Origin of the sequence: Sphingobacterium sp. UBA1897 (genome assembly GCF_002337775.1) — a bacterium.
Taxonomy (GTDB): Bacteria; Bacteroidota; Bacteroidia; order Sphingobacteriales; family Sphingobacteriaceae; genus Sphingobacterium; species Sphingobacterium siyangense.
Genome location: NZ_DDGR01000026.1, coordinates 311,834 through 427,176, shown reverse-complemented (window position 1 = coordinate 427,176; position 115,343 = coordinate 311,834). Strand labels below are relative to the sequence as shown.

The following is a 115,343-nucleotide window of genomic DNA, read 5'->3' as shown; positions in this document are numbered from 1 at the left end:
GTTTACCTTTCAAAATATCAGATAAAGACTTCAATGCACGGTTACCTTCTGTCTTAACAGCGTTCACTTTACGTGAGTTGTCAAACAAAGAGTCTACCGCTTCTTGAAGCATACGTTTTTCGTTACGTAAGATTACTTCAGGAGCCTTGATTTCGATCAAACGTTTTAGACGGTTGTTACGGATAATCACACGACGATATAAGTCATTCAAATCCGAAGTCGCAAAACGACCACCATCCAAAGGCACTAAAGGACGTAATTCAGGTGGAATGATTGGAACGATTTTCACAATCATCCATTCTGGACGATTCTCGATATTTTCACGTGAACTACGGAAAGCCTCAACCACATGAAGGCGTTTTAACGCTTCATTTTTACGTTGTTGAGAAGTTTCGTTAGCAGCTTGGTGACGTAAATCGTATGACAATTGATCCAAATCAATACGTTTCAACAAATCTTCTAACGCCTCAGCACCCATCTTGGCAACGAATTTTTGAGGATCGTTATCGTCTAAATATTGATTTTCTTTTGGTAAGGTATCTAAAATATCTAAATATTCTTCTTCAGTCAAGAAGTCCATAAAGTTGATACCATCTTCTTCCTTAATACCAGCTTGGATAACCACATAACGTTCGTAGTAAATGATCATATCCAATTTCTTGGTAGGAAGCCCCAATAAATAACCAATTTTATTAGGAAGAGAACGGAAGTACCAGATGTGTGCAACAGGAACAACCAAATTGATGTGTCCCATACGCTCACGACGTACTTTTTTCTCAGTTACTTCAACACCACAACGGTCACATACGATACCTTTATAACGGATACGTTTGTATTTACCACAGTGACATTCGTAGTCCTTCACAGGACCAAAAATGCGCTCACAGAATAAACCGTCACGTTCTGGTTTGTAGGTACGATAGTTAATCGTTTCCGGTTTTGTAACTTCACCACTTGAGCGTTCCAAAATAGTTTCTGGAGAAGCCAAGCTGATCGTAATCGAAGTGAAGTTGCTTTTAATTTTATTATCTTTTTTGTAAGACATACTTATTCAAAAGTTAAAGCTTTATAAAGAAGCTTTGAAGGACTGAGCCCTTCAAAGCCCTATTTGCTTAATTAATCCAATGTGATATCTAGACCCAATCCACGTAACTCGTGTACCAATACGTTGAACGATTCTGGTACCGATGGTGTCGGAAGGTTGTTACCTTTTACGATTGCCTCGTAAGTTTTGGCACGACCAACCACGTCATCCGATTTCACAGTCAAGATTTCTTGAAGGATGTTAGACGCACCGAATGCTTCCAATGCCCAAACCTCCATCTCACCGAAACGTTGACCACCGAATTGCGCTTTACCACCCAGAGGTTGTTGCGTGATCAATGAGTACGGACCGATTGAACGTGCGTGCATTTTATCATCAACCATGTGACCTAATTTCAACATGTAGATTACACCCACTGTCGTCGGTTGATCGAAACGGTCACCTGTCAATCCGTTGTACAAATATGTACGTCCAGATTTTGGTAGGCCAGCTTTCGCAACCCAATCTTGTACCTGATCCATTTCAGCACCATCAAAGATAGGTGTAGCAAATTTCACACCCAATTTTTGACCTGCCCAACCCAATACGGTTTCGTAGATCTGTCCCAAGTTCATCCGTGAAGGTACCCCTAGTGGGTTCAACACGATATCAACCGGTGTTCCATCTTCTAAGAATGGCATATCCTCATCACGTACGATACGTGCAACGATACCTTTGTTACCGTGACGACCGGCCATCTTATCCCCTACTTTCAACTTACGTTTTTTAGCAACGTAAACTTTAGCCATCTGCACAATTCCTGATGGAAGTTCATCACCGACAGATACTGCGAATTTATCACGTTTGAATGAACCTAGCTCTTCATTAATTTTGATATTGTAATTATGAAGGGCCATTTTGATCAACTCGTTTTTATCTTCGTCAGTTGTCCATCCCATTGGGTTGATGTTGTTGTAATCTAATTCAGCCAGGATTTTTTGCGTAAACTTAGCTCCCTTAGCAACCAACAACTCTTTATAGACATTGTATACCCCTTGGCTTGTTTTACCATTCACGACAGTGAATAATTTTTCAACCAAACGATCTTTCAATGATTTAACTGCTCTATCGTGAGCAACCTCTAGTTTCTCTAAAGTTTTACGCTCAACCTCTTTAGACATTTTCTTCGCACGCGAGAATAACTTCGTATCAATAACAACACCTTTTAATGATGGTGGAGTTTTCAATGAAGCATCTTTCACGTCACCAGCTTTGTCACCAAAGATTGCACGTAATAATTTCTCTTCTGGAGAAGGATCTGACTCACCTTTAGGTGTGATTTTACCAATTAAGATATCACCACCACCAACTTCAGCACCGATACGGATAATACCGTTTTCGTCTAAGTCTTTTGTCGCTTCTTCAGATACGTTAGGAATATCAGCTGTTAACTCTTCTTCACCACGTTTTGTATCACGAACTTCAAGTTCGAATTCTTCAATGTGAAGAGAAGTAAACCAGTCTTCTTTCGCTACACGCTCAGAAATTACGATCGCATCCTCAAAGTTATATCCTTGCCAAGGCATGAATGCTACTTTCAAGTTACGACCTAATGCCAATTCACCATTTTCAGTTGCATAACCTTCACATAATACCTGTCCTGGTTCAACTCGTTGACCTTTCTTAACGATAGGTTTCAAGTTCATACATGTATTTTGGTTGGTTTTCTTGAATTTGATCAATTTATACGTTTTGACATCATCATCGAATGATACAAGACGATCATCGTCGTTTCTGTCGTAACGGATTTTGATTTCATCAGCATCTACATATTCCACTACACCATGACCTTCCGCATTGATCAATGTACGTGAATCTTTCGCTACACGACCTTCAAGACCAGTACCTACGATAGGAGCTTGTGGACGCAATACAGGCACGGCCTGACGTTGCATGTTCGATCCCATCAATGCACGGTTGGCATCATCATGTTCCAAGAAAGGAATTAATGAAGCCGCAATAGATGTAATTTGGTTTGGAGCAACGTCCATATAATCAAGCATATTAGGCTCGATAATTGGGAAGTCACCCTCATATCTGGCTTTCACTTTCGCATCTTCGAAATTACCTTTGTCATCATACAAAGCATTCGCTTGTGCGATTGTTTTACCATCTTCATCCTCAGCAGATAAATATACGACTGGCTCGTCAACCACAACAACCCCATCTTTTACCTTACGGTAAGGAGTCTCGATAAATCCTAAGTGGTTAATTTTCGCATGTACAGCCAATGAGGAGATCAAACCGATGTTTGGACCCTCAGGAGTTTCAATTGTACAAAGACGACCGTAGTGTGTATAGTGAACGTCACGAACCTCGAAACCTGCACGCTCACGGGAAAGACCACCTGGACCTAAAGCTGACAAACGACGCTTGTGCGTAATTTCAGCAAGAGGATTAGTTTGGTCCATGAACTGAGACAACTGGTTTGTACCAAAGAACGAATTGATTACGGACGAAAGTGTACGAGCATTAATCAAATCGGTTGGCGTAAACACCTCATTATCACGAATGTTCATACGCTCACGGATTGTACGGGCCATACGAGATAGACCTACACCAAATTGAGCATATAATTGTTCACCTACAGTACGTACACGACGGTTTGACAAGTGGTCAATATCATCTACTTCAGCTTTAGAGTTGATCAAATTGATCAAATACTTCACAATCGCAATGATATCCTCACGGGTTAATACTTTCGTATCATCCGGAGTTCCCAACTTCAACTTACGATTGATACGGTAACGACCTACATCACCTAAATCGTAACGTTTGTCAGAGAAGAATAAACGATCGATGATACCACGAGCAGTTTCCTCATCTGGTGGTTCAGCGTTACGCAATTGACGATAGATATGTTCTACCGCTTCTTTTTCTGAGTTGGACGTATCTTTTTGTAAAGTGTTATATATAATAGAATAGTCCGCATTGTTTGACTCATCATCTTTCGCTAGGATAATAGACTTAACGCCAGCTTCGATAATCAAATCAATGTGATCTTCTTCTAGAACAGTTTCACGCTCAAGGATAATTTCGTTACGGTCGATAGATACAACTTCACCTGTATCCTCATCCACGAAATCTTCTACCCATTTTTTCAATACCCTAGCCGCAAGACGACGACCAACATATTTTTTAAGACCAGATTTACTAACTTTTACTTCATCCGCTAAATCGAACAATTCTAAGATATCTTTATCCGAATCGTAACCGATAGCACGCAATAAGGTCGTAACTGGGAATTTCTTTTTACGGTCGATGTACGCATACATGACGTTATTTACGTCAGTTGCAAATTCGATCCAAGATCCTTTGAAAGGAATTACCCTTGCAGAATAAAGTTTAGTACCATTTGTGTGTCTACTTTGACCAAAGAAAACGCCTGGTGAACGGTGTAATTGCGATACGATGACACGCTCTGCACCATTTACCACGAAAGTACCTTTAGGAGTCATATAAGGGATAGTCCCTAAATATACATCCTGAACAATAGTTTCGAAATCTTCGTGTTCTTCATCATTACAAGATAACTTTAACTTAGCCTTTAAAGGAACGCTATAAGTCAAGCCGCGCTCGATACACTCTTGGATATCATAACGTGGTGGATCAATGAAATAATCCAAAAACTCTAGCACAAAAATGTTTCTTGAATCAGAAATAGGGAAGTTTTCCGAGAATACCTTGAACAGCCCTTCCTGATGGCGGTTGTCAGAAGTAGTTTCTAATTGAAAAAACTCCTTGAAAGATTCCAATTGCACATCTAAGAAATCTGGATATTCCAATACTTTCTTACTTGTCGCAAAGTTTATTCTTTCTTGTTGAATATTATTGTTTGCCAAGGGAATATGAATTTTAGTTTTAAAAAAACTGCGCTTACACTTATGCTGTAAACCACCTTTCCACTGTGCCCAGCATATACACAGCATAGTGGCGTATTGATATAAATAGGAATAGACTCTGACGAAAAATCGTCAGAGTCTAAACCTTTTCGGGCTAATTAGTTGAGATTATTTAATCTCAACAACAGCACCAGCTTCTTCTAATTGTTTTTTCAAAGCTTCTGCTTCGTCTTTAGATACACCAGCTTTTAATTCTTTAGGTGCTCCGTCAACTAAATCTTTAGCTTCTTTCAAGCCTAATCCAGCTAAATCTTTAACCAATTTAACTACAGCTAATTTTTGACCACCAGCTTCTTTCAAGATAACGTCAAATGAAGTTTTCTCTTCTGCAGCAGCAGCACCACCTTCAGCTGGAGCAGCAGCTACAGCAACAGCAGCAGCAGCAGGCTCGATGCCATACTCGTCTTTTAAGATATCAGCTAATTCTTTAACTTCTTTTACTGTTAAGTTAACTAACTGTTCAGCAAGTTGTTTTAAATCTGCCATTTTATTTTGAATTTTTGAATGTACTTTATAAAAATTGTTAATTAAATTGTAACGAATGTTTCTGTTCTAGAGGATTCGTTAACCTCTTTCTTCTAAAGCTTTTACTAAACCTGCAACAGTATTTCCTCCTGATTGAAGAGCTGAAATAACATTTTTCGCAGGAGATTCCAAGGCTGCGATAACGTCCGCAATAAGTTCGTTTTTAGATTTAAGATTAACTAATGCAGTTAATTGATTATCTCCAACGAATGCAGTTGCTTCAATGAAAGCCGCTTTTAACAACGGTTTTTCACCTGATTTACGCAATTCTTTGATTAATTTCGCAGGCGCATTAGCGACTTCTGAAAACATCATTGTAGACGCTCCTTTAAGCGTTCCAAAGATTTCTTCTTCATCAACACCAGCTTCGATTAATGCTTTCTTGATTAAAGTGTTTTTTACAGCTTTAATCTCGATGCCTTGTTCAAAACATTTACGACGAATGTTATTCACTTTTTCAACTGACAACTCAGCAGTATCGGTAATGTAGAAGTTACCGTAAGATTTAATCTGTTCGGCCAAAGCTAGAACAATTTCTTGTTTTTCTTCTTTTCTCATGATTAAATACCTGCTACTGATTTAGTCTCAATATGAATACCAGGACTCATAGTTGAGGAAATGTGAATACTTTTAAAGTAAGTTCCTTTAGCTGCAGATGGTTTCAAACGAGCTAGAGTTTGTAATACCTCTAGTGCGTTATCATATATCTTATCTGCATCGAACGACGCTTTACCAATAGAAGTATGGATGATACCGGTTTTGTCAACTTTGAAATCGATCTTACCACCTTTTACATCTGTTACAGCTTTACCAACTTCTGTTGTAACTGTACCAGTTTTAGGGTTAGGCATCAAGTTTCTTGGACCTAAAATACGACCCAATTTACCAACTTTAGCCATAACACTAGGCATAGTAATAATGATATCAACGTCAGTCCAACCACCTTCAATTTTGCTGATGTAATCATCTAAACCTACGTAGTCTGCACCTGCCGCTTTAGCTTCTTCTTCCTTATCAGGAGTACATAAAACTAAAACACGAACAGTTTTACCAGTACCGTGAGGTAATGTTGCAATACCACGAACCATTTGATTTGCTTTACGAGGATCTACGCCCAAACGAACGTCGATATCCACAGAAGCATCAAATTTGGTCAATGAGATTTCTTTAACTAAAGCCGAAGCTTCTTTCAAAGAGTATGCTTTACCAGCTTCAATTTTGGATAGTGCCGCTTTTTGATTTTTTGTTAATCTAGCCACTTTTCTTAAATTGATTTCTTAATTAATTGTTCCAAGGAGCATTACCTGATACAGTAATACCCATACTACGTGCTGTACCAGCTACCATTTTCATAGCAGCCTCTACAGTAAATGCATTTAAATCAGGCATTTTATCTTTAGCGATTGTCTCAACTTGTTCCCAAGTGATAGCCGCAACTTTTTTACGGTTAGGCTCGCCAGATCCACTTTTTAATTTCGCAGCGTCTTTCAACTGAACTGCTACCGGTGGAGTCTTGATGATAAAATCGAATGATTTATCAGCGTAAACTGTAATGACAACAGGCAATACTTGACCTGGTTTGTCTTGCGTACGAGCGTTAAACTGCTTACAGAAATCCATGATATTCACACCTTTAGCACCTAATGCAGGTCCTACTGGAGGTGAAGGATTCGCAGCTCCGCCCTTAACTTGTAATTTTACTAACGCACTGACTTCTTTTGCCATTTTGTTTTGAATTTAATTTTGTTAAATGTCTGTTAGTAAGTTGGAAGCAAATAACGTAACATTCATCGGCCAGGACGTAACACCCCAACCGAGGTGCAAAGTTAATAAGAAGATTTGAATCCTGCAAGTATCTAACTTTTAATTTTTCAGGAATTTATACTTTTTTTAAAAAGCTGGCATCCATTCGTTTATTTTTCAAATATATCACCGACCGTCTTATTCACCCCGAGCATAAAAGCCATCAAAACTATTTACAAATACAATAAAAAAAACACTAATAACCAACGTATATAGCATGTATTTCATCGGGTTAGGTTTCAATTTTTGATAATTCGATGGTAAGCCCCGATAAGGCTACTCTCTAATTTTTAAAATATTTCCCAATTGATCTTTAATCCCTTTAGGCAAAGCGGGGATTCCGTAGCTATCGAGATCATTCCAATAGGTGCGCTGATAATCACTGCTTCCTTTCAGAAATATACTTTTTGCAAATTGCTTTTTGTATTCAGTAAATTGATCTGTGGTGATATATTCCTTTTCAAGCACATAAAATTCATCAGATGACTCTATCGGAGTATATTCAGCTTGGCTCTTTTTCTTAACGCTAGCGACAGCTGACCTCACGACACTGACCAAATGATCCATTGTTAAATTATCCAAATTTACATTCGCATACGTTTCTATCGTTACGCCACTATGTTGACGCCCCTGTATTTTAAAAATCCTCTGATCTATTACAGTCCCCGGCGCTACCCGATTAAGATACACCTGCCCTTTTCCCTCGTTCGAAACTTGTACAAAACCCATGTTTGTACTCCCCTGTTTTATAAATCGCCGACCATTATCCACCTCCAACCGAAATCCTTTCGGCAACTGATAGGCGATCGAAGTGTTTTTAAGATTGATCACGCTTGGATTATAGGAAAAAAAAGTTCCCATCTTGTCAGCGAGGTCTTGCGTAGCAACTTTATTTTCAAAAATCCGGTACTCCTTCAAAATAAACCGGACTTTTTCTTTCTTATTCTTTAGTGGAATATAATACGCTATTGTGCCATCGACAAAATACCCCATCTTACTATTAAGTAAAGCAAGGTTCCGAAAATACCCTTTTAAAACAACATAGTCAGCCTTGGTCCGATCGCCTATCGCTACTTCATCAATCTTAATTGATCGGGGAACCATTTTGATCTTGCCCATCGTCTTTACTTCCGAAAAAGGCACCATCAAACTACTATAGGCAACATGCTGAAAAGTTAGATTAACGGTCTTTTCCTGTTTCAACGAATCCAACACAGCTTCTCCGGCTATATTTGTTGCACCAAGTAAGCTACCGTTATCCGCATACAGATTGACACCACTTATAGGTTCCTGTGTTAGGCTATCAATGACTTTAATTTGTGCATTGGTCAAAACAGAAATCATCGTTAATATCCCGATAATAAACCCTATTCTTATTTCAAATTTCATTTCAGTCCTTTTTATTTGCACTTTATTAATTAATTAGGGATTAACAGTATCCGATAATCTTCTATAATTCTACTTATTTGTTTCTGGTCCTATTATACCCCTCATTAAATGCTTCAATAAAAGCACTACTATTCATGATAACATAAATAATGAAAGTTAGCACCGCTACTATTGCTACAAATTTTAAAAGCTTCTTAATTTCCATAATTATTTAGACTTAACTACTGTCCCAAAAATAGACATTATGAAATAGTTGTACCACAACCTGTGGTTATATAGCGACAAATTTAACGCGAACTATCAATTAATCAATTGGAGGTTTTCACCAAGCTTTTTTGCTAGACCATCATTTACCGGTGGAATATGATAGTCTTCCAACTTCTCCCAAAATCGTATCTTATAATTGCTTTTATGGGGCTTTGTATAAATACTCTGCATCAAGCCCTTTTGATTGGATTTATATTCCTCTTCCGTTATATACCCATTCTCCATGACATAAAATTCATTAAGTATCTCACAAGGAATATGGCCGTATTCTTTTTTGCGTTTTAAAGACGCAACAATATTTTGGTAAAGAGCTGTTAAATTGAAAGATGTAATGCTGTTTAATTCTGTTGCATTATAATTTTCGACTGTAACCTCATGAAATGTCTTCGCCTCGAGGCTAAAAAGTTTCTCATTCACTACACTATCAGGCAACACTTTATCCAAATACAATTGAACATTGCCTAGATCAGCGTCTGTCGTTAGGTATCCTACCTCATTCCCTTTTTTCAACAAGTGAATACGGTTCGACCCATCATTTTCCTTAACGAGATCATTCAGTCGATCCGCTAATTTTCTATTATCTATTTCCGTAATCCTAGGAATCTGGAAGAAAGATCTCATTTTTGCATTATAATCCTTAGCGACAATAGAATCCACAAACACACGATAATCAACCAATCTATATTTAGGTTTACCCTTTTTCAACGGAATATAAAACTCTACAATTCCGTCCGAAAAATACTTATACTGATGATCAAATGTCTCTAGGGAGCGGAAATACCCTTTCAATAACACGACTTCTTTTGGCTTTGCATTAACAGTGACCTCTTTTAAGACTTGAGCTCTAGGCTCCAAAAAATATAGTTGTTTATCGTCCAGCGATACTAATGAAAAGGTTTTGTTTTCATAGGAGATATGTTGTACCGTAACTGCTAATGGTAGTTTTTGCTTCTTCACTCCATTATCGAGAAACTGAGTTACACCAGTTTTATCTGTAAATCCAATCAATGTCCCTTTTTCATTGTAAATATTTAATGAGGGAATTGGCAACTTATTCTGAGCGCCGACAAACTGTATCTGAGCTTTGCATAATAGCCCGGCTAACAAACAGATCAGAATAAATGTAAATTTTAGTTTCATATGCATAGTCAACCTACTAAAAGGCTACTATATTGGCCATGCCTGTAGCGCAACTCATTATTTTTATACCTATATTTTCATGAGAACGGCTATAAAGCTCACCAATAGATGTAAACCCAATCCATAGATAAAATCAATTACTATCAAGCTATAACCTGTTGCTCTAAGTAACCAGATCAAGCCCTTTTCACCAGAGAGGTGTCCAGCTCCCACAGTAATAAAGCAACCCTGATCTTTGATCAAATTCGGAATAATCGTTATCCAGTTTATATTCAGAATTCTGTTAACTTTACTTTGTTCGTAGCATACATCTTTTATAAAGCTCAACTATTTAGACTTCGCTCAAATATAGCAACATTTTGGCTCCAATCAGAAACACCATTATAAAATGTACAATGTAGCTTATCCCCCATCAATTTCGACTATTTTTTTGGAAATCGATTACTGCACGCCAAAATTTTCTTATCTAAAATATTGATGGATAAAAACCATTAGATTAATAATAGCATGTAGCAATGTGGTATGCCAAAGTCCTGAACCTTTATTCTTAAACTCCATAATAAAAAAGAATAAGACTAAATTTATACCCATCAAAAAAGTATAAATGAAATAATAAGAGCTATATAAATGAGTCAAAGCGAAAAGAAGGGCAGAAATTAAAACTATCCATATTTTTTTCTTTTTAAAAAAAACATATGTAGACAGAAGTTTTACGGGTATAAATTGAAATAGTAATGTCTCAAAAAATGGCCCTAAAATTAGTGCATATATGAATATTTTCAATATACTTTGATCTCGAGTTACCGCATTTGAAACCGATTCAAACTTGAATAAATCAATAAGTATTACGTGACACAAAACATCAATACTCAGATAAGAAACTAGCATAAGAGTATATAAATAAAGCACAGGTAATTTCAACAATCGATTTATATATTTTGACATGTATTTCCTTTTTGATGAAACTGTATGATAAGTCTATATGGATAAACCTTTACAACAGTAAGTTATGAAAGAATAATTTAACCAGCTAAAACGGACAATTTTCACATCGTAAATTGTCCGTTTTTCATTTTAGATAGTGATCTTAAGCGACTTCATAAGTTATAAATTAAAACTTTAAGGCATAACTACACCTAACATATAAGGTCTTACCCGTAACGGTTCTTTGCAATGAGCATATGGGGTGAGCATTTTCCAAATAATTCCAAACTTTATAGATTTGAAACCTTGCTTCGCAAAGGATACGAATACAATACCATGAATCAATTCATTAAGAACGACACCGATAATAATGACAATGCCATAAACCCATCATGCATTCGAAACTTTATGATATAGGCGATCTTTAATTGCCGCCAGCTCTTTCTTTAGATCCCACAATAAATAAAAGGGCACTCCATATAAAACGATGAGACCATCGAAAAACAATAAGCGTATTCTATCAAGGGACTATACTTCCTTTATCTCAAAAAATAACAATCCTAATCAATTGCCGTCAAGCTATAACCTTTTGCTCTAAGTAACGAGATCAAGCCCTTTTCACCAGACAGGTGTCCAGCTCCCACAGCAATAAAGCAACCCTGGTCTTTGATCAAATTCGGAATAATCGTTGTCCAGTTTATATTCCGCCCTGTCAAGAGCTTTTCTTTCTGTTCGACAGACATCCATGTAGGATCCTCAATCAATGCAGTTAATTCTTTGAGGTTTTCATTTTTATAGGCATTGACCATTCTGGCCGTTAGAGCGGGATATTTATCCAACTGCAATACCCAGTCCATAAATAACTTTGGCGTAATCAAGTCTTTCAATAACCCGAATTGATAATCTGCTGTTTCAAGTTCGCCAATTGTTTTACCCTGAGCGGAGGCCAGAGCCGATAGTTCAATTTCATATGATTTCAACTTTGTTGGATCAGGACAATTAAAGCCCTTCATTGAAAATAAGGAAGCCATTGTTACCGGTGAAACATGATCCAATAATTTAATTGAAAGCTGCCGTGCCAACAAGACGCTATCCATTTTACGCACTTCGCTATCGGTAAAGTTTTTAATAAAACTAGGGTCAGGTACGGCAAATGCCTGTAGGACCTCCATATTTTCAGGTTTCGACAGATCCACTTCAAATACGACTTTCTGACTCGAATTAAGCGCATCCAGGCATTTTTGTTTGATCTCAAAATCGTCAGGGCACAACATGTGGATCGTACCAAACAGATAGGAATCTTGTTTAAGTCCATTTCCCGAGATTTTCCACAGCATCGAATTCCCCTGCGCAAAACCACTAAAAGTGATTATAAAAAAAAGTAATAGAAGAATAAAGTGTTTTTTCATCCGTTTAAATTTAAGGTTTTTATTTATTTTTGGCCGCATTAAAACCATCTTCAAATCCTCGAATAAATTCGCCGACATTAGATAGCAGATAGACACAAAATGCCAGAATAGCTATTATTACTACAAGTTTTAAAATTGTTTTAGTTTCCATAAATATTTAGATTTAGTTACTGTCCCAAAAATAAACATTAGGATATATCTATACCACAACCTGTGGTTGTATTTCAATAAATTTTCTATGGAAAAAAGAGCAACAAAACAGCTTATTACATAAGTAATGAAGAAAACCAAGAGTCTCCTATTACAATGGTGGGGCTAAAGGAATTAGAAGGAAGTTAAGAATTTATCACACAAGTATTTAGGCTAGACTCTCAGATCAAATATCGTTTTGTAATCACAAATCCGCTGGATTAGTAACCTTTTTCAAAATAAAGCAACCTCCCTCAGTAGGGTGATCGAGTACTAGATTATCTTTATTCTCTTTATAGATTAAATTTAAAATCATGAAATCTCCGACTGCCGCACCAGAGAAAAAAATTGCAAAAAATAAAAGTGGTAAATTTCCAGTAAAAATTGAATAAATTGCGGGTAAAAAGCCAACAAGGAGAAAAGGCATAACTACACCTAACATATAAGGTCTTACCCGTAACGGTTCTTTGCAATGAGCATATGGAGTGAGCATTTTCCAAATAATTCCAAACTTTATGGATTTGAAACCTTGCTTCGCAAAGGATGCGAATACAATGCCATGAATCAATTCATGAAGAACGACACCGATAATAATGACAATACCATAAACCCACCATGCATTCGAAGCTTTATTATATAGGCTATCTTTAATTGCCGCCAGCTCTTCCTTTAGATCCCACAGTAAACAAAAAGGTATCCCGTATAAGAGAATGAAAACAGCGAAAAACAACATGCCTATCATGTTAGCTTTAGACATACTAATCAATCTCGGCTCTACAACAAACCCTGGATAATCTATTAATTCATTCATTAATTTTCTCACATTATTCTCATCAACTACTCTTCAATTGCCAATAGCACAAGTCAAAACACCATTACTTTCTTTGAACTAGGGTAGAAAAAGTAATAATGTCTTCAAATTATATTTATAGAAGATGCTTTTCTCCTATAAATTTATACCATAGTTTATTCTTATAGCCTGCGATTCATCATTATTTAGTGGTATTAATTTATATACGGGCTTTATTTTTTTGATTATGTGCAACCATTGCACGGATAAGTAGCAAAATTAGAAAAATTCGATAGCCAAATATAATAATCAAGTTATGACTTTTTACTAACAACATAATTTAAATATCTTAATTTAAAGCCCAATCCAATGGAATAATTCTTATATTCACAACTTTTTAATAATTTCAATATCATGCTACTCTCCCCTTTTTTACTTATTTTGGGCCCATATATAAATAAAATGTTAACATTAATAGAAAACCGAAACCTAATAATTCACGTGTGCATTTCTTTCATATCTGGAAACTGTAAATAAGATAACGCCAAACAAGATACTCCTAATCAGAAGACTTGCAAACCCTCCTTCTATCCCATAATTTCCTCCCAACCAATAATCATTGGTTGGCAAAATAAGACTATATAAACCACTTTTTGTTGTTCCACTCATTGGAAGTGAAAATAACCATTGAATATAATTCCAACCGAAGTGTAATCCAACAGGATAATATATAGATTTCGTATGAATATAAGCATATGCATAAATTATACCACCTAGAAAATGGGAAGCAAATGCTGTGGTCGTAAAATGAGAATTTCCTAGATGACATGCAGCAAATAACACAGCGGAAATTATTACTGATTTTTTCTTATTAAAAAATCTACTCAACCCGCGAATCAAATAATACCGAAAGACAATCTCTTCAAAAAAAGCTGTACAGATACATATTAGAAAGATATTAAATTGATCAGACATGGTAATAGTATTGGAGGCTATATCTAAGCCAAACAATAGAAAAAACACAATCAATATAATACTTGATTGTAAAGTACCAAATATTAAAAGTTTTATTTTTTGTTTCAATAAATCAAAATTAGGACGAACCTAAGTAGTAAAGTACTTAGGTTCTTACGTAAAATAGTTTTTATTTTCAAAGCACTAAATTACCCATGAATTGCTGTAGGGCCACCAATGGATCCATCTAGATCTCTCTGTTGAGCCTGAAAAAATCGACCTAAAACCCAAAAAAAAGCTTCTGTCATACCATCTCCACCGTTTACTTCAATAATCTCAGAATTAGTCAATTCTGTTAGTTCTATTTTGTTCATAAATTTACAAGTTTATAAAGCTTCACCATTTATTCCTCTTTCAAATGCAGCAACGTTTTGTCTCCAATCAGCAACGACATTATATAAAAATGTCCCCAAAGCAGCTTGCCACCATCCCCCATCAATTACTTCCATTTCTTTCGCATCCATTTCCTGAACACCGAAACCTTTTAAATCTAATGTATTCATTTTTTTGATTTATAAAAAATTAGTCCCTACTCTATTGTTAGCCTTTTCGGATTCCTGCTCTATTGATCAACACTACTAAATTACTTTTGCTCAATGCACAAAAAAAGCATTCAGAAAATGATTTGAAATAAAATTATCACCCGCATTTGCTTGTCTCATCTGATTTAAATCCAGCAAATGAATATTTTCCTGCTGAACCTCTACCTTGATTTGGATTGAATAGTCTTTTTCATAGTAATACGTATTAAGCGATCTATCAAAAGTAATTGGAGCACCAATATCTCTAAGATATTCAATAATACGGGCCAATCGTGACACAGAAAGCCCGAGGCGGACTGCTAGTTCTGACTGCGTCCCCGTCCTTCTTTGGCGGATCAACTTGTCCAACAAATTAATCCGATCTATATATTGAAATAGCTTCATAATGATTTTAATTTATCGATCCATAAATCTGATAGCGCAGCATGAGCTGATTGAACACCACAGTATATTTGCTGCGGATCGTTTCCGACTCCGCTTTAATCAAATTACTTTTACTCGTATTGACATCATAGATCGATGCCTTGCCCGCTTCAAAACTCCGCAAGGTGTAATCCAAAGATTGCGCTGTTGCCGTGCTCGCTTCTACCGCAATACCATATTGCTTTCTGTTCTCATCCAATTCAAGCAATAGCTTATCTAAGATCTGCTGCTGAGCAAACTTTTCATTATCAATCGCCAATTGTATATTTTGCTGGTTCAAGTCGATCTGCTTCAACTGACGTTTTGTTTTTCCTTTGTTGAAGATGGGCACCGAAACCGTCACAGCGAGCTGCTGGGCAAAGTTGTCTTTACTCTGTACAAAAAAAGATCGCGTATTGTCCGCTTTAAAAGCATTGAAATAGGTACTCCCCAAACCAGCGGATCCTTTTACCGTCGGAAATAACGCTGCTTTAACCAACTTGGACTCGACCTCAAGTCCAACAGCTTGACTTCGAAACTTAGCAAATACCGGATTATGCAAATAAGCTTCTTCCCGCAGGTTGGATACATCCGAAAAAGTATGCTCTTGCAGAAGATCACTCTCCGCTACTGGGACAGCCAGTTCTAGGTTACTATAGTCCGAGTAGTTCATCAGTTGGGCTAGTTTAAGCAAGGACTGCCGTCGATCTTTGTGATATTGCTGATATTGCTGCTTCTCTCGTGCCAGATTAGCTTTTGCTTCGGCAACTACCGATACAGCTGTTGCCCCTACCGCCGTACTTTTCTGGGCCTTATCCAAGAGTTGCTGTGAAAACTGCATGGCCGAATCCTGTGAGACCAGCAGTGCCTGAGCCAGCAAGGTCTGCAGATAGGCTTCCATCAGCTGAACGGTAAGATTCCGTTTCAATATCTCTTTTTCGATATGTTCCTGTTCCGCTTCGGAAGCAGCTTTCTTGGCCTGGTTTCGAAAATAGTTATATTGGTATAGGGTCAGCTCCGCATTGATCCCCATGTTGCTATTCAGGTTGTCATTGCGCCGAATCGTACCAAACACATCCTGTGATGATCCAAAAGTGGTATAACCATTTGCGTAGCCGCTCACACTTGGCAAGCGTTCCCGCACTGCCATTTCCTGATCCAGCACTTTTATCTTAGCCTTGATGTCCTGCTGTTTGATCGGCAGATGATGAGCCACAGCATAGTCGATACAATCCTGTAAAGTCCAGGCTCGCTGCGCCAGCACATTCGTAGATAACAGTACCGCTAAAAAAATAAAACAGCACTTTATCCTGCTTCTTTGATATTTGTTCATCATTGAATAAAAAACAACAGTTAATTTAACACGATCGATTGCTTTTTCCACATATCCCTATAAGCAGACTCTTGGGTTAATAATTCCTCATGTTCGCCCTGTTCGATAAGTACACCATCTTTAAGCACCATAATGGTATCGGCCTCGGCAATCGTACTCAACCGATGGGCAATCACAATCATCGTCTTACCCGAATCTTTAAAGCGACGGAATGCCCGCTGGATTACCTGTTCTGTTGAAGTATCCAAAGCTGAAGTTGCTTCGTCTAAAATCAGAATGTCCGGATTGCGGTATAATGCTCGTGCAATGGCAATTCGTTGCCGCTGTCCACCGGATAGCATGGATCCATTTTCACCCAGCTGAGTTTCAAAACCGGCTGGCAACTTTTCAATAAAAGACATCATGTCCAATTCATTGACCACCTGCAAGAGACGCTGAAAATTGGGGATATCCTCACCAACAGCAATATTGCTGACAACATTACCCGAAAAAAGATCGATCTGTTGGGGCACGATGGCAATGCGTTCCCGAAGGGAGCTCTTCGAAATATAGTTCAGATCGTATTGCCCAATAGAAATCTTCCCCTCCTGTAATGGATACAGCTGTTGAATAAGCGCTCCCAGCGTAGTCTTACCGCTTCCACTTTCTCCGATCACAGCCGTCATCTTGCTCTGTTGTATCCGGCAGCTAAAATTTCGGAATACCTCTACCCGTGATCCGTAAGAAAAACGAACATTATCAAAGACAATATCCCCAACCAGATCCGAAGTAAGCTGTAATTTTTCTTCTGATTCTTCGCGCTCCAGATCCATAATTTCAAACAGGCGATCTGCTGCAATCAATGCATTTTGCAATGTCTTGTTCATGCCGATCAATTGCGTCACCGGACCTGTAAAATAACCGATCAGGGCGTAAAATGAGAGTAGTTCTCCCGGTGTGATCGTACGTTCGATCACATAGTATGAGCCAACCCATAAGAGGATAATGGTAAATAACCGTGACAATAACTCGCCAGAGGTACTGGAAAACAAGCCATTCATCACCGAGGCATAAATGGTTTTCAATACATGCGAAAACCGATTGTCTGTACCACTATTAAAATAAGTTTCAATACCAAACTGCTTGATAGTCTTGACCGAATTGAGCGATTCGACCAGATGAGATTCCAGTTCGGCCCCTTCTTCCATCATCCGGCGCTCTACTTTTTTGTTCAGTTTATTCGAAAGCCAATAGACCCCAAGATAAAAAGGGATAACAAGCAACATGATCAAAGCCAGCTTCCAGAAGTAGGTAAACATAAGCGCAAAGGAAAAGACTACGATCAACACATTAACGACCGCTTGTATGGCTACATCGTTGATAAAAGCACGAATTTTGACTGCATCATTGACCCGCGATATAATCTCGCCTACTTTCATTGTATCAAAGAAGCGTTGCGGAAGGCTCAGCAAGTGCTTATAGTAACCCAAAATCAGGTATTTATCGATCCTTTGCCCCGTCTGCAGGACCATGACACTTTTCAATGTACCAATGAGCAACTGAAAAATCAGAATGACCAACATACCGATCGAAAGAAGGTTCAATAAGCGCACATTGCCATCGACCAGTACATAATCGGTAATTTTCTCAATGTAAAACGATGTTGAAAGCCCCAGCAGCGTATACACAGCAGCTCCCACCAGTGCCTGAACGATCACCGAGCGATGCGGCCGGATCAGATTCCAGAATCTCTTGTAAACATCGATCTTCTCATTTTTCTGTTCAAAATATTCATTGGGTTCCATTAAGATCAACACCCCAGTCCAAATCTTCTGAAAGGCCTCAAAGGTATATTTTTCTACTTTTCCCAAACCAGGATCCATCACCGTAATTTTATCCTTTTCCACCTGATAGATTACCACATAGTGTTGGAGCTGCTCTTTGAGCACAACATGGGCAATTGCTGGTAAAGGTATCTGCGGAATGGCATCTATAGCGCCCTTGACACCTTTGGCATTAAAACCCATTTGTTGCAGTCCTTGAACCATACCTAACACATTGGTACCACGCGTATCGGTGTGACAGAATTGTCTAATCTTGGCAATAGGAATATGTGTACCATAATAGCCCGCAATAGAAGCCAGACAGGCCGCCCCACAGTCACGGATATCGTGCTGCTTAATGCAAACAGGAGATTTTTTCATTACAAATTTACTGTTGTCAGATTAATAAAGAAATTTTTATAATGCGCTCGTTTTAGCGCCAAGATTTGGATTGAACAGATTGTCGGCCCGATCGAACAGGAGCTGCCATAACGTACGGTCCAAGAGGTAAAACCGCGCATTAAATGTATTTCCCTTTCCTACAAAGGCCTTATTTCCATTGGGGAGGCTCAGAAAGTTTTGATCCATACGGCACCTGACCTTAAAAAAGGATCCTTTTTGTTGATCGTTTACCAGATTGTAGTCAATATCATGCACTGTCCCCGAAAGAAATCCCCATTGGTTATAATTATACGTGTCCATCTGGAATTTGACCGATTGATTCTTTTTGATATAGCCGATCGATTTGGCAGGCACCATACATTCAGCTATAAGCTGATCCTCTGGCGAAATTTCCAAAATATCCTGTCCCTGCACGAGCTGTCCTCCTTTTTGATATCCTTTAAAATTAACCACTGTACCTGTTATGGGCGCTCGAACAATATAATTTTGACCATCAATCAAGATAGACTTTTTCTCGGACGACAGCGACTGTGCCTTCTGTTTCAGTTCGACCAACTTAGCGCTCCATTGCGCCATCTGCTGCTTCCGTATCGTCAAAAACTGATGTTCAAGTTGTTCAAAAGAGTATTGTGTTTTATCAAGTTCTGCTTGGGAAACCACCCCCTGGCTGAATAGCTGATTATGTCGGTCCAGTTCACGGCGTGCTAAGGTAAGCTGCGACTGTATTTCAGACATACGTTGTTCCATGGACAGATATTCCAGTTGATATTGTCCACTTTGCAGACTTTTTGCCCTACCATCAAGAATAAGTTTTAGATCAGCGATTTGCCTCGCATAGTCATCCGTTAAACCCTTATTTAGAGACAATTTATTTTCCAGATCTTCGGAAACAATGATTAGTAGTGTATCCCCCTGTTTTACCTGCTGATTGTTGCCTACTATACGGTTGTCAATAATACGGCCACTGACCAAGGATAGCATCTTTGTATTCTCCATCGTAGGCCTGACGATTCCCTGTGCCGAAATTGAAATCGGCACTTTGATAAACGGTAATAATATCAACCCTATAATTATAGCCACTATCAGCAGCAGGTATATAATATTTGTTCTTTTCATCTTGGTTTTAATCAACAATACAAAACTGTCTATTGTTGATTAAATCCACCACAACCTGAGGTTGTATTTTTAAATTTTCATCAAAATCTGTACTTGACACCCACCGCACTATATCCAACTAAATTCTTAAAAGATTGAAAATTTTCAATTCCATTTTGATTATTAAAAACAGACAAAACAGCGTTGTTTTTAAAACCTAAATTCTGCAACATGTTTTCACAAGTCAATATCAGTTCTAGCTTTTTACTAATGATATATACCGAGGAAAGATCTATATCCATAAACTCGCGCCGTTGATCAACACTATTTATAACGCTATATTTAAGCATTGTCTTCCATTCCGTCCTTTTATGATTAAATTTTGGCCCCAACAAAATCATTAGTGAGTTCTGATCAGTTAGAAGTCCATCTTGATAACCATACCGTGTATAATCGTTTTTGAGGGTCATAGAAATGTTGATCGCTCCTGAGGAAAAAGAATTTAGATTTAGCATATAACCATGATTCCGCTGCTTAATCTGCGATTCTCCAGCACCCGAAAACTGATAAGAGCGGTTGTTCTGATAGTTATAGAGCAAGGAAACATTCATAGGAAACTGATCTTTAAAAAGATTTTGTGCATAAGAGACATCTAGCCCTACATTTCGATAACCCTGAACCAATTTCAAATTTCTTAAAAGCGGAAAAGTCATATCAATAAATTGTACCAGCGCTTTTTCACTGTGCTGTCTATAGAGATTTATTCTAAAAGATTGCCCTTTAAATGGAAAATCATATAAATAGCCGAGCTTTACTGTATTGATTGCATAAATATCATGCAGCAATTGATGGTTTCCAAGTATTGTCTGATCATAAGAGATTACGCGCTGGCTTAGCCCTGATTTGACGTCAGGTGCTTGGGTAGTTCTTCCCCAATTAAAAATTAAACGATTTTTCTTAAATCGATCCAAAAAGTAATCCAAATTAATGTTAGCCAATAAAAAAGTAGAAGTAGATATAGAATCAAATACTTCGATTCTTTGACGCTGCAAGGCTATTGTACTACGAAGGTTAAAGCGTTTTAAATTAAAATTTGCTTCTGTGCGAGCTATATATCGCGTTTTGGCTTGGTTAATATTATCAGGAATAAAGCTATTATGTATATTACTATAAGATAATTCATAGACAAGTGTATTTACTTTTCCCAAAAGCTGTCTCAAATTAGTATGCAATATACTTTCATTGCTTGAAAATTTAATATTCTGTTTATTCCGATTAGTCTGCTCTTTCGTTGTCTCTAAATATTGAAGTTGCCAAGTATCTCTTGAAATCTCATTTTTCCAGTCCCAGCCCATATTCCAGGCTAAGGCATTATTTATCTTGGTCTCATAAGTCAAACGATTTGATAAAATATTGCTCCTCTGCTCCGTCATCTCTCCGAGATTAAAAAGCTCCTTTGTTTGAGGATATATTGATTCGTAACTTCCCTCTCCTTTCAAACGGTCTTGATAACTGGAAAAGATATTTTTGGCAATACTACTTTCACTCAATTTATATCGGAAATTCAACATAGTACCAATCATTCTAGCGCGCAAACTATCCGTACTATTTTTTTCATAAAGATTATTTCCTAAAAATCTGGAATTCTCTTCAGAGAGTCGGATGGACTTCAAATAATTTAAATTCAGAACCGCTTGTAATGAATATCGCTCCGTGTTCTTTTTAATCATTGTCGCATTCAATAAGCTAGATTCATTATTTAGCGTAATGTCCTTCGTATAAAATACCTTCTTATTCTGAGAGGAATAATAACTTGAAGCGACATTGTTAGAACGTATTGCGCCTGCATAATCCTCACTCGACCAGTCCTTATCAAAGACATTATTGATATTCGTCAACGAAAACAAAGAAAGATTGTCGCCAAAATAAAAGAGAAAGGGTTTAAATTTATACTTATTCTTATAGCCTAGAAATGCTTCCACATTTCCTTTCAATATATTCGTAAAACTATCTTTCACCTTTAGATCCAACACTTTCTCTTCATGCTCATTGCCAAGATTGACACGAAATGGATCCTGATAATTGGCAATCACTCTTATGTGATCTAACATTCCAGATTCCATGTTCTCCAAAGCTATTTTATTTTGAAACTCGAAGACTTCTTTACCATTGATCAGAATTTTATTAATCTCTTTCCCACCATGCACGATTTTGTAATTTTCATCGACTTTGAATCCAGGAATCCGTAATAAAATCTCTTTCAGATTGTCTCTATCTTGAAGATTCAAAGCCTTAAGATTATAGACCGTCGTATCATTATTAAAGGACGCAAAGCCTTTGTTCATATTTACCAATACTTCATCCATGCGAATAGACTCATCGCTTAGCATGATCACTGCAGGAAAATCAGATGCTTTACTCACTTTAGTTCGAAAAGTTTGAAAAGACATAGATCTCACCTTTAGTATGAACGGAAATCCATGTTCACGCAAACGGTATCTGCCTTTGTCGTCCGTCGTCATATAGTGCAGCATACGATCAGAATCCTGTACACTATAGAGACTAATTATTGCTCCTGAAATCGGATCTCCACTGGTTCGGGAAACTACACGACCATCAAGCAGCTGAGCTGAAGCACAATAACAAGAAAAAATGAAGAATAAAATGAAGAAAATACCCGACCAAAACCTCATTTGTTGTCCTAATCAATAATATTTTCAGTTTTCATCTTTTTTAGCAAAGGGGCTACCTGTTCTCTATACTTGGCGTAAGAAATACCAGTCTTTTTCTGAGCTGCATTCATTTGATTTTCGATATTCTTGGAAAATGCCTCTTTTGTTATTTTATCGATTTTGATAACATAGTAATCATTCTCCAACAAAACTGCCAAACCCGGAAGTTTAGCTCCGATATAGGGTCCAAAACTAATCGGATAATCTTCACAAAACCATACTACGGTATTGAAAGGATCATTCTTAAGGACTGCTTTACGGCAATTAAAATTGCCAACTTTCATTATTTCCTGTTTTACATCCCATTGTAATACTGCCGGCGAGTCTCGCACCTTAAATTGCTTACCGCGGAATAGATCTTCAAAATATAGGTTACCGGCCTGATCATAAAAAGAGAATAAATGTTTGAATGGGGGAGGACCATCCAATCCAATTTCTTTCTGTTCCAAGAGGATTGATCTCCCCTTGGATACATCAACATACAATGCATATTGTACTTCGAAACCCTCAATCAAATCTTTATATCCTTGCAAAAACACTGGATCATTTACTTCTTGCTCCAATCTCGCATTGAGAGAAGAGGAAAGCAATGTTCCTTTATAGGTAATCTTATATTGATTTTGCGCAACACAAAGTAACGCATATATACAAAAACTAAACGATAACAATATTTTTTTCATATGTTGATTTTTTCACGAATAGAATACTAATCGCAGCCAAAATTATATAAATAAGATTAAGAGTTAAATGTTCCTTGAATGGTAATTGCGCCATAATACCACCACAGCCGCAGGAAGGATAAAAATAGTATAATTCTAATATAATAATATAGAGGGTATAAACTGAAACAAGAAGAATAGTCAAATAAAATCCTATTTTTCGATAGGCCAATAAGAAGAAAGCAACAATCAACTCCGCAACGATCACAGCTATCGCAAAATACTTCACGGAATTTACATAAAACAAATTAGTTCCAACTAATGTATCCATGAAAGTTTCAAAATTTTTAATCTTTTGATATACAGAAATCATGAGTAACACAAAAAGCCCAAATTGTATAACCGATACAATAAAATATAAAAGATATCTTTTCATAAAGTTATTTTTTGAAAAATAACGTAATCTTGGCATAACGACCAGACCTATATTTATCCCCAAATATTAAGCTAAACTTATCAGCCGTTAAATGATTGGTGAAGATGGGATAAGAATATTGAATGATATCAAAATCAAAATTGAGCTTAAAGCTATCTTTATATTTTCCTTCCACGAGATCATACCGATCATAAAGTATATAACTATTTTTAGTGCTGATAATATTTGTCCGTACATACAAAATATTGTCAAAGATTTCTAGACCTTTATACAACCCTTCCAGCTGTATATTGTATGCCTTATTGGACTTCCCCTTAAAATCAAAGGTATCTATAGTGGTAATTTCACGAACAAATCTTCCGTCTTGATCAAATTCATAAAAGCTTGATCGATTATCGAACACATACAGTATACGATCTTGGAATACATAAAATTTACCACCATAGACACCAGGGTCTCCATTAACGGGATCTTTAGTCTCAATTGCTTTTATCAATGTTTGAGTTTGTTGCAAGGTATCAATAAGGTAAAAACCCAATCTTTCATCCTTTACTCCTGTGGATAGCAAAATATCTGGTTTCTTGCTGAGCTTGGCTGTACTAATTACAGTATATCCATCAAAATTGACAATATTCAATTTTTCAGAAACTAAGTTATACGTACCAAAACTTTTTCCTTTTGTAGATGAATTATAGAAATATATACTATGTTCATCTTGTCCTATAACCAATCCAAAGGGATACTTTTTAGATACGTCCATTGTATGATGTTCAAGATTAGCAGCATCCCAATAATGAACTTGTTGATTACTCTCTTTGAGATAATACCGTTCCACACTGGAACTTGCTATTTGATACAGTTTATCACCGAAATCTGCAGGTTTTAATGATTTAGTATAAGGTACAGCCTCCAAATCATTTTGCAAATCACCGTAGATGGTCTTCCCTTCAATTTGAAGTGCATCACAAACAACAATATTTCGCTTTTCTAGTGCATTGAAGCTGCTTGGTGATTTTAAACCACAGGAAATCAACAACACTAAACTTGGTATTAACAATTGGATTTTCATTAGATGAATTTATATACTTAAATTTTACTGATTGTCTGAGGGTGTTGGTTGGGATTCCTCATCTGGCATTGGTTCAACATGAGAATTATCAGAACCTTTATAAACCAAACCCCACAGAATACAAGAAGATCCACTTCCTGGACAGATTCTAACACCATTGGAGGTAGAAGCATGGTCTTTCTCGTTTGTACCCGCATAGGAATGCATAGACAAAAATACACATACCATAACACATAATGTGCTTATAGTTTTCACTAAAATAATTTTCATAAAAAATAGCTTAAATTAAATACAGCCTTGTAGCCCTTAGCTACAAGACTTGTTATAAAATAGAGTTAGGCTCCTGGTTCAGCTGGTGTATCCTGAGATTCGTCGTCCTTTCCAATTTCAATAAAGCCACTACCGTCGCCTTTTTCAATTGCACCCCAAAGAACGCAACCTTTGCCATCACCAGGACATACTTTCACGCCTGCATTTGATGCTTTCACCAAATCAATCTTAGAAATACCTACAAGAGTAAATATTACCGCCAATAAGGCAAGAGAATTTTTTTTCACTGTTTTCATAAAATTAGAAATTATTTATTGAATCCTACTCTATTTTAAAGCTTTTTCGGCAACTGCTTCTGTTGATCAACGATACAAATTTGGGCATTACCCATTACATCCACCACAACCTGAGGTTGTATTTTAAAATTTATTAATTAACTTACAACGCAAATTAATAGTGTTTAATGAAATTCTTTGATATATTCCCAACTTTCGCCGAATCCCCCTATTCCTATATTGTCGTACCGATTATATTGGTATGCAGCATCATTGGATTTTATAATAAATCGTTTTTCCATGCACTGATCCTGCACCCCTACGAAATAGCAAGAGGTAAGCGTATTCATACTTTGCTTACCTCGGCTTTGATTCATCGCAACTGGATTCACCTCTTGTTTAATTGTATTGTAATTTTTGGATTAGGGTATGATATGTGTGCTGTCTTAAATCAAGCACACGGAATTACTATTGCTTACGTCTTTACTATATTTATTTTTCTCCTTCTTATAATCCTACCAAATCTCATCCAAACACTTTTTAAAAAGAAAGACTTCACATTTACCGCTGTGGGTTCATCTGGCCTTTCCTTTGGACTATTCGGTTTTTCTGCACTATTTTTCCCTTTGCAAAAAATGAATCATTTATTCATTCCATGGATTCATAATTCAACGCACTATTGGATATATGCTTTACTAACATCAGTACTACTTTCCCTCATCAAAATATCCAAAATAAATAGATCCTTACACTTGGTCGCATTTGTTCTTGGCTCCATATTAGCACTAATTATGAGCCCCTATGCTATCGAATTGAAAGACGCATTTTAAGGTTTAAGATAATTCCATATGGATTCTAACCAATTTGTATTTTTCTCACCCTCCCGCTCCGATCCTCCTTCAATCTCCAACACTTCATTTGCATCCAACTCGCTAACATTAATTTCTTTTAATTTCTTTTCCATGATATCTCAATATTTATTTTTATCAAAATTCATGGAAAAGAGGCTGAGCTACCACAACCTAGCGTTATAGACTATAACTAGAAGTTTTAACATCGAAAAACTTCACAACTTCAAGTTATATTTATTAAATTAGGCCATTCGATAATTTGGGTTTTTAAAGAATGGCAAGAGAAGAAATCGGAACAATTATTAGGCAGAAAAGAGAAAGTCTCAGGATATCACAGGAAGCTGTTGCATTCGTTTTGGAGATATCACAGGCTGCCTATTCAAAAATCGAACGCAATGAGACGAAGCTAAAGGTAGAGCAGGTATACAAAATAGCGGATTATTTTGGTATCACGATCTATGAACTTTTACCACCTGCTTTGGCTAGCGATATAACAGGAGAGAATATATTTGGCTTAATCTATCATTATAGCAAACTTGTTCTAAAGAAAATAATTGCCTTATTTCAAGGGAAACGATCTCAAAGTAAAGCCTAATCCCCCGCTTACACTTCTCCTTATTTTTTAATAGACTTCAACACCTTATCCAATACTGGATCTTTCCCCTTGATAACATCATCAACACTCCGCACGACAGGAATATCCGGCATGACACCCCGCCCCGCTTCGTTTACTTGATAATAAGGTTTGACATCCATTAGGCCAAAACGCCAACGCAGATGGGAGTTTGGAAGTTTCAGCACTGGAAGAACTCCCGCAACTGTGCCACTAGCTGCCCCACCTGTCTCCTCGCCCACAAACACAGCCCGCTTCCCAACTTTTAGATTTGTAGCAATTAAACTCGCAGCAGAAAAAGTACCGCCATCAATCAATACAAATAAATCACCGCGATAGCGACTGCCTTTTGATTTCTCGACTTTGCTCCCTGTAAGGTGGGTATAATTTATCCCATCTTTGGAAAAGCTCTTTGTCCAGGATACTACAGCACTTGGAATAATAAATGGTGATAAAATGGGATAAGACCAGCCCGGCAATCCTTTTACCTGATAAAACGGCAAGTTGAATTTTGAGCTGATAACTGCCGGCTGAACAAATTGGAATTTATCCTCTTCCACTAAGTAACTGTATAGTTCACGGACATCGGACAAACGTCCACCCAAATTGCCACGAAGATCCAAGATCAGGTATTGGACCGAATTAAGCTCCAGCCGATCAAAAATCCTTCTATAGGCTTCTTTTGGACGTCCATACGAAAAGTCAACCACTTTCAATAAAGCAACACTACTATCGCCTTTAACAGGGAAAGAGAGCTGTTTACTCATTCTTTTTAGGTTGGCATTATACCCAAAGATTTTACGCTGCTTTTTTTGATCACTTTTCTTCTGATCAGGTTGGCTCACTTTTTTAACAACCGTGGTCCTTATCCCTGATTTAGCCTTTGTATCGACACTGTCAAACCTTCTGACCACAGTCCGCTGATATGTACTATCGGCGCGAGAAAACAAAACCGAAATAGAATCTTTATACCCCAGTTCCAATTGGTAATACCGCGGTAATAAACGCTCAAAAGCCTGATCGATAAATGTCGTATTATAGCCGTCCGACGTAAAGGTTGGACGATATTTTGTGTACAGATTTTGTGGTTGTATCCCCTCAATAGAAAGAATTTTAGAGCCTGCTACCAAACTTGAATCTAACGTTCCATTTTTTGAGAGATAGAGTGTATTTTCCTGCCAATGAAATCCCAGTTGTGAAAAGGGCCCCTTACTTTTTTGATAACGGACTTTATCCTTACCTTTCGGGTCAAATTTGGAAATAAGGGGACTCAGCGTCATATGCCCCTGCCGAACTTGAGCCAGTACAGATGCTAATGCCAACTGAAACTGATTGGGCAATAATGGCTGGCGGATCGCCCTACGAAGGCTGTCGAACTTACCCTTTAACTGATCTTCTCGCACATATAGAAACAAGTCTGGATGCATTTTCCATAAGTTATGCTCAACATAGTTGATGTCTTGCTGCATAGCTTCCACCGCCAGGGGAGTTTCAATAAATCGATTGTACTTCTCGACATTTGCACAGCTCAGCAATGTCAGCACATACACCAATACGAATAGATAAATAGTTGGCCTTTTCATTTGTAGTAAGATACAAAAAAAGCCTTCCAATTTTCATGAAAAGCTTTTCTCTATCGTTAATTACTAATCTTACTCTTTTTCTACTTGCATGTAGTTTAGTTCAAGTGGCGTCTTACGACCGAAGACTTTCACCATCACGATTAATTTCTTTTTATCTTCGTGGACTTCTTCGATTTCTCCGGTAAATCCGTTGAAAGGACCGTCGTTGACTTTCACTGTTTCACCCACATAGTAAGGAACGTTAATGGTTTCACCTTGCTCGGCCATTTCATCCACTTTACCTAGGATACGATTTACTTCTGCTTGGCGCAAAGGAACCGCGTTACCAGCTTTATCGCCCAAGAAACCAATTACACTATTGATATTTTTGATGATGTGCTCTAACTCACCGTCAAGAGCTGCTTCTAATAAAACATAACCAGGATAGTAGTTACGTTCTTTAGCAACTTTCTTACCATCGCGCATCAAGTAGTATTTTTCCATTGGAATCAACACCTGAGGAATCAAGTGCTCAATACCTAAACGGCTAACTTCGGCATCAATATATTGCTTTACTTTCTTTTCTTTACCACTTACAGCACGAACTACGTACCACTTTAAACCTTGATCTGCCATAAATAAATACGATTGAAAAATTAAGAAGCAATACCGTACAAGAATTCTAACCCTACGCTTGAAGCTTTATCCATTACAAAGACAACCAATGCAATAAGAAGAGACGCAACAAGCACAATAACAGCTGAACTTTGTAACTGAGACCATGTAGGCCAAGTCACTTTCTCAGTGATCTCTACATAAGAGTCTTTAAAAAAATCAAGTACTTTTGCCATTTTAGTTTATCTGTTTTTATAAGCACGGGCACCAGGACTCGAACCCAGACCAAAGGTTTTGGAGACCTTCGTTCTACCTTTAAACTATGCCCGTGTATTTCTTATTTTGTGATGCAAATATAGTGTTTTAAACCACTTTCTGCAAATCTTTTTTCACTTTTTTTTATTCTAATCCGATAAATCGCTTATCGAAAAAATAAGCTAATCAACCTCAGTCGATTAGCTTATTCTATGTGATTCTAAATCTTTATTAAAGACTAGATAATTTCAGTTACCTGACCAGCACCTACTGTACGACCACCCTCACGGATAGCGAAACGTAGACCTTTTTCCATTGCAATAGCAGAAATTAATTTCACGCTGATTGTAACGTTATCACCTGGCATAACCATTTCAGTACCTTCTGGTAAAGAGATCTCTCCAGTTACGTCAGTTGTACGGAAATAGAATTGAGGACGGTATTTGTTGAAGAATGGAGTGTGACGACCACCTTCAGCTTTTGACAATACGTAAACCTCAGCTTTGAAATGATCGTGAGGAGTTACTGAACCTGGTTTACAGATAACCATACCACGTTTGATATCAGTTTTCTCAATACCACGTAACAATAAACCTACGTTATCACCAGCCTCACCGTAATCTAAGATTTTACGGAACATCTCAACACCTGTTACTGTAGATTTCAAGTTCTCAGCACCCATACCTAAGATCTCAACTGGATCACCAGAGTTGATTACACCTCTTTCGATACGACCTGTAGCAACTGTACCACGACCTGTGATCGAGAATACGTCTTCTACTGGCATCAAGAAAGGTAAGTCAGTCAAACGTGGAGGAATTGGAATGTAGTTATCTACAGCATCCATTAATTCCATGATTTTCTCAACCCACTCAGGCTCACCATTCAATGCACCTAAAGCAGAACCTTTGATTACAGGGATATCATCACCAGGGAATTCGTAGAATGATAATAACTCACGAACTTCCATTTCAACTAAGTCTAACAACTCAGGGTCATCAACTAAGTCAGTTTTGTTCATGAATACTACTAACGCAGGAACACCTACTTGGCGAGCCAACAAGATGTGCTCACGAGTTTGAGGCATAGGACCATCAGTCGCAGCAACTACGATGATAGCACCGTCCATTTGAGCAGCACCAGTTACCATGTTCTTAACGTAGTCAGCGTGACCTGGACAGTCAACGTGTGCATAGTGACGGTTAGCTGTAGAATATTCTACGTGTGCAGTATTGATTGTGATACCACGCTCTTTTTCTTCAGGAGCAGAGTCAATTGAATCAAATGAACGAGCTTCTGACAAACCTTTATCAGCCAATACTTTAGTGATAGCAGCTGTAGTTGTAGTTTTACCGTGGTCAACGTGACCGATAGTACCAATGTTTAAGTGTGGTTTACTACGGTCAAATTTCTCTTTTGCCATGTTTATGCGAATTAGTAATTATAAATTATTTCTATTTGTTATATACTCTTGCTTAACTTTTACACAAGTACGAGCCAAAGATGGGATTTGAACCCACGACCTCTTCCTTACCAAGGAAGTGCTCTACCCCTGAGCTACTTCGGCTTACTAAAAAACCTTATTTACGTATTAATGCCCCCACCTTTAGATACATTATTATCAAAGAAGATAGAGACTAAATTTAATACTTGAAAAATTTGAGCGGAAGACGAGGTTCGAACTCGCGACCTATAGCTTGGAAGGCTATCGCTCTACCAACTGAGCTACTTCCGCTTAATAATTAGAAACTAGAGTAAATCTAACACCCTAATTAAAATAAAGTGTGGAGGGAGAAGGATTCGAACCTTCGAAGCCGAAGCAACGGATTTACAGTCCGTCCCATTTGACCGCTCTGGAACCCCTCCAGACCTGTAACTTTCGTTACATTTAGAGCCTCTTATCGGAATCGAACCAATGACCTACTGATTACAAGTCAGTTGCTCTACCAGCTGAGCTAAAGAGGCTTCTAATATCTTTATTTAAACTTACATTCTATCAACGTCTGACCAAGCATTTCTACCTTTTCAGCGAGTGCAAATATCGAATTTACTTTTGATTTCTGCAAGTTTATTTTTTATTTTTTTTCATTTAAAGAACTAAGCAAACTTTTGTTGTTTTGAACCGTTGTTCCCTTGTTTGCTGATGCAAAGATAGACACAAAACTCACTTTACAAAAATATTTGTCAAAAAAAAAAGACAGTTTTTGGCAATTATACTGATATGCAGCACAATAATTTTTGGTTCCATATTTACCTGTTTTGGTTATTTGGCTAATATACTATCTTTGGGCATGCAAATTTTACCGCAATCACTTTCAAAACTTACCCGATACTCCGTACTATTTACGGTACTTTTAATGGGATCGGCCGAATTGAAAGCTCAAAATATTATTCAAAAATTGAGTAAAAAATTTCTTTCCGCTGAAAGAGATTCGACACGTTCCGGTAGTTTTATGGTTTTACCGGCCGTTGGTTATGCGCAGGAAACGGGAGTTGAATACGGCCTGGCGAGCGCGTATAATTTTTATCTGGACAAATCTGATCCCAAAATCCGCACCTCCACCGTCACGGTCATGGGAACCTTTACATCCAATAGTCAGTCCAACTTCAAACTACAGACCGATCTTTGGACTAAAAACAACGACTACCATCTGATTAGTGAAATACGCTACCGTAATTGGCCCTTTAACTATTATGGCGTCGGTATGGACACTTGGAAAGCCGATGAAGAACGCATTGATCAAAAATTATTTCGCGTCAAACTCGAAGCTGAGAAAAAAATCAGCAACAACCTGTATTCAGGTATCAACATTCAATACGATAACTTCACCATTCGTAGCGACAGTGCCGATCGTATTTTCAATCATTCCGATCTTATTGGGAAGCATGGCGGACAACAGCTACTCATAGGTCTTTCGCAATTGTTTGACAATAGGGACAACGTTTCTTATACAACAAAGGGGTATTATGCTAAATTGCGGCTAGCCTATGCTCCAAAGTTATGGACAAGTACTGATTTTACGGGGGCAAACCTCGATGTAGATCTCCGTGGCTTTATTCCACTGCACAACCAAGTCACGCTGGCTCTGCAAGGAATCTTTCGTTCCACATTTGGAAAAACCGTCCCATTTTACAACTACCGTGAGCTCGGTGGAGACATGATGATGCGCGGTTATTACCTCGGACGTTATCGGGACAAGAATTATCTTGCCTCACAGGCTGAACTGCGTTATCGTTTCCATCCACGCTTTGGCATCGTTGGATTTTCAGGACTCGGATCGACCTTTTCCAAAGAAAATAGCAGCCGATATGTCGCAAGTTATGGTGGTGGTTTACGCTACTTCTTTAGTCTCGAACACAATAGCAGCATACGCTTTGATTATTCTTTTGGTGAACAAAGACCTGGAGAAAAGCGACAGTCGGGTTTCTATCTGTCCCTAAGTGAAGCTTTTTAATAAACAAGAGCATCCATATAGGCATGGATGCTCTTGTTTATTCTTGCCTAATGACATCCACTTTTTCCTCTCCTCTCTACTGCCCTAAAACTTCTGCTAAAATAGTTGATGCCCAACGGAACGCGGTAGATGACTGACCATCGACAGTCAAAAAGAGGTCGGAACAGAAGCCTAGATCGGAACAGCAGCTTAAAATCGAATCAGGAAATTCTCTTTTCGCTGTCCTTTTCTAAAGTAAACCAACCCAATTCGGTATAGATCTATCGTAACTACACTATGATCATCCTCCTTCAGCTTATTCCAATAGACTTCCCTTTTCACTGATAAATGGGGCTCGTTTATAATTAATAGATCTCGATCCCCAATATTTTCCAAAAAATTCAGGTCAAGATCGTCCTGGTCAATATAATAAATATGTCGGTACGCATAACGTCCACATTGGTCGTGCAAAAGACTCCTATAACTTTCGCGCGGATGATCGGCCCAGTAGCTAAAATTGTCGTAAGCAAATGTCCTTAATAATCGATCGATTAATGCATACTTTTTCTGTTCTACCTTGCTCTCGTTTTGAATAGTTTGTGGTAATTCTGAAACGCTCGCTTTGGATGTCTTTTGATAAATTACTTCGTCTACCAATTTATAAACAAAAGGAGAATGGGTCCCATGGCGACTATGGGATACAAAATAATGTCGCCAATACTTAAGCATGTAGTTCATTTCGCTGCAAACATCGCTAAATTTTATGATTTTTCACATGGAACATTAGGTTTTAGTTTGCAGGAATGCCCTCCTAAAACTGAAGCACAAAAACACTCCCCTCGCCTTCTGTACTATTGAGGAAAATAGTTCCCTTGTGCAAAAGCATAATCTGTTTGCTCAGGGTAAGGCCGACCCCTGTACCCGTCTTCTTCGTTGTAAAAAATGGTGTAAAGATCTGCTCCTGAAGATCAGCAGGAATTCCTGCCCCGTTATCTTCAATCCGAATCTGCACCTTTCCGTCTACTTCAAGAGCAGATAAACTAATATAGGCTTCTTCCCTATTTTTAACCGCATCTATTGCATTCAACATTAAGTTGATAATAACCTGCTCGATCAAATTGACATCGGCAGATAAGATTAGCCGTGTATTTTTCAGAATAATATCGACATCAATATTTTTCTGGATCAAGGTTGGTTCAAGCAGCTGATAGATATGCTCAAATAACTGCGAAATTTGGATCGGCGCTAGCTGAGGCTGATCGACTTTATTGATCATACGATAACTCTTCGCAAAATGTAAAAGTCCTTCGCTACGACGTTTGATGGTGGAAATACCTGTTTTTAGATCATCAATATCTTCAGCTCCTTTAAAATGGTCCAAACGACCGTTTAAGGTTTCAGCAAGTGAGCTGATCGGAGCGATGGAATTCATGATTTCATGTGTCAGTACACGTAATAATTTATGCCATGCCTTTGTCTCAGTCTCATCAATTGCTTCGTTGATATTTTGGTACACCACAATGCGAAACAAAGCGTCCTGTGTCTCAAAGCTTGAGCTCTGAATCAATAATTTTATTTTTCCTTTACTTGACTGAACGGACTCCATCTGCTGCTGTCCATTTTCAAGCAACATGGTTTTTTCATAAAGATCATTGTTTTTTTTCTTCAATCCCGTGATATTTCCAAGGTGTGGCAAATGAAATAGCTGTTTGAAAGCTTCATTTACCCACATGACCTTACCACTATCCATCTCATAAAAGATAATCGCCGAATTCAGCATATTGATCACACGATCCAGGTATTGGTGCTGAATCTCCTGCTTAATGCTGATCTCCTTATAAGTCTCGTTGATCTGATTAAAGGCCATAAAAAGCTGCCCTTCCACTGACTTTGTATTTTTCACCAAGAAGCGTCTGGTAAAGTCGCGGTATTTGACCGCTTCGGAAAACTCAATCAGCTGCCTGGCCAAAAAATTATACTGTGCATATAGGTTAAAACCCAGGTATAGCATCATACAAAAGATCAAAGCCGCCTGTACATATTCTCTTTTAAGTAGCAAATAAGCGCTCACAAGTGCTGCTACCAGCAGTAAGATAACCTTGATTGCATTTAAGATTTTTCCGTGCCTCATCGACTAAATATCATATTTCTCCAAACGTCTATAAAGTGCCGCCCTGGTAAGCCCTAATTCTTTTGCAGCTTTACTGATATTTCCGTTATAACGTTCAATCGCCGATTTGATTGCTTTACGTTCCAATTCTTCCAGATTTTGACTGCTGGGACTGGATTCGACAACGCGGTTATCTATTTGTTGTTCTATTGGCGAGAAAAAAAGATCATTTCCAGCTATACTGAGCTGATCAGCCATAATAACAGCACGCTCGATGCTGTATTGGAGTTCTCGGACGTTGCCGGGAAAATGATATGCGCACATTTTTTTTACCGCATCTGGTTCAAAGCCTTCAATCCGCTTATTGTATTTCTTCGAATAAATATCGAGAAAATGATTAGCCAATAGCTTGATATCCTCTCCTCGTTCACGTAAGGGCGGTACCTGAATTTCAACGGTATTGATCCGATAAATTAAGTCTTTTCGAAAACGGCTTTCATCTGCAAGCTGTTTCAATGGCACATTGGTTGCTGAGATCAAGCGTATATCCACCGATATTGGTTGATAGGAACCCAACGGTGTAACCTGTCTATTCTGCAGTACGGTTAACAGTTTGGCTTGTTGCTGCAAAGAGATATTACCAATTTCATCGAGGAACAATGTTCCCCCATTTGCAGCTTCGAATCGACCTTGGCGGTCTTCACGTGCATCTGTAAATGCGCCCTTCTTATAACCGAAAAGCTCACTTTCAAATAACGTTTCTGTCAGCGCCCCGACGTCAACCTTTACATAAGTCCGATCTGAACGTAAGGATCTTCGCTGAATGGCTTGAGCAATCAGGTCTTTCCCGGTCCCATTTTCACCTAATATTAATATATTCGCATCTGTGGGGGCAATTTTCTCCAATTTATATTGCAATTCGTCCATAACAATGGAATTACCAATCAAATCAGGACTGCTCCCACTACTGAGCAAGGAACTTTTACTTTTCTTTTCTTTATTTTTTGATTCGGCAAGAGCGCTTTCTATCGTTGCCAATAATTGCTCATTTTCCCAAGGTTTCACGACAAAATCCGATGCTCCCTGTTTCAGCGATTTTACAGCGAGATCAACAGCTCCATAAGCGGTAATCATAATGACATGTACCTGTGGAAACTTTTCTTTGATCCGGGACAACCAATATAATCCCTCATTACCGGTATTAATCGTACTTTTAAAATTCATATCTAAAAGCACCAGATCATAAGGTGTCTTCTCCAGATGTGCTATTAGATTCTCCGGATTGGGTTCAACTTGAATATGACTAACTTTAGGTTTAAGCAAGATTCTTGCCGCAGTTAATAAGTCCTGGTCATCATCAACGACTAAAATAGATGCTTTTTTCATACTTCCTGACTTCATTGAAGATACTAAGATAACTATAAATTCAACGAGCCTGCGTAATAATCATTGATATATTTTTGCAGCAGCCATTCATACTGTTTGACGACCAATTGAATCTGGCTGTTATCGAATTTATTTTTTGCGGTCAAAAAAATCACTGAATTACTGTTTCCCAATTCGAAAACTACCTTGGCAATACGAAAAGATTCCGCGTAGTTTTCATTTTGACTACGTAATTGTGTAATCATGTTACTTGCATTCTGCAAGTTAAAAACCGCATTGGACGTCGCCGACCGCAAAACATTTTGTTGGATCTCTTTTTGAAATCTAGCCGTCTGCAGATCTAATTTTGCCAAGCGGACGTTGTTATAAACTTGCAAATGATTAAAAATCGGAACAGAAAGATTGAGAGAAATATACTTTCCTACGTTATTACGCATTTGTGACCAATACGTTCCCTGAATTCCCAATTTAGAATAATTTGACCCTAAACCAGCGCTCAGACTCAATGACGGATAATAGTATGATTTTGCAATCTTAATATCCCGCTCCGCCACTTTGATCCGATAATCCAGCGCCTGTATATCGGGCAATTGATCAACGGCCATTTCATAGAGCTGTTTCGCATCCAGTCGTTGCCCGCTTTCTTTTATTCCGAGGTTATCCAATTCGCCCAATTGATTTTCATCCATATTTAGTAAGGCAGCAAGCTTCACGCGGCTACTGTATAGTAACTGACGATTATTTTCAATCGTGTTGACATCATTTGCCAGTTGTCCTTTCAGATCAAAGTAATCCCCAGGATTAATTGCACCTTCCTTATGCATACTCTCCGCACGTCTGACCTGTTCTCGGGTTACTTCAGTCTGCATTTCTGATTGCCGCAATATATCCTGAGCAGTTAAGCTTTGGATATAAGCGGTAATAACGTCCAGTTTTAACGCATTAATCTGCGTATCAAAAGTCAATTTACCGGCAGTCTTTGCATCAGCACGCATCCGGATATCGTGAAATAAACGGAACCCTCTAAATATTGGAAGGCTTGCGCCCAAAGAAAAATTTCCTGTTGAGTTGTTGGATGAAATATATTGAAGGGTCGAATTATCCTGAGATCTTCCTGATGTTAGGCTATGTTGTAGGCTTGCATCAACATCGGGAAGTCTATTCGCTTTAGCCTGTGCTAAATTCACCTCCGCACGTCTCACATCGAGTTCATTCTGCAATAAGGTTGGATTGGCCTTTATTGCCAACTGAATACACTCAGCTAAGCTCCGCTTGGTAATTTGTTTATCGTCGACCGCTGCAATTGTTGCTGTGCCAGCCACTCTTTCCGTTAGTCGCTGCTCCGTCTGTTGCGCCCCTGCCTTGGCATAACTCAATAAAAAGCATAATGTACTATATATATAGACTCTCTTCATATCCATTTTTTATTTTCTTGCTGACCATCGCCATGCCAAACAACAAAAACACTAACTATCAAATAGATACAAAAAACATATTTTCAAAAATGTTCATTAATGAACAGTCGGTGTGCGTAGTTGGACAATAGCAAAGACAAACTGTATAAATAGCAGAATAATTCAAATCAAGTTCGATAGTTATTCTTCCATTCAATGGATATCAGTCGGAGCTTGTTCGGACTTTTTTCGGTCACAACCGAAGAAGCACCGAAGAAGTACCGAACAAGCTCCGACTAAGCACCGACTAAGCACCGAACAAGGGTCGAGTAAATAACGAAAGTAATATAGTTAAATCCTAAATTTTAACAGACCATTTTTACCAACCTTTAGGACCGATCGGTCAATATAGCGACCTACCTCTTACCTAAGTTACCCCAACAGAGTAACCTTTGCCCCACCGGAACTAATGTGCTTCACGGCAGTTAGCTTATATTTGCTAAAAGTGCTTCAGTTGACGCCCAAAACAGCAAAAAACTTCCAGTTGTACGCCTTCGTACAAGAAGTGTCCGCTATCGAACACCAAGCTTAAAACTAAACAAAACAAGAACCTATCAATCAATAATTTACATTCTTGGCACAGCTTTCATAGTTACATACAAAATTGATATTAAATTATGGACAGACCTTTAGAAAAGAAGAAGTGGAATAGCAAACGTATCATGACTATTGTGGGGGTTGCTGGCTTAGTTGGATTGATCAGCGCCAGTTTCTATTTTACCTCCGGCAAAAGCAAACTGAATGTTGAAGCTGACCGCATCTCTATCGTCGAAATAAAAAATGGAAACTTTCAGGAATTTATCCCTATAAATGGCACTGTGCTTCCTATTAGCAGCATATACCTCGACGCTTCTGTCGGTGGACGTGTAGAAGAAAAGTTTGTAGAAGATGGCGCTATCTTAAAAAAAGGGGATGCAATCATGCGTCTTTCCAATACCGATCAGGAGCTTACCTTGGTACAACAAGAAACACAAGTGCTGAATCTATTGACACAGTCCCAAATAGCGCAGACCAATGCACAACAAGCATCGATTAACAACCGCAACCAAATGGCTGATGTAGAACAAGCCTATAGAGAAGCAGAACGTGTCTATAACCTCAATAAAAAATTACTCGCTGAGAAAGCCATTGGCACACAAGAGTTCGAAAAATCAAAGAACGAATACAACTATCAAAAAGAGCGGGTCAACTTGACCAAACAGATCCTAAAACAGGACGAAATCTCCAATGCGCAAAAAACTAATCAGGATAAGCAAACTTATCAACGTACACAGAGTGCATTGGAACTGATGAAAAGAAAAATTGGTGATCTGATCGTTAGAGCGCCTGTTGACGGACAATTGACAGCTTTCGATGCAGAAATCGGACAAAACAAAAATGCAGGAGAACGATTGGGACAAATCGATGTTTTGACAGGATTCAAAGTGCGTGCTGATATTGACGAACATTATATCAACCGTATTTTCCCAGATCTACAAGGTGAATTTTCTATCGGTGAAAAAACCTACAAACTCCGTATCAAGAAAGTCTATACACAAGTTACCAATGGACGCTTCCAGGTTGACATGGAATTTATCAATGATGTTCCAAAAGGGATTCGTCGTGGACAAACTTTGCAGATACGTTTAGCGTTAAGTGACGAGACAAAAGCATTATTACTGGCAAAAGGAGGATTCTATCAACAGACCGGTGGTAATTGGATCTTCAAATTGGATAAAAATGGAAGCACAGCGTATCGTGTGGATATCCAACTAGGAAGACAGAATCCGGAATATTATGAGGTCATCAAAGGTCTACAACCTGGAGATAAAGTTATTGTATCAAGCTACGAAACGTATGACAAGGTACAGGAGCTGAATATTAAAAAATAAAAATCGCATAGCGGCTATTGAAAAGACAATGCATGCAGTCCTTTCAATAGCCACTATGCAAATAACAGAAGGACAATGATAAAGAACGTGATCAAAACTGGAATTCGTTCCTTGCTTACAAACAAGAAGTTTACACTTCTGAATATTGCTGGACTAAGTATTAGTCTAGCAGTGGTTATTGTCATTGCCCTTTGGATTACGGACGAATTGTCCTTTAATAAAGTCTTCAATAATGCGAATCGAGTCTATGAACTGTCAACAAACTTCGATAAGGAAAATGACCAATTCGTTCATGCTGCACCACCGCCAATTGCACTATATGGAAAATTAAAAATTCCCGCAATACAAGAGGCTTGCCGCATAAGTGCTGGGCAGGACATACAGTTCAATAAAGATGAACTGATGGCCAGCGAACATGGGGTGTATGTTGACAGTACCTTTAACAGCGTATTCGATGCTAGTACAGAATCATTGACTCCCGAAAAGTTATTCCAAGGAAAACAATCGATCGTTATTACAGAAAAGATTGCCAATAAATATTTTAAAAATGAAAACCCATTAGGACAAACGCTCTCTTTAGAAGTTGACCCTATTCTGAAAACTGGTAAACAGCCTTTTCTAATTACAGCAGTCATCAAAGACTTCCCTAGCAATAGTTCCATTAAGGCTGATTATCTATTACCATTTGAACTACTGGCCAGTCTATCCAAAGAGCCTCTGGATGAAAAATGGGGCAATTTTCAATATTACATTTATTTTTTGCTAAAGCCAGGGGCCGATCCGGATCAGGTGGCACAGCAGCTTACCGCCATTCAAAAAGACAATTTTCAAGGAAATCCGCTGTATACCAAATTTGCATTCTTCCTACAGAAAATAACACAAACAAATCTATATACCCCTAAAGGTGAGGATAGCGGTATGCAGTCCGTTTATATATTTGCAGTCATTGCCTTTGTTATCTTACTCGTTGCCTGTATTAATTACGTCAATTTGGTTACGGCCCGAGTTACAAAAAGAATAAGGGAAATCAGTATTCGTAAAATTATTGGCGCTAAGAGAAGTCATCTTTTTCTTCAATATCTGACCGAGTCTGCGGTGCTGTTTTTGATTTCATTAGGTATTGCTACCCTACTCGCTTATCTAGCCATTCCATTTTTTAATGTGCTCGCTGAAAAAAACATTCAATTCAGCCTTCTTTCGTCCGAACTGTGGTTTATCTTTCTACTCACCTTTATAACAACCGTATTAATTGCAGGAATCTACCCTGCTATACTTTTCTCAAGCAACAAGGTGTTGAGCCAGCTAAAAAATAACAGCACACTATTTGGCAACAAAAATAATCTACGAAAAGGACTTGTTGTCCTACAATTCTGCTGCACGGTCATACTGATTATCACTACTTTTATTTTTGAGAAACAGTTGCGCTATATGCGCCACAAGGATTTAGGATACAACAAAGAAAATATCTTTTTATTTGAACAGAAAAACTTCTTGACGCATTACGAAGCAATCCGAGACGAACTGCAGCGTCAACAGGGTATTTTAGGAGTTACCGCCGCCAGCAACGACATCAGTAACATCGGATCTGAAACCGCCGATATTAATTGGGATGGGAAAGACCAACTGCAGTCTAATTTTTTCATTAGACGCGTTGCTATTGATCCAAACTTCACTTCTGTTTTAGACATTAAATTAGCCGAAGGAGCTGGTTTTACAAAAACTCCTTCCGATAGCAGTCATGCACTACTGAATGAAACTGCAATTAAACAAATGGGCTTAAAAAATCCCATTGGTAAAACCATTACTTTTCAGGGAAAAAGACTGACCATTGTGGGCGTCATGAAGGATTTTAATTTTAATGACCTAAAAACAGCTATAAAACCTTGCATCTTTTTTTCCGGTATGGGTTATGCACTTGGCGGAATGTATATCAAGACCAGCCCAGGACATGAAGAACAAGCGCTTGCTGCCGTCCAAAAGCTATGGAACAAATACAACCCCCAATCAACCTTCAATTATGCCTTTATGGATGAATCTTTTGATAAAATGTATAAAAAGGATATTATCCATGGAAAACTTGTTCAGTTATTTGCCGCTATAACCATTTTACTTTCATGTATCGGATTATCCGGGCTTGTATTGTTCAGCACAGAATCTAAACTGAAAGAAATTGGAATCCGTAAAACCCTAGGTGCATCGAAACAGGATATTGTTATGATGATCGGTAGAGATTATATGATCCCAGTGATCGTGTCCTTCCTTATTGCTTTTCCGATTTCCTGGCTGATTATTTCCAAGTGGCTTGACAATTATGTTTACCGCACATCAATAGATCCTTGGGTTTTCTTATTAGCGGCGATAACAACTATTTTATTGGTTGTTCTTACAGCCGGTTCAGTTTCGCTCAAAGCGGCAATGGTCAACCCTACAAAAATTTTAAGAGACGAATAGAGTAATAAAATAAATAATACAAGATATACGATGATTAAAAACTTTATTAAAACCGCACTTCGTAACCTTTGGAAAACCAAAGGTTACAGCTTTCTCAATATTTTTGGACTGGCGGTCGGGATTGCTGCGGCATCGTTGATTTTTTTATGGGTTGAAAATCAGTTGAGCTTCAACGATAATTTCGCCAACAAAAAGGATATCTACATTGTCAAATCAAAACAGACATACGATGGAGCCACCTATGTATTTGAATCTACCCCAGGACCCTTTGCCCAAAGCATAGCGAAAGAAATCCCAGGCATCAAGCATGCAGTACGCATAAGCTGGAATTCGCCAATGCTGTTTTCCGTCGGAGACAATAATATATTTCAAAATGGTGTATATGCCGATGGAAGCATCGCTGATGTGCTATCCCTTGCATTTCTTGAAGGGGATCGAAAGACTGCCTTTGATCAGGTCAATAACATTGTATTATCAGAAACTGCAGCGAAGAAATTATTTGGCAACCGTCCTGCCTTGGGAAAAACCGTCAAAACAAACAATAGTGAGCCATTTATTATTGCGGGGGTAATCAAGGACCTCCCCAAAAATAGCAGCTATGATTTTCAATGGCTCATCCCTTTCAAAAAATTTGAAGCAGGTCAGGATTTTCTAAAAAATTGGGGGAACAATAGTGTTCAAACGCTGGTTCAGGTCGAAGATAATGCCAACGTCGATCAGATTAACAAGCAGATGATGGATTTCGTCAAACACAAGACCAATGGTGAAGTCACTTTTTCACAGAATTTCCTCTATCCAATGGAACGTTGGATTACCTACAATCAGTTTGATAACAGTGGTATTGAAAAAGAAGGTGGCATTAAAAATATCCGTTTATTTACCTTCATTGCATGGGTTGTCTTGCTGATCGCCTGTATCAATTTCATGAATCTTGCAACTGCAAGATCTGAAAAAAGAGCAAAAGAAGTTGGGATGCGCAAAGTGGTTGGTGCAAGTCGCAAATCGCTCATTGTGCAATTCTTGGGAGAATCCCTTGTTTTGGCAATTATTTCCTCTCTTGTTGCTATATTACTAATCTATATCTTCATCAGGCCGTTCAACACCATGATAGGCCAGGATCTTCAGGTTAATCTTTTAGCCCCCTCACACCTGCTATTTTTAACGACAATAACATTAGCATGTGGATTATTTGCAGGTAGCTATCCCGCATTTTTCCTTTCGGCATTCAAGCCGCTTTCAACGATCAAAGGGGCGAAACAGAAGGCCGGTAGTGGAAGTCTCGTCCGTAAAGGGTTGGTCATCCTGCAATATACAGCCTCAGTTGTTTTAATTATCTGTACCATTATCATCTACCAACAGATTCAGCACAACAAGAACAGAGATCTCGGTTTTGATAAGAGTCAGGTGTTGACTACAGCGCTACAAGGCGATATGGCCAAACATCTGCCACTCATTAAAAATCAATTATTAGCAACTGGAGTTGTGCAAGAAGTCGGTGTCAGTGACATGAGTATCCTCAATATCAACTCCAATACGTCCGGTTTTAGCTGGGAGGGAAAAGATCCAAATGCCAGTATTTTGATTGGTATGTTACTTTCTGATGAGGGCCTTATTCCAGCTTTAGACTTAAAACTTTTTGACGGTAGAAATTTTCATCAAAATTTTGTAGGCGACAGCACATCGGTTGTCATCAACGAAGCATTTGCAAAACTGATCAAAAAAGATGGCCTTGTGGCCGGTAACATCATCAGCTACGGTGAGGCAAAGTTTACCATCGCCGGTGTCGTCAAGAACTTCGTTTATAACAATGTGTATGCCGATCCTGAGCCGATGCTGTTTCTACCAATGAATAGAGATAATGGGATTATGACCATCAAGACAAAGGCTGGAGTAGATTTACCAGATGCCATTCAACAAATCGAGAAGGTCATCGTCAAAAATAACCCAGGCTTCCCTTTTGACTATAAATTTTTAGATGATAGTTTCAATAATAAGTTTAAAGCGGAGCTTTTTGTACAGCAACTATCCAGTGTATTTGCACTGATGTCTATCATTATATCCTGCTTAGGTCTATTTGGTTTAGCCGCCTTTGCAACAGAGCAACGCGCAAAAGAGATCAGCATTCGTAAAGTCTTGGGCGCCTCTGTTTCGGGACTTATCCAAATGCTCAACCGTGAATTTGTCATTCTTGTAGCAATATCATGTATCATTGCCTTTCCTATTGCGTGGATGATCATGAGCAAATGGCTAACTAATTATGCACATCATATCGATATTTCCTGGACCATTTTTATCATCAGTGGTCTGACAGCTATTATCATTGCCCTATTGACCATCAGTTCACAGGCATTTAAAGCAGCGATAGCCAATCCGACAAAGACTTTAAGAGATCAATAAACACTAAAAAAGAATTTAATAACAGAAACAGTAACTGTCCAAAGCAATTTCGCCAAGGATACAAAACATAAAAACCATGAGCACAAAAAATATGATCAAAATCACAAATCTTCAAAAGTATTACCGCACAGAAGAAGTTGAAACCGTCGCATTAAACAACCTCAATATCCATGTCAAAGAGGGAGAGTTTGTTGCTGTAATGGGGCCTTCGGGCTGTGGGAAATCGACTTTACTCAATATCATTGGTCTATTGGATGATTTGGATGAAGGAAGCTATCTGTTCAACGAGATTGAAGTTGCCAAATTCAAAGAACGCGGTCGCTCAGATCTTCGCAAACATAATATTGGTTTTGTGTTCCAGAGCTTCAATTTGATCGATGAGCTGACCGTATTTGAAAACGTGGAACTTCCACTGGTTTATACCAATGTTCCAGCAGCAGAACGCAAAAAACGTGTAGAAGAAGTTTTGGAAAAAGTGCAGATCATGCACCGTCGCAATCACTTCCCACAACAGCTTTCCGGAGGTCAACAGCAACGTGTGGCTGTCGCTCGTGCGGTTGTCAATAATCCCAAACTGATCCTTGCCGATGAGCCTACGGGTAACCTCGATTCCAATAACGGAAACGAAGTTATGCAACTCCTGACTGAATTGAACGAGGCTGGCACAACCATCGTCATGGTAACACACAGTGAGCACGATGCAAAATTCTCTGACCGTGTAATCCGCATGCTAGACGGACAAGTGATTATGGAAACAACTTCTGTATAAGACAACTCATATATAACCAAGATATTACTCCTAATAACCTATAGATGATGAGCACGATTAAATTAATTTTCAGACAACTATGGCGCAACCGTCTTTTCACATTTTTAAATGTATTTGGGCTTGCCATCGGAATAAGTGCCTGTTGGCTAATTTTCCGTATCGTCAATTATGAATTTAGTTTTGACCAGCATCATCCAGAAAGTGAGCAGATTTACAAGGTCCATACCTCCTATGAGGAAAGGGATAAATTGGATCATTTCGATGGTGTTCCCGCACCATTACCGGCATATATCAAGGAAAACTTTGTCAATGTTGAACTGACAGTACCCATCTTTAAACAATACTTCGAGCGTGTCAGTAATAATCGCGGAGCGCAGAAAATAGAGTTTGAAGATCAGCCCGAAATCATCGGTACCACGGGAGACTATTTCAAAATGACACCTTATGTTTGGTTAGCTGGCGACCAAAGGAATATACTAAAAAATAGCCATGAAGTCATCCTGACAGAATCGCGGGCTAAATTGTATTTCCCAAACACGTCAATAGACCAAATCATAGGACAGACCTTATCCTATGATAGTACATTGTACAATGTCGCCGGTATTGTAAAAGATCTAGCGCATCCAAGCAGCTTTTTGGGTAAAGAATTTATCCGGATTCCAGAACAGGAATGGAATAGCACAAACTGGAACAATTCAAATTCCAATTGGCAGCTCTTTATTAAGGTAAAATCATCGGCTTCCCTTCCTAACCTCATAAAGACAGCCGACAAAAAGGCGTATGAGATGACACATGCTGAATTTGACAAGTTTGGATTTAAAATGCATGTAAATACAGTTCCTTTAAAAGACTTACATTTTACTTCTTACGCGCAAAATAATGTTGATCAGAAAATAATGTACGGTCTTATCGGCATAGGTATATTTTTGCTCTTACTCGCCTGTGTCAATTACATCAATCTCGCTACAGCCCAAATTCCACAACGCGCCAAGGAAATTGGTATCAGAAAGACATTGGGAGAAAGCCAGAAAAGAATTACAAAGTCCTTTCTGCTAGAAACATTCTGCATTACGGCTTTTTCGGTGCTTTTATCTTGGCCTTTACTTATTCTCATTCAAACAGTTTTAGCAGCATATATTCCCGATCAGCTCAAGCTATATCCAGATCCCTGGGGTGTATCGCTATTTTTAGCAACACTTACAATTACGATTACCTTAATTTCCTCAGGTTATCCGATTTTATTGACAAACAAAGTCAAGATTGTTGAAGTCATTAAAATCTCGAATGCGCAAACGCTCAAATTTGGCAATCTTTCTTTTCGAAAAATGCTCATTGTTTTTCAATTTTTGATTGCCCAGCTATTTGTTATTTCAACTTGCATCATTGGTCTACAATTGAAACATGCACTACAGAATAACTACGGCTTCGATAAGGATGCGATCATTACCCTACGTTTCCCGAGTAAAAGCTATCAGGACAGTAATGTTGATCCTTTTGTTTTCAAACAAGCGATTAAGCACATCGCAGGTGTAGAGCAGGCTTCCTTGGGGCATCTGCCCATGAGTAACGACCATTGGGGAAATGCCTTGTTTGCCAAAAGTGATACGGGACAGGTACAAGCCGATGTACAAATGAAATTTGTCGACCAAGATAACTTTAAGCTCTATAATTTTAAAATGCTTGCTGGCCGCCCGCTGCAATTGGCCGATACCAGCACAGGCATCGTGTTAAACTTAGCCAGCGTTCAAAAATTAGGTTTTAAATCTGCTGAAAATGCTGTAGGGAGCTTTGTTACGTATACCGACAAACAGCGTCAGATTGTGGGGGTAACCGACAATTTTCACACAAAAAATCTCCATGCAGCCATTCAGCCTGTCGTTATGCTGAGTTCCATTAAAAAATGGGAATTAAACAGACTAAGTGTCAAACTCAATAATAATTCAGCTACCTGGCCCGAAACATTAAAACAGATTGAAAAAGAATGGCAAAAATATTATCCAAAAGCGCCATTCAAATATGATTTCTATGATCAGCAAATCAAAGAACTTTATAGCAGTGATCTAAAATTCTCGAAGATCATCAATCTATTTACATCGACGACAATTCTCATCAGCTGCCTGGGATTGATCGGCCTGGTTACCATCACGACGGTACAGCGTACAAAAGAAATTGGTATTCGAAAAGTGTTGGGAAGTACGGTACTGGGGATTATTGGATTATTATCAAAAGATTATATCAAACTTATACTCATTTCTATTTTGATCGCTACCCCAATTGCTTGGTGGGCGATGCACAAATGGTTGAATGATTTTGCTTATAAAATAGATCTATCCTGGTGGATGTTTATCATTCCGGCAGCCGCAACCCTACTTATTGCATTTTTTACGATGAGCTACCAATCCATAAAAGCAGCGCGTGCAAACCCAGTAAATAGTTTAAGAGATGAATAAAATAGTAAAGAAGCTCAATAGTGATCAAGGAGAATGATGGGAATCAGTCATGATCCCATCACAATCCTTGTTTTGAATAAAGCGCCACAAGGAGTGACAAAAAAACAAAATTAATCAAAGAAAGCCTATCACCATGATAAAGAACTATTTAATAACCGCAATTAGAGAATTAAGGAAAAGAAAATTCTATACCGCGATCAATATATTAGGTCTGTCGGTCAGCCTTACTGCCTCCATATTAATTATTTTCTGGGTACAGGACGAAAAGAGCTTTGATAAATTCCACCCAGACTTTGAACAGATCTACAAAGTCAATTCTCATTTGGATCCCGAGCACAACGGTTCGATATGGGGGACATCCCCCGGGCCTATAGGAAACTATGCCCAAAATGTACCAGAGGTAGATTACGCAACGCGTGTTTCACAGGATTACAATACCACGTTGGTCAATGACAAACTGAAACGTCCGGTAACTGATATGAACATCTATTATGTCGATGGTAATTTTTTCAAGATGTTTCATTTCCCCTTGAAAGAGGGCTCGCTTGCAGGTTTTCAGGAAAATTATAAACAGGCACTTATCACCCCATCAACTGCTGAAAAACTTTTTAGTACGCAAAAAGCCATTGGAAAAACTTTCCGTTATCAGAAAGATCTCTTCACCGTAGCAGGTATCCTAAACGATATTCCACAAAACTCCTCGATGCAATTCGATGTCGTTATCCCACTGGGGTATCATGCACAGCGGTTTACAAACTGGGGCGGTAACGGTAAATGGAAAACAATAGATGAAGATATGGGCAACTATAGTTTTTCAACGTATATTAAAGTCAAACCTCATGCTTCTGCAGCACTTATCGGAAAATCGGTCACAGACACTTATACCAAAGCCCGCGACGGTGAAAACTCGACTATATTTGTTTTAGATCCACTCAAAACCATGCATTTAATCGCTCCTGACGGAAATAAATCGACACTTCGCATGGTTCAGATTTTTGGGATCATTGCGATATTGCTCCTGGTGATCGGTGCGGTAAATTATGTCAATCTAAGTACTGCAAGAGCATTGGATCGGGCGAAAGATGTTGGTATCCGTAAAATAATCGGCGCCAACCGTCTCCATTTATTCCTACAATTTATCACCGAAACTGTTGTTGTATTTCTTTGTTCACTACTGATCGCTTTCATCCTTATCGTGATCCTTCATACCGGATATAATCAGATCGCACAAAAATCAATCAGTCTATCTTTCCATAACACAACGATATGGCTGTATATTGGGGCAGCAATTATAGGCACATTGGGACTGTCCAGCATATATCCTGCGATACAGCTTTCCTCGTTCAATCCCATTCATTCGTTAAAAGGAAAATCAATAAAAGGTGTTTCCTCGAATACCATGCGTAAAATATTGGTGGTTTTCCAGTTTACGCTCTCCGTAACGCTAATTGTATGTACGCTGATTATTAAAAAGCAATTGGACTTTATCCAAAAGATCAATTTGGGGTATGATAGAGATCATGTACTAACGCTTGGTCTTCCTGAGGAGGCTTACAAACATATGGACGCGATACGTGCTGAACTAAAAAGCAATGAGGCGATACAAGGGGTTTCCCTATCAAGTTTATACAACATGACCGATTTTGGAAATGCCACGGGCGATATCGATTGGCCCGGCAAGTCCAAAGACAACAAACTCATTGTTGCTCAAGCGACCATCGATAAGGATTTTATTCCTTTGATGAACATGCAATTCCTGGAAGGAAAAAACTTTAGCGGAATGCCGGTTGATTCGTCCGGCTATATCATCAACGAGACTTTGGCGAAACAGATGGGATTAAAACCGCCGTACGTGGGATCCAATATGAGTTTCCACGATTTCCCTGGACAAATTATCGGTGTTGTGAAAGACTTCCACTTCAAATCCATCAAAGATAAAATAGGCCCAATGGTCTTCTGGACGCGCTGGGGATCGGGCACACTTTATGTTAAAACGAGTACGACAAAAGCCCCTGAGGCCATTAAAGTTTTAGAAAAGATCTATAACCGCTATCCATCAGACGCCCCTTTCAAATATACTTTCATTGATCAGCAATTTGATAGTCTATATAAATCCGAGCAGCGCACAGGTTTGTTGTTCAATATTTTCGCTGGCATCGCCATTTTTATATCTGCTTTAGGTCTGTTTGCGTTGGCAACTCACGAAGCGCAAATGCGTGTAAAGGAAATTGGCATCCGTAAAGTTCTTGGCGCTAGCACCTTTGGAGTCGTCCGGCTATTGGGGAAAAATTTCGTGATACTCGTCTCCATTTCCATTCTGATTGCCTGCCCTATTGCAGTTTACCTGATGAAACAATGGTTAAGCAATTTTGCCTATAAAACAGATCTAGAGGTGCAAACATTTGTCTTCGGTGGTATCTTGGCCTTGCTGATCGCCATTTTCACCGTCAGCTATCAGGCTGTTCGGGCAGCTTTATCCAATCCCGTAGATAGTTTAAGAGACGAATAATAAGAAAAATACAGTAAAAGTGGATTAAACATATTGATACACTAAAACTAAAGAATAAAGCGATGATCAAGAACTATATAAAAATAGCCTGGCGCAATATCTCCAAAAATAAAGGGTATTCAACCATAAACATAATTGGCTTGGCAATAGGATTAGCCTGTTGTCTATTGATAGCAATTTATGTACAAAATGAATTGTCATACGACAAATATCATGTGAATAAAGATCGAATTTACCGCATCGTCCATGACTATAAAGATGTAAGCAGCACAGAGCAGCATCAAATCTGGGGCAATGGTCCAATCGGTGAAGCCATCAAAGCAGATTTCCCTGAAATCGAAAAGGTCGTTCAATTTTCAGGGCAAACATCTATCCTGCTCAAACAAGGCGATAAAAGATTCCAGGAGGAAAATGTATTTTTCATGGACTCTACTGCATTTGATGTCTTCAGTTGGAAGGTTTTGGCCGGCGATCCGCATACAGCCTTAAAGAACGCCTATTCTGTCGTATTAACAGAAAGTACCGCTAAGAAATATTTCGGAGATCAAAATCCCATTGGCAAGACGCTTGAGGGAGGTTTAGCTGCTGGTCGTGCTGACGCAGGTCTATATACTGTAACGGCAGTAATGGCCGATGTCCCCCCTAATTCACATTTTACGTTCGACGCATTGCTCTCGATGAGTACATTCCGAAAAGCACGGCCAGACGTATTTAATAAAGAAGGCTGGGATTATGTAGACTTCTACACGTACTTTCTCGCTTCAAAAGACTTTGATCCTGTAAAGTTCGACCAGAAAATACCGGAGTTTCTCAAGCGGCATCTCCCAACAAATGAAAACCCAAATGCAAAATACAATTTCCATATCGAGCCACTTCTGCAAGCTTACATGCACTCGTCTGCGGATCGTCAACCCGGTACCAATGGAAGCTATCAGAATTTATACATATTCAGCATTATTGGCGGATTCATCTTACTGATCGCCTGTGTGAACTTTATGAATCTGGCTACATCAAGGTCAATGGAAAGAGCAAAGGAAGTCGGCGTACGAAAAACCATAGGAGCAAGCAAAAGCAATCTGATCTTTCAGTTTATGTCTGAATCATTGGTTCTTGTATTCGTCAGTAGTATTTTGGCGATACTGCTCGTTATGGCCTTTCTCCCTTTTTTGGAAGCATTCTCGGGCAAACACCTCAATTATTCATCCCTGAAAAATGGGACGACCTGGGCAATATTCCTATTCACTACCATTTTTACAGGACTTCTTGCTGCCAGCTATCCCGCGTTGATTCTAGCAAATTTCAAACCGATTGCAGTACTTAAAGGAAGTTATAGCAACGGCAAAGGGGGTACATTATTACGACGCGTATTAGTTGTTTTCCAATTTTGCCTTTCTATTGCGCTCATTGCAGGTACAGTCGTCGTCTTTTCTCAACTAGATCAATTACAGCACCGAGATCTTGGATTTCAAAAAGATCAACGGCTTGTGATAGATTATAATTTCGATGATAAGGTAAACAATAACCTGGAAGCGATAAAATCTACACTAGCAAAAGATAAAGATGTATTGTCTGTCACGGCATCACGTACGGTACCGGGAACATTTTTTCCAAATGCAGGAACAGAAATCATGTCAGCAAACGGAACGATGAGTCAATTTGCTCCTTTCTTATATGAAGTCGATGTTGACTTTATTCCTAATATTGGTCTGCAAATGGCCGCTGGGCGTGCCTATTCCAGGGATTTCCCAGCGGATACGGCCCATTCACTTGTTATCAATGAATCTGCTGCAAAACAATGGGGCTATTCAAATCCACAAGATATTATTGGCAAGCAATTTCGTCAATGGGGAAGAGAAGGAACGGTTATCGGTGTAGTGAAAGATTTCAATTACCTTTCTTTACACCGTAAGATTGAGCCTTTAGCTTTGCGACTTGAACCAAGCAGCAGCCGGTATTTAACCTTGAATATCCAACATGTAAACCAGCCTGAGACCGTTGCCAGAATCGGCAAGCTGTGGAATGAACTTGTACCAAACCGTCCATTTTTATATAGCTTTCTCGACGACAATTTCAATAGACAATATGAAGCGGATTTTAATTTTAGAAGACTTTTTACAGCCTTCTCCGGACTGGCACTTTTTATTGCCTGTTTAGGTTTATTGGGACTTGTTACGTATACAGCCCAACAGCGGACCAAAGAAATCGGCGTACGGAAAGTTCTCGGTGCATCCATCTATAATTTAATCCTCCTACTCTCTTCCGACTTCATCAAGTTATTGGCTGTAGCTCTCCTCATCGCGACACCGCTATCTTGGATGGCAATGAAAAAATGGCTTGACAACTTTGCGTATCACATTGAACCACAATGGTGGATGTTTGTCTTTGCTGGTTTTGCTACAATCATTATCGCATTAGTAACGGTGAGTTTTCAAACACTCAAGGCTGCCAAGGCAAATCCTGTAGATAGTTTAAGAGACGAATAACAATATAATTTAATCCCATCACGATATTCCAGCTATGAACAACCTCCTATTAAAATCGGCAATTCGACAACTTTGGAAGAATAAACTATTCTCCCTATTAAATATTATTGGACTAGCCATCGGTATTACGTCATGTTGGGTCATATTTAAGATTGTCAATTATGAGTATAGTTTTGAAGCTGGAGTTCCTCAGCTTGATCGAACCTATCGGATCATTTCTCAGTTTAAAAATGATGGCAAGGATAATTACAATGGGGGATTGGCCAAGCCATTTTATCAGGCCATCCGAAAAGAAATTCCGGGCGTGGAACTGGTCGCTCCAGCATTCAGAAATTATCAAATGGAATCTGTCACAATCAACAAGGGACAAAAAAATCAAAAACTTGTCGAGGACTTTGATGAGGCTGAAGGCAATGTGACGGAGACTACCAGCGACTACTTCAAGCTCGTTGGCTACAAATGGTTAGCAGGTTCACCTGAGAAAGCATTTTCAACTGCCAACGACATCGTATTGACAAAAAAAAGGGCAGCCATTTATTTCCCAAACCAGGCTGCCCAGGGCTTAATCGGCAAAACCATCTTTTATAACGACAGTATACCCAAAACAGTAACTGGTATTATTGATGACCTTGGCTTCAACACGGAGTTCAATGGCACAGAATTCGTCTTGCTTAAAGAAGAAGTCTACCCACTGAATGTCTGGACGAATACCAATGGTACTGACAGACTTTATATCCGATTAAAAGATGGTGTAAAAGACCTTCCAATCCAGGCAACTATCAATAAAATCGGACAAAAAAAATGGCAGGAATTCAGCCAGGAAAAAAAACCTAAGTTTGACTACAACCGTAAGGTCGTGGTCATGCCACTAAAAGATTCCCATTTTGCAGTCCACATAAAAGAATGGTACGCCGAAAGAACAAGCAAAACCGTTATATATGGATTAATTGCCGTAGCTGCCTTTCTGATGCTTTTGGCCTGTATCAACTATATCAATCTTAGTACGGCACAAATCCCAGCGCGGAGTAAAGATATTGGTGTCCGTAAAACATTGGGAAGTAGTCAGGGAAAATTGGTTAGCCAAATTATTTTTGAATCGCTTTTAACCATTGCCATTGCACTTGTTTGTTCGGTCTTTCTGACGAAACTGGCCTTTTTCTATTTTCAGGAAATGATTCCGGAGAAAGTAAAGGATTTTACAAGTTCGACGACATCAATGCTGTTTATCGCAGTTTTACTGACCGTAACGACTTTAATTTCCTCGGCATATCCTTCTTGGTTAATTAAAAAGGTACAGCCTGTCAATTTATTTCGGGCTGGCAAGCAGTTTCAAATCGGAAAAACACAAATCAACCTTCGGAAAACGTTGATTGTATTCCAATTCTTTATTGCTCAATTCTTTACGGTTTCAGCACTCATTATCGGGCAACAGCTATCTTATACCCTCAACAAAGATATGGGATTTGACAAAAATGCAGTAGTTACTTTTGACCTCCCATCCAAACTTATCAATAAGTTTTATGAGGAAAAACTGGATCAAAGTAAGAAACAAACACTCCTACATGAGATCCAAAAAATAAAAGGTGTTTCGGCAGCGTCAATCGGTAGCAAGCCCTTATCAAATAATTATTCATCATCATGGTTTCATCGACAAGACCCTACGTTAAAAGAGAAAATTTCATCGGATATTTTCTTTAAAAATGCAGATCCAAATTACCTCGCTGTATATGACATGAAGCTAATCGCGGGAAATAACCTACCACAATCAGATACTGTCAATGCCTATATTATCAATGAATCTGCTGTCAAGGCATTCGGTTTCAATTCCCCTCAAGATGCTATCGGGAAGTCAATTGGTCAAGAAGACAGTACTTTCCCGATCGTTGGCGTTATTAAAGATTTTCATGCCCAGGAATTCTATAAAGAAATTACACCTTTGGCTTTGCGCAGTTTTAGTCGCAGTGCCTATACCTTTAACATGAAATTATCGGGAAACAGCAAGGAATGGAAAACCAGTATTGAAGCGATGAATAAAATCTATGCGCGTTTTTTTCCGGAATACCCGATCGAAGTAAAATTTTACGATGAAACGATTGCCTCTCTTTATCAAAAAGAGCAAAATCTGGCCAAATTAATCAACGTAAGTACAATTGTTGCTGTTTTAATCGGTTGTTTGGGTCTCTTTGGGCTAATTACCCTTGCGGCTTTCCAACGCAGCAAAGAGATCGGTATACGCAAAGTTTTGGGTGCAAGTATTCCCAGTATCTTTCATTTATTGGCAAAGAACTTCGTACAGCTCATTTTAATCAGTATCCTAATTGCCGCACCATTGACCTGGTGGACGTGTAGCAAGTGGCTGGAAGATTTTTACTACCGCATCGATCTTACGGCAACACCTTTTATCTTAGGCGCTGGACTTGCACTATTTGCGGCAGTACTGACCATTAGTTTTCAATCGATCAAGGCGGCTATCCAAAATCCTGTCAATAGCCTACGGGACGAATAGCGACACGAGTATATCAAATCAGAGGGTTAACAAAAAACGAAATAACAATGATTGTAAATTCACTTAAAACAGCCTATCGTTTTTTAAAAAAACATAAGTTGATCACGTTTATCAATATCACGAGTCTTGCGATTGGTATTACAGCAACGCTGGTTATTTTCCTGATGATCCAATACGACTACAGTTTTGACAAACATGTTCCCAATCAACAACAGGTCTATCGTGTTGTCAATAACGGAGAGTTCAAAAATGCCGGCGTCTACGTACCGTTGGTGCGCACCATGCAAGCAGAGTTACCCAACTTGGAGGCCGTAGCCCCGATTTATCGAAGCCATGTCCAAAAGCTAAAAGTTTCTCTGGCGACAGACAAATTTCAAACTTTTCCAAAAGAACAAAAGATAGTTTTCACGAACAGTCAATACTTCGATATTTTCCCTTCAAAATGGTTAGCCGGAAGCGCTAAGGCTTTGAACTCATCCGGAAATATTATCCTTACAGAGAAAACATTAGAAAAGTTTTATGGAAAAGAACTGCCTGCAAATGTGATTGGCAAAACCATCATCTATGCAGATAGTATCCCACTTCAGGTCGCTGGTGTTATTGAAAATCCACAGCATAATTCGGATTTCAATTTTGAAAGCTTCATCGCTGAGCAGACGATCCCTCAGGATAACAATCTAAAAAACATGTATACATGGGAAGCTTGGAACAGCATATCGGATTCACATCAGGTCCTCATCAAAACAAAAGCCCAAAGTAACCCTCTTTTAATAGCGCGTAATATCGCGAATCTCCTGAAGAAATATAAATACAAAGAAGGTGAAAAAGTCAACGACAAACTTGAATTACAAGCCCTATCTGATGTTCATTTCGACACGAGATTTAATTATGAAGCGACCCATCCTGAAGCGCTTCGCAACCTCATTTTACTTGCATTTTTTCTGTTAGCCCTGGGGGCCGTAAATTTTATTAACCTATCCACAGCACAATCCATTGAAAGAGCCAAAGAAGTGGGTATTCGCAAGACACTGGGTAGCTCTAAGGCAACATTAATTAAACAATTCTTACTAGAAACATTCCTGATTACCCTATCAGCTACACTACTCGCTGTTTTATTGCTCCCTTTGTTTCTACATGTCTTTGAAGGATTTATTCCCAAAAATTTAAGTTTAGACCGTTTAGACAAAACTGTTATTCTTTTATTCTTATTCGGGCAGCTTATCGTGGTCACCATTCTTGCGGGGTTTTATCCAGCGTGGGTATTGACCGGATACGCTCCTGTATTGGCGCTCAAAAACCAGCTTGGAAAAAACACGAATCTTTCCCGAAGCGCATGGATACGCAAAGCACTGACTATTTTCCAATTTGTATTAGCTCAGGCTTTTCTAATTTGTGTACTGGTTGTTGTCCGGCAAATCAATTACGTCTCCCATCGAGACATGGGATTTCAAAAGGACGCTATTGTTAATGTCTACATTCCGGGAGCTTTCCAAAATTCGGCAAAAGGTGTAGTCCTTAAAAATGAGCTCAAAAAGCTAACGGATATTAAGGCAATCAGTTTTGGGAACATTGCACCCGCGATGAACGGCTGGATGACTACCGCAATCTCTTACGATCAATCGCCGGACAAGGAATCCTTGACTTTTGATAGCCGCTCTGGTGATGAAAACTATTTAGATGTTTATCAGATTCCACTTTTAGCAGGAAGAAATATTCGTTTATTGGATTCAACCAGTGAAATGCTGATTAATAGAAAGGGCCTTGAGCTACTACATATCAAAAATCCGCAGGATGCCATTGGCAAAACTTTCGAAAATGGACAAAATATCATCGTTGGTGTCATGGAGGATTTTGATCTAGCCTCTGCCCGGCAGGCGGTTAAACCGGTTCTTTATACCGGTAGCAAAGAAGGATACGTACTCCATATTGCATTAGATCAATCGCATCCCGAAAACTGGAAAAATGCCATTGATAACATAACGTCAAGCTACAAATCGGTTTTTCCTGATGATGAATTAGACCTGCGGTTTGTGGATGAGGTCATCCAAAACTTCTATACGCAGGAGAAGCAGCTGTCTAAACTCTTATCCTGGGCGGTAGGGCTCTCTATGCTCATCGCCGGACTGGGTTTATTTGGATTAGCCATATTTACAGCGAATCAACGCACAAAAGAAATTGGAATCCGTAAAGTACTGGGGGCATCTGTTTTCCAGATCACATTTTTATTGCTTCGGAATTTGCTATCACTGGTTGCAATAGCCTGTCTGGTAGCTTTTCCAATTGCTTATTATTTTATGCATAGCTGGCTGAACGACTTTGTTTATCGAACTACGATAAGTCCCTGGATTTTTGGACTGTCTGCACTGGGATTGATTGCCTTTGCAAGTCTTGTACTATCAACCAAAAGTGTCTTTGCAGCAAAAGCAAACCCGATCAATAGTCTAAGGGATGAGTAAATCAGCGAGTAAAAGAAATAGGCTTATGTGTATTCATAACATGTATTAAGAACTTAAAACCCCATAACAATGATAAAGAACTTCATCAAAACCGCATGGCGAAGTATTTTTTCTAATAAATTCTACAGTGCCATTAATATTTTAGGATTAACAGCAGGAATGGTTGTGGGGATATTCCTATTGCTATGGATACAAGATGAGCTGTCCTTTGACCGATTCCATAAACATCAGCGCTCCATTTACAAAATTGGAATAGAAGGGGGAACGGGGATATCAAAACGAATCTTTGGATCCATCATTGCTCCCGTAGGAAATTTTGCAAAAAAGGAAATTCCCGAAGTCCAAGATGCAGTACGTATTTTCAAAATTGGAGATGCTGCACTTAAATATAAAGAGAAGAGATTTAATGAAAAGAATTTTGCATTTGTAGACCCCAGTTATTTTACGGTTTTCGATTTTCCGCTACTACAGGGAAATTCAAAACAACCCTTCCCTGACAACAATTCCATTGTAATCACCCAGCGCACGGCACGTCGGTATTTCGGTGATGAAAATCCAATTGGAAAAACCGTAACATTGGGTATCGAGGACCTTTGTGTTGTATCAGGTGTCATTGCTGATTATCCTGAAAACTCTACTTTTCAATTTCAGGTTCTGCTTCCCATTTCGAGATTTAATGAGCAAGCCTACATCAAAAATAAAACGACCTATGATAATAAGACCTTTCTATCTTCCATGGATGAAGATTGGTCCAATTTTTCATTCGAAACCTATCTGCTGCTGAGGCCTGATGCAAATCTTGCTACAGTTTCAAAAAAGCTTCAGGCGATACACGAAAGGAACAAACCTGAGGATGCCCCTGTCCCCTACGTTACACAAGCACTCGCAAAGGTGCATCTCTACCAAATGGATGGGGGTGATGCAGGAATTGACAATGTTCGAGTTTTTATAGGTGTAGCGATTATGATTCTTGTAATAGCAAGTATTAACTATATCAATCTTTCTACTGCACGGTCGTTGTCGCGCGCCAAAGAAGTGGGGATACGTAAAGTTATCGGCGCAGGTAGAAAGGAACTTTTTTTCCAATTTATATTGGAAACAACCATACTATTTGTCATTGCATCAACATTGGCACTTGCCTTCGTATTTATTGGTCTCCCCCTATTTAATAATTTCTCAGGGAAGCAGATTTCGCTACAGCTCTTTAATCCTACGTTATGGATAAGCGTACTGATTATGCTTTTGGGAACACTAGTACTTACTAGTGTATACCCTGCCCTGCTTTTATCGAAGTTTGATCCAATTAAGGTATTGAAGGGTCGATTTACCATAAAAAATTCCAGTGCACGAAAAATACTGGTTGTCCTGCAATTCACTGTTTCTATAATTCTTATCACCTTAACAATTGTTATTGGCCGTCAATTGGATTTTATAAAACATCAAAATTTAGGCTACGAAAAGGATCATATTATTTCCGTTACTATGGCGCCAAAAATGTCCAAACATTTTGATGCTGTCAAAACCGAACTTCTAAAAAATAAGGATATTGATGATGTTATTCGTCTTGGCCGCGACATGGTTTATGGTGGTGCTTCAACTGGGGACAACGATTGGGAAGGAAAGCCAAGCAAATCCAATCTTTGGTTCAATATGACATATTCCGATCAATCGGCGCTCGACTTTTTTAAGATAAAACTTACGCAAGGTCGTAATTTCACAGGCTCCATAGCCGATTCAACCCATTTCATTATCAATGAATCGGCAGCGCGGGAAATGGGTTTAAAAGATCCGATTGGCGTACGTTTACGCATTCGAACAGTTCCGGGAACTATTATTGGGGTTGTAAAAGACTTTAATTATGCGAGCGCCAGACAAAAGATTGAGCCTATGGTCTTTCAATATAGCCCAAAAGATTGCTGGCAGCTATACCTTAAAACAACAACTTCTGGTACAAAATCCGCATTAAACTCCTTGCAACAGATCTGGAAAAGTTATTATGATGATATGCCGATGAATTACAGCTTCCTGGACGAAAGCTATCAAAAGCAATATACGAATGAGCAGAAACAAGGCTCCTTATTCAATTTTTTTGCCCTGATTGCCATCGTCATCTCCTGCTTAGGACTCTTAGGACTATGCACCTACACCGCACAGGTTAGGACCAAAGAAATTGGTATCAGAAAGGTCCTTGGCGCAACGGTATTCGGTATTATACAATTATTAAACAAGGAATTTTTACTCTTAGTCATTTTAGCCAATGTCATCGCAGTACCAATCGCTGTATATTTCAGCATAAATTGGCTCGATGGTTTTGCTTTCAGAACGACTCTCCCATTTACCATATTTCTATATGCGGCGGGGATAACCATTGCTATTGCATTATTTACGGTGAGTTTCCAGTCCATCAAAGCGGCATACGCCAATCCTGTAAAAAGTTTGCACGATGAATAGTTTATATTTGAGAACCAAAACAACAGCATAAAATGATTCGATTATTCCTAAAAACAGCGCTGAGAAATTTGAGGCGCAGTCCCTTAAACACAACAATAAATATTTTGGGATTAGCATTGGGGTTTACTGTTGCCCTGATAAGTACATTATGGGTACTGAAACAATTTTCTTTTGATAAGCATTACAGCAATTATCAACATATTTATCAGGTCATGATGACCGGGACTTTCAATGATGAGAAATCTACTGATCGCTCCACCCCTATTCCCTTGGTCAAAACGATCGCGTCTGATTTCAAAAATGAAATGCAAGATGCAGCACTGATCACGAATATGGAGAGCAATAATCTTAAGGTAGGTGATAAGAAGCTTAATGCACCAGGGTTTTACGCCATGGGAAAATTTGCCGAATTATTTTCTCTCGAATCTGTACAAGGAAATAGTACCACACCGAGCAATCCATCGACCATCATAATTTCAGAATCCTTAGCAAAACGACTGTTCGATAAGGTAGAGATCATCGGGAAAACAATTCAATTGAATGGCAAAGAACAGTATACTGTTCAAGGTGTTTATAAAGATATTCCTGACAACAACACTTTTTATGGCTTAGATTATGTATTGCCCTTTGTCGATTATCTTGCAAAAGACCAAGGTATTGAAGAAAGCTGGTCCAGCTGCTATTTCAGCACTTTCGCCAAAATCGACAATGATGCCTTTGTTCCCGCTTTGGAAAATAAACTAACCAATATCATCAACAAAAAACTGACGGATATAAAACCTGAGATCCTGTTACATCCGATGTCCAAATGGCATTTATATGATTCGTTCAAGAATGGAAAGAACGTAGGCGGACAGATTCAATATGTATGGATGTTTGTTTGGATAAGCGTATTCATCATTTTATTGGCCAGTATCAATTTTATTAACCTGAGTACGGCGAGAAGCTTAAAAAGAGGAAAAGAAATCGGGGTTTTAAAATCTGTTGGCGTCAATCGCCGGCAGCTTATTGCTGGCTTTCTTGTGGAATCCATCCTCGCAGTAGCCTGCGCATTTTTGTTAGCTGTTCTATTCGCGACATTGCTTTTGCCTTGGGTCAAAACGATTACACATACGACACTGCATATCCCTTTTACCGATATTCGTTTCTATGGCTACTCCTTAGTAGGAATAGGCGTTATAGGTCTTTTAGCAGGCATGTACCCGGCGTTATTTTTATCGGCATTTAATCCTATTCTTGCCCTTAAAGGTAAAATCAACAGCCGAAAAGGCGGATCAAGAAGTAGAAAGGCAATGGTCATCGTGCAATTTGCTATTTCTATTTTTCTGATGATATCCACTTATCTGGTGATTCAGCAACTGCATTACACAAAGGATCGTCCAATAGGTTATAAAAGTTCAAATTTGATAAACATTACTTCATCCAATTCAACTATCGTCAAAAACTTTGATGTACTTCGAAAAGAGCTGATCGGTCAGCGCCTTGTGGCAGATGCCGCCCTTTCTTCCAACTTTGTGAACCACCTATCCTTAACAGGTGGTGGCTTTAATTGGCAAGGTAATGATTCCAAAGACGGTGCGATCATGGGGATCTTCACCGTAGATGAAAACTTCGCGAATACTGTACAGTGGAATTTTATAAAAGGACGCAATTTCTCAAAAGATTTCAAAACAGATTCAACTGCTGTTATTCTGAACGAAGCGGCGGCCAAATTTATGGGGGTTACCGATCTAAACAGCAAACAGCTTTCACGTGCCGGTATCAATTACCACATCTTGGGTATTATTCAAAATACGCTTTCCGAATCTCCTTTCAAATCCATTACACCGACGGCTTATTTTCTAAAATTTTTACCAAAGAATAAAATAACGCTTCAACTGGATGAAAATCAAGACCTCAAACAAAACCTAAAAGCGATTTCCACAGCGTTCAATCGCATAGACCCTGATCTTATTTTTGATTATACATTTACGGATCAGGAATATGCCAAAGAGTTTCAACAGATGGAAATGATCAAGAGCTTGACCAGTTTATTTACAGGGTTGGCCATACTCATTTCATGTCTTGGTCTCTACGCGCTGGTTTCCTTTCTTACGGAGCAACGAGAAAAAGAAATCGGCATTCGTAAAGTATTGGGTGCGTCAGAACTTGGCTTGTGGCGGCTACTTTCCACAGAATACATTTGGCTCACAGGCATTGGCTTTTTAGTCGCAGCCCCTTTAGCCTATCTCCTCATGGAATCATGGCTCGAAGACTATGTCTACCGCATATCAATTACATGGACGGTCTTTGCTATCACAGGCTTAACCGCGCTAATCATCACCTTATTAACCGTTAGTTACCAAGCGATTAAAGCAACATTAGCAAATCCTGTAAAAACCTTAAGAAGCGAATAATACCAATTTGTTCGGGGACGGACACTATACTGTCCGTTTCCGAACATTTAAAACCGCCATAAAAACACACCAAAAACCTAAAAATCAATACATTATATTTATGGCAAACGAATTGAACTACTTGGCTTTGCTATTTTTCGAATAACGGAGCCTTCTACTAAAGCGAGCTAAGTGACAAGAATATAGCCTAATTAACAGTCTAAATGCTCATAACCATGTTAAAGAACTATTTTAAAATTGCTTGGCGGAATATCAGAAAAAACAAAGGATTTTCTCTTTTAAATATGTTTGGCCTCAGCATCGGAATAACATGTTTTCTATTGTTGGCAGCGTACATCTATCATGAATCCAGTTATGAGCGTTTCCTTCCCAATGCAGACCGTCTAGCTTATATTAGCCTCACTTATAAAGCACCCAATAGCACGGAAGAAGTAAATTCTGCGGTAACACCAACAGGTTTAGCTCCTGCTTTACAAGCTGAATTTCCGGATGTAGAACAGGCAACCAGATTCTACAGCTATTCCAAAGGCGGTAAAATAGAATCCAAAGAGGCACTAATAACTGAAAAAGGCCTACTTTATGCTGACCAAAATGTTTTTAAAACTTTAGGTTATACCTTTCTCGAAGGTGATTCACGATCAGCCTTAGCAGAACCAAATCAGATTGTCTTAACAAAAAAGCTCGCGGCGAAATATTTCCCCAATCAGTCGGCCATCGGTCAGACACTATCCATTGACAAAGTCAACTGGAAAATCACAGGTATCATTGCAGACCTGCCCACAAATACACAGTTGAACTTCTCTGCACTCCTTTCCAATAAAGGATTAGAACGCTACAAAGAAATGGCTTGGTCATCTGCAAATGATATAACTATAGCGCTCCTCAAAAACAAAGATCAGTTCGGTTCGATCCAACAGAAATTGGACCAAATGACAAAATCAAAATTCGCCGAAGCAACAAAACAGGGCTATCAATTTCGATTTATCCTAGAAAAGCTGACCGATATCCATCTTCACTCCAAAGCAGCAGGTACAGGAAACATTACTTATATCTATATTTTACTGGCGTTAGGTGCTGCGCTTATTATTTTAACCTGCATCAATTTTACAAATTTGGTATTAGCGCATGCGCTTGAACGCAAGAAAGAAATCGGTGTCAAGAAAGTTCTGGGTGCAGCAAAGAAAACGATATTCTTTCAGTTCTTTTTTGAATGTAGCCTCATGGTTTTTCTAGCCGTTGCTTTTAGTCTTCTGACTACAGTACTTTTGTTACCCGTATTCAGTTCATTTATGGGTACCGAAATGAAATTAACCGTATGGACAGACCCTCGGTTTTATACGATTTTACTTGTTTTCATAGCCTTGTTGACGCTTCTGTCGGGTGGCTGGCCTGCCTATTCAATTGCTAGTTCAAAACCTATTTCCATTTTTAAGCGGAAACTAACTGAAAAACGACATGGTATATCATTAAGCAAGGTGCTCGTTACTTTTCAATTCAGTATCTCTATATTTTTTATTATCTGCACCTTATTTGCGGGTAGACAGATGGATTTTATCCAGTCTAAAAACACTGGATTGGATCGCTCTGATATGCTGGTCATTGATGGCCGAGGATGGCAAGATAAAGAAAGGCAGCTATTAAAAGAAAAGCTAATGCAGCTCAATAGTGTCCAGGGCGTTACTGCTTCGTATGACAATCCTGTCAATATCCAAGGAGGCTACAGCATTAGGGAGGTCGAAGGCCAACCCAATGATTTTGATATGGATGTCACTGCAATTCCGATTGAAAAAGATTTCGTATCCGTTTTTCATATTCCATCTGTCGCCGGCGCACCGTTGTCAGATGCGGACATTTTGCGCGCGCAAGACACTATTTCACCAGAATATGGGTTTGTAGTGAATACACTTGCGGCATCCGCCATGGGTTTTACTCCTGAACAGGCTATTGGAAAGAAAATCAATTTGAACGGACGTAAGGGCAGTATCAAACAAGTTGTGGCGAGTTTTAACTTTGCATCATTACACAACGAAGTCAAACCAATTGTACTTTTTCCAGAATATGATTATTTCGGCAATATTTTCATTCGACTCAATCCGACGTCGCCGGTAAAAGATGTTCTTGCGCAGATCAAAGCTGTTATAAAAGATATTGATTCAAAAAACAGTTTTGAATATCACTTTCTCAATGATGATTATAACAAGTTATATCTCAAAGATCAGCAAACAACACGGGTAATGCAGTTATTTTCCATCATTACAATTGCTATCGCCTGTATGGGACTATTTGCACTATCAGCGTATGCTGTGCAACAACGCTTTAAAGAGATTGGTATCCGTAAAGTATTAGGTGCTTCAACGATCAAGATTGTCAACATATTGAGTGTTGACTTTATGGCCCTGGTCCTGTGTGCTGTATTGATCAGTGTACCCTTAGGCTGGTATGCCATGCACCGATGGGTAGAGAATTTTGCTTACCACATCACGCTAGACTGGTGGGTATTTATTGTGGCGGCGATAAGTGCATTATTGGTATCATTTATCACCATTAGTTTTCAAACCATAAAGGCTGCGATTCTAAACCCGGTTGATAGTTTAAGAGATGAGTAATTGTTTTAGTAGCTAATAAAAATAAAGACACCTGATAAATAACAAGCTGGACCTTTAAAATTCAAGTTTTTTCTATTTATCGATACCTAATACGACAGATATGCTTAAAAATTACATCAAAATAGCATGGCGGAACCTATGGAAAAGCAAGGGGTACTCTGCGATTAATATTATTGGACTCTCTATCGGATTGGCAGCAGTACTGATCATCGGTATATGGATAAAAAATCAATTGCAATTCGACAATTTTTACAGCAATAAGGAAAGCATATATAAACTTTGGAACAAATATGAAGATCAGCAAAAAATCTACGTAAACGATATCACTTCGGCACCGGCATGTCAGGCTCTGCTAGCAGATTACCCCGAGGTTGAACGCGCTGCGCGGATGTATTGGAGCAGTACCGCCCTGATGTCTTTTGGCGATAAGAAGATTAAATCCAAGGGAAATGAAGTCGATCCAGCATTTATTGAATTATTTGATTTCAAACTTCTTAAAGGGAATAGCAAGAAGGCTCTAAAAGATACAAAAGATATCGTCCTGACGGAAAGTCTTGCTAACAACATATTTGGCAAAACTGATCCAATAGATAAAACGATTCTTCTCGACAATAAAGAACTGTATAGGGTATCGGCAATTATGCAGGATCTCCCCAGTAACACAAGTTTCGACTTTACCTATCTGATACCTTTAGAAAAAGCCGAAACCTATTCATCTGGCTGGGGTTCAAACACTTTCTATACTTATATCAAGCTAAAAGAAGGAACCGATGTTGATCTTTTTAATAAAAAGCTAAATAATATAATCAACAAAAAAACAAACCATGAAATAAAAGGCTCCATGTTCCTCTATCCAATGTCCAAAATGCATCTGTATTCAAAATTTGAGCAGGGTATTGCTGTTGGCGGAAAAATAGATCAAGTTAAATTGGTGGCGGGAATAGGTTTATTAATATTATTGATCGCCTGTATCAATTTTATCAACCTCAGTACAGCCCGCAGCCAAAAAAGAGCAAAAGAAGTTGCAGTAAGAAAAGTTGTAGGAGCCCAACGCTTCCATTTAATCATACAATTTCTTTCCGAATCTTTATTGTTAACCTTTATTTCAGGTACATGTGCTATCGTATTGACAATACTGACTCTTCCACTATTAAACCAGGTTTTAGATAAAGCATTAATCTTTTCATTTTCAGATTCATCGATCTGGTTTTCCCTGATTGGTTTTATTTTCCTTACAGGGATACTTGCAGGACTATACCCTGCTTTCGTGCTCTCTTCTTTTAAACCGATAAAATCGCTCAAAATATTTGGACGGACAAACAAGTTTTCCCTGAATTTTCGAGAATTACTGGTTGTATTTCAATTTGGTATTGCTATTATACTGATTATAGCAACCATTATCGTACGCAAGCAAATAGAATATGCCAGCCAGCGTGAAATAGGCTATGAAAATTCACAACTTATCGAAGTACCCATTGAAGGCGGTATGGAAAAGAATTATGAGGCTATTAAGTCGGAGCTGATCACTGCTAACATTGCCGAAGCTGTTACTCGTACGGGCTGGTCAATTACTAAAAATGGAGCCAGTTCCGGAGGTAGTTTCCTATGGCCTGGAGCTAACCCAGAACAAGCAAAGAAAATGGGTTTTGAACTTGGACGCACTGAAAGTGACCTTGTTAAAACTCTTGGATTAAAGCTCATTGCTGGTCGAGACATCGATTATGGCAGGCTACCGGGAGATAGTGCTTCTGTACTAGTTAATGAAGCTGCTGTCAAAGAAATGAAACTGGAAAATCCAATAGGAAGCTATCTCAAATGGGGCGATAAAACTTATACTATCGTTGGTGTAATCAATGATTATATTACGGGGTCACCTTATAGTCCAATAACCCCCTTACTGATTTATCCTTCAAAAAATTGGATGTTGAATATGGTTATACGCACCAGTCCAAACAGAGCGATGGAAATGAACCTAAAGCAAATTGAGGAAATTATTAAAAAGTTCAATCCGGCCTACCCCTTCGAGTACCAGTTTGTGGATCAGAAATTTGCAGCTAAATTCAAAGATCAGCAACAAACTGCTCAACTCGCATTCATTTTTTCGGGATTGGCTATTTTCATCTCTTGTCTGGGCTTATTTGGGCTTGCTTCTTATATTGCTGAGCTAAAGACCAAAGAAATTGGCATTCGTAAGGTACTAGGCGCCTCGGTAACTGGAATTACGGCTATGTTATCCAAGGATTTTGTTAAGCTTGTCATTATTTCCATTCTAATTGCTTCGCCAATAGCCTGGTGGGCAATGAACAAATGGCTACAGGACTTTTCCTATCGAATTGAAATACAATGGTGGGTTTTTGCACTAGCAGGATTTTCTGCCTTATTCGTAGCTTTCTTTACGGTAAGCACACAAGCCATAAAGGCTGCCAATAGTAATCCCGTAAAGACATTAAGAGACGAATAAGCGCAAAAATTAAGTACGTAAAAAGTCAAGAGTAAAAAATAGAGCTACAATTGGTTCGCTTCAATTAAACAAAACACGGCAAAACGAAAAATTAAAACCATGATAAGGAACTATATCAAAATCGCATGGCGTCACTTATGGAAGAACAAAGGATATTCCTTTATCAATATTCTGGGCTTAGCTTTAGGTATGGGGATTTCGTTGATAATCGCCCTTTGGATCAACTCAGAAATAAGATTTGACCGCTTTTACACCAACACAGATCGCCTATATCAAGTCTATACAAGCGATGTATTTGATGGCAGTCACCATACCTGGGGAAATACACCACATGTACTAGGCCCGTTTTTAAAGCAAGAACAACCTGAGATAGAACAGGTGGTGCGCACGTGGAAGATTGACCATCGTATCCATCATGATGCCGAACCAAGCCTCAGTGCCTCAGGGGTTGCTGTAGATTCTGCTTTTTTAAAACTTTTTGATTTCAAAATTCTAGCCGGAAACTCAGACTCTCCCTTGTCCCGTCCGGATGCTTTGGTGCTAACTGCATCTACTGCAAAAAAATTATTCGGTAAGCTTGATGTCATTGGACGCCGAGTCGAAATGGATACCACTGTTTCCTTAACTGTCGAAGCGATTATTGAAGATATTCCCTCCAACTCCAAATTCTACGGAAACGACTTCCTCTGTTCATTGGATTACCGGGCCAAAACAGGCATGACTTTTAGTGATTCGTGGACAGCTTATAACCATGAAACTTACGCTCTTCTAAAAGAAAGGGCAACAGTGGACGCTGTCAACAGGAACATCGAAAACATGGTTTCCAAACACACCAACAGGACCACAAAAGCGACCATATATCTCTATCCAGCTAGCCGTTGGCATCTTTACAATAAATCGGTCAACGGACAAATGGTCGCAGGTAATATTACCACGCTACAGTTATTTGGACTGATCGGCATATTTATCCTCCTAATAGCTTGTATCAACTTTATCAACCTAAGCACCGCAGGAGCCGAAAGACGTGCCAAAGAAATAGGCTTACGTAAAGTAGTGGGTGCGCCTAGAAAATCGCTCATTCAACAATTTCTATTAGAATCGTTTATTTTAACCTTTCTGGCCGGAGTCTTGGCGCTATTATTTATTCTCTTGGCGCTTCCGTCTTTCAATAAGCTTATCAGCGGACATCTTGCAATCATGGATCATCCGCTGTTTTTCTCCTGCCTATTCCTCGCCATTATCTTCTTTTGTTCGCTCTGCGCGGGATTATATCCTGCTTTTGTATTATCGGCTTTTGATCCAGTAAAAACCTTAAAAGGAAATGTCTTACCATCTAAATCAGGCCTTCAACCCAGAAAAATACTCGTTACTTTGCAGTTCACTATATCGATAGGTCTAGGTATATGTACATTTATAATCGGTCAACAGATACGTTTTGGGGAGCATCGAGATAGCGGATACGACCGTAATAACTTGATATATGTACCACTTCAGGGAAATTTAAATAAAAACTATGAGGCTTTAAGGAATGAAGTATTCCAACAAAATATTGCCAGTAGTATGACCAAATCGTGGGGGCGCATCAGTCGTTCGGGAAGTAATAGCTGGGGATACTCCTGGCCCAATGACCGGCCAGAAGACTATGACGTCGTATTCAACAATATGGCGACAGACTGTGATTTCATCAAGACAATGGGGATCAAATTAGTACAAGGACGGGATATCGATATTTATACACACCCCTCTGATTCCAATGCGTTGCTACTGAACCAGGCTGCTGTTGCTAAGATGCGATTGTCCAATCCCATCGGCACACCAGTTACGGTATCCAAAGGTACGGCATACCAACGTACCTATCATGTAGTAGGGGTTATCGAAGATTTTGTGCTGCAATCTCCTTATCAAGATATCGAACCTATGATGATCCAAGGCCCTATGGGTTATGCCGATTATTTTCATATCCGGTTAAATACTGCTAAAGGCCTATTGGCGAATATAGAAGGTATCCAATCCCTGATCAAAAAGTATAATCCAGATTATCCCATAGATATTCGTTTTATTGATGACGATTATGCTTTAAAATTTGCCGGTCAAAAACGCACAATGACGCTGACAGGTTTATTTTCAGGACTCGCAATCCTGATAGCATCTATGGGTTTATTGGGACTAGTCTCTTTTGCAACGATCCAGAAACAAAAAGAAATCGGTATCCGAAAAGTACTTGGCGCCTATGTATTCGGAATTATTACATTATTGTCCCGAGGCTTTATTATACTGATAGGTATTGCACTGCTCGTCGCCTCTCCTATCGCTTGGTGGATTATGAATCAATGGCTGGCAGACTACGTACATCGCGTAGATATACAGTGGTGGATATTTGCATTGGCGGGCTCATTAGCGATAATGATTGCTTTACTTACAGTCAGTACAATGGCTGTTAAAGCAGCAAGAGCCAATCCTGTCAAAAGTCTACGGGACGAATAAAGAATCTTATAACGATCATAGATAACAGCTAATATAATTATGATAAGGAACTATATCAAAATCGCGTGGCGCAACCTGGTGAAAAACAAATCCTTCTCCCTGATTAACATCATCGGATTGGCGATCGGTATGGCCGGAGCATTACTTATAGCACTTTGGTTGCAGAACATGTTAACCATGGACCGCTTTCATGAGAAGGGTGATCGCCTGCACGTATTGAGTAATCGTGACGAATTTCAAGGCGAAAAATCAGCCTGGGCCTATACACCTAAAATACTAGCGCCCTCATTGGCTGCAGATTTTCCAGATATCGAAGCTTTTACCAGATATAATGAGGGATCGCAATTTTTAACAACTTTCAATGAAAAGAAACTGATCGCAAATACTGTTTTCATCGATCCTGGTTTTTTCAAAATGTTTTCTTTGCCTTTTGTGAAAGGAGAACAGAATGTGAGATTTGATCATCCCAAAGGTCTTGTGCTCACGGAAAGTTACGCAAAAGCGCTGTTTGGAAATGAAGATCCCATTGGAAAATCAGTTCGGATAGACTCGGTTAATCAAGTCACCGTGCAAGCTATACTTAAAGATCTTCCGAGTAATTCAAGTTTCAAATTTGACATCCTCCTCCCATTTGAATATGCAAAAATAATCGGTTACGTAGACGATAACTGGAGCAATAATTCAATAACTACTTATGTCCTGTTAAAAGAAGGTACTTCAGTCAACGCATTTAACGACAAAATCAGAACCTATCTGAGAGATCATATCAATACAAGTAATAAAGCTGCCGGTTATACTTCTGCAAGAAATACGGGTGAGATTTTTGCCTTCCCCTATCCAGATTCTTTCCTTTACAATAGCGGAAAAGGAGGAAATTATACTTCCGGACGTATCGATATCGTCAAGCTATTTGCTTGGATTGGTGTATTTATTTTATTGGTGGCAAGCATCAATTTTATGAATTTGAGTACGGCACGTTCCGAACGCCGCGCAAAAGAAGTCGGTGTCCGCAAAGTAATTGGGGCAAATAAGACAAGCCTAATGGCGCAGTTCCTGGTTGAAAGCATATTGATTAGCCTGATCGGCATGGTACTCGCGACTATACTTGTTTTTATGGTCCTGCCATTTTTTAACGAGCTGGTGGGAAAACAGCTTAGCTTATCGTTATTAAACTTACCAACCTGGCTTTTTTTAATTGGTTTTGCCTTATTTACGGGTGTGTTAGCGGGTACCTACCCGGCCTTTTTCCTTTCTTCATTTCAGCCTATCAAGACCTTGAAAGGGAAATTTGTTTCTAAAACAAGAGGCCTTAGTATTCGCTCGCTCTTAGTCGTCATTCAATTTAGCCTCGCTATTATATTGATTATCGCAACAGTCATTGTCGCGAAACAAATCCAATATACCAAACAGCGCGACCGAGGTTATAATGAAAATGGGCTACTTTATAGCAGTATCCAAGGTGATCTTGAGAAGAATTACAAAATTCTTAGAAATGAATTGTTAGCCAGCAACGCAGTTGTTTCTGTATCGAAAAACATGTCGCCGGTAACCGATTTCTATAGCAATGGCTGGGGATTTACCTCCGGCACACCAACGGAACAGGACAAACGCATTTCCTATAACCGTTTTAGTACCGATGCCGATGCTGTAAAGAACCTTGGTTTGACATTGATCCAAGGCCGCGACATCGATATCTATAAATTTGCAACAGACAGTACTGCCTTGATTTTAAATGAATCCGCGGTAAAAAGTTTGCACCTCAAAAACCCGGTCAATAGCATTGTGGATGGCGATGGAACAAAATGGACCGTAGTTGGGGTGGTCAAAGATTTCATAATGGGATCGCCATTTGGAGACAATAAACCTATGGTGATATTAGGACCGCAAGCCTGGTTTACAACGATCCATTATCGTTTAAATCCAAACAATAATATCGCAGACAACTTAAAAACGATTGAGTCAATCTTTAAAAAGTTCAACCCAGATTACCCTTTTGAATATCAATTCATTGACAAGACCTACGAAGAGAAATTTAAAGAGACAAAAGCTATAGGTACACTGGCCATGATCTTTGCAGGATTGACGATCTTTATTTCCTGTCTGGGTTTATTGGCATTAATCGCCTATATGGCCGAAACGCGCATGAAAGAAATTGCTGTCCGCAAAGTTCTTGGAGCAAGTGTCACCCAAGTAACCTCTTTACTTTCGATCGATTTTATTAAGCTTGTTGTGGTCGCAATTTTTATCGCCACACCTATCGCTTGGTGGGCCATGGATAAATGGTTGCAAGATTACAGCTATCGAATTGAGATACAGTGGTATTATTTTGTCATTGCTGGACTATTGGCTATTCTGATCAGTATGGCCACGATAAGCTATCAAGCAATTAAGGCTGCATTAGGTAATCCTGTTAACAGTTTACGCGATGAGTAGCCCAAAGTTTAACAACATTGTTTCGTATAGTTTTAAACCATAAAGAAAGGAATGAATTCATTCAAACTTACTTTTCGCAGCCTCATTAGCAACCGACAATATACCTGGATCAATATCTTGGGCTTAAGTATTGGTTTTTCCTTGTGCCTTCTCGTATTTGCTCTTGTCATTGAAGAAAATTCGTATGACAAAAGCTGGAGAAATGCGGATCATCTCTTTCGGATTGTGACCATAGATTCAACGGCTGGCCTTGAACGCCAAATGTCCAGAACATTCGTTAATTTAAGTACGGAACTCAAACAAGTATTTCCGGAGATTCAAAATGAGGCTCGGATAGAATCCAGAAAATATTATTTAAAACCGCATGCAAGCTCAGCACAGTCCATAGGCATACAAGTTTTGGAGTCGGAAATAAATATCTTGGATATGTTGAGCATCAAGGTTCTCGAAGGCAATCCCAAACAGCTGGTCCAAGGAAAAACAAACTTGCTCATCGGCAAAGAATTCAAAGAAAAGTACTTTAAGAACGAAAATGTCATCGGCAAAGTCATCCAAAGTGCCGACCCCTATACCGATAAGCCATCCGATTATATCATTACGGGTGTTATGGATAATCTTCCCTATAATTCAACGCTCAGAGCTTCCGCCATTGCTTTAGTTCCCAAAATATCGATGGAATTAAGCAAAGATGGCTCAGGCTACTATACCGAACAATTTGTACAGCTAAAACCCGGGACACCAAGAATAGATCTCGAGCAGAAACTAAATCGTTGGTATAAAGGATACCTCAGTCCTAACACAAAACAGGTGACTTCCTTTCGCCTGCAGCCTATTCAGGATATATATATGGAGCCATTAGGCAGTGTAGATATCAGCGGCAACCAAAAAACAACAAACATATTTGTGGGTGTTGCCGTTTTGGTCTTTATTATTTCCTGTATCAATTTTATTAACATTTACGCTGTAAGAACAGTTAAAAAATTAAGAGCACTTCATATACATAAAGTATTGGGGGCCAGCCGAGCCCAGATGATCAGACGAATGCTGATAGAAACAATCCTACTGTTTTTTATTTCTGCATTATGTAGTTTGGTACTTTTTAGACTTGGATTGTCCCAACTGGAACACTTTATAGGCTATGATCTCGCTTATATTAAATCCATACAGCTCCCGTTGCTATTGGCATTTATCATGACTGCAATTGCCCTTGGCCTGCTAATTGGTTTTTATCCAGCATGGCTGATCTCTGGTATTAAGAGTTCAGATGCCTTAAAAAATAAGCTATCAAAAATTCCCCATGCAGAAGTCTTTATCAAAAAAATGCTTATCACAACACAGTTCAGCATTGCCATTATCGTCATCATTGGCCTTATAACAATCAAGTCCCAACTCAGCTATATGCAAGCAGCTCCCTTGGGAATGGAAGTCAAAAATGTGCTAAACATTGATTATTTCAACAAGGGTACACAAAATACAAATATAAAAGATCGCATTGGTCAACTTACCGGGGTTGAATCGGTCAGCGTCGCTGCCTGGACGCCGACAATCGGGTCAGGCTACCTTGCCAAGACAATCGTTGACAAGGACGATCCAGGGAAAAATATCCAAGTCAGTTTCATCGGTGGCGATGTCGATTTGTCCAAGACTTTGGGAATCCAGTTGGTTAAAGGTCGATTATTGACTCCTGAAGATTATACGCATGTTGAAATGGATCTGGGAGAAGACGAAGGTATCAATAATGCCCTTGTGACCGAAAGTATGGCAAAAAAGCTTGGGATAGACAAACTCGGTATCCTGTATAAAGACCTTCAAATTATCCCCGTCGGAATCATTAAAGATTTCCATAGTGAGTCTTTTCGTAGCAAAATAGTACCAACAGTAATTTTGGCAAAAGATTTTAACGGAAGCGGCAATATGCTGATAAAAGTAGGGAAAGGACAAGAACAACAAATCTTTCGATCGGTATCTCAAATTATACAAAATACCTATCCTGATAAACACGTTTCCTTCCATTGGATAGATGATTTGATTGCAAAACAATATGAAAAAGAGAGCAAGCAAGTGCAATTGTTTATCCTATTCAGTGCATTGACATTGTTGATCTCTGCCTTAGGAATCACAGGATTGATTATGCAAAACCTCGAACAGCGCACCAAAGAAATTGGCATACGCAAAGTCCTAGGCGCAACAGTGCTCGACATATCACGTCTCTTTTCAAAAGATTATCTCATCTTATCCACATTGGCTATTTTTATTGCCAGTCCAATAGCGGGGTATTTTTCAAAAAAATGGCTCGAAGATTATGCGTACAATGTGGGCGTACAATGGTGGTTCTTTATCCTTGCCGCGCTTGCCATCTTTTTAATCAGCATCATTACTGTCAATTTCCAAACAATACGTGCCGCACTAAACAATCCAGTAGATAGCTTACGAAACGAGTAAATATTCATTTATAGTAATAGAGGGGGCCTCAATATGATCAAGAATAATTTAAAAATAGCATGGAGAAATTTAACCCGCAATTTCTCCACTTCGTTTATCAACATCGTTGGGTTGGCCATGGGAATTGCAACCTGCCTGCTGATCAGCTTATATGTGACCGATGAATTTAGTTTTGATCGTTACAACGAGCATGCAGACCGTATTGTACGTGTTGTTTTCAGAGGAACAGTAAAGGGCGGAACGATCAATGAGGCACATGTGATGCCACCTGTAGCTTCGACTATGAAGTCAGAGCTGCCCGAAGTTGAAGAAACTGCACGACTAAGAATAGGTGGATCGCCTCTATTTGTCGTCAATAATAAAGTATTTCACGAAGAAAAAATGGCTTTCGTGGATGCTTCTTTCTTCAAAATTTTCACGCTCCCTTTTATTAAAGGGAATTTGTCTACAGCTATTTCTTCCCCAAATTCTGCAGTGATTTCAGAATCCACCGCCTTAAAATACTTCGGCACAAACGATGTTGTCGGTCGAGACCTCATCATCAAAGACAGTCCAAATATCCTCAAAATCACTGGCGTAATCAAAGATGTCCCTCAAAACTCCCATTTTCATTTTGATGTATTTACCTCTTTGGATGCACTGGAAGATTCACGATCAGATTCGTGGATGACCTCCGAATATTATACTTATGCGCTGCTTTCGAAAAATGCATCACGTGAAAAGCTCGAAAAAAACTTAGCCACGCTATTCGACAAACATGTTGCCACACAATTTATGGCAGGTTTTGGCATGAGTTACCAAGAATACAAGAAAACGGGAAATAAGATTGGTCTTTACCTACAGCCGCTCACAGATATCCATCTATATTCGAATTTCAACTACGACCTCAGCGCTTCGGGGGATATACGTTACGCTTATATTTTTAGTGCTATTGCACTCTTTATGCTATTGATTGCTACAATTAATTTCATGAATCTATCTACAGCCAGTGGTTTTAGGCGGTGTAAAGAAGTAGGAGTAAGAAAAGTACTGGGTGCCGACAAACAAAACCTGATGCGACAATTTATGCTGGAGGGCGTCCTCCTGACTTATATTTCCTTGGGAATAGCTTTGGGAATTGTTTTACTTGCCCTTCCTCTATTTAATCAGATTTCAGGAAAAGAGATTGAAATTCAAAAACTTGACGCTTTTAAAATTATCCCCTTCCTGCTGACTTTTGGTTTAGTCGTCGGTCTATTTTCCAGCAGCTATCCCGCGTTATACCTATCCTCATTTAATCCGCTCCGGGTATTAAAAGGGAAAATAAATCGTTCGGCTAAAGGCCTTAATTTACGCAGTGGGCTTGTTGTATTTCAATTCATCATTTCCGTCGGACTTATCTTTGGAACCGTGGTTGTTGTTCAGCAGCTGGATTATATGCGTCATATTAAACTTGGATATAACAAGGATAATGTCCTTATTATACAGAGCTGGCCTTTGGGGAAAAACGAAAAGACATATTATAATTTATTGATGCAAGATAGCAGAATCAAGCATGTCTCTCATTCGTCCTATCTCCCTGCCGGAGAAAGTAACAACAACAATTTTTTCATCTATCCAGATGGCAATACTGATCAATGGGTCAAAACGATTCGTTACGATGTAGATGAAGAATATATTCCGGTTATGGGTATGCAGCTTAAAGAAGGACGAAATTTCGCAAAAACATTTGGTAATGACAGCCTTACTGTCATCATCAATGAAACCGCGGCAAAAGATCTAGGTTGGAACAATCATAGCCTTGGTAAAATATTGACCAATAAAGACAACAAAAGCTATCGTGTTATTGGTGTCGTTAAGGATTTCCATTTTCGCTCTTTACATGAGCAGATCTCCCCGCTTGTGATGGTTCTTAGCGATCAAGCCGGGAGTTTGATTCTCAAAACCCAAACAGCCGATATGGAGAAGCTCATTCAAAAATTAGCCTCTCTCTATCGATCCTTTCCAACAGACATTCCATTCAGCTATTCCTTTCTGGATGACCGATACGCACAGACCTACCAAGCAGAAGTGAAAACGGGTAAATTACTGAGCATCTTTGCGGGACTGACTATTTTTGTGGCCTGCCTTGGTTTATTCGGCTTGGCTATTTTCACCGCCAATCAACGCAGAAAAGAAATAGGGATCCGAAAAGTTGTTGGAGCTACAGTTCCCGACATCACGCGTATGCTTTCCTCGGAGTTCGTCAAACTCGTGCTAATAGCCATTATCATTTCTTCTCCCCTAGCTTGGTGGATGATGCACAAATGGTTAGAGAATTTTGCGTACCGTATTGAGATGCAATGGTGGATGTTTGTACTAGCAGGAGCGCTAGCCGTTTTTATTGCTTTAATTACTGTAAGTTCACAAGCGATACGAGCGGCCCTAACAAAGCCTGTTGACAGTCTACGTGATGAATAAAAAACGTTTATAATTATCGATACAATAACCTCAAACAATGATTCAGCTATATTTTAAATCAGCTTTAAGACAATTATTTAAACATGGCTACTATACGATGCTGACGATTTGCGGGCTAGGGTTAGCCATGGCCTGTAGTTTGTTTATCTACATCTACAATAGTTTCCAATTGAGCTTTGATCAGTTTCACGTCGATAAAGATCGAACCTTTTTAGTCGTACAAGATTTAAAATTGGACAAGATAGAACACAGCAAAGGGGGCGCTTATGCCATGTATGACGCCATATCTCGTGAAATTCCTCAAGTAGAAAAAACAGCATTATATATCGATAATAAAAATCTTACGCTACGTATAGAGGATCAATTATATCAGACAGCAGGCAAAGCGTCATTTACTTCCTCCAGCTATTTCAACATATTAAATTTCCCTTGGATACAAGGCAAACCGGAGGAACTGGATCAACCCAATACGGTAGCCTTGACTAAAAGTATTTCAAAAATTTATTTTAAAGATGAAAACCCTATTGGAAAAATAATTTTAGTAGATGGCAAATTCCCCATAAAAGTCATCGGTATCATCGATGACAGCAAGAAAAATTCCGATTTTCGTTCGGATATCTATATATCGTTAAATTCACTGACAAATTTATGGCAGATTCCCAAAGATGATGGATTCTTTCTCAATTGGGGCTATACTAATTCAAGTAACAACATCATACTAAGACTAAAACATACATCCGATCAGGCTGCTGTGGAGAAAAGTATACAAAAGCTAATCACGAAATATTGGGACAAGGATGTACTTCAATACTTTCATTATAAGCTACTGCCACTACCCCATTTTCATTTTGACGCGGATTATGGCAAAGGGACCCAACGAACCTTATTGAACATCTTAGTTGTTATCGCCGTGGGCATTGGTGTTATGGCATTTATCAACTATAGTAATATCGTATTTGCCCAACAAATGAACCGGAGCGTAGAAATGGGGGTCAGAAAAATACTAGGGAGTTCCAAGCAGCAACTGTATTACCAGTTTCTGATCGAAACCTTGCTGTTGACAGCGTGCTCAGTCTTATTTGCGTTAGTACTATTGGGTCTTTCCATCTCCTGGGCCAATCAATACCTATTTGAAGATGAGCCCGTGCAAATTATCAACCTGTATTCATTTTTGGGTACAATTGGAATACTTTGGGCCGCTACCGCACTAGTCACCTCTGTTTACCCGCTGATCTTTGTAAATAGAATGAAAATCCAGCAAGCCTTAAAAAAGTTGACCATAGGCCCATGGAGCTTAACCAGAAAATCTTTTATTGTCGTACAGAATGTAATCGCCATGATTCTTCTGATTGCCACGTTCGTTATTGTCTTACAGGTAAACCATCTCAAGCAGACCGATATTGGCTTTAATCGTGAACAAGTGGTTCTCTTTCCCATGACGAATAACATGCTGAAATCAAAAGAGAAAATTGTACATTTCCTTCGTGATCGAACGGAAGTGCAATCATTTACTTTCTGCGACAATCCGCCATCACACGAAAAAGTATGGGGTGGAACTTTTCAATTTGATAACAGATCAGAATGGGAAAAATGGCCTGCTAAGTATGCAATCGGCGATTCAACCTATATCAGGACCTTTCATATCAAATTATTGGCCGGACGGAATTTTGATGACAATCCACAAAATCCAGAGTTTTTAGTCAATCGGCAGATGGCTACTACATTGGGATTTAAAAACCCCAATGATATCCTTGGTCGAAATTTGAATGCTGGCGGGCTCAATGAAGAGCACATCGGAAAAATTGTAGGTGTGGTTGCAGATTTTAGCACCAATTCGCTCAACGAGCCTATATCCCCTACCGTAATTGGCTACAATGAAAGCCGATTAAAGAACCTGGCCGTTAAGTTTAAGGGACATAAGCAAGATATATTATTGAAAACGCTAGCGCTACAATGGAAAAACTGGTATCCTGATGAAGTTTTCCAATATAAGTTTTACGATCAGCAAATTGCTAACCTTTATAAAAAAGAAGCGTTGGTTGAAAAACTTATCTGGATTGCGGCTATTGTATCGCTATGTATCAGCTCACTTGGTTTTTTAGGTTTGCTGTCCATCAATATCCTCAAACGCACAAAAGAAATTGGCATACGAAAAGTACTTGGCGCTTCCGTTTCAGGTATTGTCATTTTGCTATCTCAGGACTTTTTCAAGTGGATGGCTATTGCCTTCACCATTGCCACTCCTGTAGCATATTATCTCATGGAGCACTGGTTAACTAATTTCCCATTCCGAATAGAAATTAGCTGGTGGATCTTTTTCCTTGCTTTCTGTACTGGATTAATCTTGACGTTATTGGTCATTGCACTGCAATCCATCAAGGCTGCAATAGCAAATCCGGTCCATAGTTTACGGAACGAATGATTGACTGCTTCGGCATGGAAGAGGATCTCCAGCTACAGGCATCCGCCGAGCTGGAGATTGAATGCTGTACAATATTGAACGGCAAACTGTCCGATATCGAACAGCATTCAGCAGCACATCAGCAATAAAAAAACTAACTATCAACAACATACAGACTTGGCCAAACATTTGTATTTTTAGTTTTCTATGTCGAGGCCCCATTATACAAACAGCTTCATGAACGGAATAAATTCTTATTACAAAGACAATGAACTTTACAAACTTTAAGATTGCTTGGCGAAATATTCGAAAGAAAAAAGTGCAGAACCTGATCAATCTAATTGGATTGACCTGCGGTATTACTTTTCTACTACTTGTAGGCGCCTATGTATGGGATGTACACCAAGTGAATAGCAATATCAAAAATATTGATCGGCAATTTTTGTTGCAAAGCAAGTATAAGAAAGAAGGATTTGGTATTAACTTAACCACGTTAGGGGCGCTCCCCAAAGCCTTATATGAGGAGTATCCTAATCTCGTCTCTAATTATTATCGGATTGATGGATTGACAGGTATCGTAGCAAACGGAGCAACAATCCATGAAGAAGGGATGTCTCTCGGAGATCCTAGTCTATTGACGATGTTCGGATTCCATATTCTAGCGGGTAACGCCAATACTGCCCTGAATAATCCTTTCTCAGTTGTCATCAGTGACAAAGCAGCCATAAAATATTTCGGCCATGCGGATGTACTTGGAAAATCGCTACAAATAAAAAATTTCAAGGGTGAAAAACACGATTTTGAAATTACAGCAATCATCAAATCCGATGTCCAAAATGCCATTATGGATCTCACAAAGAATATGCATGCAGACATATTTTTACCGATCATCAACGAGCAATTCTTTGGCCGATCTATAGACAATTGGAATAATCCATATATTGCCGGCTATATTGAATTGAAGCCAGGTGTCAGCTCGGAACAAGTAGATGCTGCCATAGAGACGCTGGTAGGCAAAAATACAGATAAGGAATTTTCCAGCCAATATAGCCCTAGTTTAAAACCATTGAAAACCTATTATTTGGACGACAACCAGGGGGCTGTTCGCAAAATGATACAGACATTGATCTTGACGGCTATTTTTATCTTGACCATGGCCATTATAAATTTTATTAATTTTAGTATCGCTCAGCATATTACGCGATTAAAGGAAATGGGTGTTCGCAAGATGATGGGATCGTCTCGGGTGCAGCTTATTAGACAACTGATGACCGAATATATCCTGATCGTGGCCATAGCAACATTAATCAGTCTGCCAATCTATATCGTGACAAGCCCAATCTTCGAACATATCTTGATGCGCAAGCTCCCTACGTTAATGGAATTGCCGATTTATTTTTTTGGTCTACTGGGTATAATGACATTATTAATTGGTTTACTGGCGGGTCTATATCCAGCAATCAAGCTTTCCAATATAGCGGTACTTCCGGCAGTCAAAAATCAGTTTTCGACCTTGGGCGGCAAACAGCTGGTACGAAAAATTCTTTTGTTTTTTCAATTTGGGGTAGCCTTGCTGCTGCTGGCCTGCACACTAATTATTTCCAAACAGGTGGACCTATTTCTCCATAGCAATCTAGGTTACAACAAGGACTACTTATTAACCGTTCAAGTACCTAGAGATTGGTCCGAAAATGGTGTTCGCAAAATGGAGACTTTACAACATGAACTCAGCCAGCAACCAGAAGTAAAATCTGTAAGCTTATCTTATGAAACACCTGGATTACTGGGATTCAATATGCAATCTGCATTTGGTACGGTTGAAAACAAAGAAATCCAGGTACAACGGATTACAAGTGATAGTCACTTTTTGGGAACCTATGAGATACCGCTAATTGCGGGAACTTTTCTTCCTAAAAACTATGCTACTCATGCGGATAATAGACCAGTCGTCATCAACAGAAAGGCTATGGATGATTTTGGCTTTAAAAATGCCGAGCAGGCGATTGGTCAGCAAATAGCAATCAATGATCCTAGTTACAAAATGACTATTGTGGGCGTTGCTGAAAATTTTGTAGCCAACACACTTCATCAGGCATCCCCGCCTATTATCTGGATAGATGTACATGAGAGCCTTCAATACCGATACCTCAGTATTCGCTTACAAAAAGGCTCTCTTTCCAATGCAGTACAACAACTGGAAAAAAAGTGGAAAACGTTGCTACCTGATGCACCGTTCGAGTATAAGTTTATGGATGAACGTATCAAAAGTTTATATGAAACTGAGTTGCAGCTGCATCGCGCTTCCCAGATTGCTACGGTTGTTTCGCTACTGATCGTGGCATTGGGACTTACCGGATTAATATCGCTTTCCATCCATCTGCGCAATAAAGAAGTTGGCATTCGTAAAGTACTTGGGGCTTCACTAGCACATTTGATGTTACTCTTTTCAAAAGAGTACTACGGAATCTTCCTATTTGCTGCATTTACGACAGTTCCACTGAGCTATCTATTGATGCAATACTGGCTACAAAATTACATTATCCGAGTAGAAATCAATGCATTTACCTTCTTGTTACCATTGGGCACGTTGATTGGTTTGCTGAGTTTATTGGTTGGTATTATTGTATTTCGATCAACTCGGTTTAATCCAGTTGAAAAATTAAGAGATGAATAATCTAAGAAACCAATCCACATAAACAGTATGATAAAGAATCACCTTAAAACCGCTTGGCGAACATTGATGCACAATCGGATCTATTCGCTATCAAATCTCATCGGCTTAACCATCGCGTTACTGGTATTTATGTTAATTAGTTCACTTGTCATTGATGAGCTTTCCTACGACAGACAATGGGGCAACTCCAATGAGCTTTACCGAATGAGGGTGGTACCCAAAGAAACACAGGAAGGTGTCAAAACCAATATTTCAGGAGCTCCTGAAGGTCTCTCAAAGGTCTTGAAAACTAATTTTCCTGAAATTTTAGGTTATACCACGATCAACAGTAGTTCACAGAAATTAACAATCAACGGGCTGTCAAAACAACTAGCTGAAATCAGTACCTTAGAAATTGACAGTGGTTTTTTCAATCTTTTTGATACAAAAATAATTGCAGGCAATCCAAAACAAATTATTGCAGGTGCAAAAAACATTACATTGACAGCCTCTGCTGTACAAAAATACTTCAGCGGAAAAGATGTACTCGGCAGCACATTCTACAATAAACCGCAAGAAGGGGAACCAGAGGCTTATTATGTCAATGCTATTATTGAGGATATTCCTCACAATTCATCCTTTCAGGCAGAAGCGCTCGTGCTGATGCCTAAGATAATTGAATTTAATCCGGCAGAGGCCGGCTCATTGCAAACACAAATTCTATTGCTCAAAAGCACAACTGATATTAACCACTTTTCTACCAAAATAAACAAATGGTACAAAGGACAAAAACTGAATGACTGGGCGAAAAGTTTTAATCTTTTTATTGAACCCATCAAAGATATACACCTACAAAGTATTACAGGATGGGAGAATCCCATGCAAGATATTTACCTACTGGTGGGAATAGCGACACTTATTCTTATATTGGTCAGTATTAATTACATTAACCTAAGCTTTGCGCATGCCTTAAAACGCACACAACAGATAGGTATCCGTAAGGTATTGGGAGCAAGCCGAAAAAATCTAATCTTACAAATGAGCATAGAAAGTACAATACTCTTTGCCAGCTCTTTTCTGATCGCATTTTTCGGTTATATTCTTGTCAGTCCTGCATTTGAAAACTATTTAGAGCATCCATTGACAATGAGCTACCAGCATTCTTTATTCATGTTTGCTGGACTACTAACCACCTGGATAATTCTAGGCTGGCTGTGCAGTTTACCGACTGCGTTGTCTCTATCGAAAACACAGCCAACGCTTGAACTTCGGAAGCAACTTTCTTTCTTCAGACTTCCCTTAAATATGGCATTTACCAAAATACTGGTTGTCTTCCAATTTGCTATCTCCATCGTCGTAGCGATCTGCATGATGTCAATGCGGGCACAACTGCATTATTTGTATAGCAAAGATCTTGGCTACGAACCCAAAAATCTTTTAGCCATCAACTATACCTCTTGGGAAGGAAAGGATCAGGCTTTCAAACAGGAGCTATTAAAAAATTCATACATCGCATCGGTTAGCCTCACAAGCTGGACTCCCTTTAGCGGGAGTGCAGATTTTAAAATAGTAAAAGACCCTCACGACCCGAACAAAGAACTGCCTATTGTATTTGTTTATGCAGATTATGATTACATCAAAACAATGGGTATAAAACTCATTGACGGACGTCCTTTGAGTGCGGACTATGCACTGGACAGATCATTTACGGATTCGGTACACAATGGGCAACCAGTATTTACAAACATGCTCGTTTCCGAAGGAACAGCCCAACGGCTCCCTTTTAAACTCAATAAAAGTTTAGAGCTCCTAAAAAATACACCAGTGGGTATATTTAAAGAATTTAACGGAGCAAGTTTAAAGTTTCCGATCGGTCCCTTTGCAATTAAGGCAGAAACTGAATGGGAAGGTGGCTGTATGCTCATTCGAGTAGAGGAAGGCAAGAAAAAGGAAGCTTTAGCACTGGTAAACAAGACATGGAACAAATTTTTTCCAAACCGGATAGCGCAGATCAACTGGCAGGAAGATCAAGTACAGAATCAATATAACAAAGAAAAAAAACAATACCAGCAATTAGCACTTTTTACCGGTTCCAGTATGCTGATTGCCATCTTAGGGATCGTAGCTATTGCTATTTATACGCTAGAACGAAGAGTAAAAGAAATTGGTATCCGTAAAGTACTTGGGGCTTCCGTAAATACGATCACATATATGATTTCCAAATCCTTTATCTTACTCCTCCTAATAGCGATTCTAATAGCTTTCCCTATAGCATGGTGGTTTATGCATAAATGGCTAGAAAATTTCTTCTATCATATAGATGTACCGATCGTTCTATTTATTTTCACAGGGTTGTGTATTGGTTTGACAACTTTAGCGATTATCGCCACCCGCATATTCCAGACAGCCCGTATTAACCCTGTCAATAGTTTACGGGATGAATAAGAAAAAATAAGCCGTAGGTTATCTAAGCTAAAAAGTGTATTTATTATTAACCTATTGGGAATGGAAGTTTATAATTGGTGTACCTACGGCTTAGGATCTTTGAAGCAATTTTTAGCTGTTCGTGTTGGACAGCTAAAAATTGCTTATTTCTTTTCTGTCGAATCCGTGGGAGCAGCTAAAATATAACAGAATCCGTATTTAGATACTTTCCGAATAATTTTGCGTTCATCAGACCGATTAAGGAAATTATCTAGCACCTTAATCAGGTTTTTAGGATGTATATACCTTTCTAGTTTAGCACAGCATAAGTTGTGTATTTCATCAGGTCTCTTTTCCACATTAAAATATCCGATATCAATATTCTCATCCAAGAGAGTACTTATCTTTTTTACTTCTTCTATTGTCGAAATTTCATACGGGTCGAGATCATGTCGAATATCGATTAGCTTAAATTCGATTACTTTTTGATCTTGCTCTACATCAACTTTATACAGTTCATAAATAACGCGGTCACCCAATTTAGTTACATGCAATTCATATGTATACTTCTGTGACGACAAATCAATTCCGTAAGGCATCAATTCATTCATACTCTTTATTTCTAGTACAAGCTGCATGACAACCAAATCATGAACAAAAGTTCTTTTCCTTTTGAATGTCTCAACTTTATTTATAAAATCGAATGACTTTCCCATTAAAAAAGAAACTTCTTCGGGTGACAGGTGCCGCGAAATACGTTGTAGCAGCATACGATAATATATTTGCATGTCTAACTCTCCGCATCTCCTCCTATATACTTTTGTTTTTTGAAATTTCGCTGTTTTCATCATTGACATATTTAAATGATATAGATTTTCAATACAAAAGAATAGAAAATATTCTACAAATAAAAACATTTGTATAAATAAAAATAACATTTTGTATATTTATCTATACAAAACAAGAGCATACTAAATCATAACTATGACAAAGCTAGGTGAATTTTTAGAGAAGAAATCCGTTAATAAATCGCGAATTGCGCGCAAAACAGGTTTAAGTAAGGCAAGAATTAATGAGTTAACGATGACCGAAACGGCTAAATTGCGTTTGGATGAAATGTACCTGATCGCATTGGCTATTGATACAGATCCAGCTAAAATGATGTTCGAACTATGTGATCATCTCCAGCTGAAAGAGATTGAAGAGTAAGCAATTCTCTATTTACCGTCAGCGCCTAGAACGTCTGTGCGATACTGAACGCCCAACTGTTCGATATCGTACAGACGAGCTTTTCAAATTTAAAACAACAAACTAGTTATCAACACATTAACAAAGTGGCAATGCAATTGATTTCAGCTTAAAAGTCTGTTTTGATTATAACTACCAGTCATTCAGACCTTAAAAATTTCTGCTATGATAGGAAATAATCTCAAAATAGCTTGGCGGAACATGGCGAAAAACAAGCTATATTCATTCATCAAGATTGGTGGCTTTGCCTTTAGTATTGCGATCTGTATTCTTATTGTTTTATATCTAAAACATGAGACGAGCTATAATAAGTTTTATCCGGCTATGGATAGAATTTACCGCTTGGTTGTTCAGTTACCCATAGAGAATAAAACCGAGCGCTGGGTTTCACTTTCTGCACCGGTAGCGCCAACCCTAAAAGCAGAAATACCCTCCATTGAGCAAACGGGGCGCATCCTACCTAATCCGTTATTCGGTGCGGGCAGCAACCAATTGTCATTAAATAACAGCCCGGATAGCCATTACGATGACGGATTTGTCTATGTCGACCAGTCCATTCTCGACATGTTTCCTATGCCAATGGTTTCGGGCCAGCTGTCCCATGCACTCGATAAGCCCAACACATTGGTTATTACCAGAAGCAAGGCCGAAAAATACTTTAAAAATGATCCAATTGGACAAACGATTTATCTCAACAACAATAAATCGAAGGCCTATACCATCACTGGGGTCATTGAAGATGTGCCCAACAATTCGACCCTTGCCGGTTATAGTTTTTTTATGTCGCTCGCTGGAGAACCTTTTTATCAAGGCGAACAGACTGCTTGGCTCAATAACAATTATACTGTTTATGTCAAATTAAAACCCAACGTAAATGTTGCACTGGCAGAAAAAGAAATTTCAAAGAATTACTTAGAGATACATTATCTCCCTGAATATCTAAAATCAGGACGGAAACTTAATCCGCTTTTCAAGCAGGCAAAAATAACTTTACAGAATGCACTCGACATGCATTTAAAATCTGTGGATATAAGCGACGATAAAGTTAGTACATTGAACAGAGGCGATATTCGCATGGTTTGGACCTTCGCAACAATAGCTTTATTTATTTTGTTCATTGCCTGTATTAACTTCATCAACTTATCGACAGCAAATGCAGCAACGAGAGCAAAAGAAATTGGTATCCGTAAGACTATTGGCTCCTCCAGGAAGCTGCTTGTTGGACAATTTCTTGTTGAAGCAATTTGTTATAGTGTATTGTCACTGATTATTGGGCTCTTTCTAAGCTGGCTACTACTACCCGTATTCAACCATCTAGCCAACAAATCCTTGACCATTCCTTGGATAGCAGCGTACTTCTTTCCTTCTCTTTTGGTGGCCATATTGGTGATCGGTGGTCTTGCCGGAATCTACCCAGCATTGTACCTATCCAAATTTAAACCAATTACCGCACTGAAAAACAATGTCATTGGCGCTAAATCTTCGCTGTTTAGGAATAGTTTGGTTGTCTTTCAATTCGCGACCTCAATTATCCTTATCGTTGGAGCATTGGTAACCAATAAACAGATAAACTACATATTGGACAAAGATCTGGGATTTGACAAGGAACAAATCGTTGTGCTTCGCGGTATTGGAACATTATCGAAACAGCTTCCAAGTTTAAAAAATGAACTAAAGAGCCTCCCCAATGTTGCCTCAGTTTCCATGGGTGATTTTCTTCCAGTCCCCATCGATGGAGCCAAACGAAATGGTAATCCGTTCTGGGTCGATGGCAGAAAAGATCTTGATATGGCTACACAGGGCCAATTTTGGGAAATCGATCAGGATTACCTGAGCACATTCGGTCTTCATTTAAATAAAGGACGAAATTTTGATCCCACCAGAGCCACCGATAGCAGTTCGGCTATTATCAATCAGAAATTGGCCGACGAACTTCACTTAAAGAATCCCATTGGTGCAAAAATCACCAATGGCAATACATGGACCGTCATTGGCGTAGTAGATGATTTTATTTTTGAGTCGCTAAAGGATAAGGGGTATGCAGGACTTTGTATGACATTACAAGGCAATCCTTCCCTCCTCTCTATTAAGGTAAAACCGCAACATCTCAAAGAGACGCTCGCTGATATCAAAGGAGTATGGGACAAATTTGCCCCAAATCAACAAATTAACTACAGCTTCTTGGACGAAGGTTTTGAGGCTCTTTATCAAGACGTGGAACGGACCAAGAATATATTCACTTGTTTCGCTCTTGTTGCCATTTTTGTTGCTGCACTCGGGCTTTTCGGTCTCGCAACTTATGTGACACAGCAACGGACCAAAGAAATTGGCGTACGTAAGGTCCTTGGAGCCAATGCGATTAGATTACTCCGATTATTGTCTGGAGATTTTATAAAATTGGTGTTTGTAGCCTTGGTCATTGCTACACCAGTTGCGTGGTGGGCAATGAACCAATGGCTTACAGATTTTAACTATCGGATCGAAATAAATTGGCTCTACTTCATTCTTGCAGGAATGAGTGCCATTTTAATTGCTTTAGGCACAATCAGCTATCAGACTTGGAAAGCCATTCGCGCCAATCCTGTGGATAGCCTGCGCGATGAATAAATACAAAACCGTAAAAGACTTTTATTATGATAGTAAATAATTTAAAGATCGCTTGGCGAAATATGGTCAACAACAAACTGTACTCGATCATCAAGATCGGCGGATTCGCTTTTAGCATTGCGATTTGCATTCTTATTATGCTGTACATTCGACATGAAACCAGTTATGATAAAATGTATCCCAACATGAACCGTGTTTTCCGTCTTATCGTTTCAGCACCCGATGGTGATAAAGTGAGGCAAACCTTTGCCTTTCCTGCCCCAGCAGCTAAAACCTTGCAAGAGGAAATCCCAAGTGTTGAATTAGCCGGTCGCGTTTTACCCAATACCTTATTTGGTGCCGGAAGCAATCTGTTTACTGTAAATGGCCGTGCGGAGAACTACCTTGATAAAGGTTTTGTATATGTTGATCAGTCCATTTTGGAAATATTTCCGCTTCCGGTCGTACAAGGACAGTTATCACATGCGCTGGACAAACCCAATGCGATAGTCATTACCAAAAGTAGGGCTCAGAAATATTTCAAAGGAAATGCCGTAGGACAAACGATCTATCTGAACAATAATAAAAATGTCTTATACAACATAACGGCTGTGATCGATGATGTCCCGAGCAATTCCAGTCTCTATGGCTATGATTATTTTATTTCCCTTGCAGGCGAACCTTTTTACCCGGGTGAGCAAAACAATTGGGGCGCGACGAATTACATTACCTATGTAAAACTGAAGGAGAATGCAGATATTGCCAATGCACAGCGCAGCATTTCAAAAAACTATATTCAGGACCATTATATTTTGCTCAACAAAAAAAATGGAATGAAAATATCGCCCGAAATGATGCAATCAACCGTATTGCTTCAAAACGCCCTTGATATGCACCTGCACTCGAAGAATATTTCGGAATATGGAATGGCAACACAATATCAAGGCGACATTAAGATGGTCTGGGTATTTGCGGGAATTGCATTTTTTATATTATTGATTGCCTGTATTAACTTCATCAACTTATCAACGGCGAATGCAGCAACGCGAGCCAAAGAAATCGGAATTCGAAAAACCATTGGATCAAATCGACGGACACTGATTTTCCAATTTATGACCGAAGCGATATGTTACAGTCTTATTTCACTCCTTATAGGGTTATTATTAGCCTTCCTGTTATTACCTGTATTTAACAATCTAGCCAACAAAGCGCTGTTTATACCGTGGACAGTGTGGTACTTTGTGCCTTCGCTGATCTTGAGCATGTTGTTCATCGGCATTCTGGCCGGTTTATACCCAGCGCTCTATTTATCAGGTTTTCAACCTATCAACGCATTAAAAAGCAAATCGGTCACCAATCCTAAATCTTCGTTGTTACGCAATGGACTGGTTATTTTCCAGTTTGCAACATCTATTATATTGATGATCAGTGCACTTATTGCGAATCAGCAAATCAGTTTTATGCTCAATAAAGACATTGGCTTCGATAAGGATCAGGTAATCGTACTCCGCGGTATAACGGGTATTGCCTCCCAGGCAAAAGAATTAAAAAATGAATTGAAAGCCATTCCAACAGTAAGTGATGTCTCCATCGGCGACTACTTACCGGTCCAATTGGATGGTGCAAAAAGAAATGGGAATCTTTTTTGGGCCAAAGGAAAAGAAGATCTTGAATTGGGAGAAGGCGGGCAATTCTGGAATATCGACGAAAGCTACCTCACTACATTTGGACTAAAACTTATAGCCGGCCGAAACTTTGATCCACATATCGCATCGGATAGTTCTGGTGCTATTGTTAACAAAAGAATGCTTGCTGATCTAGGCATCAAAGGAAATCCAATTGGCGTACAAATTACCAATGGCATGACCTGGACCATTATCGGCGTCGTCGACGATTTTATCTTTGAATCGATGAAAGATGAGGGCTACTATCCCGTTTGTATGACTCTCGCCAACAGCCCCTCCATGCTTTCCATCAAGACTAAATCTACAGAAATGTCCAAAACATTGGCCGACATTAATACCGTTTGGAACAAGTTTTCACCAAATCAAAAAATCGATTACAATTTTCTCGATGCCGGCTTCGCAGATCTATATCAAGATGTCCAACGGACAAAAAATATCTTCAGTTGCTTTGCTTTTGTAGCCATTTTTGTTGCCGCTCTGGGACTTTTCGGACTGGCAACCTACGTGACCCAGCAACGAACCAAGGAAATCGGTGTCCGCAAGGTTCTCGGCGCAAGTTCCATCCGATTACTCAAATTACTCTCCGGAGATTTTATAAAATTGGTGTTTGTAGCTTTGATCATTGCTACACCTGTTGCGTGGTGGGCAATGAATCAATGGTTGAGAGATTTCAACTATCGAATAGAAATCAATTGGTTCTACTTTATTCTAGCGGGCCTTAGTGCAATCCTGGTTGCATTTGGAACCATTAGTTATCAAACCTGGAAAGTCGTCCGTGCCAATCCAGTCGAAAGTTTAAGGGATGAATAAAGTCAGAAAATCTTAAAATTTGGTGTTTGTTGCCTTGGTAATTGCCTTTCCTGTTGCGTTGTGGGCAATGAACCAAGGGCTTAGGAGATGGATGTTCGATTCTGGACGTAAACTGTTCGAAATCGGACATCCGAAAACAAAAAAAACAACATAAAACACTTATAACAAAACAATTACAACAATGGCAAGGGGATTGTAATTTTAATTGAGTGAATTGGTTCGCATTAGTTTAAACATAATATCCTCCAAAAAATGGCAAAAAATGATTTCAAACTAGCTTGGCGCAAACTTTTAAAAAATAAAGGTTTTACTTTCTTAAATATTGTTGGTCTGACCCTGGGTTTTACGGGTTTTATCCTTTCCTATCAATATATTAATCGCGAAACGAGTTACGATAAATGGAACCCACATTTTAAGGATATCTACCAAATTGGCCTTGAATCGGAAGGTGCATTTACGGACGAAACTTCACCTTCACTGGCTCCATTGCTAAAACAGAGTTTACCTGATATTGTATATGCAGGAAGAAAAATAGTCTATAACTACGGTAGTTACCCCCTTTTTGGTGAAAAAACAGTCCTTATCAAAAACGCGGCATTAATTGATTCTTCTGCTGCGCAAATTTTTCAGGTAAAAAATGCGACTGGACCGCTCTATAAAAACAAAGACCAAAAGGAAGCGACCTTGGTCAAAAGTCCTATTGCCGAACAACTGTTTAAAAAAGAAGATCTAAATTTTGACAGTCCCCATTCGGTTCCAACTCAAAGCCTTGCTCTAGGTATGCAGGAGACGATTTATGGTACGATCAAAAAACAGAGTCTGTCCATCATTGATTACGATCTCCTTTTTATCCGCGAACCGCAGGATCTCTTCGCCGATAATAATCCTTTTTTGTATCAAACTTATATTCAGGTTCGTCCCGGTACGGATATCCCAAAGTTGACTAATCGCATCAATGCGCTTTACCAGAAAGAAATTGCACCAAAAGATAAAATACGTTCTTCTAGTTATGCCAAGGGAAAAATCTATTTGGATCCATTAGCCAATCTTCATCTAAGGCCAAAAACAGGTACTGACACAGCTTATATCATTACGTGGATTATTGGTATTCTCTCCGTTTTGATCCTCTTACTTGCCGCTGCCAATTTTGCCAATTTGATTATGGCACAGGCGGATCAACGCATTAAGGAACTCGCGCTTAAAAAAATATTAGGCAGCTCACGCTGGGCTATCGTCAGACAATTGGTACTGGAAGTATTTATCCTGACTTTCAGTGCTGCAATCTTAAGTTTCGTCACTTTGGCTCTCACAGGAAATATTCTACAAAAATGGTTCAACGATGATCTTAAGGGGTATATTTTGAGCTCGGAGACAATCGCCCAACTTGCTATTGCCGTACTATTGACAACAATTCTATCGGCAATATACCCAGCTATCGTACTCTCTGGCTTCAAATCCGTTAATCTCCTTAAAGGCGGACTAACATCAGTACTCAAAAAAGGAACTTTCCGCAATGCCTTATTAACCTTTCAAATCAGCATGGCGATTTTGTTTATCTCGGGTATGTTAATCATCCGGGGCCAACTTCAGTACATGCAGCAGGCAGATAAAGGGTTTGAGCCAGCGCAGGTTATCAATTTCAAGGGAGTAGGTATGTATTACAATAAAAACAACTACGAACAATTAAAGAGGCGATTAGAAAATGATCCGAGTATTGCATCTACCGCATCGGCGACCAATATTCCGGGAGAAGGTGAGCAGCCTCCCAAAATGGATTTTTCCTATGCCCAAAAAAACATTTCATTTGCACATGTCGGCATTGATCCTGGATACTTCAAGACGTTAAACATCTCCAGTACACAGGGGAATACCAATATTTCATTGGACCAATTGCTTCGCGATTCCTTAGCCCATTATGCTATTATAAACGAATCTGCAGCCAAAAATTTAGGACTTTCAAACCCTATGGGTGCAAAAATTAAGGGCTGTGATGTAGACTTTGAAATTGTCGGTTTAGTCAAAGACAGTAAAGCTTATGGCTTTGAGAATGTAGTTCAACCGACCATCTATTCATTTAAAAATGAATGTGGCACTATGCGTTTTCAGACGACACTTATGGTCAAAACAAAACAAGGCATGGTCGATCAGGCAATTCAAACAGTCAAAGCAGAGTGGGCGAAAAACCCAACCGCAAAAGACCTCCCCCTTGATTATTCCTTTATGGATGAGCAATATGCTTTACAGCACAAAAAACAGCAAGAATTGCAGACGGCTTTTAATAGTTTCACTAGCCTCTCTGTGATCATCGCGGCCTTAGGGCTGTTCAGTATGGCGGCATATCAGGCGGCATTACGAAAAAAGGAAATGAGCATCAGAAAAGTACTGGGAGCATCGGTACAATTGCTCTTTGTTCAATTGAACAAACCATTTTTCAAACTCTTTTTGATCGGTATTGGCATAGCCCTTCCACTAGCCTATATGCTCATGAATAAATGGCTTTCTAATTTCGCCTATCACATTCAGCTTTCCTGGTGGTCGTTTTTGATTCCAATATTTTGCATATTTATCCTCATATTGGTTTCCATCAGTTTCCAATCTCTCAAAGTCGCAAAAACCAATCCAATAGATAGTCTGCGCGATGAATAAAAGATAATATGAGCAGTGATGGCCTTAACCCAGAGTCGAACAATAATTATGGTTACCGGTAAAAATATAAATACGAATATCTAAGATCTCAATACTAAAAAATGATACAATTAAAAAATTTATTCAAGTGGTATAATGTAGGTGGTACACGCTCATTCGTCCTTAAAGATGTAAGTCTCGATATCGCTGAAGGTGATTTTATCTCCATCATGGGACCTTCAGGGTCCGGAAAATCGACTTTATTAAATATTATCGGTATGCTCGACGAGCCTGATGAAGGTGAATATATCTTTATGGGCGAGAATGTGTTGGAAATGAAAGCGAAAAAAAGAACGCAACTATACCAATCCCACATCGGCTATGTATTTCAAGCTTACCATCTCCTGGATGAATTGACTGTATATGAAAATATTGAAACACCTTTGATCTATAAGGACATTTCGAGCAAAGAAAGAAAAGCTATTGTTGCCGATATGCTCGATCGCTTTGGTATTGTTGGTAAGAAGGATCTCTTCCCAGCCCAACTATCCGGTGGCCAACAACAGATTGTAGGTATAGCGCGTGCATTAGCGGGATCGCCCAAGTTATTGTTAGCCGATGAGCCTACGGGTAATTTAAATTCCAAACAAGGCGAAGAAATCATGGATCTATTCAAACAGCTCAACGATGATGGTGTTACGATCATACAAGTAACCCATTCTGAAAAGAATGCCGAATACGGTAAAAGAGTTGTCAATATGCTGGATGGTCAGCTCAAATAATTGTATGCCAATTTAACCTGGATAATCCCTACGCAGTACATCAATTACGGTAGGGATTTTTTTAGCTCATATTTCGAATCAATTCTTTAACTTCGTTATGATGAATGAGAGAGAGTTGAAATCGCTAATATCCCTGTTGGACGACACCGACCAACAGATTATTCAGGAAGTGGAACACCAGTTAAAAAGCCAAGGTCCTGAGATTGTACCCTATTTGGAAAAATTTTGGGAATCAAGCTTCGATCCCAGAATACAGGGACGTTTAGAGAATATCATTCATGAAATTCAATTTGATCAGACCAAAAACGAGTTACAGATCTGGAACCTGAGTAACTCATTCAATCTACTGGAAGGATTAATTATCCTCAATAATTATCAATATCCTTCTTATGAAGACCACAAGATTATTTTGGCGATAGAAGATCTCAAAACTGAGGTATGGCGCGGTTTGCATTACGACATGAGCCCACTGGAAAAAGTGAACCTAATGAATCATGTTCTTTTTGGCTCTTTCGGCCTAACAGGAAATACAAAGGACTATCATCACCCACAGAATTCCTATATTGGTCAAGTACTCGATACCAAACAGGGGAATCCCTTAACCCTATCCTGCATTTATAGTATCATTGCACAAAAATTGGACATTCCAATCTACGGTATCAATTTACCAAAGCATTTTGTATTGGCGTATATGGATTCGGATGAAGAAGGGAATGAAAATGTGCTGTTTTACATCAATGCCTTTAATCGTGGTCAGGTTATGCAAAAAAGCGATGTAAATTCATTTTTGAAGCAACTGAACCTCAATCCAGATAGAGAATTTACCTATCCTTGCGACAATGTGACTATCATTAAACGAGCTTTGCGAAACCTAATGTCTGCCTACGAGGAACATGAAAGTTCAAACAAGCAACAGGAAATCAAAGAGCTTTTCCAGTTGCTTGCTTAAACTGCATGTTAGAAAACATTAGCTTCACGAGCATCTAAAAAGATATAATTAGGCGTCATGGAGCCATAGGTTTTCGCCGCAATATCGGGTTTTACATTGCCTTCACTTAAGCCAACCAATGGAAAACGCGAAATTGTACGATTCGTTAGATCAGAAACATAAAAGAATTTTCCTTGGTCCGTACGGTCATCAATCGCTACACCCCAAGGTTTTACTAAGCCTGTATTAGCCCCACCGACAACATAATCCGGTTCCACGTTCATTTTATCCGTGGTGCCGCTAAATAAGGTATTTGGATCTTTGAAAAATAGTACTTCACTACCGGAAGTTACCGCCAACAAGTTCTTTTTGGGAGCGTAGGATACCGAGCCTAATCCCGTTTTACCATTGATATATACTTTCATCATTGGCGTAAATCTAGTGGAAGCTACAATGGTATCGCGAGCACGGTCGATGAGTTCTTGTTTGAGTTGTGAATATACCGCAAAACCACTTTTATTTTCTGTTCCTTCATTATTAAAACCAACCAGCACCAATTTCTCATTACTATCACTCGTGATGCTGTTCAATAAGGTCAGTGAACTCGGAACAATGGTCCCCAGGTTAATCTGTTTGTCAATGATCGGTGCTCCGCCTTTTGATCCTACTTTTCCACTTGGTGTACTTATAGCATATAACATGGAGTTACCTGCTCCGCGATTTGTAACAGCCAAAAGAAATGGTGTTGTAACAGATCCAGAAGTACCATTTTGTTGGGCATAAGTATAATAAGCCAAACCCCTTACATTTGTAAAACCAGTATATCCAATAGCACCTGCATTACCAGGAATTCCATAGATCTCATTGGCAAATGGAATCACTTGAAGAAAAGTATCTTGTGCTGTAACACTTGCCTGAAAGATAGCCCGGGCTGCTGCATCAAAAAGAATTGGGCCACCACCTTTTGCCGGAGAAAGATATTGATAGATATTATCCAAGTTGGTTGTATCAGCCGGATCGATAATCATCATGTTTTTAAGCGCGGAATTGTTCTGGTCGTAATCCGAGAAAGAAACATACAATCTGGAGATCAAAGTAGCACCCGTTCTTACAGGTTCATCATCCAGTTTCTTGCATGATGTAAAACCTATTACACTAACAAAGAATAGGATAATACAGGATCGAAACGAAAATTTCATATATTTTTTATTAAAAATAGTGTATTGCGTTAAACATACAAATCTACTAATATATGCAGCATATAAACGAATTTATATGATTCTTTTAAGGGCAAACTCGTATAAGTAAAACGGAAATATTTGTCAATTCGCTACTTTTTGATTAAAATTGTCCTTGTTTTTTGTTAGCACATACGATTATGGAAAATAAAGAATTTGTAAGGGAGAGGTTGGCATTACCGGGAGAGGGCAAAAAATTACTTTTACACTCCTGCTGTGCTCCTTGTTCTGGAGAAGTGATGGAAGCACTCATTGCTTCGGATATCGATTTTACAATCTATTTTTACAATCCCAATATTCATCCCCGCAAAGAATATGATTTACGCAAAGACGAGAACATCCGATTTGCGGAAAAACATAATATCCCTTTTATTGATGCGGATTACGATGTTGATCATTGGTTCGATTTGGCCAAAGGGATGGAGCAAGAGCCTGAAAGAGGCATTCGCTGCACCATGTGTTTTGATATGCGTTTTGAAAAAACGGCTGAGTATGCAGCTGCGAATGGCTTTGATGTGATTTCAAGTTCGCTGGGTATTTCCCGTTGGAAAAACATGGAGCAAATCAATGACTGTGGTTTACGTGCGGCCTCCCGCCATGAAGGGATGGAGTATTGGACATTCAACTGGCGCAAGAAAGGTGGTTCTGCCCGTATGCTTGAAGTCTCCAAAAAGGAGAAGTTCTATATGCAGGAATATTGCGGCTGTGCTTATTCGCTACGTGACACCAACAAATGGCGTATGGCAAATGGGCGCGAAAAGATAGAGTTAGGCAAAAATTATTATGAATAAGCCCTGTTACTGGTGTATATAAAGCTTTGCTTCGGAATATTTAAAAAAATATTTCTATCCTAATGATTTTATACATACCTTTGCAGGCTCAAATGCAAGATTGTGAAACATCTAAAACAATACAGAATTCCCTTTTCGGGGCTCAACGCTGGAAAGCACAATTTTGAGTTTGACATTAATAAAAAGTTCTTTGACTGCTACGAACATTCGATTGTAAAAGATGGCAATCTGAAAGCAGAAGTTGAATTGCAAAAACAAGAAAATCTATTGATTTTGCATTTTGATATCCAAGGCGAAATTCAATTGACTTGTGATACCTGCTTAAAAGAGTTTATGTCACCGATTTCAATTCAAGAACGAATATTAGTCAAATTCACGGATGAAGATTGGACAGATAATACCGAAGAGGTGTTGATCTTATCCAAAAGCGACCATGAGTTGGATATAGCTGAGTTATTATACGAATACATTAATTTAGCTGTTCCCTATATCGTAAAATGTGAAGAGCAGGGACAAGGTATACAATGTGATCCTGAGATGCTCGCGTTATTTACAAGCGAGCCTGATTCAGAAGAACAAAAAGAAGAAGAAATTATCGACCCACGTTGGGAAGCATTGAGAAATATTAAAAATAACTAAAACAAAAATACGAGATGGCACATCCAAAACGTAAAACTTCTAAATCAAGAAGAGACAAAAGAAGAACACATTATAAAGCTGAAGCTCCAAGCTTGACAGTATGTAAAGAAACTGGCGCAGTTCATTTACCTCACCGTGCGTATACTGTAGACGGAAACTTGTACTACAACGGTAAATTGATCATTGAAAATACAGCTGTTGTCTAAGGTAAACCTTTCATAACACCAAAACATCCCAGACAAGCACTATTTTAGAAATTTGCTTTACTTTGGGATGTTTTTTGCGTATTATTGATTTACTAAATAATAACGGATGAAGATTGGTTTAGATATTTTAGGAGGAGATTATGCTCCTAAAGCAACGATAACAGGTGCTATTGAAGCACAAAAACAGCTTACTGGAGACCAAAAAATAGTCCTTTTTGGTAACACTGAAGAGACTAAACAATTAATCAATCAAGCCGGAGGAAATTCATCTGACTTTGAATATGTAGAGGCTCCAGAAGTCATTGCAATGGGTGAACATCCTACCAAAGCAATAACTCAAAAACCCAACTCAAGTATTGCGAAGGGATTTGAATATTTAAAAAACAAAGAAATTGACTCATTCGCTTCTGCTGGTAATACTGGCGCCATGCTTGTGGGCTCAATGTTCAGCGTTAAAGCTATCCCAGGCGTATTACGTCCTGCAATAGCATCCATTGTTCCCAAATTAAAATCAGGCTTCGGAATCTTATTGGACGTCGGCGCTAATGCGGACTGTAAACCAGAGATGTTGAACCAATTTGCAATCTTGGGAAGTGTCTTTGCCGAACATGTGTTTAATGTATCCAATCCTAAAGTTGGATTATTGAATATCGGAGAAGAAGAAGAAAAAGGAAACATCCTAACAACCTCTACCTACCCCCTACTTAAAGCCAACGACAAGATTAACTTTATCGGAAATGCAGAAGGCCGTGACCTGTTCAGTGACCATGCCGACGTTTACGTCTGTGATGGATTTACAGGCAACGTCGTCTTGAAACTCGCAGAATCATTTTATGTAGTGACGTTGAAAAAAGGTTTTAAAGATGATTTCTTCGACCGATTCAACTACGAGCAGTACGGCGGAAGCCCCATCTTGGGAGTTAATGCTCCTGTCATTATTGGCCATGGTATTTCGACACCTGAGGCCATTAAAAATATGGTTTTATTTTCAAGAGATATGATCGAGTCTAAGTTCATTGACAGCATCAGATCTATTTTCAATTAGAATATTTATGTCAAAGATTCACGCCGCAATCACGGCTGTAAATGGTTACGTTCCGGATTATATCCTTACTAACAAAGAATTGGAAACAATGGTCGACACCAACGACGAATGGATTGTTTCCAGAACGGGAATCAAAGAGCGTCGCATCTTAAAAGGTGAAGGGCTTGCTACTTCAGATCTTGCTGTACCTGCAGTTCAAGGTTTATTGAAAAAAAGAGGTATAGCTGCTACAGATATTGACCTTATTATCTTTTGCACAAGCACACCAGATATGCTGTTCCCTGCGACTGCAAATATTCTGGCCGATAAAATCGGAGCTACAAATGCATGGGGATTTGATCTTCAGGCTGCTTGTTCAGGTTTCTTGTTCGGTCTGAATACAGGAACACAATTTATCACTGCTGGTACACATAAAAAAGTCCTTGTTATCGGTGCAGATAAAATGTCTTCAGTAATAAATTATCAAGACCGTAATACCTGTATCCTATTTGGTGATGGCTGTGGTTGTGTATTGTTGGAGCCAAATGAAGAAGGAATGGGTATACAGGATGCTATTTTAAAAACCGATGGTTCCGGAGGACAGTTTTTGAATATCAAAGGTGGAGGTTCACTGAATCCGGCGTCGCATGCAACTGTAGATGCAGGATTACATTATGCTTACCAAGAAGGTCGTACGGTGTTTAAATTTGCAGTAACCAATATGGCTGATGTAGCACATGAAGTTATGGTCAAAAATAACTTAAAGTCAGAAGATATTGCTTGGTTGGTACCTCATCAGGCCAACAAACGTATTATTGATGCAACTGCAGAACGTGTGGGTCTTCCGGAAGAAAAAGTGATGGTGAACATTCAAAAATATGGAAATACCACCAGTGGTACTATTCCTTTATGCCTATGGGAATGGGAATCTCAATTGAAAAAAGGAGATAATCTTATCCTTGCAGCTTTCGGCGGTGGTTTCACTTGGGGATCCATCTATTTAAAATGGGCGTATTAATTGTCCATTTTATGGTATAATTTATTACTTTTGACAGTTAGAATTTTTTAGAAACAAACAAAACCTAGAATACTATGGGTATGGATATCAAACAAATTCAGGACTTGATTAAATTCGTTTCAAAATCAGGTGTGAATGAAGTCTCAATTGAAGAGCAAGATTTTAAAATTACAATAAAGACAAATCAAGAGCCTACGTACGTGACAGCTACTGTTCCTGCTGTTGCTCCAATTGCTGCTCCTCAAGTTGCACAAGCAGCGGCGCCAGCTCCTGTGGCTAGCCCTGCAGCACCAGCGGTAAACGCTGACGCAAACTTGATAACAATCAAATCACCAATGATCGGTACATTCTACCGTTCGGCTGGACCAGGTAAACCATCTTTCGTTAATATCGGTGATGATATCAATACCGGTTCTGTATTATGTATCGTTGAAGCTATGAAATTATTCAACGAAATTGAATCTGAAGTTTCAGGTAAAATCGTTAAGATTTTGGTAGAAGACGCTCAACCTGTTGAGTTCGACCAACCATTATTCTTAGTTGAGCCTAAGTAATTTACAATTACGTAAATGAATACATGTAGCCTCCAAAGGGCTACATTTTTTGCAAACTTCATAATTCAAGACAATGTTCAAAAAAATATTAATTGCAAATAGAGGCGAGATTGCCCTGCGCATTATCCGTACCTGTCGTGAAATGGGTATTAAAAGTGTTGCAGTATATTCGACTGCTGATAGAGACAGCTTACACGTAAGATTTGCGGATGAAGCAGTTTGTATTGGTCCTCCACCGAGTAGAGACTCTTACTTAAACATTCCAAATATTATTTCTGCAGCTGAATTGACAAATGCAGATGCGATTCATCCAGGATACGGTTTCTTATCGGAAAACGCACGCTTTTCAGCAATCTGTGCAGAATATGGCATCAAATTTATTGGTGCTACTGCAGAACAGATCGAAAAAATGGGTGATAAATCCCGTGCTAAGGATACCATGAAAAAAGCTGGTGTTCCAACCGTTCCAGGATCGGATGGTTTGATCTCAAACGTAAAAGAAGGTATTATATTAGCGAATGAAATCGGCTACCCAGTAATCATCAAAGCAACTGCCGGTGGTGGTGGTCGTGGTATGCGTATCATTTGGAAAGATGAAGAGTTCGAACCAGCTTGGGATTCTGCACGTGTTGAATCTGCTGCGGCTTTCGGTAACGATGGCATCTACCTTGAAAAATATGTAGAAGAACCGCGTCACATCGAATTCCAAATTGTGGGCGATCAGTTCGGTACAGTATGTCACCTATCTGAACGTGACTGTTCGATACAACGTCGTCACCAAAAATTGATCGAAGAATCTCCATCACCTTTTATGACTCCCGAATTGAGAGCTGAAATGGGAGAGGCTGCTGTCAAAGGTGCTAAAGCTGTAAACTATGAAGGTGCTGGTACAATCGAATTCTTGGTTGACAAACACCGCAACTTCTACTTTATGGAAATGAACACTCGTATCCAAGTAGAACACCCTGTAACGGAAGAGGTAATCAACTTTGACTTGATCAAAGAACAGATAAAAGTGGCCGCAGGAATTCCGATCTCTGGTAAAAACTATGAACCAGGAATGCATGCAATTGAATGTCGTATCAATGCGGAGGACCCTTTTAACAATTTCCGCCCTTCACCAGGTAAAATCACCAACTTCCACTCACCAGGTGGACATGGTGTACGTGTAGATACACACGTTTACTCTGGTTATTCCATTCCGCCGAACTATGATTCTATGATTGCTAAATTGATCACTGTTGCACAAACACGTGAGGAAGCAATCTGTACCATGGAACGTGCGTTAAGCGAATTCGTCATTGAAGGGATCAAAACAACCATTCCTTTACATTTGAGATTGATGCGCGACCCTAACTTTAGAGCCGGCAATTTCACGACAAAGTTTATGGAAACTTTCGACCTAACGGAATATCCAGCAGAAGATTAAATAAAATTATCTTTACATACATAAAAAATACCATTCTTTACAATAAGAATGGTATTTTTGTTTCCAAACAATTTTTATGAGTACACCTAATTCGAAAGATCTAATACAAGCTATTAAAGATAAAGGGAAGAATATAGAAGCAGAAATGTCTTTTTTTGACCACCTTGAGGTTTTGAGATGGCATTTGGTCCGTTCAGCAATTGCGATCTGTATCTTTGCAGGTATTGCCTTTACATTTTACGATTTCGTATTCAACGATATCATCATGGGGCCAAAGAATTTAAATTTTTGGACCTATCGCATGATGTGTAAAGCCGCAGATGCTTTCAATTTAGCGGACTTCTGTGTCAAGAAAATTCCTTTTAATATCATCAATACCGAACTAGCAGGTCAATTTATGCTTCAGATAAACTCCTGTTTATTGATGGCTTTGATGATGGGCTTCCCTTACCTTCTTTTTGAAATCTGGTTATTTGTAAAACCAGCATTGACCGATGTGGAAAGACGGTCTGCACGTGGTTTTGTTTTTTACTCTTCTTTATTGTTTATTTTAGGAGCACTCTTCGGATACTACATCGTTGTACCCTTATCCATCAACTTTCTGGCAAATGTATCCCTAAGTGATGAAATCGTCAACCAGATTACCATCGATAACTACCTTTCTACGATAGCAACATTAACATTGGGCTGTGGAATTGTTTTCCTACTGCCGATACTGGTGTTTATTCTCTCGAAAATAGGCATTATGACCCCTGAATTTATGCGGGCCAGCCGTCGTTATGCAACTGTAATTATTTTAGTGATAGCAGCGATCATTACACCTTCTGCAGATGTGATCACCATGTTGACCGTTGCAGCACCAATGTTCTTATTATATGAGATCAGTATTATGGTTTCTGCGGATGTCAAAAGAAAAAAATTAGCACAAGAAAAATAAAATAACAATAAAAATGAGCAGCGTAAAGAAAATTGCGATTGGAAGTGACCATGCTGGTTTTGAATACAAAACAGCTTTGGTAAGCTTTTTGAATGAACTGGGTTATGAAGTAACAGACTTTGGAACAAACTCTCCAGATTCAGTTGATTATCCAGATTTCGCACACCCAGTTGCATCAGCAGTAGAAAATAAAGAAGCTGATGCCGGAGTCTTGATTTGTGGAAGTGCAAATGGTGTTGCTATCACAGCGAATAAACACCAAAATATTCGTGCTGCTATCTGTTGGCTGGAGGAAATTTCGGCTTTAGCCCGTCAGCATAATGATGCGAACGTCGTATGTATACCTGCACGCTTTATTGACATTGACCTTGCTAAAAAGATCGTCAACACATTTATGAACACGGAATTCGAGGGTGGACGTCACGCTAATCGTGTAAACAAAATAGCTTGTAGCTGTTAATAAATTAACATTTTTTAAGAAGCGGATGAAAGGTAAACTACACTTTTCATCCGCTTTTTTTTATATATTGTGCAGATACTGACACCTGTTATAAGATTAAGCAGATGATGCTCACTTAATCCGGTTAATTAGAATTACAAAAATAAAGCGTTGAAAGTCGCACTAGTAAAAAATAAACAATGAAAAAAATATACAACCTGCTTTGGATCGCATGCTCCCTGATGAGCTGCGCAAAAGCACAGGACGTAAACAGTAAATATGCGGATGAAATCACAGTAGAATCGACGCAGAAGCATCTGCGTACTTTAGCTTCTGTCGATTTTGAAGGCCGAGGGACCGGCCAAAAAGGGGGGCGCCTGGCAGCAGAATATATTGCCAATGAATTTAAAAAATATGGACTCAGTGCGCCTGTCAATGGATCCTATTTCCAACCCCTGCAGCTAATTCGCAACAGCTTTAAGGTAAAGCAATTTAGTATTAACGATAGACCCTTCCAACACGGTAAGGACATTTTTGTCATTGGCAACAATGAGAACAAGTTCTTCGAAAGCAATGAAATTGTGTTTATTGGCTATGGTATAGATGATCCCAAGTATTCGGATATCTCAGGCATCGATCTCCGCAATAAGATCGTTATGTTGATCAATGAGAATGAGCCAACAGATGAGAAAGGGAATTCATGGATTACCAGCAAAAAGACTACTTCGGACTGGGCAACAATCCGAAATAAAAAAGTCAAGGAAATCCTTAAACACAGTCCCAAAATGGTACTAGCCATCAATAGTCAGCTGTCTCAACTTTTGGAGGATGCAGGAGACCGAGCTATTGAGGGCCGTTATAATTTGGCGGTGGATCAACCTGCGCCGGAAAAGTCGCCCATGATCCCCGTGGTCAATATTACAGACCATGCAGCAAATTATATTCTAAACCTGGCGAGAACCAATCTTGCTACTGTGGTTGCAAAAATTAATCGTACGGGACAACCGAATTCCTTTTCTATTTCAACAAATTTTAAAGCTGAGTTTGGCACCAATGCTGCACCTTTAGCCGATCCTAATATTCTTGGCTATCTGGAAGGAACAGATAAAAAAGACGAAATCGTTGTGATCGGGGGCCACTATGACCACGATGGAATGGATTCCAAAGGAAATATCTTCTTTGGGGCCGATGACAATGCCTCGGGCACAGCAGCTGTCCTAGAGTTGGCACGTGCTTTTTCGAAAGCTAAATCAACCGGAAATGGCCCTCGGCGCAGTATTTTGTTCATCACCTATGCGGCAGAAGAAAAAGGTTTATTGGGTTCCAAATTCTATACAGAAAATCCCATATTTCCACTGAAAAACACCGTTGCCTGCATTAATATTGATATGATTGGCCGTGTTGACGACAAACATCTCAAAGGTAATCACGATTATATCCATGCGATCGGTTCAGATAAATTGAGCTCGGAGTTATATCAGATCAATAAAAATGAGAATGAAAAACATACGAAACTGGAGATTGACTATATGTATGACAATCCAAAGGATCCTATGCGCCTCTACTATCGCTCCGATCATTATAACTTTGCCAAGAAAGGTATACCATCTGTATTTTACTTTTCGGGCTTGCATCCGGACTACCACACACCTGCAGATACCTATGACAAGATCGACTTTCCATTGATGGTTAAACGTGAAAAGCTCGCATTTTACACCGCATGGCAAATAGCCAATCGGGAAAATCGCCTGGTGGTTGACAATAATAAAGAGTAAGGTCAAATTATCGGCTGTAATAAGGATTACTTTATACTAAATAAAAAAGCAAGTAAATGATTGTTTACTTGCTTTTTTTATGTATTAAAATGACCTTTATCATAAACCTTTTATCCACAATTATTGTTATCTTTAATACAAAACAAGTATAATTTATGGCTTTTGTAGATTACTATAAAGTGCTTGGCATTGATAAAACAGCTTCAGCTGATGAGATCAAAAAAGCATATCGAAAACTAGCCCGTAAATACCATCCTGATGTCAACCCCAATGACAATGAGGCCAAACAACGATTTCAGGAGATTAATGAGGCAAATGAAGTACTATCCGATCCCGAAAAGCGCAAAAAATATGACCAATACGGCGAACATTGGCAACATGGAGAGGAGTATGAAAAAGCGCAGCAACAATACCGTCAGTCCCAATCCACCGGAGGAAATCCATTCGGAGCTGGGGGAAATCCATTTGGAAGCGGCGGTTCCCACGAGTACACCGGAAACTTTGATGATGGGCAATTCTCGGATTTCTTCGAACAGATGTTTGGCAGCAGACGCGGGGGAGGCCGCCAAAGTACATTTCGTGGACAGGACTTTAATGCCGAACTCAGCTTAACCTTACAAGAAGCTTACACGACACATCAACAGACCTTCAATATCAATGGAAAAAGTATCCGCATCACGATTCATGCCGGAGTGGAGGATGGTCAAAAAATCAAACTGAAAGGCTATGGCAGTGAGGGCATCAACGGGGGGCCAAAGGGAGATCTCTATATCACAATTAATATCACACCAGATGCCCATTTTAAACGCCAGGGGAATGACTTATACACTACACTTGATGTAGACCTCTATACAGCTATTCTAGGCGGCGAAGTGACCTTAGATACGTTCGGCGGAAAGGTTAAACTGAAGATTAAAGCCGAAAGTCAAAATGGCGCAAAAATGCGACTTAAAGGAAAAGGATTTCCCTTATACCGCAAAGAAGGTGAATTTGGCGACCTTTATGTCACATTGAATATCCAAATGCCCAATAATCTGTCTGCCGAAGAAAAGGCATTGTTCCAACAGTTGAAGGATTTAAAACAATAATCTTATGGAAACGACACTCATTAAAGTCATCGACTTCTGCCAGTCCAGAAAGGTTGAAACAGCCTTTCTTCAAAGCATGGAGGAATACGGACTCATACATATTGTCATTCAACAAGAAGAACAATATATTGATGAAGAGGAGCTCCAAAAATTGGAGCGTTTTTCAAATCTCTATTATGATCTTGAAGTAAATCCTGCAGGAATTCAGGTTGCTAGCCATCTATTGGAAAAAGTTGAGCAGCTCCAAAATGAAATTTTACATTTAAAGAAAAAATTGAAAGCCCTGGATTATTGATCCAAGGCTTTCAATTTTTTCTTTAGAATTCGACATCCCGCTCTGTATTCACCTTAGTCTGCCAAACAATTTTGTCTTGCAATGTGGTATACAGAATTTCATAATCCCCTTTACAGGTCACAAAGGACCCATAAAAATCTCCGGGCTTCATCACGCGGTAAACAACCAGCTTTCGTTCTCCGTCAACTTCGCCATAAGCTTTCATTAACATATAGCCTGTTTTATTCACCTTTTCTTCAGGTATTTTATAATCCAAATGCGAACGGCTACTACCATCATCGGGGCATAAAATCTCCGTGCGGCTCGGGGTAAATTTATAACGATCGCGATACATAGCAACATTAGACATGACCACATCCTTCGCCCACGCGATATCGGTAAAATCCTCAGGGAAGAGAAAGATCAGCGACACCATTTTCTCTTGCCAAAGGCGCCCATTAAAAGGTATTACAAAATGAAGCAGTTTTTGCCCTTTAAAAGTTGTAGTCGTATAAAAATATCGCCCCTCCTTATTTTGCTCCCGTTGAAAAGAACTTAAATCAAGTAGGTGATTTTTTTTCCCTTTTACATTTGGCGAATTGTTGACTACAGCAAGCATGTCATACCGATATTTTCCTTCCAGATGTCCAGAAAACAAAACCTGATACGCGGTATCTGAATAGCGTAAATGGCGCAATACACGACGAAATCGATTGTCAACCTGCTTTGCATTAATCGGATTAGTCTTACCTTGCCAATTTTTATCCTCCATAATATCATCTCCGAGGAATACGGTGAGCTCTTTGTTAATATTAACAAAATACTCATCTCCTTGTACAGCAAAACCGTTGGGAACCACTTTATAGGACTTACAGGAAGAAAGCATGGCCAAAACCACAATAAAATAGAAAATTTGAATGAATCTGCTCTGCATATTTATGATCTAATCTTTACTTCTTTAAATTTAAACGAATCGGCAATGTGTAAGCCACGCGTACCGGTTTACCGTTGACTAATCCCGGTTTCCATTTTTTCGCACCTTTTAGGAGCTCCAATGCCGCCTCTTTGATTCCATAACCAAGATCTTTTTTTACATCAACATGGGATAAACTACCATCCTTTTCGACAATAAAAGCCACTTCAACAATGCCATTAACCTCCCGTTTAATTGCTGCTTCAGGAAAAACAAAATTATCGCCTACCCAGATCATAAAAGATCGCATTCCCCCAATAGGTGTTGGTGGCACCTCAACTTTATCAAAAGTTACTAAGTCGGACTGAAAATCCAATGAAAGATTCCAGCGGTCGCTCTCATTTTCCGTCCTTATCGATTTTACTTCCTTGAGTTGTTTTTCCGTCTCTTCACCAGATTCAGCGCCCGGGAATGAATGAGATGACATCCGGACCTTTCTGCCCAATGTGTCGGTTTCCTCCCAATAATAAGTTGTTTTCCCGCCAACGGTGACGGGCAAGGAAAGCAGCGATCGAACGACTTTCCCATTGACGATTGCAGGTTTCCATTTCCCACTTGCTTTTACAGCATTTTCCACAGCTGATGCCAGGCCATGCCCCAAATCATTCTTAGCCTTTATATGGCTCAACTCACCGTTTTTCTCCACGATGGCTGTGATGACAATTACCCCGATCACATTATTCTTGATTGCTTCATCACTCACGTGGATTCTACTGCTCAATCCCATGACATACTTTTTCATTCCTCCAACTGGAATGGCCAATACCTCCGGGTCTTTGTAGACCTTCCTGTCTTCATTTACCTGTTCGTTTTTTAACTCCTCAGGTTGGTTCGATAATGTCTGCTCGTCAATCACAGTTAACCTATTGACGCTTTCTTCAACATCCGCTACCATATCCTTGGCCCTACTCGTATTAAAGATCAACGTAGACCCCGCTACCACCAATAGCATGGGCAACACAATCACATATAACAGGCGTTGTCTTTGTACGGATTTAACTTTAAATAACATCGTGATGCGCTGCTTTAAAAAAGAATGATTGGAAAACTCATGTGAAAAAGCCAATTGATCTGTACGTAATGCATGAGCAACCAGCATTTCTGCATAAGCCACTTTATCGGTCGAGCATATTTCATCTACAATATACTCGTGTTGAAACCTTATTTCCTTTTGAAAGAAATACACAACAGGATTGAACCAATTAAAAATTTTCAGCAGCTCAATCAACACCAAATCGTAGGAATGCCCCTGGGCAGTATGGACCTGCTCATGCCATGCAATATTCTCCTTGTTTTTAATCGATTTTCCAATCACGATCCTATTAAAAAAAGAAAAACTCAGGTATTCAGGAGAAGAGCGCAATACCCGAACAAGTTGCCTGATGCGCACCACCAGGAAAAAAAAGGCGAGCGCCACTCCTATCCAATAGATCTTGGTAAGAATATCCAATAGAAAAAGAGGTTTTTCTTCGATCGGACTCCCGATTTCGACATCCATATATGTTCCTAAATCGACCTGTGGAATATGATTGGAAATCATCTCTGTCTTGGGCAATTCAATAAAAATACCCACGGGAGCTAGTAAAGAAAATGCAACCATTCCAATCAGATAGATCCGATTCCATTGAAAAAAAGTAAGTTTTCTAAAAATCAGTTTGTAGAGCACAAAACTGATAATCAATGAAATATTGACAATCAATAAGTAAATCATAATCAAAAGTTTATAAAAGAGTATTGGTTGTTATTTATTACGTTCGATGATGGACAAGATGTCATCAAGTTCTTTGATGTCCAACCTGTTCTCTTCCAGAAAATAAGAGAGCATACTTTTGGGCGAATTATCAAAATAATTGGTTAATAACTTACCTGTAATACCTTTCTTATATTCCTCTTTTGAAATCTTTGGTAAATATTGATGACTTTTACCAAAGGATTCATGCGTTACAAAGCCCTTCGTTTCAAGAATACGAACGATGGTCGAGACCGTATTGTAAGCAGGTTTCGGTTCCGAAAGTCGATCAATAATCTCTTTGACAAAGCCACGGCCCATCTCCCAGAGCTCTTGCATAATCTGCTCTTCAGCTTTCGTTAACTCTTTAAAATCCTCCATAACTCCTCAAGAATAAATTAAATACCTGAATAATAAATCAATAGACAAGTTATAACTAAAAACATAGTTTAACAACTAATAAATTAGTTTAAAAACCAATAGACTGATAACCAACTTATTATTTTTTGTCAATACGGAATATTGTCATATTTATTCATCGAAATTCTTTTTCCTTGAAGCTTTTAATTGCGATTGTTGTTTCTTTCGATCCAGCCTTTTGAGAACACTCGAATACGGAGTTTTGGTTTTCTTACGAGGTTTTGCTGGCACAAGTGCGGCCGTCAATATACGCTTAAAGCGATCGATTGCGATTTCTTTATTGCGGACCTGCGACCGGTCGATATCGCATTCCAATTGCAGTATTCCTTCTTTATTTATACGATTTGCCAATGCGGTGAACACCATTGCTTTTTCCTCAGCAGAAACAGCTGTCGATAGCGCAACATCCCACTGCAGCAATACTTTCGATGACACCTTGTTTACATGTTGTCCACCTGCTCCACCCGACCTGGAAAACCTAAACGTAAGTTCTCCTATTACTCCTTCTAAATTCATTTATTTTTAAATGCTTCTTCTATTTTTTCCATCTTTTTTAATAGAAAGCTCAATTTTTCCACTTGATCCCGTTGTACTTCGACAAGTTCTTGTTCTTTGCGGATAATGAGATGATCTATTTTTTCATGTAATTCCCTGATTTCGAGTTCAGCCTTCAAGTTGACCATATAGTCATTTCTTGCGCGTTCACGATCCTTATCTTCCTGTCTGTTTTGACTCATCATAATAACCGGAGCCTGCAAGGCCGCCACACAGGACAAAATCAAGTTAAGTAAAATAAAGGGATACGGGTCAAAGCCTTTATTATTTAACCAAAAGATATTGGCTGCAATCCAAACGATCAAAAATAAGATAAAGGAAATAATAAAGGTCCAGCTTCCACCAAACTCAGCCACTTTATCTGCAACCCGATCTCCTACGCTGACTGACTCCTTATTATCTCCGTCCAGACTTGCGCTGATTACTTTATTTTCCTTAAAGCTATTGATTACCTGCTGATCCAATTGACTTAATTGCCCCGACTCATCTTTCAGAAATTCGGAGATATAAGTTTCCTTAAATCGTTTCAACTCGCTTGCAGCGATATACTTGTCCTTACTAAAACTTGGATATTCCTTTTTTATCAGCTTAAAAATAGGTTGTCGGATTGAAGCCCCTAAAATACGTTGCTCCGAAGGAAATTGCTGTCCTGAAATATCACTTATAAAGTTATCCATATACCGATTTAATGTCTATTTAAAGATAGTGCTTTTTAACCAATCAAAAAATTCACAAAACTATGGCAATTGGTTTTTGTTATTTTACGCATAAATAGACGAAATTTGCAACACAAAATTCATGAATAAGCGTTATCAATTTTTCATGTTAGCATGAAATAATTTAAAAAGACAATTGTTAAGGTAAATAACTTCGTCGGTGCCTTATGAATAAAAATAGTTTATATGTGATAGACATCACATGTCTTGGACGACAACACGCAGAATACTAACATTAGGTTCCTTGGAACCTTTAAACACAAATTAAACAGCGCGTATAACGGGATGCCGTTAAACATATACGCTCAGACATAATTACGCAGATGAAAATAGGAATTGTTTGTTATCCCACCTTTGGTGGAAGTGGTGTTGTTGCAACCGAACTAGGAAAGGCTTTGGCCGCTAATGGACATGAGATCCATTTTATCACCTACCGACAACCCGCACGTCTGGATTTCTTCTCTGAAAACCTATACTACCATGAGGTAGCTGTTTCGCAGTATCCACTTTTTGACTTTCTACCCTATGAATCTGCATTAGCCAGCAAACTGGTTGATGTTGTTCGTTTTGAAAAGTTGGATTTGATTCACGTCCACTATGCCATTCCACATGCATCGGCGGCATTTATGGCAAAACAGATCTTACTCACTACGTATGGCATTAATATTCCTGTAGTAACGACCTTACATGGTACAGATATTACACTGGTTGGTAAAGACAAGAGTTTTAGTCCTGTTGTTACATTCTCCATCAATCAATCCGATGGCGTAACTGCGGTATCACAGAATCTGAAAGATCAAACGCTCCAATACTTTGACATTACCCGAGACATCAAAGTGATCCCAAACTTTATTGATCTGGACAGGTTCAGCAATAAAGATCGGTCACATTTCAAAAAAGCCATTGCACCGGGCAATGAACGTATATTGGTTCATACCTCCAACTTTAGGAAGGTTAAGAATACAGAAGATGTTATTCGTATTTTTAAGAAAGTACATGATGTAATCCCTTCCAAATTATTGATGGTAGGTGATGGTCCAGAACGTCGAAATGCAGAGGAACTATCCAGAGAACTTGATGTATGCAAAGACGTCCGTTTCTTAGGGAAACAGGACGCAGTGGAAGAAATATTGTCTGTATCAGATCTCTTTCTGATGCCTTCAAGTTCGGAAAGTTTCGGTCTTGCGGCTTTAGAAGCCATGGCATGTCAAGTTCCAGTCATCTCTTCCAATACCGGAGGTTTACCCGAGCTGAATGAAAACGGTATCACTGGGTTTCTCAGTGCTGTTGGTGATGTTGATGATATGGCGAAGAATGCAATTTATATCTTGGAAGATGGGGAACGCTTAGAGAAATTTAAAGAAGCAGCATTAAATCATGCAAAAAGATTCCAATTGTCTAATATTATGCCTTTGTATGAGCAGTATTACCAAGAAGTCATTAATCAAACAATAAAAGCACAATAAATATCACTTTAAGGCTTAAGGGATGAAAAAAATATTTTATCTTTGACCTTTGGAAAATTTCCAAAAAAACAATTATGAAATACAAACGTATCTTATTAAAACTTAGCGGTGAATCCTTAATGGGTGACCAAAGCTATGGTATCGATATTAACCGTGTATCACAATACGCTAATGATATCAAAGAAATTCACGATCAAGGTTTAGAAATTGCAATTGTTATCGGTGGCGGTAATATATACCGTGGTCTAAGCGCTGAAAAATCAGGCATGGACCGTGTTCAAGCAGACTATATGGGCATGCTTGCCACAGTAATCAACAGCATGGCTCTTCAAGATGCGCTTGAGAAAGTTGGGAAAAAGACACGTTTGCTTACTGCGATCAAAATGGAGCAAATCTGCGAACCATTTATTCGTAGAAGAGCCGTTCGCCACTTGGAAAAAGGCCGTATTGTTATTTTCGGAGCTGGTACTGGAAACCCATATTTCACGACAGATACTGCTGCATCTTTGCGTGCAATCGAAATCAATGCCGATGCTGTATTGAAAGGAACACGTGTAGATGGTATCTATACTGCCGATCCTGAAAAAGATCCTAGTGCAACAAAATTTGAAGAAATATCATTCACAGAGGTTTATGAGAAAGGATTAAATGTCATGGATATGACTGCCTTTACCCTTTGTCAAGAAAACAAATTACCGATCATTGTATTTGATATGAACAAACCTGGCAATTTATTAAAACTTGCCAATGGTGAACATGTCGGAACTGTGGTTAAATAATTTTAAATCTGTAAAAAACGTAATCTTATATGAACGAACTAATTTCAATTGAATTGGACGATTGTAAAGACAAGATGTCCAAAGCAGTTGCTCACACCGAATCCGAATTAACTAAAATTCGTGCGGGTAAAGCTTCTCCATCTATGTTAGATGGAATTTCAGTAGACTATTATGGTAGCGCCACTCCGCTTTCACAAGTGGCCAACATCAATACAACTGATGCACGGACTATTGTCATTCAGCCTTGGGAAAAATCGCTTATCAACGCAATTGAAAAATCTATCACAGACGCCAACCTAGGAATCAATCCGCAGAATGACGGTATCGTTATTCGTCTAAATGTTCCTCCTTTGACAGAAGAAAGAAGACGTGACCTTGTTAAAAAAGTAAAAGAGGAAACTGAAAAAGGCCGTATTGGTGTTCGTAATATTCGTAAGGATGTTAACGAATCCATCAAAAAATTAAAAAATGACGGTGCTTCAGAAGATGAAATCAAAACTGCCGAAGGTGAAGTTCAAAAGTTAACAGATGCATTCATTGTAAAAGTTGATAAATTGGCTGAACTGAAAGAAAAAGATATCATGACTGTTTAAGTTTTCCTACTTGAATAGAAAAAAGGTCTGAAAAATATTCAGACCTTTTTTATTGGTATGAAGACCTCCCCACTCCCCCCTTAAAACGGACTCTTACCGACCTACAAAACCTTGGCTCTCCGAAGATTTTATAGTTTATAAAATCAACATACTCTTCAAAAATATTCCTTGTTGCACCATTGATTTCTGAACAAATAATTGTACATTGTACACTAACAAGTAATCAATTATATGATGAACAATTCTCGCCGTCAATTTTTAAAGCAAGCTGGAATAGGTCTTTCGGCAGCTTATCTGGTGCCCAACTTTATATCTTGTCAAAATAAAGCCGGTGCAATCAGCGACAATCCATTACAGAATATAGGCGTACAGCTTTATTCCATCCGCGATTTAATGGATAAAGATCCGAAAGGATCTTTGGAACAAATTGCCAAAATTGGGTATAAACATGTTGAGCTCTATGGGATAGACGCCACAGCCAAACAGTTCTGGAAATTGCCCTACAAAGAGTTGAAGAAAATATTGGATGATAACGGTCTAAAAACACATTCAGGCCATTACGATATGTCCAAATACCTAAGTAAAGCCCACACCGACAAAGAAGACCTTGCGGTTTATTTTGATGCAGCAAAAGAACTTGGTCAAGAATATGTAATTGCTCCTGTAACACCGATGTTTGATCTGAATGCATTGAAAAAAGACGATTATCTCTATGCTGCAGAGCAATTGAATAAGGCTGGTGAACAGGCTAAAAAATTAGGTCTAAAAGTTGCTTATCACAACCACTTCTGGGAATTTAGGGATCTGGGCAATAATACGACGGGTGAAGAGGTGATGTTAGCATTCACTGAACCTGATTTGGTCGATTTTGAATTAGACCTTTTCTGGGCAGAGAAAGCTGGTAAAAACCCGATAGCTTTGTTTGAAAAATTCCCCAACCGTTTTAAACTTTGGCATGTCAAGGATATGGATAAAACAAAATCCAATCCTATTGAATGGCCCAAAGATGGGAAATTGCCGATTGAGCAAATCTTCAATGATATCAAGTATACCGAAGTGGGGACCGGAAGCATCAACTTCCCTGAAATCGTTAAAGAAAGGAATAAAGCCGGACTTAAATATGCTTTTGTTGAGCAAGACAATATCTATATGCCAAATAAGATGGAAAGTCTCAAAAAAAGCTACGATTATGTACAGGCAAATCTTACAAAATAAAAAAGG

General features: G+C 39.0%; 88 protein-coding genes and 5 tRNA genes (1 of these 93 cut by a window edge). 45 read left to right on the top strand and 48 right to left on the bottom strand.

Features of this window, described 5'->3' with window-relative positions; genetic code table 11:
* From rpoC to B4N43_RS18415, 27 genes are all read right to left on the bottom strand, one after another.
* Positions 1-1,045, bottom strand: partial view of a DNA-directed RNA polymerase subunit beta' gene (gene rpoC, locus B4N43_RS18530; RefSeq protein ID WP_070566328.1) — the start only. It extends 3,233 nt beyond the left edge of the window; only the first 1,045 of its 4,278 coding nucleotides appear in the window; its start codon is at positions 1,043-1,045; its stop codon lies beyond the left edge, outside the window.
* Positions 1,046-1,116: 71 nt separating this feature from the next.
* Positions 1,117-4,926 (bottom strand): DNA-directed RNA polymerase subunit beta, encoded by a 3,810-nt coding sequence (gene rpoB / locus B4N43_RS18525; protein ID WP_046672286.1) that lies wholly within the window; start codon positions 4,924-4,926, stop codon positions 1,117-1,119.
* Positions 4,927-5,094: 168 nt separating this feature from the next.
* On the bottom strand, positions 5,095-5,472 hold the full coding sequence (rplL, locus tag B4N43_RS18520; RefSeq protein WP_002992785.1) for a 50S ribosomal protein L7/L12: 378 nt from the start codon (positions 5,470-5,472) through the stop codon (positions 5,095-5,097).
* Between the two features lie 78 nt (positions 5,473-5,550).
* Positions 5,551-6,069, bottom strand: coding sequence for a 50S ribosomal protein L10 (rplJ, locus tag B4N43_RS18515; RefSeq protein ID WP_046672239.1), 519 nt, complete (start codon positions 6,067-6,069; stop codon positions 5,551-5,553).
* A 2-nt stretch (positions 6,070-6,071) separates the two neighbouring features.
* Complete coding sequence (rplA, locus tag B4N43_RS18510) at positions 6,072-6,770, bottom strand: 50S ribosomal protein L1 (protein WP_046672240.1); 699 nt, start codon at positions 6,768-6,770, stop codon at positions 6,072-6,074.
* A gap of 22 nt (positions 6,771-6,792) precedes the next feature.
* Positions 6,793-7,236, bottom strand: a complete 444-nt coding sequence (rplK, locus tag B4N43_RS18505; protein ID WP_070566323.1) for a 50S ribosomal protein L11 — start codon at positions 7,234-7,236, stop codon at positions 6,793-6,795.
* A gap of 354 nt (positions 7,237-7,590) precedes the next feature.
* The gene (locus tag B4N43_RS18500; protein WP_286735834.1) at positions 7,591-8,703 is read right to left on the bottom strand and encodes a hypothetical protein; all 1,113 of its coding nucleotides are present in this window, start codon (positions 8,701-8,703) and stop codon (positions 7,591-7,593) included.
* A 300-nt stretch (positions 8,704-9,003) separates the two neighbouring features.
* Complete coding sequence (locus tag B4N43_RS18495; RefSeq protein WP_286735833.1) at positions 9,004-10,110, bottom strand: hypothetical protein; 1,107 nt, start codon at positions 10,108-10,110, stop codon at positions 9,004-9,006.
* Positions 10,111-10,179: 69 nt separating this feature from the next.
* A complete protein-coding gene (locus tag B4N43_RS25545) occupies positions 10,180-10,437 on the bottom strand; it encodes a TraB/GumN family protein (protein WP_075991188.1) in 258 nt (85 codons plus the stop codon).
* Positions 10,438-10,572: 135 nt separating this feature from the next.
* Positions 10,573-10,998 (bottom strand): CPBP family intramembrane glutamic endopeptidase, encoded by a 426-nt coding sequence (locus tag B4N43_RS25540; RefSeq protein ID WP_070566315.1) that lies wholly within the window; start codon positions 10,996-10,998, stop codon positions 10,573-10,575.
* A 231-nt stretch (positions 10,999-11,229) separates the two neighbouring features.
* A complete protein-coding gene (locus B4N43_RS25535; RefSeq protein ID WP_368072491.1) occupies positions 11,230-11,400 on the bottom strand; it encodes a DUF3267 domain-containing protein in 171 nt (56 codons plus the stop codon).
* 194 nt (positions 11,401-11,594) lie between these two features.
* Positions 11,595-12,443 (bottom strand): TraB/GumN family protein, encoded by an 849-nt coding sequence (locus B4N43_RS18490; RefSeq protein ID WP_286735832.1) that lies wholly within the window; start codon positions 12,441-12,443, stop codon positions 11,595-11,597.
* A 19-nt stretch (positions 12,444-12,462) separates the two neighbouring features.
* Positions 12,463-12,594 (bottom strand): hypothetical protein, encoded by a 132-nt coding sequence (locus B4N43_RS18485; protein ID WP_262707331.1) that lies wholly within the window; start codon positions 12,592-12,594, stop codon positions 12,463-12,465.
* 243 nt (positions 12,595-12,837) lie between these two features.
* Complete coding sequence (locus B4N43_RS18480; RefSeq protein ID WP_070566313.1) at positions 12,838-13,443, bottom strand: DUF3267 domain-containing protein; 606 nt, start codon at positions 13,441-13,443, stop codon at positions 12,838-12,840.
* Positions 13,444-13,911: 468 nt separating this feature from the next.
* A complete protein-coding gene (locus B4N43_RS18475) occupies positions 13,912-14,505 on the bottom strand; it encodes a CPBP family intramembrane glutamic endopeptidase (RefSeq protein ID WP_070566311.1) in 594 nt (197 codons plus the stop codon).
* Positions 14,506-14,585: 80 nt separating this feature from the next.
* A complete protein-coding gene (locus tag B4N43_RS18470; RefSeq protein ID WP_157625908.1) occupies positions 14,586-14,750 on the bottom strand; it encodes a hypothetical protein in 165 nt (54 codons plus the stop codon).
* Positions 14,751-14,762: 12 nt separating this feature from the next.
* Positions 14,763-14,939 (bottom strand): hypothetical protein, encoded by a 177-nt coding sequence (locus B4N43_RS18465; protein WP_175441997.1) that lies wholly within the window; start codon positions 14,937-14,939, stop codon positions 14,763-14,765.
* A gap of 90 nt (positions 14,940-15,029) precedes the next feature.
* Complete coding sequence (locus B4N43_RS18460; RefSeq protein WP_070566309.1) at positions 15,030-15,362, bottom strand: hypothetical protein; 333 nt, start codon at positions 15,360-15,362, stop codon at positions 15,030-15,032.
* Positions 15,363-15,369: 7 nt separating this feature from the next.
* Positions 15,370-16,716 (bottom strand): TolC family protein, encoded by a 1,347-nt coding sequence (locus B4N43_RS18455; RefSeq protein ID WP_157698364.1) that lies wholly within the window; start codon positions 16,714-16,716, stop codon positions 15,370-15,372.
* 17 nt (positions 16,717-16,733) lie between these two features.
* A complete protein-coding gene (locus B4N43_RS18450; protein WP_075991184.1) occupies positions 16,734-18,896 on the bottom strand; it encodes a peptidase domain-containing ABC transporter in 2,163 nt (720 codons plus the stop codon).
* 36 nt (positions 18,897-18,932) lie between these two features.
* Complete coding sequence (locus B4N43_RS18445) at positions 18,933-20,033, bottom strand: HlyD family secretion protein (RefSeq protein WP_075991183.1); 1,101 nt, start codon at positions 20,031-20,033, stop codon at positions 18,933-18,935.
* A gap of 80 nt (positions 20,034-20,113) precedes the next feature.
* Positions 20,114-22,705: a carboxypeptidase-like regulatory domain-containing protein gene (locus B4N43_RS18440; RefSeq protein WP_075991182.1), complete on the bottom strand. Its 2,592-nt coding sequence runs from the start codon at positions 22,703-22,705 to the stop codon at positions 20,114-20,116.
* A gap of 8 nt (positions 22,706-22,713) precedes the next feature.
* Positions 22,714-23,424, bottom strand: a complete 711-nt coding sequence (locus B4N43_RS18435) for a GLPGLI family protein (RefSeq protein ID WP_070566299.1) — start codon at positions 23,422-23,424, stop codon at positions 22,714-22,716.
* Positions 23,399-23,839 carry a MauE/DoxX family redox-associated membrane protein gene (locus B4N43_RS18430; RefSeq protein ID WP_286735831.1) on the bottom strand — a complete coding sequence of 147 codons (441 nt, stop codon included), beginning with the start codon at positions 23,837-23,839 and terminating at the stop codon, positions 23,399-23,401. The genes B4N43_RS18435 and B4N43_RS18430 overlap by 26 nt, the downstream gene beginning before the upstream one ends.
* Before the next feature lie 4 nt (positions 23,840-23,843).
* Positions 23,844-24,908 carry a hypothetical protein gene (locus B4N43_RS18425; RefSeq protein WP_088160337.1) on the bottom strand — a complete coding sequence of 355 codons (1,065 nt, stop codon included), beginning with the start codon at positions 24,906-24,908 and terminating at the stop codon, positions 23,844-23,846.
* A gap of 24 nt (positions 24,909-24,932) precedes the next feature.
* Positions 24,933-25,163, bottom strand: a complete 231-nt coding sequence (locus B4N43_RS18420; RefSeq protein ID WP_145329971.1) for a hypothetical protein — start codon at positions 25,161-25,163, stop codon at positions 24,933-24,935.
* Between the two features lie 80 nt (positions 25,164-25,243).
* A complete protein-coding gene (locus B4N43_RS18415) occupies positions 25,244-25,474 on the bottom strand; it encodes a hypothetical protein (protein ID WP_075991178.1) in 231 nt (76 codons plus the stop codon).
* A 167-nt stretch (positions 25,475-25,641) separates the two neighbouring features.
* Between B4N43_RS18415 and B4N43_RS18410 the strand changes: the two genes are divergently transcribed.
* Entirely contained in the window at positions 25,642-26,283 is a 642-nt protein-coding gene (locus B4N43_RS18410) for a rhomboid family intramembrane serine protease (RefSeq protein WP_286735830.1), read from the top strand.
* Here the strand turns inward: B4N43_RS18410 and B4N43_RS18405 are convergent.
* The gene (locus B4N43_RS18405) at positions 26,280-26,417 is read right to left on the bottom strand and encodes a hypothetical protein (protein WP_157625900.1); all 138 of its coding nucleotides are present in this window, start codon (positions 26,415-26,417) and stop codon (positions 26,280-26,282) included. The two genes, B4N43_RS18410 and B4N43_RS18405, sit on opposite strands and share 4 nt — an antisense overlap.
* Positions 26,418-26,578: 161 nt before the next feature.
* Between B4N43_RS18405 and B4N43_RS18400 the strand changes: the two genes are divergently transcribed.
* On the top strand, positions 26,579-26,899 hold the full coding sequence (locus tag B4N43_RS18400; protein WP_075991176.1) for a helix-turn-helix domain-containing protein: 321 nt from the start codon (positions 26,579-26,581) through the stop codon (positions 26,897-26,899).
* A 20-nt stretch (positions 26,900-26,919) separates the two neighbouring features.
* On the opposite strand, the gene B4N43_RS18395 is transcribed toward B4N43_RS18400, so the two are convergent.
* From B4N43_RS18395 to B4N43_RS18355, 9 genes are all read right to left on the bottom strand, one after another.
* Positions 26,920-28,500: a S41 family peptidase gene (locus tag B4N43_RS18395; RefSeq protein WP_088160336.1), complete on the bottom strand. Its 1,581-nt coding sequence runs from the start codon at positions 28,498-28,500 to the stop codon at positions 26,920-26,922.
* A gap of 69 nt (positions 28,501-28,569) precedes the next feature.
* Complete coding sequence (gene nusG / locus B4N43_RS18390) at positions 28,570-29,115, bottom strand: transcription termination/antitermination protein NusG (RefSeq protein WP_046672242.1); 546 nt, start codon at positions 29,113-29,115, stop codon at positions 28,570-28,572.
* Positions 29,116-29,135: 20 nt separating this feature from the next.
* Positions 29,136-29,330: a preprotein translocase subunit SecE gene (gene secE / locus B4N43_RS18385; protein WP_028072657.1), complete on the bottom strand. Its 195-nt coding sequence runs from the start codon at positions 29,328-29,330 to the stop codon at positions 29,136-29,138.
* Positions 29,331-29,353: 23 nt separating this feature from the next.
* Positions 29,354-29,424: transfer RNA gene (locus B4N43_RS18380), tRNA-Trp, on the bottom strand.
* A 163-nt stretch (positions 29,425-29,587) separates the two neighbouring features.
* Positions 29,588-30,772, bottom strand: coding sequence for an elongation factor Tu (gene tuf, locus B4N43_RS18375; RefSeq protein ID WP_075991174.1), 1,185 nt, complete (start codon positions 30,770-30,772; stop codon positions 29,588-29,590).
* Positions 30,773-30,844: 72 nt separating this feature from the next.
* Positions 30,845-30,916, bottom strand: a tRNA-Thr gene (locus tag B4N43_RS18370).
* Between the two features lie 95 nt (positions 30,917-31,011).
* Positions 31,012-31,084: transfer RNA gene (locus B4N43_RS18365), tRNA-Gly, on the bottom strand.
* Positions 31,085-31,134: 50 nt separating this feature from the next.
* A tRNA-Tyr gene (locus tag B4N43_RS18360) sits at positions 31,135-31,215 on the bottom strand.
* 26 nt (positions 31,216-31,241) lie between these two features.
* Positions 31,242-31,314: transfer RNA gene (locus B4N43_RS18355), tRNA-Thr, on the bottom strand.
* Between the two features lie 326 nt (positions 31,315-31,640).
* On the opposite strand from B4N43_RS18355, the gene B4N43_RS18350 reads away from it, so the two are divergent.
* A complete protein-coding gene (locus tag B4N43_RS18350; protein WP_286735829.1) occupies positions 31,641-32,804 on the top strand; it encodes a BamA/TamA family outer membrane protein in 1,164 nt (387 codons plus the stop codon).
* A 189-nt stretch (positions 32,805-32,993) separates the two neighbouring features.
* On the opposite strand, the gene B4N43_RS18345 is transcribed toward B4N43_RS18350, so the two are convergent.
* From B4N43_RS18345 to B4N43_RS18330, 4 genes are all read right to left on the bottom strand, one after another.
* The gene (locus tag B4N43_RS18345) at positions 32,994-33,512 is read right to left on the bottom strand and encodes a hypothetical protein (RefSeq protein ID WP_075991172.1); all 519 of its coding nucleotides are present in this window, start codon (positions 33,510-33,512) and stop codon (positions 32,994-32,996) included.
* Positions 33,513-33,594: 82 nt separating this feature from the next.
* Complete coding sequence (locus B4N43_RS18340; protein ID WP_286735828.1) at positions 33,595-34,914, bottom strand: sensor histidine kinase; 1,320 nt, start codon at positions 34,912-34,914, stop codon at positions 33,595-33,597.
* A gap of 3 nt (positions 34,915-34,917) precedes the next feature.
* The gene (locus B4N43_RS18335) at positions 34,918-36,279 is read right to left on the bottom strand and encodes a sigma-54-dependent transcriptional regulator (RefSeq protein WP_070566332.1); all 1,362 of its coding nucleotides are present in this window, start codon (positions 36,277-36,279) and stop codon (positions 34,918-34,920) included.
* Positions 36,280-36,311: 32 nt separating this feature from the next.
* Complete coding sequence (locus B4N43_RS18330) at positions 36,312-37,694, bottom strand: TolC family protein (protein WP_158638948.1); 1,383 nt, start codon at positions 37,692-37,694, stop codon at positions 36,312-36,314.
* Between the two features lie 656 nt (positions 37,695-38,350).
* Here B4N43_RS18330 and B4N43_RS18325 point away from each other — a divergent pair.
* The 20 genes from B4N43_RS18325 to B4N43_RS18230 all read left to right on the top strand — a co-directional run bounded on the left by B4N43_RS18325 (position 38,351) and on the right by B4N43_RS18230 (position 84,836).
* A complete protein-coding gene (locus B4N43_RS18325) occupies positions 38,351-39,604 on the top strand; it encodes an efflux RND transporter periplasmic adaptor subunit (protein WP_075991170.1) in 1,254 nt (417 codons plus the stop codon).
* A gap of 75 nt (positions 39,605-39,679) precedes the next feature.
* Positions 39,680-42,055: an ABC transporter permease gene (locus B4N43_RS18320; protein ID WP_075991169.1), complete on the top strand. Its 2,376-nt coding sequence runs from the start codon at positions 39,680-39,682 to the stop codon at positions 42,053-42,055.
* Positions 42,056-42,085: 30 nt separating this feature from the next.
* Positions 42,086-44,452 (top strand): ABC transporter permease, encoded by a 2,367-nt coding sequence (locus B4N43_RS18315; protein ID WP_286735827.1) that lies wholly within the window; start codon positions 42,086-42,088, stop codon positions 44,450-44,452.
* Positions 44,453-44,543: 91 nt separating this feature from the next.
* On the top strand, positions 44,544-45,221 hold the full coding sequence (locus B4N43_RS18310) for an ABC transporter ATP-binding protein (protein WP_046672289.1): 678 nt from the start codon (positions 44,544-44,546) through the stop codon (positions 45,219-45,221).
* Positions 45,222-45,265: 44 nt separating this feature from the next.
* Positions 45,266-47,671: an ABC transporter permease gene (locus tag B4N43_RS18305; protein ID WP_083663489.1), complete on the top strand. Its 2,406-nt coding sequence runs from the start codon at positions 45,266-45,268 to the stop codon at positions 47,669-47,671.
* Between the two features lie 133 nt (positions 47,672-47,804).
* Positions 47,805-50,180, top strand: coding sequence for an ABC transporter permease (locus B4N43_RS18300; protein ID WP_075991166.1), 2,376 nt, complete (start codon positions 47,805-47,807; stop codon positions 50,178-50,180).
* Between the two features lie 62 nt (positions 50,181-50,242).
* Complete coding sequence (locus tag B4N43_RS18295) at positions 50,243-52,663, top strand: ABC transporter permease (RefSeq protein WP_075991165.1); 2,421 nt, start codon at positions 50,243-50,245, stop codon at positions 52,661-52,663.
* A 34-nt stretch (positions 52,664-52,697) separates the two neighbouring features.
* Complete coding sequence (locus tag B4N43_RS18290; protein ID WP_286735826.1) at positions 52,698-55,169, top strand: ABC transporter permease; 2,472 nt, start codon at positions 52,698-52,700, stop codon at positions 55,167-55,169.
* Between the two features lie 47 nt (positions 55,170-55,216).
* Complete coding sequence (locus tag B4N43_RS18285; protein ID WP_145329958.1) at positions 55,217-57,625, top strand: ABC transporter permease; 2,409 nt, start codon at positions 55,217-55,219, stop codon at positions 57,623-57,625.
* A 69-nt stretch (positions 57,626-57,694) separates the two neighbouring features.
* Positions 57,695-60,076, top strand: a complete 2,382-nt coding sequence (locus tag B4N43_RS18280) for an ABC transporter permease (protein ID WP_145329956.1) — start codon at positions 57,695-57,697, stop codon at positions 60,074-60,076.
* Between the two features lie 32 nt (positions 60,077-60,108).
* Entirely contained in the window at positions 60,109-62,472 is a 2,364-nt protein-coding gene (locus B4N43_RS18275; RefSeq protein ID WP_286735825.1) for an FtsX-like permease family protein, read from the top strand.
* Between the two features lie 215 nt (positions 62,473-62,687).
* Entirely contained in the window at positions 62,688-65,078 is a 2,391-nt protein-coding gene (locus B4N43_RS18270; RefSeq protein ID WP_075991160.1) for an ABC transporter permease, read from the top strand.
* 100 nt (positions 65,079-65,178) lie between these two features.
* On the top strand, positions 65,179-67,539 hold the full coding sequence (locus B4N43_RS18265) for an ABC transporter permease (protein WP_286735824.1): 2,361 nt from the start codon (positions 65,179-65,181) through the stop codon (positions 67,537-67,539).
* 99 nt (positions 67,540-67,638) lie between these two features.
* On the top strand, positions 67,639-70,023 hold the full coding sequence (locus tag B4N43_RS18260) for an ABC transporter permease (protein ID WP_286735823.1): 2,385 nt from the start codon (positions 67,639-67,641) through the stop codon (positions 70,021-70,023).
* Between the two features lie 39 nt (positions 70,024-70,062).
* Positions 70,063-72,456 (top strand): ABC transporter permease, encoded by a 2,394-nt coding sequence (locus B4N43_RS18255; protein WP_286735822.1) that lies wholly within the window; start codon positions 70,063-70,065, stop codon positions 72,454-72,456.
* 51 nt (positions 72,457-72,507) lie between these two features.
* Positions 72,508-74,898, top strand: coding sequence for an ABC transporter permease (locus B4N43_RS18250; protein WP_286735821.1), 2,391 nt, complete (start codon positions 72,508-72,510; stop codon positions 74,896-74,898).
* Positions 74,899-74,931: 33 nt separating this feature from the next.
* A complete protein-coding gene (locus tag B4N43_RS18245; RefSeq protein ID WP_286735820.1) occupies positions 74,932-77,337 on the top strand; it encodes an ABC transporter permease in 2,406 nt (801 codons plus the stop codon).
* 37 nt (positions 77,338-77,374) lie between these two features.
* Positions 77,375-79,759 carry an ABC transporter permease gene (locus tag B4N43_RS18240; protein ID WP_286735819.1) on the top strand — a complete coding sequence of 795 codons (2,385 nt, stop codon included), beginning with the start codon at positions 77,375-77,377 and terminating at the stop codon, positions 79,757-79,759.
* Between the two features lie 247 nt (positions 79,760-80,006).
* Positions 80,007-82,412: an ABC transporter permease gene (locus tag B4N43_RS18235; RefSeq protein ID WP_286735818.1), complete on the top strand. Its 2,406-nt coding sequence runs from the start codon at positions 80,007-80,009 to the stop codon at positions 82,410-82,412.
* Between the two features lie 27 nt (positions 82,413-82,439).
* Positions 82,440-84,836 carry an ABC transporter permease gene (locus B4N43_RS18230; RefSeq protein ID WP_286735817.1) on the top strand — a complete coding sequence of 799 codons (2,397 nt, stop codon included), beginning with the start codon at positions 82,440-82,442 and terminating at the stop codon, positions 84,834-84,836.
* 143 nt (positions 84,837-84,979) lie between these two features.
* On the opposite strand, the gene B4N43_RS18225 is transcribed toward B4N43_RS18230, so the two are convergent.
* Entirely contained in the window at positions 84,980-85,603 is a 624-nt protein-coding gene (locus B4N43_RS18225) for a hypothetical protein (protein WP_157625898.1), read from the bottom strand.
* A 196-nt stretch (positions 85,604-85,799) separates the two neighbouring features.
* On the opposite strand from B4N43_RS18225, the gene B4N43_RS18220 reads away from it, so the two are divergent.
* The 6 genes from B4N43_RS18220 (at position 85,800) to B4N43_RS18195 (ending at position 95,500) form a co-directional block, all read left to right on the top strand.
* Positions 85,800-86,024, top strand: coding sequence for a helix-turn-helix domain-containing protein (locus tag B4N43_RS18220; protein ID WP_070566237.1), 225 nt, complete (start codon positions 85,800-85,802; stop codon positions 86,022-86,024).
* Positions 86,025-86,228: 204 nt separating this feature from the next.
* Positions 86,229-88,670: an ABC transporter permease gene (locus B4N43_RS18215; protein WP_286735816.1), complete on the top strand. Its 2,442-nt coding sequence runs from the start codon at positions 86,229-86,231 to the stop codon at positions 88,668-88,670.
* Positions 88,671-88,696: 26 nt separating this feature from the next.
* Positions 88,697-91,144, top strand: a complete 2,448-nt coding sequence (locus B4N43_RS18210; protein ID WP_286735815.1) for an ABC transporter permease — start codon at positions 88,697-88,699, stop codon at positions 91,142-91,144.
* Positions 91,145-91,396: 252 nt separating this feature from the next.
* The gene (locus B4N43_RS18205; RefSeq protein WP_075991149.1) at positions 91,397-93,790 is read left to right on the top strand and encodes an ABC transporter permease; all 2,394 of its coding nucleotides are present in this window, start codon (positions 91,397-91,399) and stop codon (positions 93,788-93,790) included.
* 101 nt (positions 93,791-93,891) lie between these two features.
* On the top strand, positions 93,892-94,551 hold the full coding sequence (locus B4N43_RS18200) for an ABC transporter ATP-binding protein (protein ID WP_046672265.1): 660 nt from the start codon (positions 93,892-93,894) through the stop codon (positions 94,549-94,551).
* A 97-nt stretch (positions 94,552-94,648) separates the two neighbouring features.
* Positions 94,649-95,500: a transglutaminase-like domain-containing protein gene (locus tag B4N43_RS18195; RefSeq protein ID WP_312352434.1), complete on the top strand. Its 852-nt coding sequence runs from the start codon at positions 94,649-94,651 to the stop codon at positions 95,498-95,500.
* An 8-nt stretch (positions 95,501-95,508) separates the two neighbouring features.
* On the opposite strand, the gene B4N43_RS18190 is transcribed toward B4N43_RS18195, so the two are convergent.
* A complete protein-coding gene (locus B4N43_RS18190) occupies positions 95,509-96,678 on the bottom strand; it encodes a hypothetical protein (protein ID WP_075991148.1) in 1,170 nt (389 codons plus the stop codon).
* Between the two features lie 179 nt (positions 96,679-96,857).
* Between B4N43_RS18190 and B4N43_RS18185 the strand changes: the two genes are divergently transcribed.
* From B4N43_RS18185 to B4N43_RS18130, 12 genes are all read left to right on the top strand, one after another.
* On the top strand, positions 96,858-97,508 hold the full coding sequence (locus B4N43_RS18185; RefSeq protein ID WP_075991147.1) for an epoxyqueuosine reductase QueH: 651 nt from the start codon (positions 96,858-96,860) through the stop codon (positions 97,506-97,508).
* 102 nt (positions 97,509-97,610) lie between these two features.
* Entirely contained in the window at positions 97,611-98,147 is a 537-nt protein-coding gene (locus B4N43_RS18180) for a YceD family protein (RefSeq protein ID WP_046672268.1), read from the top strand.
* Between the two features lie 14 nt (positions 98,148-98,161).
* The gene (gene rpmF / locus B4N43_RS18175; RefSeq protein WP_046672269.1) at positions 98,162-98,353 is read left to right on the top strand and encodes a 50S ribosomal protein L32; all 192 of its coding nucleotides are present in this window, start codon (positions 98,162-98,164) and stop codon (positions 98,351-98,353) included.
* A 106-nt stretch (positions 98,354-98,459) separates the two neighbouring features.
* A complete protein-coding gene (plsX, locus tag B4N43_RS18170; protein WP_075991146.1) occupies positions 98,460-99,398 on the top strand; it encodes a phosphate acyltransferase PlsX in 939 nt (312 codons plus the stop codon).
* Between the two features lie 7 nt (positions 99,399-99,405).
* Positions 99,406-100,395 (top strand): beta-ketoacyl-ACP synthase III, encoded by a 990-nt coding sequence (locus B4N43_RS18165; protein ID WP_046672271.1) that lies wholly within the window; start codon positions 99,406-99,408, stop codon positions 100,393-100,395.
* A gap of 74 nt (positions 100,396-100,469) precedes the next feature.
* On the top strand, positions 100,470-100,949 hold the full coding sequence (gene accB, locus B4N43_RS18160) for an acetyl-CoA carboxylase biotin carboxyl carrier protein (RefSeq protein ID WP_075991145.1): 480 nt from the start codon (positions 100,470-100,472) through the stop codon (positions 100,947-100,949).
* Between the two features lie 73 nt (positions 100,950-101,022).
* A complete protein-coding gene (gene accC / locus B4N43_RS18155) occupies positions 101,023-102,378 on the top strand; it encodes an acetyl-CoA carboxylase biotin carboxylase subunit (protein ID WP_075991144.1) in 1,356 nt (451 codons plus the stop codon).
* 76 nt (positions 102,379-102,454) lie between these two features.
* On the top strand, positions 102,455-103,315 hold the full coding sequence (gene tatC, locus B4N43_RS18150) for a twin-arginine translocase subunit TatC (protein WP_088160308.1): 861 nt from the start codon (positions 102,455-102,457) through the stop codon (positions 103,313-103,315).
* A 13-nt stretch (positions 103,316-103,328) separates the two neighbouring features.
* The gene (gene rpiB, locus B4N43_RS18145) at positions 103,329-103,775 is read left to right on the top strand and encodes a ribose 5-phosphate isomerase B (RefSeq protein ID WP_286735814.1); all 447 of its coding nucleotides are present in this window, start codon (positions 103,329-103,331) and stop codon (positions 103,773-103,775) included.
* Positions 103,776-103,954: 179 nt separating this feature from the next.
* A complete protein-coding gene (locus tag B4N43_RS18140; protein WP_286735813.1) occupies positions 103,955-105,529 on the top strand; it encodes a M28 family peptidase in 1,575 nt (524 codons plus the stop codon).
* Positions 105,530-105,684: 155 nt separating this feature from the next.
* On the top strand, positions 105,685-106,617 hold the full coding sequence (locus tag B4N43_RS18135; RefSeq protein WP_286735812.1) for a J domain-containing protein: 933 nt from the start codon (positions 105,685-105,687) through the stop codon (positions 106,615-106,617).
* A 4-nt stretch (positions 106,618-106,621) separates the two neighbouring features.
* A complete protein-coding gene (locus B4N43_RS18130) occupies positions 106,622-106,912 on the top strand; it encodes a chaperone modulator CbpM (protein ID WP_286735811.1) in 291 nt (96 codons plus the stop codon).
* A 22-nt stretch (positions 106,913-106,934) separates the two neighbouring features.
* Here B4N43_RS18130 and B4N43_RS18125 read toward each other — a convergent pair whose 3' ends face one another.
* From B4N43_RS18125 to B4N43_RS18105, 5 genes are all read right to left on the bottom strand, one after another.
* On the bottom strand, positions 106,935-107,825 hold the full coding sequence (locus B4N43_RS18125) for a hypothetical protein (RefSeq protein WP_075991138.1): 891 nt from the start codon (positions 107,823-107,825) through the stop codon (positions 106,935-106,937).
* Positions 107,826-107,841: 16 nt separating this feature from the next.
* A complete protein-coding gene (locus B4N43_RS18120) occupies positions 107,842-109,575 on the bottom strand; it encodes an energy transducer TonB (RefSeq protein ID WP_286735810.1) in 1,734 nt (577 codons plus the stop codon).
* A 30-nt stretch (positions 109,576-109,605) separates the two neighbouring features.
* Positions 109,606-109,974 (bottom strand): BlaI/MecI/CopY family transcriptional regulator, encoded by a 369-nt coding sequence (locus B4N43_RS18115; RefSeq protein WP_075991136.1) that lies wholly within the window; start codon positions 109,972-109,974, stop codon positions 109,606-109,608.
* Between the two features lie 150 nt (positions 109,975-110,124).
* Positions 110,125-110,529, bottom strand: a complete 405-nt coding sequence (arfB, locus tag B4N43_RS18110; protein WP_075991135.1) for an alternative ribosome rescue aminoacyl-tRNA hydrolase ArfB — start codon at positions 110,527-110,529, stop codon at positions 110,125-110,127.
* Positions 110,526-111,245 (bottom strand): DUF1003 domain-containing protein, encoded by a 720-nt coding sequence (locus B4N43_RS18105; protein ID WP_286735809.1) that lies wholly within the window; start codon positions 111,243-111,245, stop codon positions 110,526-110,528. The genes arfB and B4N43_RS18105 overlap by 4 nt, the downstream gene beginning before the upstream one ends.
* 362 nt (positions 111,246-111,607) lie before the next feature.
* On the opposite strand from B4N43_RS18105, the gene bshA reads away from it, so the two are divergent.
* The 4 genes from bshA (at position 111,608) to B4N43_RS18085 (ending at position 115,337) form a co-directional block, all read left to right on the top strand.
* Positions 111,608-112,750, top strand: a complete 1,143-nt coding sequence (gene bshA, locus B4N43_RS18100; protein WP_075991133.1) for an N-acetyl-alpha-D-glucosaminyl L-malate synthase BshA — start codon at positions 111,608-111,610, stop codon at positions 112,748-112,750.
* A gap of 74 nt (positions 112,751-112,824) precedes the next feature.
* On the top strand, positions 112,825-113,529 hold the full coding sequence (pyrH, locus tag B4N43_RS18095) for a UMP kinase (protein ID WP_075991132.1): 705 nt from the start codon (positions 112,825-112,827) through the stop codon (positions 113,527-113,529).
* A gap of 29 nt (positions 113,530-113,558) precedes the next feature.
* A complete protein-coding gene (gene frr / locus B4N43_RS18090) occupies positions 113,559-114,122 on the top strand; it encodes a ribosome recycling factor (RefSeq protein WP_075991131.1) in 564 nt (187 codons plus the stop codon).
* Positions 114,123-114,353: 231 nt separating this feature from the next.
* Positions 114,354-115,337: a sugar phosphate isomerase/epimerase family protein gene (locus B4N43_RS18085; protein WP_227550265.1), complete on the top strand. Its 984-nt coding sequence runs from the start codon at positions 114,354-114,356 to the stop codon at positions 115,335-115,337.
* Positions 115,338-115,343: the final 6 nt, after the last annotated feature.

Bases quoted from the DNA above. Each gene is read 5' to 3' on its own strand.
- rplL (WP_002992785.1), bottom strand. From the start codon at position 5,472: ATGGCAGATTTAAAACAACTTGCTGAACAGTTAGTTAACTTAACAGTA.
- rplJ (WP_046672239.1), bottom strand. From the start codon at position 6,069: ATGAGAAAAGAAGAAAAACAAGAAATTGTTCTAGCTTTGGCCGAACAG.
- rplK (WP_070566323.1), bottom strand. From the start codon at position 7,236: ATGGCAAAAGAAGTCAGTGCGTTAGTAAAATTACAAGTTAAGGGCGGA.
- B4N43_RS18500 (WP_286735834.1), bottom strand. From the start codon at position 8,703: ATGAAATTTGAAATAAGAATAGGGTTTATTATCGGGATATTAACGATG.
- B4N43_RS18495 (WP_286735833.1), bottom strand. From the start codon at position 10,110: ATGAAACTAAAATTTACATTTATTCTGATCTGTTTGTTAGCCGGGCTA.
- B4N43_RS25540 (WP_070566315.1), bottom strand. From the start codon at position 10,998: ATGCTAGTTTCTTATCTGAGTATTGATGTTTTGTGTCACGTAATACTT.
- B4N43_RS18490 (WP_286735832.1), bottom strand. From the start codon at position 12,443: ATGAAAAAACACTTTATTCTTCTATTACTTTTTTTTATAATCACTTTT.
- B4N43_RS18485 (WP_262707331.1), bottom strand. From the start codon at position 12,594: ATGGAAACTAAAACAATTTTAAAACTTGTAGTAATAATAGCTATTCTG.
- B4N43_RS18480 (WP_070566313.1), bottom strand. From the start codon at position 13,443: ATGAATGAATTAATAGATTATCCAGGGTTTGTTGTAGAGCCGAGATTG.
- B4N43_RS18470 (WP_157625908.1), bottom strand. From the start codon at position 14,750: ATGAACAAAATAGAACTAACAGAATTGACTAATTCTGAGATTATTGAA.
- B4N43_RS18465 (WP_175441997.1), bottom strand. From the start codon at position 14,939: ATGAATACATTAGATTTAAAAGGTTTCGGTGTTCAGGAAATGGATGCG.
- B4N43_RS18460 (WP_070566309.1), bottom strand. From the start codon at position 15,362: ATGAAGCTATTTCAATATATAGATCGGATTAATTTGTTGGACAAGTTG.
- B4N43_RS18455 (WP_157698364.1), bottom strand. From the start codon at position 16,716: ATGATGAACAAATATCAAAGAAGCAGGATAAAGTGCTGTTTTATTTTT.
- B4N43_RS18450 (WP_075991184.1), bottom strand. From the start codon at position 18,896: ATGAAAAAATCTCCTGTTTGCATTAAGCAGCACGATATCCGTGACTGT.
- B4N43_RS18445 (WP_075991183.1), bottom strand. From the start codon at position 20,033: ATGAAAAGAACAAATATTATATACCTGCTGCTGATAGTGGCTATAATT.
- B4N43_RS18440 (WP_075991182.1), bottom strand. From the start codon at position 22,705: ATGAGGTTTTGGTCGGGTATTTTCTTCATTTTATTCTTCATTTTTTCT.
- B4N43_RS18435 (WP_070566299.1), bottom strand. From the start codon at position 23,424: ATGAAAAAAATATTGTTATCGTTTAGTTTTTGTATATATGCGTTACTT.
- B4N43_RS18430 (WP_286735831.1), bottom strand. From the start codon at position 23,839: ATGAAAAGATATCTTTTATATTTTATTGTATCGGTTATACAATTTGGG.
- B4N43_RS18425 (WP_088160337.1), bottom strand. From the start codon at position 24,908: ATGAAAATCCAATTGTTAATACCAAGTTTAGTGTTGTTGATTTCCTGT.
- B4N43_RS18415 (WP_075991178.1), bottom strand. From the start codon at position 25,474: ATGAAAACAGTGAAAAAAAATTCTCTTGCCTTATTGGCGGTAATATTT.
- B4N43_RS18410 (WP_286735830.1), top strand. From the start codon at position 25,642: ATGAAATTCTTTGATATATTCCCAACTTTCGCCGAATCCCCCTATTCC.
- B4N43_RS18405 (WP_157625900.1), bottom strand. From the start codon at position 26,417: ATGGAAAAGAAATTAAAAGAAATTAATGTTAGCGAGTTGGATGCAAAT.
- B4N43_RS18400 (WP_075991176.1), top strand. From the start codon at position 26,579: ATGGCAAGAGAAGAAATCGGAACAATTATTAGGCAGAAAAGAGAAAGT.
- B4N43_RS18395 (WP_088160336.1), bottom strand. From the start codon at position 28,500: ATGAAAAGGCCAACTATTTATCTATTCGTATTGGTGTATGTGCTGACA.
- nusG (WP_046672242.1), bottom strand. From the start codon at position 29,115: ATGGCAGATCAAGGTTTAAAGTGGTACGTAGTTCGTGCTGTAAGTGGT.
- secE (WP_028072657.1), bottom strand. From the start codon at position 29,330: ATGGCAAAAGTACTTGATTTTTTTAAAGACTCTTATGTAGAGATCACT.
- tuf (WP_075991174.1), bottom strand. From the start codon at position 30,772: ATGGCAAAAGAGAAATTTGACCGTAGTAAACCACACTTAAACATTGGT.
- B4N43_RS18350 (WP_286735829.1), top strand. From the start codon at position 31,641: ATGCAAATTTTACCGCAATCACTTTCAAAACTTACCCGATACTCCGTA.
- B4N43_RS18345 (WP_075991172.1), bottom strand. From the start codon at position 33,512: ATGCTTAAGTATTGGCGACATTATTTTGTATCCCATAGTCGCCATGGG.
- B4N43_RS18340 (WP_286735828.1), bottom strand. From the start codon at position 34,914: ATGAGGCACGGAAAAATCTTAAATGCAATCAAGGTTATCTTACTGCTG.
- B4N43_RS18335 (WP_070566332.1), bottom strand. From the start codon at position 36,279: ATGAAAAAAGCATCTATTTTAGTCGTTGATGATGACCAGGACTTATTA.
- B4N43_RS18330 (WP_158638948.1), bottom strand. From the start codon at position 37,694: ATGAAGAGAGTCTATATATATAGTACATTATGCTTTTTATTGAGTTAT.
- B4N43_RS18325 (WP_075991170.1), top strand. From the start codon at position 38,351: ATGGACAGACCTTTAGAAAAGAAGAAGTGGAATAGCAAACGTATCATG.
- B4N43_RS18320 (WP_075991169.1), top strand. From the start codon at position 39,680: ATGATAAAGAACGTGATCAAAACTGGAATTCGTTCCTTGCTTACAAAC.
- B4N43_RS18315 (WP_286735827.1), top strand. From the start codon at position 42,086: ATGATTAAAAACTTTATTAAAACCGCACTTCGTAACCTTTGGAAAACC.
- B4N43_RS18310 (WP_046672289.1), top strand. From the start codon at position 44,544: ATGATCAAAATCACAAATCTTCAAAAGTATTACCGCACAGAAGAAGTT.
- B4N43_RS18305 (WP_083663489.1), top strand. From the start codon at position 45,266: ATGATGAGCACGATTAAATTAATTTTCAGACAACTATGGCGCAACCGT.
- B4N43_RS18300 (WP_075991166.1), top strand. From the start codon at position 47,805: ATGATAAAGAACTATTTAATAACCGCAATTAGAGAATTAAGGAAAAGA.
- B4N43_RS18295 (WP_075991165.1), top strand. From the start codon at position 50,243: ATGATCAAGAACTATATAAAAATAGCCTGGCGCAATATCTCCAAAAAT.
- B4N43_RS18290 (WP_286735826.1), top strand. From the start codon at position 52,698: ATGAACAACCTCCTATTAAAATCGGCAATTCGACAACTTTGGAAGAAT.
- B4N43_RS18285 (WP_145329958.1), top strand. From the start codon at position 55,217: ATGATTGTAAATTCACTTAAAACAGCCTATCGTTTTTTAAAAAAACAT.
- B4N43_RS18280 (WP_145329956.1), top strand. From the start codon at position 57,695: ATGATAAAGAACTTCATCAAAACCGCATGGCGAAGTATTTTTTCTAAT.
- B4N43_RS18275 (WP_286735825.1), top strand. From the start codon at position 60,109: ATGATTCGATTATTCCTAAAAACAGCGCTGAGAAATTTGAGGCGCAGT.
- B4N43_RS18270 (WP_075991160.1), top strand. From the start codon at position 62,688: ATGTTAAAGAACTATTTTAAAATTGCTTGGCGGAATATCAGAAAAAAC.
- B4N43_RS18265 (WP_286735824.1), top strand. From the start codon at position 65,179: ATGCTTAAAAATTACATCAAAATAGCATGGCGGAACCTATGGAAAAGC.
- B4N43_RS18260 (WP_286735823.1), top strand. From the start codon at position 67,639: ATGATAAGGAACTATATCAAAATCGCATGGCGTCACTTATGGAAGAAC.
- B4N43_RS18255 (WP_286735822.1), top strand. From the start codon at position 70,063: ATGATAAGGAACTATATCAAAATCGCGTGGCGCAACCTGGTGAAAAAC.
- B4N43_RS18250 (WP_286735821.1), top strand. From the start codon at position 72,508: ATGAATTCATTCAAACTTACTTTTCGCAGCCTCATTAGCAACCGACAA.
- B4N43_RS18245 (WP_286735820.1), top strand. From the start codon at position 74,932: ATGATCAAGAATAATTTAAAAATAGCATGGAGAAATTTAACCCGCAAT.
- B4N43_RS18240 (WP_286735819.1), top strand. From the start codon at position 77,375: ATGATTCAGCTATATTTTAAATCAGCTTTAAGACAATTATTTAAACAT.
- B4N43_RS18235 (WP_286735818.1), top strand. From the start codon at position 80,007: ATGAACTTTACAAACTTTAAGATTGCTTGGCGAAATATTCGAAAGAAA.
- B4N43_RS18230 (WP_286735817.1), top strand. From the start codon at position 82,440: ATGATAAAGAATCACCTTAAAACCGCTTGGCGAACATTGATGCACAAT.
- B4N43_RS18225 (WP_157625898.1), bottom strand. From the start codon at position 85,603: ATGCAAATATATTATCGTATGCTGCTACAACGTATTTCGCGGCACCTG.
- B4N43_RS18220 (WP_070566237.1), top strand. From the start codon at position 85,800: ATGACAAAGCTAGGTGAATTTTTAGAGAAGAAATCCGTTAATAAATCG.
- B4N43_RS18215 (WP_286735816.1), top strand. From the start codon at position 86,229: ATGATAGGAAATAATCTCAAAATAGCTTGGCGGAACATGGCGAAAAAC.
- B4N43_RS18210 (WP_286735815.1), top strand. From the start codon at position 88,697: ATGATAGTAAATAATTTAAAGATCGCTTGGCGAAATATGGTCAACAAC.
- B4N43_RS18205 (WP_075991149.1), top strand. From the start codon at position 91,397: ATGGCAAAAAATGATTTCAAACTAGCTTGGCGCAAACTTTTAAAAAAT.
- B4N43_RS18200 (WP_046672265.1), top strand. From the start codon at position 93,892: ATGATACAATTAAAAAATTTATTCAAGTGGTATAATGTAGGTGGTACA.
- B4N43_RS18195 (WP_312352434.1), top strand. From the start codon at position 94,649: ATGATGAATGAGAGAGAGTTGAAATCGCTAATATCCCTGTTGGACGAC.
- B4N43_RS18190 (WP_075991148.1), bottom strand. From the start codon at position 96,678: ATGAAATTTTCGTTTCGATCCTGTATTATCCTATTCTTTGTTAGTGTA.
- B4N43_RS18185 (WP_075991147.1), top strand. From the start codon at position 96,858: ATGGAAAATAAAGAATTTGTAAGGGAGAGGTTGGCATTACCGGGAGAG.
- rpmF (WP_046672269.1), top strand. From the start codon at position 98,162: ATGGCACATCCAAAACGTAAAACTTCTAAATCAAGAAGAGACAAAAGA.
- plsX (WP_075991146.1), top strand. From the start codon at position 98,460: ATGAAGATTGGTTTAGATATTTTAGGAGGAGATTATGCTCCTAAAGCA.
- B4N43_RS18165 (WP_046672271.1), top strand. From the start codon at position 99,406: ATGTCAAAGATTCACGCCGCAATCACGGCTGTAAATGGTTACGTTCCG.
- accB (WP_075991145.1), top strand. From the start codon at position 100,470: ATGGGTATGGATATCAAACAAATTCAGGACTTGATTAAATTCGTTTCA.
- accC (WP_075991144.1), top strand. From the start codon at position 101,023: ATGTTCAAAAAAATATTAATTGCAAATAGAGGCGAGATTGCCCTGCGC.
- tatC (WP_088160308.1), top strand. From the start codon at position 102,455: ATGAGTACACCTAATTCGAAAGATCTAATACAAGCTATTAAAGATAAA.
- rpiB (WP_286735814.1), top strand. From the start codon at position 103,329: ATGAGCAGCGTAAAGAAAATTGCGATTGGAAGTGACCATGCTGGTTTT.
- B4N43_RS18140 (WP_286735813.1), top strand. From the start codon at position 103,955: ATGAAAAAAATATACAACCTGCTTTGGATCGCATGCTCCCTGATGAGC.
- B4N43_RS18135 (WP_286735812.1), top strand. From the start codon at position 105,685: ATGGCTTTTGTAGATTACTATAAAGTGCTTGGCATTGATAAAACAGCT.
- B4N43_RS18130 (WP_286735811.1), top strand. From the start codon at position 106,622: ATGGAAACGACACTCATTAAAGTCATCGACTTCTGCCAGTCCAGAAAG.
- B4N43_RS18125 (WP_075991138.1), bottom strand. From the start codon at position 107,825: ATGCAGAGCAGATTCATTCAAATTTTCTATTTTATTGTGGTTTTGGCC.
- B4N43_RS18120 (WP_286735810.1), bottom strand. From the start codon at position 109,575: ATGATTTACTTATTGATTGTCAATATTTCATTGATTATCAGTTTTGTG.
- B4N43_RS18115 (WP_075991136.1), bottom strand. From the start codon at position 109,974: ATGGAGGATTTTAAAGAGTTAACGAAAGCTGAAGAGCAGATTATGCAA.
- arfB (WP_075991135.1), bottom strand. From the start codon at position 110,529: ATGAATTTAGAAGGAGTAATAGGAGAACTTACGTTTAGGTTTTCCAGG.
- B4N43_RS18105 (WP_286735809.1), bottom strand. From the start codon at position 111,245: ATGGATAACTTTATAAGTGATATTTCAGGACAGCAATTTCCTTCGGAG.
- bshA (WP_075991133.1), top strand. From the start codon at position 111,608: ATGAAAATAGGAATTGTTTGTTATCCCACCTTTGGTGGAAGTGGTGTT.
- pyrH (WP_075991132.1), top strand. From the start codon at position 112,825: ATGAAATACAAACGTATCTTATTAAAACTTAGCGGTGAATCCTTAATG.
- frr (WP_075991131.1), top strand. From the start codon at position 113,559: ATGAACGAACTAATTTCAATTGAATTGGACGATTGTAAAGACAAGATG.
- B4N43_RS18085 (WP_227550265.1), top strand. From the start codon at position 114,354: ATGATGAACAATTCTCGCCGTCAATTTTTAAAGCAAGCTGGAATAGGT.